This window comes from Paenibacillus doosanensis (assembly GCF_025060755.1).
Taxonomy (GTDB): Bacteria; Bacillota; Bacilli; order Paenibacillales; family NBRC-103111; genus Paenibacillus_S; species Paenibacillus_S doosanensis.
Genome location: NZ_JANYUY010000001.1, coordinates 1 through 115343 on the forward strand (window position 1 = coordinate 1; position 115343 = coordinate 115343).

The window sequence follows — 115343 nt, forward strand, 5'->3', positions numbered from 1 at the left end:
GTGCTGCTACGCAACGGCCAACTCTATACGCCACGGAAGAAGGTGACGCCTGCGAAGGATTAACGCCTCCTTTGCTAAAGTCCCTGGCATAATTCCCAGTTAAAATCTGGATATTATCTCGATTTTTCGCTGGGTTCAGTTTGAGCTGTCCTTTTTTCGGCACTCCCAGCTGTTACAGCCAAGAAAATTTCCAATTCGACCGATTCGGGGACTTGACATCATACCGCTGGACTTTACAAACTAATGATAACGAATTTTGAGGAAAAGGTAAACCTAAGCCTATGGAAGGCCGTTTTGAGGCCGCAAAAAAGAGCTCCCCCAGCGGGAAACTCTCGGTTTCTTGCGCGGCAGTCTTAGATTTTACCGCCGGCTTCTTCAATGACTCTCATCGCCTTGTCATAATACTGCTCGTCAATGACGACGGTGAGCAGCGTGTCCATCCGGTCGGTGCCGCCGAAATCCCCCGAAAACACTTCCTCCATCGGAGCGCTCATTCCGCTGGCGTCGACGCTCGCCGCCGACAAAATGCCTTCGTCGATCCCTTCGCCTTCCTGACCCAATGTCAAAAAGGAGAGTCCCGGAAAGCTTCCGGTCAAAGGATTCATCGATTCGCTTACGCCCGTTCCGTTAATCTGATGGATGCGGTCTACGGATACGTCGATTACTCTGAGCGCCTTCAGCTTCGGTACGATGCGCTCCGCTTGCTCGGATGTATGAAAAAAGGCCAATATGTTTTTTTCAGCCACGACTTGATCCCCTCTCTGCCCTTACGAGGGTCAGCTAAGATTGTTGACGCGCATCCGCTTGCTCGGCGCGTTGTCCCGCTTCCATATCTTCCTCATCGGCAAATTCGGCGTCATATTCTACATCTTCATTTTTGGCGATCGGCAGCTTCTGATTTTGCTTATAATCTTCGTTCGATTGTGGCATAGCGTCTCTCTCCTTGCGTTATGTGATAGAATGCTTCTCCTATTGTCCGCAAAAGCATGAAGAATATGCAGCACCGCGGCCAAGCAAGCGACAGGCTACATATCACCCCCGGCAAGGAAAAGGGATCGTTCATCAAAGCGCAAAAAAGCGCACCGAGAGGTGTAGGCCTCCGGGTGCGCCGATGGAGCGAGCAGCGTTCCGCAGCCGCTCAACCGAATTACCGCCGGCTTGCGACGACGTTAATCGCCAAGAAACGCTTTTTTCATTCGTTCAAAAATCGTTTGCTGCTGCTCATGCGTATGTTCTCCGCTTTGGCGGGCGAATTCGCGCAGCAGCTCCCTCTGTTCCTCATTCATATTGGTCGGCGTTACGACGACCACCTTCACATGCTGATCCCCTTGACCGTAGCCGCGCAGCCGCGGCACTCCTTTGCCTTTCAGGCGGAAGTACGTATCCGTCTGTGTGCCGGCAGGGATTTTCAGCTTGACCTTTTCGGTCAGCGTCGGGATTTCAATCTCATCGCCGAGCGCAGCCTGAGTGAAGGTCAGCGGGATTTCGCAGTAAATGTCGTCGCCTTCGCGTTCGAAGAAATCGTGCGCCTTCACGCGAATAACGACGTACAAGTCGCCCGCAGGACCGCCGCGAGTACCCGATTCCCCTTCCCCGGATACGCGCAGCTGGGCTCCGTCGTCCACACCGGCAGGAATATTCAGGTGGATCGTCCGCTGCTTCTTCACTTTCCCCGCGCCATGACAAGTGGAGCATTTGTCCTTAATAATGACGCCCTGGCCGTTACAAGCCGAGCAGACCCGGCGGTTTACGATGCGTCCGAAAGCCGTATTTTGCACAACTTCCTGCTGGCCACTGCCATGACAAACGGAACAAGTATCCGGCTTCGTTCCCGGTTTGGCTCCGTTTCCGTGGCAGGTGTCGCAAGTTTCGGTACGCGGGATGTGAATATCCGTTTCTTTGCCGAATACCGCTTCCTTGAACTCGATGGTCAAAGTATATTGCAGATCGTTCCCGCGCTGAGGGGCGTTTGGATTGCGCCGCTGCCCGTTTCCGCCGAAGAACATGTCGAACAAGTCGCCGAATCCGCCGAAATCCGCATTGCCGCCGCCAAAGCCGCCCATCCCCTGATTCGGGTCCACATGGCCGAAACGGTCATATTGCGCCTTTTTCTGGTCGTCGCTAAGAACGTCGTACGCTTCTTTGGCTTCCTTGAACTTCTGTTCAGCGTCGGAAGCTTTGTTTACGTCAGGATGGAATTGACGGGCCATTTGACGGTAAGCCTTTTTAATTTCATCCTGCGAAGCGTCTTTGCCTACCCCAAGTACCTCGTAATAATCGCGTTTGCTCATAGTTCCACTCCCATTCTTAAAGCCATGAAAAGTCCCCGGACCAGGAAGCTATTCCAAGTTCGAAGAACCCCCGTGTTACGCGCGCTGCGCCAGTAAAAGGGCCGCATGCGCATAATTGGTGCACAACATAGGGAAAGTCAAAGCCGGCAAGCGGCTTTGACCTTCGATCCCGTATAGATTGCAGCGGATATTAGCCTTGCTTCTTGTCGTCGACAACCTCAAAGTCAGCGTCTACGACGTTGTCTTTTTTCGGTGCGCCTTCTCCGCCCGCTGCGCCGGCCTCTCCCGCTTGCGCTTGTTGGGAAGCTTGCTCATACAGTTTCACGGAAAGCTGCTGCACGACTTCCGTCAGCTCGTCGCTCGCCGCTTTGATTTCGTCCAGGCTGTCGCCTTCCAAAGCTTTTTTCAATTTTTCTTTAGCGGCGTTCGCTTTGTCGATTTCGGCTTGATCCACTTTATCTCCGAGATCTTTAATAGTTTTATCTACAGAGTATACCAGTTGATCCGCATTGTTGCGAGCCTCTACCAAATCTTTACGCTTACGGTCTTCTTCCGCATGGGATTCGGCATCCTTCATCATGCGGTCGATTTCATCTTCGGACAAACCGCTGGAAGAAGTAATCGTAATTTTTTGGCTTTTGCCTGTGCCTTTATCCGTAGCGTTGACATTTACGATCCCGTTCGCGTCGATATCGAAGGTAACTTCGATTTGCGGAATGCCGCGCGGAGCCGGAGGAATGTCGCCCAGAATAAAGCGGCCCAATGTTTTGTTATCGTTAGCCATCGCGCGCTCGCCTTGAAGCACGTGAATTTCTACGCTAGGCTGATTGTCCGCATAAGTCGTAAACACCTGCGATTTGGTCGTAGGAATCGTCGTATTGCGGTCGATCATTTTCGTGAATACGCCGCCGGCCGTTTCGATCCCGAGGGACAAAGGAGTTACGTCGAGCAGTACGACATCTTTCACGTCGCCTGTCAATACGCCCGCTTGCACGGCAGCGCCCAGGGCAACGACTTCATCCGGGTTCACGCCTTTGTGCGGCTCTTTGCCGATCAAACGCTTCACCGCTTCTTGTACGGCCGGAATCCGTGTGGAACCGCCGACAAGCACGACTTTATCGATTTGGCTTGGAGACAAGCCGGCATCGCTCAGCGCCTGACGAGCCGGTCCCATCGTTCTTTCTACGAGGCCAGCGGACAGCTCTTCGAATTTGGCGCGGGTGAGGTTAAGCTCCAAGTGCTGAGGCACCCCGTCCACAACCGTAATAAACGGCAAGGAAATCGTCGTCGTAAGCACGCCGGAAAGCTCTTTTTTCGCTTTTTCCGCGGCGTCTTTCAAACGCTGTACAGCCGCTTTGTCTTTGCTCAAATCGATACCTTGCTCTTTTTTGAACTCGGCTACCAAATAGTCGATGATCACTTGGTCGAAATCGTCGCCGCCCAAACGGTTGTCGCCGCTAGTCGCTTTAACTTCGAAGAAGCCGTCGCCCAGCTCAAGGATAGATACGTCGAAAGTACCGCCTCCCAAGTCGTAAACAAGGATCGTTTGATCTTCGGATTTCTCCATGCCGTAAGCCAAAGCCGCCGCCGTAGGTTCGTTGACGATCCGCAGCACTTCCAGACCGGCGATTTTACCGGCGTCCTTCGTCGCTTGGCGCTGGCTGTCGTTGAAATATGCCGGAACCGTAATAACCGCTTGCGTTACGGTCGTGCCGAGATACGCTTCCGCATCGGCTTTCAGCTTTTGCAAAATCATAGCGGAAATTTCTTGCGGCGTATATTCGGCGCCGTCGATCACTTCTTTATGATTGGTCCCCATATGACGCTTAATCGAAATGACGGTGCGGTCCGGATTCGTGATCGCTTGGCGTTTGGCCGTTTCGCCGATGACGCGCTCTCCGTCCTTTTTGAAGCCTACTACGGAAGGAGTCGTACGGTTGCCTTCCGGGTTAGGAATAACAACGGCTTCGCCGCCTTCCATTACGGCAACACAAGAGTTTGTCGTTCCCAAGTCAATACCGATAACTTTACTCATGTTGATAGAACCTCCTTTAAATGTTCAAGCGATATAATGCCTCGAGTGCCTCTTTAGCTGCCGATCCGCCTCTAGGAGCTGACCTTAACCATAGCCGGGCGAAGCACCTTGTCTTTAAGCATGTAGCCTTTCTGTACTTCCTCGACAACGATTCCTTCCTCATGCTCGTCGGAATCTACCTGCATGATAGCCTGATGGAATTCAGGATTGAACGGCTGACCTACGGATTCCATAGCTTGCAGCCCTTCGCCTGCCAGAACCTGTTCGAATTGACGGAATATCATATCAACGCCCTTAAGCAGCGCATCGTAATCGTTGTTGTCTTTTCCCGCGACCAGAGCGCGCTCGAAGTTATCCACCACAGGCAGAAGCTGCTCAATCAGCTTCAAGGAAGCATACTTCGCAAACTCTTCCTTTTCTTGACGCGTCCGTCTGCGGAAATTATCGAAATCCGCTTGCGTGCGCAGAAAACGCTGATAGTGCTCATCCGCTTGCTGCCGAAGCTTATCCAGCTCGCCGGATTGTTCGGAAACCGCTTCTTGCGCGGCTTCGGCAGCTTCGCTTGCTTCTGTATATGTAGCGTCAACCTGTTGCTCGCTGTCCGCTTGATCATCCAATGGTTTGTTTGTTTCAGTACTCAATCTTATGTCACCTCCTTATTTGGACTCCACCTATCAATAGGTCTATTGTAACCATCCCCTGCCGGGAGTAGCCTTTCAAGATCTGTTCACCGCAGGTTGACTGGATAATAACTAGCGCTTGCGCTTCATTCCTCCGAGCGAGGCTGTTTCATCTTAATTACCGTATGAATCCGCAGCACCGCCGCGGCAACCTCGCCCGCAGCCTGCAAAGCATGAAGCTTCACCTGCGCAGGGTCCACGACGCCGCGCCCGATCATGTCGACAACGGCTCCGGTATCGCAATCGATGCCCAGCGCGTCGGAGCCTGCGTTAATCTGCGCCGCCTTCACTTCCTCCACCTTCTCCAGCGGATTGTAACCGGCGTTGACGACGATCTGCGCGAGCGGCTTGCGCAGCGCCTGGGCTACGGCGGCGACGCCGAAGCCCTCCATCCCCTGGATCGTCTCGCGCAGACGATCCAGATCGTAGGCGGCGGCCATCTCGGCCGCGCCGCCGCCCGGCAAGCATCCGCCGCGCAGCGCAGCCTGCACGGCGGATGCGGCGTCTTTGGCGATTCGCAGCCGCTCGCCGACGACCTCGCTCGTGCTGGCGCCGACGACGATCGTCACCTGCGTCCGCCCTTTGCCTTCGGCCATGCGGACGCATTCGAGGCGATCGTCGTACGAGACGCGCCCGGCGAAGCCGAGATAGCCTGCCAGCTCGGAGGCAGGCTTGCGCAGCCCGCTGCGGCGGATCGGCCGCGCGCCCGTATATTCGCACACGAGCCGGATATCGTGGCGCGGCACCCGCTGCACGACCATGATGCCGTGGTCGGTGCAGAACTGCTCCGCCTCGGCGTTGACGCCCCGGTCGGCGATAATCAGCCCGACCTGCAGCTCGACGAGCTTCTCCAGCGACAGCCGGAATTGCTCCTTAAGCTGCATCTGCTTTTGGAAGCCCGCCTCGGTCATCAGCGCTTCCTCGTCGATCGTCTCCGGCTCGAAGGCATCCTGGAATACCAGCACCGACGCGGCATCCGGAGGGAAATCGAGCTGCGCGTTAATCGGCTTCTTCTGAATCAGCAGCCCCGGCCATACCTCGCTGACAGCCCGGCTGTGGGAAATAACGACATCCGCGTAGCGGAAGCTTTCCTCCTGCAGCTTATGCACGCCAAGCTTTCTCGCTCCCTCCAGGATCAGCTCCGCAAGGTCGCCGTGTTCGCGGCCCGCAATATAGCCGATCCTGTACAGCAGCGGGTCCTTCAAGCCTTCGATGCGCCGGCTCCGGGCGGCAAGCGACTGCAAAGCGGCCGCCACGCCTTCCTGAATCCCCTTCACAACTTTGGCTACCGGCACACCCCGGGTCACCTGCGCGACCCCTTCGGCTACCAGCGCGCCGGCCAAGACGGTAGCGGTCGTCGTCCCGTCTCCGACCTGCTGCTGCTGCGAGCGCGCGACCTGAATCAACAGACGCGCCGCAGGATGGGTAACATCCATCTTCTCGAGAATCGTGACGCCGTCATTCGTAATAATGACCTCGCCCTGTCCGCCGACAAGCATCGTATCGAGCCCCTTGGGCCCGAGCGTACCTTCGACAGCCGAACAAATCGCCCGGATAGCCCCGGCATTATTTAGCAGCGTTGCATACGTATCGTCGCTCTCGTGCGAAACAGGCTTTGTTTGACTCATCTGTACCACCGCTCCAGCATCAGCGTCATATCCTTGGACAAGTAATCGAGCAGATTAATCACTTTACCGTAATCCATCCGCGTCGGGCCGAGAATGCCGATCGTTCCGAGATGCTTGCCGTCAAACGAGTACGACGCCGTAATTAAGCTGCAATCATTTATGGCTTCAACCGAATTTTCACTGCCTATTCGAACCTGGATGCCGGCCGGCGTGCCTGTAATCAGTTTGGCGAGCACCGGCGTCTCGGCCAGCAAATCCAGAATGCTTTTTACTTTTTCCATGTCCTGAAACTCGGGCTGCGTCAGCATATTGGTCGTCCCGCTCAAGAAGATGCGGTCCTCTTCTCCCTGATCCACAACGCCGTTCAGCATCGCCATCAATTCCTGATAGCCCGTCACATAGCTGCGCATTTCTTCTCCGGCTTCGGAGAACAGCTTCGACTTGAAATGAATGAGCGGTACATTGCCGAGCCGCGCATTCAAAATATTAACGAACTTCTCCACCTCGGACATCGAGATGCCTTCGGGAATCGTTACCGTCTTATTCTCGACATGCCCCGTATTCGTGACGATAATGGCGACGGCCGTCCGTTCGTTCAGCGGCACGATCTGCAGATGGCGCAGCGTCGTGCTGAACATCTCCGGTCCCATCACGATGGACGTATAATTGGTCAGGTTGGACAACATCATCGCTACATGTTGAACGACTTGCTCCATCTCCTGCATTTTATCGGCAAAAAAAACTTTCAGCGCCTCCACCTCATGCTGGGCGAGGCTGCCGAGCTTAATCAGATGGTCCACATAATAACGGTACCCTTTATGCGAAGGAATCCGCCCTGCGGACGTATGCGGCTGTTCGAGATAGCCCATCTCTTCCAGGTCCGACATTTCATTACGGATCGTGGCAGGGCTGAATCCCACATTGCCGCGTTTGGAAATACTGCGGGAGCCCACCGGCTCTGCTGAACGAATATAATCATCTACGATGGCACTTAAAATATGACGCTGGCGCTCGGTCAACATATTCAACCCTCCCGAAAATCGTAAATCGTCGAAACCTGCTTTTCCCACCCGTCGTTAGCACTCCGAACTGTCGAGTGCTAATTCATAATACAAAAATAACAGACCCGAAGGTCTGTGTCAAGTCAATCGATCCGCTTCAGAACGGCTATTTCGTCGCAGCAATGCTGCTTTTTGCAGTGAATGCAATCTGTCCATACCTTTTCCGGAAAAATCTCTTTCTGCACGACGGTAAAACCGTTTCTTTCGAAAAATCCGACCTCGTAGGTCAAAGCCATCACTTTGGGAATTTCCTGTCTTCTCGCTTCTTCTATTAGAAAGCTCACGACGGCCTTGCCTATGCCTTGGCCCTTGTAACCGTCCGTTACGCCGAGGGAACGAATCTCCACCAAATCCTGGCCCAAGCGGGTCAAAGAACCGCAGCCGACGAGCCTGTCTTCTATAACAGCCACAACAAAGGTATCGATCTGTTCGGCCAGCGTTTCGCGCGACCTCGGCAGCATGATCCCCTGCTCTGCATAGCCCTGTATTATGTCATAAAGAGTATCGATATCCTGCTTTGTTGCTTTTCTGCATGTGACTGCCATAGAAAACCCACCATTCATGTAATAAATTCGATATGAATAAATATACAACAAGACGTATAAAGTTTTCAATATAAAAAAAACTCCGATTCGAAGTCTTTTTTACAAAGCGTTCCCTTGCGGAAGCGACGGCTTTTCATGCCGTTCAGAGCGGAAAGAAAATATGCCGGACGGCGGTCTCTATGTCAGTTGTACGTTTCTGAATTTCGTTTCTGAATTTCTATACGCTCAAAAACTCTCCGAACACCTCGTTGCCGTAAAGCACTCCTTTATCCGACAGCTTGTAGCCGTCCTCCGTCTCCTCCAGCAATTGAAGTCCGAGCAGCTTCTTCAGCACGTCCCCGAACACCGATTCAAGCTCGCTGCCGAACTGTCTGCGAAAATCCGATCTCGTTACGCCGCGCAGCAGCCGCAGCCCGACCATCATGAAGTCTTCCATCGCATCCTGCCGGCTGATCTCATATTCCTCCAGCAGCGGAAGCCCCCGCCGCGTAGCGTCGATGTAAGGCTGAACGCCTTTGATATTGACGTGTCTGCGTCCGTACGTATAGCCGTGCGCGCCTGCGCCGAGCCCGTAGTAGCTGCGGTTGAGCCAGTACATGCTGTTGTGGCGGCTTTCGTAGCCCGGCTTCGCAAAATTGCTGATTTCATACTGCGTGTACCCCGCCTGCTTCAGACGCTCCATAATGAGCAGAAACATATCCAGCTCCTCGTCTTCTTCGGGCAGCGGAAGCTGATTTTTTTGATACAGCGTATGGAACAGCGTGTTTTCTTCCACTTTCAGGCTGTAGATGGAGTAGTGCGGCAAATCCAGCGCCAGCGCCTTATCCAGCGTGTCGTGCATCGTCTGTACCGTCTGCTTCGGCAATCCGAACATCAGATCGATCGACATGTTGGTAAAGCCCGCCTTGCGCGCATTTTCCAGACTGCGGTATACGTCGTCCGTGTTATGAATCCGGCCGATTCCCTCCAGCAGCGCGTTGTCGAACGACTGGACGCCGAAGCTGATCCGATTCACTCCGCCTTCTTTCATCGCCTGAAGCTTCTCCAAATCGGTCGTACCCGGATTCGCTTCCATGGAAAACTCGATTTGCGGCGACTGCCGCGGGAAGTAGGCGTTGACCCTGCGCAGGAAGCTTGCCATCTGATCCGGCAGCAGGACGGTCGGCGTTCCCCCTCCGACGAAGATCGTCTCGATCTCCTGCGGCGGCACCGCGGCGACGGTCCGCTCCATCTCCCGCTCCAGCGCGTCGAGGTAATCCATGACCGGCTGGCCTTTCAGCACATACGAATTGAAGTCGCAGTAATGGCATTTGTTCGTGCAAAAAGGGATGTGAATATACACCGCTTGCGGCGTTTCTTGACGTTGAATCATGAAGCTCCCTCCTTTCCGTCCCAACGGAAAAGCAGATGCGCCGGTTCGGCGCACCTGCTGGCTTGTCTCGCTCTATTTATTCGTCGATGCGCAGCACGGCCATGAACGCTTCCTGAGGAACCTCCACGCTGCCGACCTGCTTCATCCGCTTCTTGCCTTCCTTCTGCTTCTCCAGCAGCTTGCGTTTACGCGAAATGTCGCCGCCGTAACATTTGGCGAGCACGTTTTTGCGCATCGCCTTGACGGTTTCGCGCGAAATGATCTTCTGCCCGATCGCCGCCTGAATCGGTACCTCGAACATTTGACGAGGAATCAAATCCTTCAGCTTTTCGCAAATGATCCGTCCCCGGTTATAAGCGCGGTCGCGGTGAACGATAAACGACAGCGCATCCACCTGCTCGCCGTTCAGCATGATGTCCATCTTGACCAAATTGGATTTTCTGTATCCCGACAGCTCGTAATCGAAGGAGGCGTAGCCTTTTGTGCTCGATTTCAATTGATCGAAGAAATCATAGACGATCTCGGCCAAAGGTATTTGATACGTCAAGGTTACGCGGGTCGTATCGAGGTATTCCATATTGACGAATTCGCCGCGTTTTCCCTGGCAAAGCTCCATAATCGCTCCGACATAATCGTTAGGCACGATGACCGCCGCTTTAACATAAGGCTCCTCAACGAAATCGATCTTGCCGACTTCAGGGAATAACGAAGGATTCTCGATGTTCATTACATCGCCGTTGGTCAACGTAACCTTGAACACAACGCTCGGGGCCGTCGTAATAAGCGGAATATTGAATTCGCGCTCGATCCGTTCCTGGATGACGTCCATATGCAGCAGTCCGAGGAAGCCGCAGCGGAAGCCGAAGCCTAGGGCCGTGGAGGTTTCAGGCTCAAAGCTTAGCGACGCATCGTTCAGCTGCAGCTTCTCCAGCGCTTCGCGCAGATCGTTGTAGTCGCTCGTCTCGATCGGATATAATCCGCAAAATACCATCGGGTTGATTTTGCGGTAACCCGGCAGCGGCTCCGGAGCGGGATTCTTGGCATCGGTCACCGTATCCCCGACCCGCGTATCTCCGACGTTTTTAATTCCCGCCACAATAAAACCGACATCGCCGATATCCAAGGAATCGACGACCGTCATCCGCGGCTTGAACGCTCCGACCTCGATCACCTCGAACACTTTGTCCGTCGCCATGAATTTGATTTTGGAGCCTGCCCGAATCGCTCCGTCGAGGACGCGGACGTATACGATAACCCCTTTATACGGATCGTAATGGGAATCGAAAATGAGCGCTTTGAGCGGCATATCCGGATTACCGGTCGGCGCAGGCACCTTCTGTACGACCTGCTCCAAAATTTCCTTGATGCCGATGCCGGCTTTGGCCGAAGCCAGCACCGCTTCGCTCGCATCAAGTCCGATCACATCCTCGACTTCCTGCTTAACCCGTTCGGGGTCCGCGCTGGGCAGGTCGATTTTGTTAATAACCGGAAGGATTTCCAGGTTGTTGTCCAATGCCAAGTACACGTTGGCCAGCGTCTGCGCTTCGATGCCCTGCGCCGCGTCTACGACCAGCAAAGCCCCTTCACAGGCGGCCAGGCTTCGCGACACCTCATAAGTGAAGTCGACGTGTCCCGGCGTATCGATCAAGTTCAAAATATATTCTTCTCCGTCATCGGCCCGATAGTTCAGACGCACGGCTTGCAGCTTGATGGTGATGCCCCGTTCCCGTTCCAGATCCATTTGGTCGAGCACCTGCTCCTGCATTTCGCGGGACGAGAGAGCTCCCGTATACTCCAGAATACGGTCGGCCAACGTCGATTTACCGTGGTCGATGTGAGCTATAATCGAGAAGTTTCTTATCTTTTTCTGTCTGGCTTGAATATCCATCTGCTCGGACCCTCACTAACCTACAAATTTACAATACCTCTAATTATAACAGTTGTGAAGGTGCGCAGCAATGGATGACCGTCGTCTTTTCGGACTTACTCCGTTATGGCGTCGAATAAAGCGACAAACCAGCGTATTCCGTGATAAGTGATAATTTGCAGCAGCTCTCCGACTTTATTGCCAAACCGGTTAATGCCGGACGCCTCGGTAATTTCCTTGCGGGGCTCGGCCGCTTCGGACGCCGCCTTATCTTTAGCTTCCTTATCCGCTTGCTTGGCGGCGGTTTGCGTCTTGCCGGCCGCGTCGGCTTCCCGGCCTTCGGGCTGTTTGACCGGCGCCGCCGGCTGCAGCGGACGAACGATAGCGGCATCCTGACCGGTGATCGGACCGTGAACCCGTTCAACGCCTCTGGTCGCCAAATCTACCCCGAAGAAAATGCTGAAGCCGATTCCGAGCACCACAAGCAGCAGCCTCAAATACGTTTTTCCCATCGCACTTACGCCCCCGACTCTTTACTCGCGGATGAACCCGCTAATTCGTCTTTTTGCCGCCGTCCTTCGCATCGCCTTCGGCTGCGCCGCCGTCCACCTTCTGCACGTTGAGCACGACTTCGGTAATGGCGTCGGCCAGCAAATCGGCCGTCCGATAGCATTCCTCGAGCGAATTGTCTACGCCGCCGACCTCGATCAGCACGCTGTTGGCAGAAAAGTTCTGGTTGTATACCCCGTTGCCTTCCGCCGCTTTGGCGAAAATGCCTTTGGACAAGCCCGGATATTTGTTCTCCAGCGCCTGGTGAATTTGCGACGCGAACTGCTCGTTTTCTTTCCAGTCCGGATTTTTGCCGCCGATAATGAAATAAAGCTGTGCGTAGTCTTTGCCGTTGATGGTTACCGTCGTTTTATCCCTGCGCTGGGAATCGCGGTGGATATCGAAATAAAACTTCAGATCCGGATGCGCGGCCGAAGCCTCCTGCAGCGTTTTAAGAGAATATTTATAAGAGTACGGATAATAGAAGTTTTTTTCGGTCGCCGGATAGTTGATATCCGAATGCACGGCTCCGATGCCGTCCTGCTCCAGCTTTTGCGCAAGCCTGAGTCCGACCAGCGTCACATTTTTCTTCGGATCGTACGCTTTGTCCGGGTCCTTGACGCCGGGAAGATCGGGCAAATACGATTCCTGATTGTGAGATTGATAGATGAAGACGACATTTCTTCCTGCCGTCCGCGGCGGCTGCGCCGCTTGGGCGGGAATCGCGGGGCCTTGTACGGCCGCTTCCGCCGGAGCCGTCGGATTCGCCGTAATGGAACCGGAGCCGCCTTCGCCGTTGGTGGGAATGGCGTCTCCCTTCGGCCCGTAATCCTCGGGACCGTCGTCGCGGGTCGCCGTCGTTTTGCGGAGAATGACCGAACGATCTTCGGCCATGCCCGGCATTTCTCTGGCAATGAACGTTTTGGGATCTTTCAAATTAAGATCCGTTACGAGCGAGAACAGGAAGCCGGCCACGTTCGATTGAGAGAAAGTGAACGATTGCTTGTCCGACTTCATTTGCGGCAGCTCCATTCCCAGCATATCTGTAAAGAAATGGCTTGAAACGGATGCGGCCAGCCCTTTCATCGACGAAGTAGGCGTCGTATTGGCCCATTTGGACTGCGCATATCCCAGCATGCCGAGAATAATGAAAAACAGGATGCAGCCGGTTACGAGATAGCTAATGATGCGAAAGTAGATTCCCAGGTCTTGTCCCGCTTTGCGATATTTGCTTAAGTTGACGGTTACTGCAGTCCATTTCATTGAGTGGTTACCTCCTTAGAGCTTTCCGTTAGGAAAGCTTTCTTCGTAAGCGTTACTGAGCTTTCCGTTAGGAAAGCTTTCTTCGTAAGCGTTACTGAGCTTTCCGTTAGGAAAGCTTTCTTCGTAAGCGTTGCTGAGCTTTCCGTTAGGAAAGCGAATTTGGTTAGCGTCGCCGGGCTTTTTGCGAAAAATAGAAAGCTATGATCCTATCTGCGGCCGTTAGCCGATCTCTAGTAACAAATCTATGAGCTTGATCCGGTTGATAGAACCAAAACTTCATAGAGCCGGGAGCAAGCCTTTCGCGAAGCATGCTCCCGGCGAACTGCCCGGAACGCAAAAAAGCGCCCCGGCATCGGTTACGAATAACCTTACCCCGGACGCTTGGATTCCTTGCATAAGCTCATGAAGTCTGGTGAAGAACGCCGGCCGCTCGTGCGGGAACGTCTTCCGATCAGATCGCTGCCTTCCTGCGCTGTTTCCAACTCTGTACCGGCTCAGCGGCCGCTTTTTCAACACTTCTAGTGAGTATAGGCTGACACATTGTCGGCATTGACGGCATCGTGCAGCGCCGCATTCAAGCCGCTGGCGATAATGTTAGCGATATCCTCGATAAACTGGTCGATTTCCTTCGGCGTAACGAGCAGGTCATGTCCCAGCGGATTGAGCACTTCCTTCACGAGCTCCAGCCGTTCGTTCTCCTGCATATTGTCGAGCAATCCGAGAATGGTGCCCGTATTGTCGGTTTGCTTAAGGAAATGATTATGCATCATATCGAACGCGTTGTTCACGATCGTGGAAGCGAAGACGACCGTCGGAACTCCGATAGCGATAACCGGAACCCCCAGCGTATCGACGGTCAGCCCTTTGCGTTTATTGCCGATTCCCGATCCCGGATGAATGCCGGTATCGGCAATTTGAATCGTCGTGTTGACCCGCTCCAGCGAGAGAGAAGCCAAGGCGTCGATGGCGATGACCAGATCGGGATTCGATTTTTCCACAATCCCCTGTACAATTTCTCCCGTCTCAATGCCTGTAATGCCTAGAACCCCGGGAGCCACGGCGCTGACCGGACGGTATCCGGGGCTCACTTGGCCGGGCATCAGCTCAAAATAATGGCGCGTAACCATAATATTCTCGACCACAATCGGACCTAGAGCATCGGGAGTGACGTTCCAGTTGCCCAGCCCGATCACGAGCACCTTCGCCATAGGAGGAACGTTCAGCTTCGCCAAATAGCCTTCGAACTCCTTGGCCAGCACCGTCGCGACCCGATCCTGAAGATCGCTGTCTTTCTGGCGCAGCTCGGGCACCTCTATCGTAATGTAATGGCCGGGGAGCTTGCCGATCGCACGCGCGCCTTCCTCGGATGTTATATCGATCGTGCTGATTCTGATTCCTTCGTGATTTTCTACGGCCCTATGTACGCCGGGCATGATCGTTCCCGATGCGGTAGCCATATCGTGAGCCTCGAGAGCGAGGTCGGTTCGGACGGAATAAGCGCTTAAATCCATGGCTTATGTCTCCTTTCAGCATAAGTATGCTTGTTTATTGTGTGACAAAGCCAAAAACACTATACAAAACAATTGTCAGACACGCCCAATCACTCTATTGCATTTTGATATGGGGCATGTTAGAATATCAAGAGTTGTCAACAAAAAAGCACCGAATGTATTGATGCAAGTTGTATTAGGAGGTGAACGTCAATGCCGAACATTAAATCCGCGATTAAAAGAGTAAAAGTAAGTGAAAAGCGTCGTCTTCGCAACGCATCTCACAAATCCGCTCTTCGCACTGCAGTTAAGAGCTTTGAAACTGCTGCAGCTAGCAACAATGTGGAAACTGCACAAGCAGCCTTGATTGCTGCCAGCAAAAAGCTGGACAAAGCAGCAACTAAAGGTTTGATCCATAAAAATGCCGCTGCCCGCAAAAAATCTCGTCTGGCTAAAAAGCTTAACGCGATTTCTGCACAGGCTTAATGACCGAGAAAAACGGCCGATTCCTCCGGGAATCGGCCGTTTTTCTTTGATTCATTAAGCGATCAGCTTGAGCAAAAACATTTCCAAACCGAGCACCTTGTCAATTTTGCCGCTCTTCATCTGATAATCGAGATCGGACAGCTGATCCAGTATGCTTGCAAGCTTCTTCAGCTCGAAGCGGCTGGATTGGCCGGAAGCTACCTTGACCGCATAAGGATGGAGTCCAAGCTGGGAAGCCATCTGCTGCTGCGAATACCCCTGCTGCTGCAAATCCTTCACTTGGAACATAATGCGGAATTGTCTGGCGATCAGAGACATGATCTTGATCGGCTCTTCCTTTCGGCGCAGCAGCTCCGACAGCATCGTAAACGCCTTCTCCAACTGGAGCTGTACGATATGCTCAATTAAAATAAAAATGTTCTGCTCGATGCTTCTCGTCACGAGCTGGTCCAGCGCGTCGGCCGATAAGACGCCTCCGCGTCCAACGAACAAAGCGCATTTCTCCAGCTCGCTGGACAGCGCCTGCAAATTCGTCCCCGTATACAAAATGAACTGCTCGATAACGCCCGGAGCAAATGTAAATCCCGCCTTCTCCGCCTCCTGCCTGACCCAGCCTGTCAAATCATCAGCCGACAAAGAAGCGCAAGGCACCAGACAATTCGCTTCCTTCAGCGACTTGACCAGCTTCTTTCTCTCATCGAGCTTGTCCGCATTGACAGTGAACACGATAACCGAGAAGTCTGCCGGCGTCCTCATATATTCCGTCAGCCGCTCCGGTTTATGCTCCACCTTCGAGCTATCCTTCGCACCGGTCAGAAACAGCGCGTTGGCGGCGATAACCAGCTTTTTCGGGACCATGAAAGGAAGGGTCTCCGCTTCCTCGATCACCGTATCTAGCGGCGTTTCCGCCAAGTCGTACTTCGTTACGGCGAACGATTTATGCTCAGGATCGACAAGCTGTTCGGTCAATCGGTCGGTCAGCGCATGAATCAGGTAAGATTCGGAGCCGTAACAAACGTAGACGGGGGCGATTTTTCCCTGCTGAATCTGTTTCATTGCCGATTTATAATCCATCTTCGTTCCCCTATCTCTTATGTAGCTTCGTAGTAGCATTGTAACAACAACAAAGGGATTACGTCAAAACCTGCAGGTTTTGCACATAATCCCTTTGCACGAAACCCCATCTATATAAACACTAGGAGGAAAGCTCTAGAAACCTTCCCCGTGGTGGTCATACGACGCGACTCGTTAAACTTATCTTACAATCCTATTGTATTCTCCGGACGCCGGTTTGGTGAAGCCGGCATCCGCAAAAAAGTTATTTTTTCGTTTCCGTCTTGGCTTTGAGATCGACGACAAAGATCGTCGTTCCGGCATCATTGCTCACTTGATAGGTCAAGCTGTTATCCGAAATCCACTCCATCAGGTCCACCTTGTCTTTGTCCGTCCATGTCCGGGACGTAAACACAGCCTTGCCTTGGGCGTCCTTGACAACCACTTGATGCTGCTCGTTGACGGAAGCCGTAAAAGTGTTGGCCGGGGAAGACAATGTATGCTCCTGCGTTATCGCGTTGACGGAAAACAGGCTGTTGATCTTTTTCTCCTCCGGCTCGGGCTTGGCTTTGGATGCGTCGCCGGCCTCCGGCTTCGCAAGCGCCCTGCCGCTATCGGCCGCAATCGACTGCGCGCCTCCCGCGGCGATGCCGGCTGCTGCCGGAGGCCCGGCCTTGACGCTGCCTGCCGCTGCATTCGAATCGGCCGCAGCTTGACCGGCCGCTCCGGCATTGCCGCCTGCCCCGCCGGACTCCGATGGCACAGCCGGCTGCGGGTTGGCCGCCGATGCGACAGGAGCGGTTTGCGCCGATCCCGCAGAGTTTTGCGGCGGTTCAGCCGCCGCGCTATAATCGCTCGCGCCGCCTGCCTCCGCTTCCGGATTGCCGCTTGCGACGTTCTTCTTCGCATCGTCAGACAACGCATCGCCCGACACCGAATCTTGGGCGGCCTTCGTCTCCGATTCGGGAGGGAGCGAAGAATCGAGCGGGGCTGCCTTTTTCAAATCGACAGCCGGCGCACCGGTCGGCTGCGGCGTATTGGCGGGCTTATCCTCCGTTCCGCCGCCGGAGGCCGGGTCCAAAGCTTCATTGCTAGCGGTTGCGGAAACTTCCATCCGATCCGGCTTAGGACTCGCGGAATCGGCGGCTCCCGAAGCGCCTCCCGCCAACGGCTGCGTCGCGCTGCTCTCTGCGGCCGCCGAATCGGGGGCTTCCGCTCTCTTCAGCTGGCTGGCCGTTCCGCCGCTTTGCGGCGCGCTCTGCCGCTGCATCAGCATTTCCCCCGCATCCTTCATGCCCGCATGCTGTTCCTGCTGCTGGAATACGAAAAATCCGAGCACCAAGCCGGCTGCCACGACTCCTCCGACGACAGGCAGTGAAACATAGCCGCGCAGCCGCTTGCGCCAGCCGCTTGTCTCCTTCGCAGCCGGGTTACGGGGAGCCGACGAATCCTCCGTCCGCCGAGCCGAGTCCGCCGCAGGGAACGGCACGGCCGGAACGCCCTCGTCAATGCGCTGCAGCTTCGGCATAATAGCATCGACCAGGCTGTAGGCGGGCTTCACCTTAGGCAGCTGTTCAAGCTCCTCCGACAGCGCCACCAAGCGCTGGAACAATTCCGTGCAGTCCGGGCACTGCTTCAAATGTCCGAGCATTTGTTCATATTCCAATTCATCGAGATCCTGATCGAGGTATCTCTGCATGAGTTCGATCACCTCTTGACACATCATCCCGCACACTACCTTTCTGAACAATTCACAATTGATATTTTACAAGTACGAAGCAGAATCAACTGATCAGGACGAATTCGGAAAACCCGTCTGCGACTTAGCCGCGGACGGCGTCGCTTTTGGTTTTTTTGTAATCCTGCAGTAACGTCTGTAACTGCTGCCTTGCCCTGAATAAGTAAGACTTCACCGTGTTGATGGGCAAATCCAAAGATTCGGCTATTTCGTTGTAAGAAAAATCCTGCAAATATCTGAGTACAACAACCGAACGATGATGTTCCGGCAGCTTATCAATTGCCTCCTTAATATCTTGGGCAATATACGCGGACATAACCTCGTCTTCTACCGTTTTATTCGCAGTAAAGGTCAGTTCGTGTTCATCGATGGAAACGGTGGGCTTGGATCTTCGGAATTTGTCGATGCACAAATTGGTGACGATCCGCTGCACCCACGTTTTGAACTGAGCCTTTTCCTCATAAGAGTTGATTTTAGTATAAATACGTATTAACGCTTCCTGTGCGGCATCCATGGCGTCCTGCTCATTGCCCAGAATGTAATAAGCAGTTCGGTACACATGATTTTCTATTTCACGCAGTAGGGTAATTAGAGCGTCGCGATCGCCCGACTGGGCAGCCTTTATCAGTTCTGGCGCTACCACTGGGATCCCCCTCTCTTGCAACTATATAAACGTAAGGACGTTTCAAAATGTTGCACCTCTCTTAAAACCTGTATTCAAGCCGCGCTTAAAAGGGTGGTGAAAAAGTCCGTTCGGTGTCCATTTGATATTCCCATCGCTGTTGAAATCGGATTTTTGGCTGGTTGCTTCCTTTTTTTCAAGGAAAATATCCGTTTTCAAAGGCGAACGCTATCGCTTTTCCAGATTCAAATGGCCCCACCGCTCGTTTTTCACCGGACTTATAAAGCCGCTGCGGAACCCTATTAGTACAGTACCATATGTTAGTCATTAACACTACGAAAAAAACGGCTGACCTGCCCGCATAACAAAGAAGAAGCCTGCCGATCTTGGGGCTTCTTCCTGCCTGTATGTCAACGTAACCTCTCCGGCCCGTTTTTTATGAAATCAGCTTTAAGCCGACTACCGCAGCGATCACGCAAGCGATGAAAAAAATTCGTTTGCCGTTCTTCGATTCCCCGTACAGATACATTCCCAGCAGCGTGCTTCCCACCGTGCCGATTCCCGTCCAGACCGCATACGCCGTTCCGATCGGGATGGACCCGAGGGAACGCGACAGGAAGAAGAAGCTGAACACAAAGCAAACCAGCAGCTGTGCGACGGTTTTTACATTAGCCGAACGGTTCACCTGCTGCAGGCAGACGAAGCCGACGACTTCGCAAGCGCCTGCGCATAATAAAAAGATCCAGCTCATCGTTTCGCCCCCGCTTTCGCGTTCTCGCCCTTGCTTTTGTCATTATCCGTTACCAGCTTAAGGCCAATGACCCCAAACAGCAGCAGGGCGATCAGAGCAAGCTTATCCAAGCGTACGGGTTCTCCCCACCATATCATTTCGGCTGTGACGGCGCCCGCGGCTCCGATTCCGGTAAACACCGCGTACACCGTACCCGCAGGCAGCGTCTTGCAGGCAAGCAGAATCAAAACGAAGGAAACGGCGATGGCGAAGCCGACCAGCAGCCAATCGACCGCGCTATCGGCATTTTTCATTCCCGAAATCCAGCAAACCTCAAGCAATCCTCCGATCCAAATGTAAATCCATCCTTTGTTCATTTCCGTATCCTCTCCTTTTCCCCCGGCGCGTATCCGAAAAAGCTATAACGAAATGCCCCTCCAGTATACTTTCCACGACAATTCGAACGCATTATCGAACGAATGCGGCGTCTCGTAGACCAACTGCGCCATAAGCCCGTCAAATAACGTAAGGAATGCGGCGATGCCTTCCTCGGGAGTTACCCCGAGCTCGGGAGCCGATGAAAACGCCGCTTGGAGAAGCGATTTCAAATGCAGCAAATGGATGTTATATGTATGGGTAAAATACACTTCCAGATGCTTGGGCGGAATATAGGACATCAGAAACATAAATTTATATTTCTTGTTATGAACATATTTATCACGGTACTCCTGAAGCAGCGAATGCAGCAGCTGCTGCAGCGGGGAATCCTTCAGTCTATCAAAAAACTGCGTCAGAAACTGCACGTCCTCCTGAATAACCTCGTGGTTGATGGTCAGGACCAGCTCATCTTTGTTTTTGAAATGACAGTATATCGACTGCTTCTTGATTCCGACCTCCCCGGCAATTTCCGAAAGGGACGTGCCTTCGAAGCCGTTCTCCGTGAACTTCCGCAGGGCAACCTGCTTAATGCTTTCCGCACTCATTCTCCCCAACCCCCAACCTTACTCACGTAAGGTAGTATAATCCTATCAAATACTTATAGTCAATAGATCAAAACAAATTTCACCTTACCTTCGTCAGTTTACACATGTCCACCCCGGCCGGATTAAGCCCCCTTCTCCTTCGTCCGGAATCGGCTGGCGCAGCAGATGCATACAACGTTTCCACAAATTTTATTGTCAGGTTCACCAATGACCCGTGTCGCATTTTGTTGTAAAATGGTCTGCAAATAGATTCGTCTTACACTATAGGAGGGGACCGACATGCCGCAGGGCCATGTAGACCGCATTTTTTGGATTGATACCTTGAGCCGAATCGCTCAACCGGTACTGCACCATTTGAATAACCGCCAGCTGAAAGAAAAAATGCCCGTTGAAGGGAAGCTCGACGACCGTCCTATGTACACCTATCTTGAGGCGCTGGGACGACTGCTGACCGGGATTGCGCCGTGGCTGGAGCACGGCAGCCGCGAAGGCGAGGAAGGAAGATTGCGCGAGCGCTACGCCGAGCAGGCGCGCGGAGCCATTGACGCCGCTACCGATCCGGCATCGCCCGATTTCATGAATTTCTCCGAAGGCTATCAGCCGATCGTAGACGCCGCCTTTTTGTCCCATGCCATTCTGCGGGCTCCCGGGGAGCTGTGGAACAAGCTGGACGGCCGGGTTAAGGATAATGTCGTTAAAGCTTTGCAGTCCACTCGGACTCGCAAGCCCTACTATAACAACTGGCTGCTGTTCGCGGCCATGATCGAAGCCGCGCTGTTCCGCGCCGGAGCCGAATGGGACCGGATGCGCGTCGATTACGCCTTAAGACAGCATGAGCAGTGGTACAAGGGAGACGGCGTATACGGAGACGGCCCTGATTTTCATGCCGACTACTATAACTCCTTCGTCATCCAGCCGATGCTCGTCGATTTGATTGAAACGTTTAAAAACGAAGATCCGTTCTGGGCTTCCATGCAGGAGAACGTGATTCAACGCGCAAGACGGCATGCCGTGCAGCAGGAACGTCTCATTTCGCCGGAGGGCACCTTCCCCGCTGTAGGACGGTCGCTCGCTTACCGGTTCGGGGCTTTCCAATTGCTCAGCCAGATGGCGCTGCAGCATCAATTGGACGCGACTCTCGTTCCCGCACAGGTGCGCTGCGCTCTAACCGCGGTCATTCGCCGCGTCATCGACGCGCCGGGCACATTCGACGAGAACGGCTGGCTGACCATCGGCTTCTGCGGACATCAGCCGGAGATCGGCGAGACGTACATTTCCACCGGCAGCCTTTATCTGTGCTCCGCCGTATTTCTGCCGCTCGGCTTGCCGGCGGACGACCCGTTCTGGCAAGGGGAAGCGGATTGGACCGGCAAGAAAGCATGGAGCGGTCAAAGCTTCCCTATCGATAAAGCTCTCTATTGATCCGCCTCATTCCGGCGGATTAGTTCCCCGCACACCAAAAGCAGCGCCCGCAAAAAGCGAACGCTGCTTTTTTCATTGTTTAGGAAATGATGCGCAGCAATATCCAGTGGATATCCGGGGACTCCCCCGAAAGTAATGTCTAACCATAGAACGATCCCAGCGGAATGGTTAGACGCCGATCCAGCCTAGGCTGGATGCGGACGGAATAAGCTTCAGAGCATCACGTCACTTTCGGGGGATTTGTTCTGTATATTCGTTTTTCCGCTTTGCCTTGACGGCGGTCTTGCGCTCGGAAACGAGCACCCCCAGCAAAATAAGCACGATGCCGATCCACTGCACAGCGTAAGTCGCTTCATGAAGCAGCAGCGCCGAGCAGACGATGACGACCGGCAGCTCGACGGAACCGAGCACGGCGGCAAGTCCCGTTTCGATCAAAGGGGCCCCTTTCGCATACAGAAACGGCGGCAGCACCATGCCGAAGACGCTGAGCAGCAATCCCCACTGCCATAATCCTTGGCCGAGCGAGCCGTTCCACAAAAATTGCGGAGGCATCAATATAAGCACAATCGCAGCGGCACCCGTAATCATCCACGCGCTGCGGAACAAAGCAGGCAGATGCGTCGCGATTTTCCCGCTGAAATAAATAAACAAAGTATAGCAGCAGGCGGCCAATAGTCCCAGTCCGATTCCGCTTGCTCCGGGACTGTCCATCGTGCCCGACAAGATGCCGGAAGCGAGCACCGTGCCGAGCAGCGTAAACGCCATCGCGATCCATTGGAACAAAGTGGGAACTCTCCGCTCCGTAATCCAATCTAACAGCATCCCCATCCAGGTGAACTGGAACAGCAGCAGCACTGCGAATGACGCATCGAGAACTTGCAGCGATTGGTAATAAAAATAACCGGTCAAGCCGGTAAACGTGCCTCCCGCTATCAGCTTCAGAACGATCCCGCCCGAAATTCCTTTCATTTGCCAAAGCTTCGGCAAACTGAGCAGCCATAAAATGATAAATCCGAACAAAACCTGGCTTCCCGTAATTTCCGCAGCCGAAAACCCTTGCTTGTAGCCGAGCTTAACGAATGTGGACAGCACGCCGTACGAGGCTGCGCCCAACAAGACGAGCCAAATGGCTTTCCAACGATGTTTCGACGCCATTGCCTTCCCTCTTTACCTAAAGTCCCTCACCCGCCCGCGTATGCCTTTAAAGAAGGCTCGCACAAACAAACACTATACGGCAACCCGATCATTTAATCAAGCGGATTTCCGCCGGTTTTCATAATCTGCGACCGAAGCTTCGTGCGCACGCGGATCACTCCGTCCTTGACGCTCATCTGTACCTCTCCGTCGGCATCGGTCCTTAGAACAGGAATCCCTCTCTCCCCCAGCCTGGCAATAACCGTCGGATGAGGATGTCCGTATGTATTGTACTGACCGACGGAAATGACCGCATATTGGGGCCGCCACGCATCTAACCAGGCATCCGTCGTCGAGGTTTTGCTGCCGTGATGGGCCACTTTCAGCACGTCGACGGGACCCGTCCCGGGAAACAGCGGAGGAGTCTTGTCCGGCGCCGTTTCTCCCCTTATCCGATCCTTCTCTATCAGCTCAAGCACCTTCGTTTCCGACGGCTTCTCCATATCCCCCGTCAGCAGCCATCTCGTCCCCTGCATCTCCATCAGGAACACGACCGATTCCGTGTTCTGCTCTTTCTCTACCCGAATCCCGCCGTCCGTATAACTTGCAGGCAGCGGATACATAAAGCGCAGCCGCGTATCCTCATCGACCTGCAGAATATCTCCAGCATAAACCTTTACCAGCGTAACTCCGTTTGCCAGCGCGGTCTGAAACAACGTCTCTACACCGGGATTCGGTTTGATCGTGCCGTTAAAAAGAAGCTGCTTGACGGGGATTTGCTCCAATACGGCCTGCAGGCCGCCGATATGATCCGCATCCTGATGGGTCACGATCAAATAATCGATCGCATGGATTCCCCGCTGCTTAAGCAGCGGCACGAGCAGCTTGCGCCCGACCTCATACGGATCGGAGCGCTGCTTCCACTCATCTCCAGGCTTGCGAAACGACACGGTGCCTCCCCCGTCGACCAGAATGACGCTGCGGCTTCTCGGGGAACGGATAAAAATACTGTCACCTTGGCCTACGTCGATGAAATGAACCTGGCCTTCCTGCACCCAGCGATCCGGTTCGTACGCGTACGCAAGCATCCCGCAAACCATGCATACGGCGAGAGGAAACCGGCAATAGCCTGCTTTGGCAGCGAGATTTGCCGACAGCCGTCCGGCTTTAGCCTGCGTCCCCTTGGCGCTTAGCATCGGGCCGCTCTCTGCCGCGCTCTTCCCTGAATCTCCGTTCCCGCCGCGGAGAAGCAGGCTGTATACAAGCAGACTCCATACCGCGTAGTAGCCGATAATCCATACGATGCCCGGAGTGGGCCAGATCGTCTGGAAGAGCTGCCACCGGCTGAGCGCGGACACAACCCAAAATAACCATTCGTTAACTTGGGCCACGATCCAAGCGAGCGCCTTGCCTGCCGGCATCCAGACAAAGCTAACGAAGAGTGCGATCGTCCCTCCAGGCATCGTAAACATGCTGAAGACGGGCACCAACACGAAGTTCGCCGCCAGAGACAGCAGGGAAAATTGATTGAAGTAATAAATCGAGACGGGGAAGGAAACGATCTGGGCGACAATCGTTATCGAGAACGCGTCTCTCCATGCCCGCGAGCGGATCGGCATCAGCTTGTTCGCGTACGGCACGCCGACGATAAGCCCGATCGTAACCAGAAAAGAGAGCTGGAAGCTGACGTTCATCAAATAATACGGCTCCCACAACAGCATAAGGAGTCCGACGAGCAGGACGGTGTGCAGACCGTCCTTTAACGTTTGACGGTAAGTCGCATATAAGCCGATGACAGCCATCAAGCCCGCCCGGATGATGGACGGCGCCGCTCCGGTCACCGCAACGTAGAGCGGAACCGCAATCATGGCCGTAATCAGGTACGTTTCCCGCGTAAATCCAAGCTTGCGCATCGTCCAGAGCAAGCATGCCAGAAATATGGCTACATGCAAACCCGATATAGCGATAATATGGGTTAAGCCCAGCTGGGAAAATTGCTGAAACTGCTCGGGATCGATATCGTTCGTCAATCCGATCAGCATCGCTTTCATAAATCCCGATTGCGCTGCCGGAAACAATCTCTCCATTCCGTCCCCCAGCATCGAACGAAACCAGTCGATCCAGCGGAGCAACTGCAGCCAGCTCCAATGATCGGGTGATGCCGTCTGAACTTGAGCGGCCCCCTTCACACTTACCTGCCAATGAATATGCTGAAAGCGCAAATATCGCCGGTAGTCGAAGCCGTCAAAATTTCTCGCTTCGCCCGGGGTTTGCAGCGTTCCCTGCAAAATGACGCGATCCGCCCGCTGCCACGTTTTGGCCGCCGCCTGTTCATCCCGGGACAGCAGCTTCACCGATACGGCGAAGCGCTCGCGCCGGCTATCGGCGGATTGAACGGTGAATGCCGCCTTGTCCCCGTCGACCTCAACCTGATCCGCTATGACCCCTTCCAGCGTAAAGGCTTCCGCCTCCTGCGAAATCGCCTGCGGATTCAAGGAGCTGACGTTGCGCCCGTCGTAATCCGCATAATAACCGGCGGCCATAACGACGACGAGCGCTCCGCATACCGCCGTCTTCCCCGGAATCGGCAGCATCCATAGAGCGACGGCCGCAATAGCGGCTATCAAGGTCGTATATAAGGAAAGCCACGATATGCCGGACAACGAATAGGCTATCGTATATCCGAACGTCCAGAGCAGCGTTATCGCCACGACAGGGCGGTTTCTGATCATTTTCTCTCCCCCCAATAAACGACAAAAAAAGAACCTCTTCCGCTTAAAGCGAATAGAGGTTCCTCCTCAAAACTTTCGTTTAATGCTGAACTTCCGTCATCGTCCCGGCCGGGGGCTCGTAAGCTTCCAGCCTGCGGAAGATGATGCCTTTCTGCTCCATCAACGCCTTAACCTTATCTGAATCCTTAGGATAAGGGCGATGGTAGACGATTTCGCTAATGCCGCTGTTAGCCAGCATATTGGCGCAGGTCCAGCAAGGCTGATCCGTCACATAGACGACCGAGCCTTCCCGGTCCTTCGGATCGGTGAACAAGAGCAAGTTTTGCTCGGCATGGATCGTACGTATGCAGCGCTGCTTCTTAACGACCTGCTCCTTGCCGCCGCTCTCCGCCAGCTCGTATTCCTCCACCAGCATGCAGCCGGCTTCAGAGCAATCCGGTACGCCCATGGGCGCGCCGTTATACGCGGCGCCGAGCAGCTTCTTCCCCTGCACCAATACCGCTCCGACATGTCTGCGGCTGCATTGGGATCGAGTCGATGCCATATACGCCATGTCCAAGAAGTAAGTATCCCAATCTTTACGAGTCGTCATGTGATTTGATCTCCGTTAATTAATTCTGGCTGGCTTCAATTGCCTGACCCAGATCGTATAAAATATCTTCGATCGATTCCGTTCCGATCGACAAGCGGATCATCCCCGGCGTTACCCCTGCAGCCAGCTGCTCCTGCTCGGACAGCTGCTGGTGCGTCGTGCTCGCAGGATGAATAATAAGCGATTTCGAGTCACCGACGTTAGCCAGGTGAGAGAACAACTGCACGTTGTCGATCACTTTGCGGCCGGCTTCAAGGCCGCCTTTGATGCCGAAAGTCATGATGGCGCCTTTGCCTTTAGGCAAATATTTCCGGGCGAGCTCGTAAGACGGATGGCTCGGCAGACCGGCGTAGCTGACCCACTCCACCGCATCGTGCCCTTCCAGAAACTCCGCAACCGCTTGCGCGTTCGAGCCGTGGCGTTCCATACGCAAATGCAGCGTCTCCAGCCCTTGAATCAGCTGGAAGGAGTTGAACGGCGAGATGGCCGCTCCCATATCGCGCAGCAGCTGTACTCTCGCTTTAATCACGTAAGCGATCGGCCCTACCGCATCGGTGTAGACGACGCCGTGATAGCTCGGGTCCGGTTCGGTCAAGCCCGGGAACTTGCCGCTTGCCTTCCAGTCAAACCGGCCGCCGTCAACGATAACCCCGCCGATGGACGTGCCGTGGCCTCCGATAAATTTAGTCGCCGAATGAACGACGATGTCCGCGCCATGCTCAATCGGGCGGCACAGGTAAGGGCTCGGGAACGTATTGTCGACGATCAGCGGAACGCCGTTCTCATGGGCAATGGCCGCAACCGCTTCAATATCCAGCACGTCGCCCTTCGGATTGCCGATCGTTTCCGCGAACAGCGCTTTCGTCTTCGGCGTAATGGCTTTGCGGAAATTTTCCGGATTGGACGGATCGACGAAATGGACTTTGATGCCAAGCTTCGCCAGCGTCGTCGAGAACAGATTGTAGGTGCCTCCATAGAGGCTTGCCGCCGAGACGATCTCGTCGCCGGAGCCGGCGATATTCAGAATCGAATATGTAATGGCAGCCTGGCCGGAAGCGGTTGCAAGCGCTGCAGGCGCGCCTTCCAAAGCGGCTACTCTCTTCTCGAATACGTCGGTTGTCGGATTCATAAGACGCGTATAAATATTGCCGAATTCCTTAAGCGCAAACAGGTTGGCGGCATGTTCCGTATCGCGGAATCCGTAGGATGTCGTTTGGTACAACGGTACGGCGCGCGACAGCGTTGCCGGATCAATCTCCTGTCCGGCATGCACTGCCAATGTCTCGAAGCCTAGCTTACGTTCTTTAGCCATTAGATGGTATTCCTCCCCAATTGAAGTTTGAACCTGTACTCTCTACTATTTTCTCATATATTGTAAGAAAACGAAAGTAGGTTTCATAGATTAAAATTCGACGGTAACATACGGGCGCATTTTGGCCAAAAGCTTCTCCCCGATCCCCTTGACCTCAAGCAGCTGGTCGACCGAGCGAAAGCTGCCGATTTTATCGCGGTAAGCGATGATCGCTTTGGCTTTGCTTTCGCCGATACCGGGAAGCGTATCAAGCTGCTGTGCGGTCGCCGTGTTCAAATTAATCTTCGCCCCGTCCGAAGCCTGCTTGGACGCTGCGCCCGCCGCGGCGTCTGCGGAACCTGCGGTCTCCGGAGCTGGCGCAGCCGACTGCTTGCCCGTCCCCGAAGATTCGGAGGGCGCCGCCGTCCGTGCTCCTGAGTCCGCCGAGGCTGCGGGTCGCTTGGCCGCGGGCTCCGCCTGCTTGTCTGCGCCGCCTTGCGGAGCCGCCAGCAAATCCCGCATCTCCTCGTTAGCCAGACGCCAAGACGCAGCTTCGCGAGCCGTCTCTTTCCAAGCCGTATACCCAAACCATCCTGCCAGCGCAAGCGTCAGCGAAACCAGAAAAAGAACCGTTCCCGTCTTCGTCTTATTCGCAGCCGAATTCAATTGTCAATTCCCTCCGTTTCATTAGGCTTAACTATGCCATGCCTTGCCCGATCCGCCGCGGAATCCTATTCTTCATGTCATATTCTCCGGTTAGCTCGAATAGGGATTAAGAAGGCTGCACTTTTTCAGGGGGGATCGTCATGAGAATTGGATTCATAGGCACGGGCAGCATGGGAAGCACACTCATCGAAGCATTCATCCAGTCCGGAGCTCTGAATCCGGATCGGATCATTGCGACGAATCGAACCATAAGCAAAGTGGAGCGCTTGGCGTCGGATTACCCGGGCCTTGAGGCAGCCGGGTCTAATATAGAGGTAGCGCAAAACTGCAGCATTTTATTTCTGTGCGTCAAGCCAACCGATTATAAAAACGTCATCCATGATATCAAACCGGCGATTCGGCAGGAGCAAATCATCGTCTCCATTACGAGTCCCGTTCTCGTTCGCCATTTGGAGGAGCAGCTTCCGGGCAAAATAGCCAAAGTAATTCCGAGCATAACCAACTATGTGTTCAGCGGAGCCACTCTATGCATTTACGGCGACAGGCTGGAATTCGAAGACAAGGAGCTGCTCGAAAATCTGCTGTCCCATATTAGCGCCCCCATCCAGGTTTCAGAGGAACACACGCGGATTTCTTCGGACCTATCGAGCTGCGGACCGGCCTTCCTCGCTTTTTTCGTACAGAAATTTATTCAAGCCGCCGTCGAAGAAACGGGCATCTCCGAAGCCGAGGCGACGCAGCTCGCAAGCGAGATGGTGCTCGGTACAGGCAAGCTGCTGACTACAGGAGGCTTTACTCCCGCTTCGCTGCAAAAAAAAGTATCCGTTCCCGGAGGCATTACCGCCGAAGGACTCCGTATGATGGAAAAAGAGTTGTGCGGAATGTTTAATAACCTTGTCCGCACAACTCATGCCAAATATGAAGAAGATCTGGAAAAGGTGGAAGCCCTGTTTAAAGATATCAAGGACGATTAAACGCGATGCTTTCACGCTTTTCCCTCTATGAACCGCCTGCTTTCAAGCAGTGCGGTTATTTTTTAGTATTGGACGCCAAGCCCGCGTCCCCCAATCCAGTTACCCTACGACGATATTAACCAGCTTACCTTTTACCGCAATCACTTTACGGATGGTCTTGCTGTTCATCGCTTCCTGCACTTTGGAAAGCCCTGTCGCAAGCTCCTGCATCTGCGCCTCGTTCGCATCCTTGGATACCATGACGCGTTCCACGATTTTGCCGTTCACCTGCACTACGATTTCAATCTCGTTATCGACAGTCCACGCCTCGTCGTATTCCGGCCAAACGGCATATGTGATCGATTCGGTATGGCCCAGCTTCTCCCACAGCTCTTCAGCCAAGTGAGGTGCAATCGGGGACAGCATTTGCGTGAAATGCTCCATCGCTTGCTTAGGAAGACGATCGGTTTTGTAAGCTTCATTGACGAAAATCATCAGCTGGCTGATTGCCGTATTGAAGCGAAGCGCATCGAAATCTTCCGTAATCTTCTTGATCGTACGGTGCCATGTGCGTTTGAACGAGTCGCTGCCCAGCGTTTCATCCGCGCTGATTTTGGACGAAAGCTGTCCGTTCTCTCCGATGAACAGACGCCAGATCCGGCTCAGGAAACGGAACGAGCCTTCTACGCCGTTCACATTCCAAGGTTTCGTCGCCTCCAGCGGCCCCATAAACATTTCGTACATGCGCAGCGTGTCGGCGCCGAACTCGTTCACGATCTCATCCGGATTGATGACGTTGCCGCGGGATTTACTCATTTTCTCGTTGTTTTCACCTAGAATCATGCCTTGGTTAACCAGCTTATAGAACGGCTCCTTCGTCGATACGACGCCCAGATCGTACAGCACCTTATGCCAGAAGCGAGCGTACAGCAGATGAAGCACCGCATGCTCGGCGCCGCCGATGTACAGATCGACAGGCAGCCATTTTTGCTGCAGCTCCGGCGAACACAGCTCCTTGTCGTTCTTCGGGTCGATGAAGCGCAAGTAATACCAGCAGCTGCCTGCCCACTGAGGCATCGTGTTCGTTTCGCGGCGTGCCTTCAAGCCCGTTTCCGGATCGACGGTCTCCACCCATTCGGTCACGTTGGCCAGCGGAGACTCGCCCGTTCCGGAAGGAGCGATTTGCTCAACGTCCGGCAGCAGCAGCGGAAGCTGATCCTCAGGCACGGTTTTCATCGTTCCGTCTTCCAGGTGAAGAATCGGGATCGGCTCGCCCCAATAACGCTGACGGCTGAACAGCCAATCGCGCAGACGATAGGTCACTTTGCCCTGTCCTTTGCCGCTTTGTTCCAGCCACTCGATCATAGCCGCAATCGCCTGCTCGTTGTTAAGTCCGTTCAGCTGCTCGGAATTGACATGCTCGCCGTCGCCGGCATAAGCTTCCTTCGTCACGTCGCCGCCTTGGACCACCTCGATGATCGGCAGGCCGAACTGCTTGGCGAATTCCCAGTCGCGCTGGTCATGACCCGGCACCGCCATAATCGCTCCGGTACCGTAACCTGCAAGCACGTAATCGGCGATCCAGATCGGCGTTTTTTTGCCATTCACCGGATTGATCGCATAAGCGCCCGTGAATACTCCGGTCTTCTCTTTGGCCAGGTCGGTACGCTCCAGATCGCTCTTGCGCGCCGCCTTCTCCTGATATTCCTTCACCGCATTCGCTTGCTCCGCGGTCGTAATGCGCTCCACCAGCTCATGCTCGGGAGCCATGACGCAGTATGTCGCCCCGAACAGCGTATCCGGACGCGTCGTGAACACCTTCAAGTCGGCTTCCGCGTGGCCTTCGATGGCGAACGTCACTTCCGCTCCCTTCGATTTGCCGATCCAGTTGCGCTGCATATCTTTAATCGATTCGGACCAGTCAAGCTCCTCCAGATCTTCCAGCAGGCGCTCCGCGTATTCGGTAATCTTCAGCACCCATTGACGCATCGGCTTACGGATAACCGGATGGCCGCCGCGTTCGCTCAGACCGTCGATCACTTCTTCGTTAGCCAGCACCGTTCCGAGCGCAGGACACCAGTTGACGGGCACTTCGTCTACGTAAGCGAGCCCTTTTTTATACAGCTGGATAAAAATCCATTGCGTCCATTTATAGTACTCCGGATCGGTCGTGCTGATCTCGCGGTCCCAGTCGTACGAGAAACCGAGCGATTTGATCTGCCGGCGGAAATTGTTGATGTTCTTGATCGTAATGTCGCGGGGATGCTGTCCCGTATCGAGAGCGTGCTGCTCGGCAGGCAAGCCGAAGGCGTCCCAGCCCATCGGATGAAGCACGTTATAGCCGCGCATCCGCTTGTAGCGGGATACGATGTCCGTAGCGGTGTAGCCTTCCGGGTGGCCTACGTGAAGACCTGCTCCGGACGGATACGGGAACATATCCAGCGCATAAAATTTGGGCTTGCTGTCGTCGTCAAGCACTTTGAACGTTTTGTTCCGTTCCCAATGCCCCTGCCATTTCGGTTCTACAACCAGCGGGTTATACCCCTGCTGTTCCTTTACTTCCTGTGTCATACGATTGTGCCCCTTTCACCCATTCAAACTTCAACTCATTTGCATGTGGTTTCATAAATGCTTGAAAAAATACAAAAGCCTCTCATCGCTAGCGCAACGCTAGGGACGAGAGGCGTGCTTCCCGTGGTACCACCCTAGTTAACAGCGGGCATGCTTTACCCGTGTTCACTCTTCCCCTTAACGCGAGGGCGACGATCAGGCTAAGTTCTGATGCCGGTAAACGAGGCCTTGGACAAGCCGCCGCACCGGTAACGAATTTCACCTTCTGGCTCCAAGGCGAGTTCGCTCCTATCATCTGCCAGCTTCCACCAAACCGCTGGCTCTCTGCAAGACGATGCGCAAGAGCTACTATTCCTTATCACAGCCGCAATATACATATAAGGCGATTATATGCAAAAAACGGCAGCGATGTCAAGTCCATAGGCCGTCTGAATACGCTTTAGGCTCTTCGCCGCCGCCCGCACCTGAACATACGGATTAGCTTTCACATAAAATGGAAAAGCTAGAAATACACAAGCGACGCCGGGCGATTGACGGACTTGCCCTTAAGAAGCGATTCGTCCGCTTCGCTCGCATCCAAGCCGGAGCATTGCTTGCCGCACATTCATCCGATTCGAGGTGTACGTCCCATGACAGGCATCGTTAACGGCATTGCGCTCGCCCTCCCCTTATGGGGAATTATATTCGCGATCGTGAAGCTGATCATAAATATGTAGCTTATGCACGCGTCGCAAATCTTCGTGACGCCCCTGCTACTTCCGCGCCACGAAGAACGCTCTTTGCGTCGTCTCCGTGACCGATTTCCATAAGAAATCCGCATAGCAATCGACTTCCTTGAACCCGGCGGAAAGCAGCTGCCGCTTCAGCCAGTCCAGCGGGTACGCCCTCTGCACGTGAACCTCGTCCACCCGGCGAAAGCGTTCCTCCCCGGCGGCTTGCCGAGCTTGATCCGCTCCTGCCGCCTCCTGCACGAAGATCGTCAGAGCATGCTCGATTTCACAGCGTTCTTCGTCCAGCTCGCTGGTCCAAATATAGGCGATATCGTCTTCATTCAGGAAAAACGGCTGTTCCTCCGCATAAGCCTCCAGCTGGTAAGGCGTATGGACGTCGAACACGAACAAGCCGCCGTCCTTGAGCCCTGCGTATGCGCTGGCGAATGCCTCCGTTATGTCTTGCTCTTCAAGCAAATAATTCAGACAATCGCATAACGAAATGACCGCATCGACCGGCTTCAGCAAGCTCCAGTCCCGCATATCCTGCTGCAGCCAGGTCACTTCGCCCTTGCCGGAAAACGGCCGCTCCCGCTGCGCTTCAGCCGCTTTCTGCTGCGCGACGGCCAGCATGTCTTCGGACAAGTCGATGCCGTATACCGCGTACCCCTGCCGGGCTAGCGGAATCGCGATGCTGCCGGTACCGCAGCCCAGATCGGCGATTTCCTGCGGATGCCCGTACTTGTCCCAGCAGCGGCCCAGGAAATCGAGCCATTGCGGATAAGGCATTTCTTCCATCAATCGGTCATAATGGTACGCAAACAATTCATAGGCCACGGCTATCAACATCCCTTTATGTAAAATGCAAAAACCGGCATTCCCGTCCTTCTCCGCCATTCCTCCTAGGTGGCAAAAAAGTCCCGGGATTGCCGGCAGCAGCAGCGTCTTCCGTTATTCCCCGGTCTGCTGGTCTTGTTCCTGCTTCAAGTGCGTCCAGCTTCCTTGCTGGTACACCAAGCCTTCCTTCATCAGCTTGCCGATCGCCCGTTTGAAAGCCGATTTGCTGATCTTAAACCGTTGAAAAATAAGGTCGGCCGGGGTTTCATCGGAATACGGCATCGACCCGTTAGGGCGTTCCTTCAGAAATTGAAGCAGCCGCTCCGCATCCTCGTCGCGCCCTACTTCCTTAGGCGCCCGCATCGTGCAGTTCACTTTACCGTCGTCGCGAACATAGCTGACTCGCACCTCGACCTGCTCGCCGAGACGAAGCAGCCTCGTCCGTTCCGAGGCGTGAATCATCCCGATCGCCCCGAATCCCAGCACGCCGCCCTCGCACACGACGAAGGTGCCGATCTGAAGCGTCTTGTACACTCTGCCCTTAACCAAAGTGTTCTTCCAGCTCGTCGGAGCGTGAAAACATAGCGGCTGCAAGTCCGGCTCTCCGGCCAGCTTGGCCACCAGCCGCCCCTGCCGGTCATGAGCCAGCAGCACGAACACTTTGTCGCCGACCTGCGGTCTCAGCTCCGGCAGCTCGGGAAGCTCGCGGAACGGCAGCAGCAGATTGCGGCCGAGCCCCATCTCCAGGAAGCAGCCGAAGCGGCGGTGGATGTCGACGACCTCCAGCAGCGCCACTTCGCCGAGGCTGATGAGCGGAGTGCGCATCGTTGCCGCGAGCCGGTCTTCCGTATCGAAGAACAGGAATACGTCGACCTGCTGTCCGACGGCAACTTCCCCTTCGAGTTCACTGTAATGAAGCAGAACGTCCTGAGCCCCATCGGTCAAAAAATAACCGTGGGGCGATACTTCTCTCGCTACTTCAAGCTTAACCCGGGTTCCCGCTTCCAATCTCATACTTGTTCAACCACTTTCGCGTCGGACCACAGCCGTTCGATATTGTAATACTCCCGGTCATCGCGGTGGAATACGTGAGCCACGACATCGCCCATATCGACAAGCACCCAGCGTGCCGTATCCATTCCTTCCATACCGCGCAAGCGCGCGCCCTTCTCCTCGGCCTTTTTGCGAATTTCGGTTGCGATCGCTTGCACCTGCGTCTCCGAGTTGCCGTGACAAATGACGAAATAATCGGCAATCAAAGAGATCCCCTGCAGATTCAAAGTCACCACGTTCATCGCTTTCTTGTCGTCAGCCGCTTCTACTACAAGGGCCATCAGTTGTTCCGGGGTTATGCTCATTCATGTTCCTCCTCTTTCTTTTTCACCGTTTCATCCTTCTATTATACAATATCCGCCTAAGACGATATGGGTTCCGCTTTACCCGACGATTTCTTCGATCAGGCTGTTGCGCGCGATGACCGTCAGCGGATATACCTTTTTCCCTTTGTCCAGCAAAAACCGGATCGTGCCGTCAAAACCGGCAATGAGTGCCTTCTCTACACTATGTTCGGCGATTTCGCGGATATTATTCACGCCCGGAAAATCGCGCCCCGGCTCGATATAATCGGCCAAACAGACGACCTTCTCCAGCAGCGACATGCCCGCCCGGCCCGAGGTATGGTATCGTACGGCGTTCAATATCTCCTCATCGTCGATCCCGTAATCACGCTTGGCTACGAAAGCGCCCGCGGCGGCATGCCACAGTTCCTTGTCGTAGTCCAGCAGATCGGCGGATAATCCGTTGTCGCGGATGACATCCTCCTGATCCTTGACCGGCCAATACTTGCATACATCGTGGAGAATCGCCGCCAAATAAGCCTTCTCCGGATCGCAGCCGTACCTGCGCGCTAGCATGACCGCCGTCTCCATAACGCCGAGCGTATGCTCCCACCGTTTGGAAGGCATCTGGGCTTTGACCGATTCCATCAGCTGTTTACGATCCATAGATACGGTTCACCTCAATATAATCATTTACGCTGTCCGGGACCATATACCGTACAGGCAGCCCCCGGCTCAGACGCTCGCGGATGTTTGTGGAGGACAGCTCCATTAAGGGCATCTGCGCCATGACGAGCGCCTCGCGGACTTCTGCGGGCAGGCTGGAGATCTCCACGTCATAGCCGGGCCGCTGCAATCCGATAAACGAAACGAGCTGCACCAGCTCGCCAATTTTATACCACTTGGGTAAATATTGCACCATATCCGCGCCGATAATGTAATAAAAATGAATGCCGGGATATGTCTGCGTCAGCAGTTTGACCGTATCGATGCTGTAGGAGACTCCGCCTTTTTTCAGTTCCAGGTCGACCGGCTTAAAGCGCGGATTGCCTTCTACCGCCAAAGCGACCATCTCCCACCGCTGCCGCGCCGAAGCGCCGGGAGCCTCGCTCTTATGAGGAGGAACGTTCGTCGGCATAAACCATACTTCGTCCAGCTTCGCCTGCTCGCACGCGCTTTGGGCCGCTATCAAATGACCGGTATGAATCGGGTCGAAGGTTCCTCCCATGATCCCAACCTTCATAGCTACACCTCTTTCGCGACAATTATCGGCCTCTCTCCCGGTCAGACCGGCAGCTCGATCTTCTTGTTGTCACGGGATTCCTTATACAGGACGATGATTTTGCCGATAACCTGCACAAGCTCGGCACCCGCTCCTTCGGCCAATTGCTGCGCCACTTCGCTGCGGTCCTCCATACAGTTGTTCAGCACGGTCACTTTAATCAGCTCGCGCACCTCCAGCGCTTCCTCGATATGGCGGATCAGGTGGTCGTTGACGCCGCCTTTGCCTACCTGGAAGATCGGATTCAAATGATGCGCCATTGAACGCAAATATCGTTTTTGTTTGCCTGTTAGCATGATGATTGCCTCTATTCTACTGTATTATTTCTTTAAACGAACGACTGCTCGACGACCCGGCGCATCGCCGCGATCGGCGCAGGCACGCCGGTCCAATATTCAAATGCGTATGCGCCCTGATAAATAAACATGCCTAAGCCCGGATGAATTCGCGCCCCTCTGGCCTCCGCTTCGCGAAGAAACCTCGTGACAAGCGGGTTGTACACGGTATCGCTGACGACGACCCCGCTGCGGATCAGCGACGCGTCCATCGGCACGCTGTCTACGTTAGGATGCATCCCCGCCGGCGTAATGTTGACAATTAAGCTTACTTCGCCCGCCGCTTCGCCCGCCTGCTCCGAGGAGAGGCCGGTCGTTCCCGTGAACTCCGATAGCGAGGCGGCAAGATCGACCGCCTTCTCCGGATTGCGGTTAGCGATGTATATATGCTTTGCCCCCTCCTTCGCCAGCGCGTAGCCGACGCCGCGAGCCGCGCCTCCGGCCCCGAGAATGAGCACCTTCTTGCCGGAGAGCTCAATGCCGGTCTCTTCCTTCAGCGAACGGACGTAGCCGATGCCGTCGGTGTTGTAGCCCGTCAGCTTGCCGTTATCGTTGACGATCGTATTGACGGCCCCTATAACCCGGGCGCCTTCGTCAATCTCGTCCATGTAGTCCATCACTTCCACCTTGTGCGGAATCGTGACGTTGACGCCGCGGAACTGCAGCGCCCGAATACCTGCCACCGCATCCTTCAGCTGTCCCGGTAAAATATGAAACGCCGCGTAAGCAGCGTTGATTCCCGCTTCCTCAAAAGCACGGTTAAGCATAATCGGCGATTTGGAGTGACGAATCGGATCGCCGAAAACGCCGTACATAATCGTGTGACTGTCCAATTTCCCCATAGTTTCAACCCGCTCCCGCTTCCATATTGGCGTTGGCGCAAGCCGCTCGGCCGCGGACCGTGCGGCTTCCCGGCGCGCATCAAATCATCGATTCCCTGACGGCGACCTTCACTCCGCGCGGCGCGTGAATGACCAGATCCGCTCCGGCATCGCTGTTCGCCTTCACCCAGCCAAGGCCCGAAATCGAAACGTCGTACAGCTTCCCTTTCGGAATCCGTACCGTATGCTTGACCAGCTTCGGCAGCAGCTCAAGCTCTTCCCGCGCCGGAGGAGCCAGCATCTCGCCTTTATGCTCCTCATACAGCTCATCGGCCCTCTCCAGCTTCGTCCGGTGCACGTTAAGCGCATTGGAGACGTAGAAGGTGAACGATTGCCGCGCTCCCTGCACGAAGTCGAACCGGGCCAGACTGCCGAAGAACAGCGTCTGCTGCTCGTTGAGCTGGAATACCAGCGGCTTGAGCGGCCGATCCGGCATCACTTTTTGCAAATCCCGCTTGCTGACAAGCTCCGTCAGCCGATGCTTGTACACAATGCCCGGCGTATCGATAACGAACGTGCCGTCGTCCAGCGGAATTTTGACCAGATCGAGCGTCGTGCCCGGGTACTGGGAGGTTGTCAGCTCGGCATCGAGATCGCTGTAATCGCGGATCAGCCGGTTGATCAATGTCGATTTGCCGACATTCGTCGCCCCGACCACATAAATATCGCGGCCGTCCCGGTGCTTATCCAGCGCTTCGACGACACGCTCGAAGCCCATATTTTGCTTGGCCGAGCAAAGAACGACTTCGACGACCTTCAAACCGAATTCCTTCGCTTGTCTTTGGACCCAATTGACGATTTTATTGTAATTGGTCACTTTCGGCAGCAGGTCGATTTTGTTCACGGCGAGCACGACCGGATTATTGCCGACAAAGCGCGGCAAGCCGCTGATCAGACTGCCCTCGAAATCGAAAATGTCGACGATGTTCACGACGAGCGACCGGGTGGTCCCTACATGGCTCAGCAGCTTCAGGAAATCGTCCTGATCCAGGGTGATGCCGGAAACTTCGTTATAGTTTTTAATGCGGAAGCAGCGCTGGCAAATGACCGGCGTCCGGCTAAGCGCTTGCTTCGGGACGTACCCGAGCGCGCTTTGGTCTTCCGTCTGAAGCTTGACTCCGCAGCCTGCGCAGGCCGCTTGGTCCAAATGGGTTTCTGTCATGGTGTACCTACTTTCTTATCCAAGTTAAAGCGGCTTTTTCCAAATTCCGGTTAACGACCTTCGTGAAAAAGCCTTCGTCTTTGCGCGCAATCGGCAGTACGAGAATCGTATACAGCCCCATCCGGTTGCCGCCGAGCACATCCGTCATCATCTGATCGCCAATGACCACGGTTTGCTCGGGACGCAAATTCATCAAATGCATCGCCTTATGAAAAGCCGCGCGGGTCGGCTTCTTTGCCCGGTAAATAAAAGGAAGCGACAGCGGTTCGGCGAACTGGCTGACGCGAAGCTTGTTATTATTCGATACGATAATAACCTGAAAGCCGATCTGGCTGACGACCTTGAGCCAATCGATGAGCTCCGGCGTCGCAAGCGGCGCCTTGGCGCCCACCAGCGTATTGTCCAGATCCGTAATGATGCCGCGCTTGCCCTGCTTCCACAATTCATTCAGATCGATATCGTAAATCGTATTTACCTGCAGTTGCGGAACTAGCTTTTTTAGCAAAAACATTCACCTCTAGGAACGAGCATATATACGCAAACTATACCATATTTGTCCTTTTTGTTGCAAAAGAATACAGTGACCTACAGCGCGCCGCGCTTCGATTCGTTCTCCTATACCAAAAAAAGCACCCGAGCAAGTCGGATGCAGGCTGTTACGATTCGTCCATTTCCCTTTTCAGCGCCATCAGGTCTTCCAATCGCGAAGGCTCTCTCCGGAAATATTCGACCAGCGTTTCGATGCAGGTGATCGAATCCCAGCTGAGATGATGCTCAATGCCTTCTACATCTTTATAGATCGTATCTTCCGATACGCCGATCAACGTTAAAAACTGTTCCAATAATTGATGCCGATCCACCAGTCTCTTTCCCATTTTTTGCCCTTTGGATGTCAATACGAGACCACGGTATTTTTCATACACCAAATAATTGTCTTTATCCAATTTTTGGATCATTTTCGTCACAGAAGAAGGATGAACTTCCAACCCTTCTGCGATATCGGACACGCGCGCGTACCCTTTCTCGTCGATGAGCTTGTAGATCCTCTCCAGATAATCCTCCATGCTCGGTGTAGCCATACGCTTTCCTCCCGTACATCATCAAACCATGGCGCAAATCCGCTGAATTCTTGCCCGTCCATATATGAAGAGACAAGCGCTTCTCCAAGGTGCATTTTCCACGTGTGAGCAGAAGCATTCTGGATCAAACTATGGTCGTTATAAGCGCCTTTTACTATAACACAGCCGGGTTATCGAAGCAAGTCAAGTCATGAAATTGTACCAAGGCCCGCATGAAGGAGGAATCGGCATGGCGGTCGCAACGGAAAGTCCCGCGACGCGGCAGACGGAAGTGTTCGTACCGGAGCTCGTTTATTTCGAACCCGATGCGCTGAATTACCCGAAAGGGCAAAAAATATGGCAATGGGCCAAAGAGCAAGGCCTTCCGATTCATATGACCACCTCGCATAACCGGATTACCAACCTGCCGGGAGACAGCGATCTGGAAAAATACCGCATCGCCAAAAGAACGCTTGTCGTAGGCATTCGAAAAACGCTGAAGTTCGATACGTCCAAGCCTTCGGCGGAATATGCGATCCCGATCGCCACCGGCTGCATGGCGCACTGCCACTACTGCTACCTGCAGACGACGCTCGGCGCGAAGCCGTATATTCGTGTCTATGTCAACACCGACGATATTCTTCAAGCCGCCAAGCGTTATATTGACGAGAGAGCTCCGGAAATCACCCGATTCGAAGCCGCGTGCACATCCGATCCTGTCGGTTTGGAGCATATTAGCGGCTCGCTCAAAGAGCTGATCGAGTTTATGGGGCGTGAGCCGCTCGGCAGGCTTCGTTTCGTGACGAAATTCCATCACGTGGAGCCGCTGCTCGACGCCAAGCATAATAAGCATACGCGGTTTCGCTTCAGCGTCAATGCGGATTATGTGATCAAGCATTTCGAACCGGCGACCTCCAGCTTCCGCGAACGAATTACCGCCGCGGGCAAAGTGGCCCAAGCTGGCTATCCGCTCGGTTTTATTGTCGCGCCCATTATTTGGCATGAAGGCTGGGAAGAAGGATACCGCGAGCTTCTGGGCAAATTAAAAGAGGCGCTTCCCGAAGAAGCTACCTCTGATTTGACCTTTGAGCTGATCCAGCACCGCTTTACGAAAACGGCCAAAAACGTCATTTTGCAGCGTTATCCGAAAACGAAGCTGGAGCTTGACGAAACGAAACGCAAGTACAAATGGGGACGCTGGGGCCAAGGCAAATATGTATATCCCGACGAGCAGGCTACGGCGCTGCGCGAGTTTATTACGGAGCAAATTTTCGAGAAATTCCCCAGCGCAACGATCGATTATTTTACCTAACCGTTTTAAAACTTCAAGTAGTCGGGGGTAATCTGATTCAGCCATATGGTGATGCGGGTCATTTGATCCGTATATAGCAAAATCGCCATCAAGATCATCAGCCCCCCGCCCGCTTTCATGATGCTGCCCGAATACCGCAATATCCATTTGGTCGTTCCGATGAAAAAGGCGAGTACGAAAAACGGAATCGCGAAGCCGAGCGAATACGCCGTAATCAGCGGCAGCCAGGAATCGGGATTCGTTGCGGCCAACGCCAAAATCGCCGATAAAATCGGCCCGATGCACGGCGACCAGCCCGCCGCGAAGCCCATGCCGATCAGCACCGAGCCGACATAGCCCGCAGGCTTGAACTTCCACTGCAGCTTGCGTTCCTTCATCAGCCATTGCGGCTGAAAAATGCCGACCAGAAACAATCCCATCGCAAAAATTAAAATGGCAGCGATCTGCCGAAGCAAGTCTTTAAAATCGATGAAAAAATTCGATACGAGTCCTGCGCCCCAGCCCAAGCTGTAAAAAATGATCGAAAATCCGACGATAAAACAAAGCGTATGCAGCACCGTCCTGCTGCGCACTCCGGCTTCGCCGCCGGCATTTTTCAATTGGCTGACGGACACGCCCGTTATGTAGGATAAGTAAGACGGATAGAGCGGCAAGCAGCAGGGGGAGATAAACGAAGCTACGCCCGCCCACAGCGCGATCCACATATTGATTTCCATGCCTGAACTCCTTTCTTCCGGAGCCTTATAAACGCAAACCCCGTTTCACGAACATGCTGATGATCAACAGGCCGATCAGGAACAAGACGATCGTCGCCCCCGGAGCCAGACTCCATACGCCCGCGGCGACCAATCCACCGACGACCGCAATCTCCGAAAACAGCACGGCCCAGAACAGCGAGTTGCGGAAGCTGCGAGCTACCAGCAGACTGCAGGCGACCGGGATGGTCAGTAAGGACGAGACCAGCAGCGCGCCGACGATTTTGATCGCGACCGTAATGACGAGCGCCGTCAGGATCGTAATCATCATGTTATAAAATTTGAGCGGAAGACCGCTTACCCCGGCCGCATCCTCGTCGAAAAACATCAGAAACAGCTCCTTGTAGTTGACCAGGATGACGCCGACCACAATGACGGTCACCGCCAGAACGACCCATAAATCTCCCGTATCGAGCGTATAGATGCTTCCGAAAAAGTAGCTCATCACGTTAATGTTAAAGCCTTTGCCGAGCGTAAACAGCAAGGTCGCCAGCGCCACGCCGCCGGACATAATGATCGCTATCGACAGCTCGGCATACGTTTTGTACGCTTTACGCAGCCATTCGATGGCGAAGGAAGCCAATACGGCGAACAGCAGCCCGACGCCGATCGGGTACACATTGAGCAGGAAGCCGAGCGCGATGCCGGCAATCGATACATGCGCGAGCGTATCGCCGATCATCGACAGCCTGCGCAGCACCAGAAACACTCCCATCATAGGAGCCGCCAAACCGATCAACAAGCCTCCCAATAATGCCCGTTGAAAAAAATACTCTGTAAAAATATCCACCTGATTCTCTCCTAGCTTCAGCTTACACCCGTTTGATCAAGACAACACTTCGATTTGCTCCCGCAGCTGCTGAATCGAGTGGGTCAAATTCGTTTCGCTGCAATTTTCCGGCGCATGGGTATGCTTGACGTAAAACGAAAGCGTTCCGCTCTTCTGTACGGGTTCGCTTCCAATATAAGATTGTACCATATCCATGTCGTGGGAAACCATAATAAACGTAATATGGTGATGCTGATGCATATGGCGGATCATCCGGAAGAAACCGGCCTGCGTTTCCGCGTCGATGCCGACCGTAGGCTCGTCCAGTATGAGCAGCTCCGGGTTGTTGATAAGCGCACGCGCCAGAAAAACCCGCTGCTGTTGGCCGCCGGACAATTGGCCGATCCGCCGGTCCGCCAAATCCTCGATGCGCATGACGTAGAGCGCGTCCTCGCATTTCTGCTGGTCGGCTTTGCTCATGCGGCGGAACATCCGCTTCTTGCCGTACAAGCCGGACATGACGACCTCGCGCACCGTGGCCGGGAACAGCGGATTGAACGCATTTTTTTGCGGGACGTAGCCGATCCTCTCCCAGTCGCGGAAGGAGGAGACAGGCTCGCCGAACAGACGGATCTCGCCTTGCGTAGGCTTCAGCAGCCCGACAATCATTTTGAGCAGCGTCGTTTTCCCCGCTCCGTTAGAGCCGATCAAGCCGACGAAATCGCGCTCCAGCACGGAGAAATTAAGTTTTTCTATCACTTTTTTATTTTCGTAGAAAAAAAAGACGTCATCAATCGAGACAATGCTCCGATGACATCCTGCATTCACTTGGTCCATAGCTGCAAGCTCCTTTTATCGCAGGTCTTACTTCTATTGTAATGCTTTTATTAAATTATTCAAATTGCTCTCCATCAGAGAGATATAATCGGCTCCGGCCTTCGCCTGAGCATCGGTCAGCCCTTCGATCGGGCTCAGCACCAGCGTCTCGACCTTGGCGTCCTTCGCCAGCGTCTTCGCCAGCCGGTCGGATACGAGCTCTTCGAAGAAAATGTATTGGATGCCGTTCGTGCGGATAAACTCGTTGATCTCCTTCAAATCCTTGGAAGTCGGCTCGGAATCGGGCGACAAGCCCATGATCGCCTTCTGCGTAAGGCCGTATTGCTTGGCCAAATAGGCGAACGACTGATGCGTGACGACGATGTCCTTCTTCGGCGTTTTGGCCAGCGCTTCTTTATATTTGGCGTCCAGCTGATCGAGCTGCGCCGCGAATTTCTCGTAATTGGCCTCGTAGTCCGATTGCCCCGCAGGGTCCGTTTTCACCAGCTGATCCTTAATATTGAGCGCAATCTTCTTGGCGTTGACCGGACTCAGCCATACATGGGGATCGTACTGCGATTCGTTGTGAGCTTCCTTATTCTTTGCGTCATGATCGTGATCGTGGTCTTCTCCGGATGACGCCAGCAGCTCCACGCCCTTGCTTCCTTCCACGACAGCGACCTTCGAGTCTTTCGGCAGACTGCCCAGCGTATCGTTCACCCAGCCTTCGAATCCGGCGCCCAAATAAACGAACATTTGCGCTTTGGACAAGTTCTGCATGTCCCGGCTCTTCGGTGTCCAGTCATGCGGCTCGACGCCCGTCGGCACCAGATTGATGACGTTGACGCGGTCGCCGCCGATCTTTTGAGTGAAATCGTACAGCGGATAAAAGCTGGCTACGACGTTGACCTTGCCGTTCATGAGTGTTGCCTGCGATTTGCCGCAGCCGGCCAGCATTATCATCGTAAAAAATGCGAGTAAAACGGGTAAAACAACTTTTTTATTACGCCATTGCATAAATATAGTTCCCCCTGCTTGTAAATCGTAAACTTTTTTATTAGACGAATTCGATTATACGTCCGTCCTCCCTGCCGTGTCAACAGTTAATAATGTTTACGATTAACCGCTCGCAAATATGCCGGATTCAAGAAATGGCCTCCGCCATAACGCAAATAAAGCATCCGTCCCTCCGGCCCTAAGACCGGTGAAACGGATGCTTTCATTGTAAAGGTGAAAAAGTTCGCCGCGGACAGCTACTCGACGCGCACCGCCTGCATTTGCGCTTTGATGCACAGCTCGGCGGCCTTGAAGGCATGCTCCTGCGTCATCGCCTTCTCCGTGCGGTTAATGCAATCGAGGATCAGCTGGCCGAAGAACGGATAGCCGACTTGACCTTTCAGGGAGAAATGCTGTTCGCCTTCTTTATTGACCAGATACAGATGGTCGCCCTGCGGATCGCGGGCAATATCGATATATTTGCGCAGCTCGATATAGCCGTCGGTGCCCAGAATCGTCATCCGGCCGTCGCCCCATGTGCCGAGGCCGTCCGGAGTGAGCCAGTCGACGCGGAAATAGTTCGTCGCGCCGTTATCCGCCACAAGGGTAGCGTCGCCGAAATCTTCAAGCTCCGGATAATCCTTGTTATTGTAGTTGGCGATTTTGCTGTGCAGCACCGTCGCGTCCTTCGCCCCGGTGAAGAACAGGAATTGCTCGATCTGATGGCTTCCGATATCGCACAGAATGCCGCCGTATTTGTCGTGCTGGAAAAACCATTCCGGTCTGGACGGCGCGTTCAGCCGATGCGGACCAAAGCCGATCACTTGAACTACGCGGCCGATCGCGCCCTGCTCGATCAGCTGGCCTGCAAACACCGCGCTCTCGACGTGCAGACGCTCGCTGTAATAGACCATATACTTCTTGCCGGTTTCCTTCGCCTTCGCTCTTGCTTGCTCCAGCTGCTCCAGCGTCGTGAACGGAGTTTTGTCGGTGAAGTAGTCTTTGCCGTGATCCATAACGCGAACGCCGAGCGGACCGCGCAAGGACGGCACCGCCGCCGCTGCGACCAGCTTGATCGAAGGATCGTTCAAAATCTCCTCTTCGGAAGCGGCCGCTTTGGCTTGAGGGAACTTCTTGATGAAAGCTTCCACCTTCGCCGGGTCCGGATCGTACACGGCGACAAGATCGGCTCCCGCTTCGACCAAGCCGTTACACATCCCGTAGATGTGACCGTGATCCAAAGCCATCGCGGCAAAGGCGAATTCGCCTTGTCCGACCACCGGATTCGGTTTGCCTTGCGGCGCGTAATTCATTCCGTCTTTGGTTTGCATAGATTAAGCCTCCTGTTAAAAGAGTCATAGATTATTCATAGCATATGTTAACGTGAACAATCCTCATTTTACCACAGATCCGTTAGGAAGTGCATCAGAAATTGTCGCCAAAGTCAATTGATCTCCGTGCGATGCGGCGAGAATCATTCCCTGCGACAGTTCGCCGCGCAGCTTCACCGGCTTCAGGTTCGTCACGCAGATCACTTTGCGGCCTACGAGCTGCTCCGGCTTATAAAATTTGGCGATGCCGGAGACGACCTGGCGCTGCTCGTACCCGAGGTCGAGCTGCAGCTTCAGCAGCTTGTCGGCGCCCTTCACCGGCTCGGCGGCCAGCACCTCGGCGACGCGCAGATCGACCTTGAAGAAATCGTCGATCGAGATTTCCTGAACGCCCTCCGGCGCCTCCGGCTTGGATGCGTCCGCAGCGACCGCCGCTTGGCCGGCAGCTTCCGCCGGCGCGGGAGCCGCTCCTCCGCCCATCGCTTGGGCGATATAAGCCGTCTCCTTCTCCGCTTCCAGCCGCGGGAACATCACTTCGCCTTTTTCGACGCGGGTGCCGCTAGGCAGCGTGCCGAACTTGTGAATCGTATCCCAAGCCGTCGGCGCCCCTTCCTGAATACCGAGCTGCTGCCACATCTTGCGCGGCGTCTGCGTCAGGAACGGCTGCAGCATCACCGAGACGATCCGCAGCGACTCGGCCAGGCAGTAGAGCACCGAGCCAAGCGTGTCGCGCTTGCTCTCGTCCTTGACCAGCGCCCATGGCTGCGTCTCGTCGATATATTTGTTCGTGCGGCTGACCATTTGCCAGATCGCGCCGAGCGCTACGGAAAACTCCATTTTCTCCATAGCTTCTTCCACTTTTTGAACCGCCGCGCTGATCGTATCCAGCAGAGCGCCGTCGAATTCGGTCGCTCCTGCGATATAAGGCGGTACGCTGCCGCCGAAATACTTGTCGATCATAACGACTGTGCGGCTCAGCAGATTGCCGAGGTCGTTGGCCAGGTCGAAGTTGATCCGCTCGACGAAGCTTTCCGGCGTGAACGTCCCGTCGGAGCCGAACGGCACTTCGCGCAGCAAATAGTAGCGAAGGGCGTCCAAGCCATAACGGTCGATAAGCGTTACCGGGTCGACCACGTTGCCTTTGGATTTGGACATTTTGCCGTCCTTCATCAGCAGCCAGCCGTGGCCGAACACCTTCTTCGGCAGCGGAAGATCGAGCGCCATCAGCATAATCGGCCAATAGATCGTATGGAAACGGACGATTTCCTTGCCGACCAGATGGACGTCGGCCGGCCAGAACGTCCGGTATTTGCTGTCGTCGCCGCTGCCGTAGCCGAGCGCCGTAATATAGTTGGACAGCGCGTCGATCCATACGTAAATGACATGCTTCGGATCGTTCGGCACCTTCACGCCCCAATCGAACGTCGTCCGCGATACGGCCAAGTCCTCCAGTCCCGGCTTGATAAAGTTGTTGATCATCTCGTTTTTGCGCGATTCCGGCTGAATGAAATCCGGATTGTCTTCATAATACTTCAGCAAGCGGTCGGCATATTTGCTCATCCGGAAGAAGTAGCTCTCCTCCTTGATCAGCTCGACGGGCCGCCCGCAGTCCGGACACTTGCCGTCGACCAGCTTGTTTTCGAGAAAGAACGATTCGCAAGGGGTACAATACCAGCCTTCGTAAGTGCCCAGATAAATGTCGTCCTGCTCGATCAGACGGGCGAATATTTTCTCGACCGATTGCTTGTGCCTTGGTTCGGTCGTCCGAATGAAATCGTCATAAGAAATGTCCAGCTTGCTCCACAGCTCCTTGATACCGGAGACGATGCCGTCGACGAACTGCTGCGGCGTCACGCCTTTCTCCTGCGCCTTGCGCTCGATCTTCTGGCCGTGCTCGTCGGTGCCCGTCAAATACATGACGTTATAGCCGCGCAGCCGTTTGTAACGGGACATTGCATCGCCGGCCACCGTCGTATAGGCATGGCCGATATGCAGTTTGTCGCTCGGATAATAAATCGGGGTCGTAATGTAAAACGATTGTTGTTCCTTGGTCATGGGAATCGCTCCTTTTTTCTTTGTACAAATAAAAAAAAGCCTCGTCCATCTTGGGACGAGAGCTTGTGCTCACGCGGTACCACCCAACTTCCCCCGGCTTTCGTACCGAATGATACGATAGCTCAAGGCTCAGCAGTCATAACTTGCGACTTTCCGTTAACGCCGGAACAGCGAAGAGGGCTTGCCCGTACGGCACTCGTCCGATTCCGCGCTCGCCTTCCTGTCCTCCCGGACCATCTTCCTATGCTTTCCGTCGACCGGCTCTCAGCTTCCCGGCTCTCTGTACGACCTCAGGCAAAGTACTCATCCGTTCATAGGGCATATTCTTTATGCAGTTAAGCCAAATATAGCGAAAAGTACTAACCTCTGTCAAGTCCGTACCAGGCGGCGCGATGCGGTTATCGCCCGCGATGTCCGGCCCGCCGCCGCACTCCGCTTCTATTCCTCTTGCGCCGCATCGTTCCGCGGCTTCTCCGGTTTGCGTTCCGGCTCGGGAACATAATCGATGCCTCCGGGATGAAACGGATGGCATTTGCATATTCGTTTGACGGCGAGCCAGCTTCCTTTGACCGGCCCGTGCAGCTCCAGCGCATCGAGCGCATATTGCGAGCATGTGGGGTAAAACCGGCAAGTAGGCGGCTTCAGCGGCGAAATAAACTTCCGGTAAAAGCGCACGCCGCCCTGCAGCACTCTTTTCATAGCAATCGCCCTCCGATGGGTAAGCGGTCTTACTTCGTATGATGCCCGATCGGAGGACGGGAGTCAAGCTTACTTCTTCATGGCCGAAACGTCCTTCTCAGCCCCTTCCTGGGCTTCCCGCAGCGCGCTGACCGGATTCGTGCCGCCGGAGACGATCTGTGCAAAGGCCGTGTTCATCCGCTTGGCTATCGCATCGTCATACTTGGTGACGTAAGACGGCCGGGCTCTCTCCTTGGGGAAAAATGCGCCGACGTTTTTCCCTTTGAAGTTTCTCCCGCTTGCAGCATCGGACAGCTGCCCGAACGCTTGAACGACCTCGGGAGTGCGGACGATCGGCAGGGTGCCCGCCTTCGATATTTTCATCTGGTATTCATCGGACGTTAACGCCTCAAGAACCTCGAACGCCTGCTGCTTATGCTTGCTCGTGCTGGAAATGTTCATATACGTGCCGTAATCCTGCGATCCGATGCCCGGCGCTTCCTTGAAGGTCGGCATGCTGACCATATCCCAGCTGTCGAAATCCCAGCGCCCGATCTGATACGCCATCATCGCCACATTTTTCTCCTTCGCGAACATATCCGTCGTCGCTTTCTCATTGCCGGGAATTTGCGCAAAGCGGGTGAAGTTTTCCATGAACAGCCTGAAGCGGTCGTCCGACACCTGAACGCTCTGCGAATCCGGATTGTAATAAGACAGCGACAGCTGGTTCGTATTGTACATGAACGGGTAGCGCGTAGCGAATCCGTAGTAGGACGTTCCTGCATCCGTCCGCGTCAGCTGTTTGGCCAGCTCGTACGTTTCGTCCCAGGTCATGCCGTCCTTCGGATACGGAACGCCGAACTTGTCGAAGATGTCTTTGTTGTAAAACAGCGCCGTCGGAGCGCTCGCAACAGGAAAGCCGTAGACGCCGCCTCCGAATTGCTTCTGGAATTCGATCGCGTTAGGCACGAGCCGGCTCGTATCGTAGCGATTTTGCTTGATCAAATCGCCGATATCGTACAAAAGCCCCGTGTCGGCCAGCACCGGGAAGGAGAAGACGGAGCAGAGAATCAAATCGACGTCCTGCCCGGAAACAAGCAATTCGTTGGGTGTCGTCCCCTTGCCGGTGGCGATGAACTTGATCGTGACATAAGGGAATTTCTCCTTAATTTCTTTGCCGATATCGCTATCCATGAACGCCTCTGCCGTTGCGGTGGAGTTGGATGCGTTATAGACGACCAGCTCAACAGGCTCCTGGCTGTTCTGAACCGATGGCTTATCCGCCGCCGGAGCCGGCTCGGACGCATCCCCAGCCGAGCCGTTGCAAGCGGTTACAGCTAGGCATAAAAAAATAGCTGCAAGCGAAGCGGCTCCTTTTTTTCTATAACCGCTTCCGGACGATCCATCATACTCATTCCTCTTTTCCATAGCTATCCAAGTCCCCCTTTGAATTCGACGGCGAGGAGGCGGCACGGGCTTATCGCCCGGCCGTCCGCATTGTTCTCGTTGTCCGTCTGCATCTGTCGGCGAAGCCGCCTCCGCCCCTGCCGTCTCCTTGCTTCTTTATCTTCGTCGTTCTTGCAAGCTTGTTTCTCGTCCCGCCTTCATTCGGCCCGGCTTGCGTCCGCTCAGATCAGCTCAAACGGATCGTCAAGCTTGGCCAGCCATTGTCCCAGCTCCCGTTCCAACAGCAGCGCCGGCCCTTCCTTCGGAGCCTGGTCGAAGCGCAGCGGGTTCAATTGATACGGATCGCTCTCGTTATCGAAGCAGAGCCTGGTCAGGGCGACGTCGCCGAAGCTGCGCTTGGCCACATAGGTGTACCGGTGCGTGCGAACGCCCCGCCAGCCGTAAGCGTTGATCTCCACCCCTTGTTCCCTCGCCTTCAGGTGCTCGTCGACGCCTCCCGGATAATGGCATATGAAGGCCGACGCAGGCTCGTTGCCTCCTTCTCCGAGGAAAACGGCGGAGCAATCGGTCCCCTGCACCTTCTCCGGTACCGGAACGTTCATCAGCCCGAGCAGCGTAGGCACAAGATCGGGGCTGTTCAGCAAACAATCGCTGCCGCCGGAAGGAATGCGCCCCGGATAACGGATAAAGAACGGAATGCCGATCGATTCCTCGTACCATACGTTCTTATGCTCCAGCCAGCCGTGCGAGCCCATCATTTCCCCGTGGTCGGACGTCAGTACGACAATCGTATCATCCGCGAGCCCTTCTTCTTCAAGCGCAGCGAGCAAACGGCCGAACTGGTCGTCCGTCGCCGTCACCGCGGCGTAATAATTGCGCAGATGCTGCTCCGCTTGGGCCAGCCCGTCGCCCCATACGTTCGGACGGTATTTCACCGGCTTATCGGCATACATCGCTTTATAGCGTTCCGGGACCTGCTCGAACGGCTGATGCGGCGGATTCCACGACACGAACAGGCAGAACGGCTGATCCGGATCGCGCCTGCGGATATAATCGATCGCCACGTTCGTTTCATGCTCGGTCGACCAGACGTTCGGCTCGATCATCTGCGGCGTATCCTGCCAATAATGCGGATGCATATGACGATCGTAGGCGTTGTAGGAATACCAGAAATCGAAGCCGAACCTGCGCGGGCCGGGCGGTATGTAGGCATCCCAATGGCGAGCACCCGAAGCCGGCTCGGGCTCTTGGGACTGCTCCGGCACATCGAGATGCCATTTGCCGATATAGCCGGTTTGGTAGCCCGCTTCCTTCAGCACGCTTCCGATCGTCAGCTCATCGTCGTTCAGCTTGATCGGCAGCCCCAGCTTGCAGTTGCTCGTCACGCCCGTCGATAGCGGATAACGGCCCGTCAGCATAACGGAACGATTGGGCGAACAAAGCGGAAAACAGCTTATCGCATGATTCAGCGTCAAACTTTCCCCGGCGAACCGGTCGATATTCGGCGTGCTTACTTCATCCTCGTTAAACAAGCCGACGGCCTGTCTTCTCCATTGATCGGGGAATACGAACAACAGATTCGGTTGTTTCTTGTTCATTTCTCATCGTCTCCATACTGAGTTGTCTTGTGGTCCCGACCCCTTGCGGCCGGCGCCGCCTCCGCCGGAGACGGAGGTTGCCCGGCTAACCCTGCGCATGCTGCGCAATCAAGCGGTTTAATTGCTCCCGTTTGGCGAGCAGCCATTCGGCGGAACGCGGATACTCGCTGAACGTGATCGGCTGTTCCAGATCTTCCTCCAGCAGCGCGACGACGCGTTCTTTGCCGATATAGCTTTCGAGCAGCTGCAGCGCCCGCAAGTCCTGCAGCGCTTCATAGAACACTTCCATGCGAATCGATTCGATCGGCCCTTCCTCGCCTGGATAGACGAGGAACGCATCCCCGGAAGGGAAAGAATGGTTCGCGTCCGTATTGACGAACGGATTGATCGGCTTCCTTGAATACTGCGAAAACCAGAAATTGTATCCCCAATGCAAAAATCCTTCGGCGTCGAATTTGTACAGCTGCATGCCGATAATCCGGTTTCTCGCCGACGGCATATTAAAAAACCGATTCGACACGAGATTGCGCTGCGATACGCAGTAGTACGTCCAGAGAGGCTTAACGCCGTTTTCTATAAAAGGCTCGATATGGTTGCTGGCCGGAATCGGCCGCTCGACCAGCCCTTTCTCATAAAACGCATAATCCGACAGCGCGTCGATAATCGGAAATCCTTGCAAATGCTTGCGCGTAAACTCGCTGATCTTCCGATACTGCTCCATATCGGCCATCCGCGGTTCGTCCGAGTTATGGAAGAAGCTTCTTTGCTCCAGGCCGTTATCGCGGATAAACCCGACGAGCTCGCGCAAAAACTGCTCCAGAAAACCGCGGTAAGCCTCGCCGTTCGCATCCGTATCCCAGCCGAAAATCCGCTTGTATTCACCGTCAACGTCAGCCATAATCTTGGGCGCATGCTTCGCCCCCCACTGAGTAAACAGATGGGAGAATTCGAAGTAGCGGATTCCCCGCTTGCTGCACAGCTCGACCCAGCGGCGAAGCTTATCGAAGCCGAAGCGGTAGGACGAGCCGGTTTGCTCCACATCGACGAGCTGAACCGTAGGACGCTCTCCTCCGACGGCGGTATCGAGCGGAGGCGTGAACACCGGCGTCAGGATCATATTCACCCCATGGCGCACCGCCGTATCGACATATCGGTCGATCAGCTCCCAATGCCGTTCGGAAAATACTTCCACCCCATACTGCACCGCCAGACAGTCCGTATGGAACCACTCCGTATGAATCAGCTTTTGCTCCGGCAGCTTGGCGCCGATAATCTCCAGCACCATTTTCTCCGACGCCAGACATTCCCCTTGCTCGTTATCGAACTGGACCTCGATTTCATACTGGCCGGCCGCTTGACTTCCGTCCAGCGAAACGGTGACCCACAGAGCCCGCCATTGGCCGGGGAACAACGTCAGTCCCTCCTGCTCGTCGATCGGGTAAAGCGGGTCCGGATACAGCCCCGGCGTCGTGCGCAGCACATGGCGGTCGGCGTCATGCATCCAGGGCAGCTCGGAAGGCGCCAGGCCTACCGTACGGACCGAGATCGCTTCCGCCAGCTCCGACCGTACGCTGACCCGCACCGCTTTCATCAACGACGGCGAACGGTAAGCAATTTGATAGGCATACGTTTCATTGCTGAATGCGCTTGCTTTTTTCAAAAGAGGATCGATCGCCTCTTCGTCGGCAAACACTTTGGACAAAGAGCTAATGACTACGGTTTTCAATAAATTCGACAACCTCTCTTCCCCCTCGCTGTATCCATTGGTCAAGCTGCAGCCGAATAAGCCGAGGCATGCGGCCCTGCGCTTCATCCGCCGATGCCGGGGTTCGCTGCAGCGTTGCAATGTTAGATTAATAAGAACGTATTCATTTGTCCATAAGCGAAATTTCTCCGCATATGCGAGATTTGCCCTATAGCGCCCGGCGCGGGCTAGGCATGTGCCAGGCTCGGGCTAGGCGTGGGAAATTCGCGGCATCGGCATCGGTTCCTTGCCCAGCTCGGCCCAGATGTACCGGAGCATCAGCTCGGCTTTAAGCTCTTTGCACGACGGTTCGTCCCACAGATTATGCCGCTCTTCTGGGTCCGTTTCCAGGTCGAACAGCTCGCCGTAGGTTTGGTTATAGTAAACGGTTATTTTATACCGCTGGTCGACGTACGTTTTCTGATGAATCGTCGTCGGCTCATGATGAAATTCGCAAACGATATGCTCCCTTGCGCTAAGCTGCGGATTCGCCCATACGGCGCTTTGATCGATTCCGGTCATCGCGGGAGGGACAGGCAGTCCCGCCATCGACAAAAACGTCGGAGCCAGATCGACGAGCGATTGCATCGAATCCGACGCGGCGCCGGCAGGCACGCGCCCCGGGTAGCGGACGACGAACGGCACGCGGATCAAATCCTCGTAATGAAAGCCCCCTTTGGCCTGGAGTCCGTGATGCCCGAAAAAGTGGCCGTGGTCGGTCGTAAAAATAACAATCGTATCCTCGCTCAGCCCGAGCTCGTCAAGCTTGTTCAGGATCGAGCCGATGTACCGGTCCATGAAGCTGATCATCCCGTAGTAGACGGCAACCGCCTTTTTGCGCTCCGCCTCCGTCATCCGAACGTGAGAATGATAGCCGTGGATGCCGAAGCCCGTCTCCTTGTAAGCGGAGAAATCCGGCTCCCGCTCCTGGGTCATGCCGAAGTGCGGCGGATTGTGTTCATGTTCTCCCGGCGCGCCCTCGGGTATCGTGAGCAGATCGGGGTCGTACATATCGCACCACGGTTCGGGTGCCAAATAAGGCGGATGCGGGTCCGGGAAGCTGGCCCACAGGAAGAACGCGTCGTCCTGCTCCTTGTACTGCTGCAGCAGCGCGTTCGTCCGCTCGGCAATCCACGTATTGTAGTGATACCGCTCCGGAATCGGCCAATGAAACTGCTCGTTTGCATCCATCGTTCCGATCGGCGGGGTGAAGTAATCTCTCCAGTTCGCGCAGCCGTTCTCCTCCAGCCACAGCGCGTAATGCTGCCCGACCAACCATTCGTTCGCATGGTTGCGCAGCATCTCCGTGTGCTCGAAGCCGTAATACGGGCCTGTGAAATCCCGCCAAAAAGCGAAATCATGCAGCTTCTCGCGCCCCTCCAGCGAGGAATATTCCTCCGTCGAACCGATGGGATGAAAATGCGCCTTCCCGATCAGCGCCGTCCGGTAACCGCCCTCGCCGAGCAAATCTCCGACCGTCACGCGGTCCTCCAGCAGCTTTGTCCCCAATGTCCAAGCGCCGTGCTGGCTCGGGTACATCCCCGTCACGATCGACGCTCTCGTAGGCGTGCAGGTCGGATTGGGACAATAGGCTCTGCCGAAAGTCGTGCCCTCGCTCACAAGCCGGTCCAAATTCGGAGTTTGCAGCTCCGGATTGAACGCTCCTATCGTATTCCAATGCTGCTGATCGCTTGTTATAAGCAAAATGTTAGGCCTGCGCTTGCTCATGCCTTTCTCACCATCCAGACTTGTTATTTTGTATATTCTACTTCTTACTATATAAGTTTAAACTCTTTAAATACAATGGCATGGTGTAACAATTATTTTGCATTTTGTATATTACCTTAATCAAATCCCGACCGCGCTTCCGCGAATGTCAGGCGACAAAAAAACCTTCCGCTGCTCCTTGAGGGAGGGAAGCGGAAAGCTTCAAATTATGGCTTTTATTCCGTTTCATATCACCCGGCGCAATCGTGACGCCGGCCGATCGGTTCGGTTATTTTAAGACCGGGTCAGCTGCTCCACGATCCAATCCAGCTCCGCATCGAGGGAGATCGGATCGTTAAACAGCGAGGAACGCGGGTCGAGCTTAAATACTTTGTTATTTTTGACGGCGGGAAGTCCCTTCCAGACGGCACTTCCGTATACGACCTCCGGATCGGCGTTGTCTCCCGACCAGGCGCTTGTGAAAATATAATCTCCGGCATAGTACGGCAGCATTTCGAGCGACAGGTTGGCGTAGCCTATGCCGCTGTCGATCGCTTCCTTCTGGATCGGCTGGGGCGCCTTCAGCTTAAACTCGCCGTAGATAATTTCGCCGCCTCTGGCATAGTTGTGTCCGAAGGCATAAATGCCTTTGGCATACGGCTGCAGGATCGACACCGTCTTGTCTCCGACGGCCGCCTGCACCTTCGGCTTGGCTTCGGCAATTTTTTTATCCCAGGCGGCAATCCATTCATCCGCTTTGGCCTCGCGGCCGGTCAATTGGCCGAATTCCTTCAATTGGTCCCGGAACGTTTTCTTCCCGTACGGGATCGGAATCGTCGGCGCGATTTTGCCGAGCTGCTCAATATTGTCCGCGGCTGCGTACGTAACAATCAGATCGGGCCTCAGCTCCAATATTTTTTCCAGCGACGTGCCTTCGCCTAGATTTTCGATTCCGTCAAGCTTGCCTTGAAAATAGGCGTTGGTAAAAGCATTATCCGTTACGCCCACCGGTTTGATCCCGAGCACCAGAAAATCGCCGAGGTAGCTGTCCGCCAGCATGACGACCCGCTGCGGGTTCTTGGGAACCGTAATATCCCCGTTATCGGTATGATGCACGGCCGTTTCATTATCCTGCTTCGCTTCTCCTTGAGCCGATCCGGTATCCGGAGCTTTCCCGCAAGCCGTCAGCATGGCGGCAAGCAAAATCGCAAGGACGATCATATTTAGTTTCTTGGCTGCGCTCATTGTCATTGTAAATTCTCTCCTCTTACAGGTATTTCAATAATGATAATCATTATCACCGTAAGATTATAACATTACCGGACATCAATTGCATCTCCAAAAATACTGCCAAAAATAATTACGCCGAGCGAATCGCTCCAAAGCCAAAGACGAAAAAGCGGCGCCCATCGTCCGCCGACGATGAAGACACCGCTTTTCGCTTGCTTGTATGAACGTCTATTTGAAGGCTGGTTTGCCTTTGCCCGCCGTTCCTGCGAGGGCAACCTGCCCTCCTCCTCTAACCGCTTCGCGCGCGCCGTCGAGCCGCGGGTCGACATAGCGGACGAACCACTCGTCGAGCTCGGCCTTCAGTTCCGCCGCCCGTTCCCCGCTCGCTTCTCCGCCATGTTCCAAAAGATTGACGCGTTCATCGGGATCGCTCGCAAGATCGTACAGCTCATGAGGACCGTACGGATACCGGTGCACATATTTCCATTCGCGATTGCGAATCATCCTTACCGGTCCGTATTCGTCGAAGACGAAAATATGCTCCCGTTCCTTCATCGATTCGCCGCGCAGCAGCGGAGCGAAGCTGGCCCCCGGCAGGCCTGCGGCGCCGGGATGCTCGATCCCTACGTATTCGAGCAGAGTCGGCATGAAATCATAGCCGCTCAGCATCGCAGAGCACACCTCTCCTTCGGCCAGCGTGCCCGGATGACTGAAAATGGCGGGAACTTTGACCGAGGTGTCGTACATATTTTGCGGGAACGTTCCGTTGCCTTTGCCCCAGAAGCCGTGATGGCCGCAGTTAAAGCCGTTGTCTCCCATAAAGACGATCAGCGTGTTTTCCCTTAAGTCCTTCTCTTCCAGCTTGTCGATCAGCCTTCCAATCTGCGCGTCCATGGCCGTCACCGCGGCGAAGTACCCCTTCAAATTTTCGCGCCAATCGCTGCCCCACGGGGCGTCGGGAATCGTCCACGGATGAGCCGGCTCCTGCGGACACGACTCGAACGGGCAATCTTCGTACAGCTTGACGTATTCCTCCGGATGATTGCCGATCCATGGACTGTGCGGAGCCGTATAATGAACGCTCAAATAAAACGGCTCTTCCTCCGTCTGCCGATCCAAAAACTGCAGCGCATCGTCCGTAATCACCTCGGTCAAATAGCCGGGCTCGACGACAGGTTCACCGTTACGGATCATCGGCGCATTGTAGTACGGGCTGCCGCCGGATTGGTGAACGAACCAATGGGAGAAGCCTTTCTGCGGATGAATGCTGTCGCCGAGATGCCATTTGCCGCTCAAGCCGCAGCTGTATCCGCCTGCGGCAAGCAGCTCGGTATAGCCTGTCTGCCCGTGCAAATATTCGATAGCTCCCTCGCCCATGCTGCCTTCGCGAATCCAATCGTGCACGCCGTGCTGGGAAGGAATCCGTCCGGTCAGTAAAGTGGCCCGGGCCGGCGAACATACCGGCGACGTGCAGAAGAAGTTATCGAAACGAATCCCGGTTGCGGCGAGCCGGTCCAGGTTCGGCGTGCGAATCTCGCTGTTCCCGGCGCAGCCCATAGCCCATGCGCCCTGGTCGTCGGACAAAATGAATAAGACATTAGTACGATTCATCTTGGAAGTAGTCCTTTCATCGGATAAGATATGGATGATTCTAGCCTCACTATATCGTCATACCGCAGGCGGAACAATGGCTAAATGTGTCCTCGGCTTTGCATTTTGTAAGGTTATGAGTATACTGAAGAAAACATTCGGAAGTGGGACCCATGAAAGAATACACTCAGGAATATGCGGAAAATATGTATTTCACGCCCGACGAGACGGACATGTCGCTCGGCCTTTGGCTCGTTCGGCTGGGGCGCAACAAAACGAAGCCCAGCTATAACGCCGGCCCGAGGGCGACCGATCATTTCAGCCTTCATTTCGTCCAGCAAGGCTCCGTACTGTTTCAATACGAGAACAACATCGTCCAGCTGCATAAAGGAGACGTCTTCTGTCTATTCCCGCAGCGGATATACAGCTACAGGCCGGCCGATCCCGCCGTCCCGCTGGAGATGGCTTGGGTCGCCTTCGACGGAGATCAGGCGGCAGCCCTGCTCTCCATGATCGGGATTCACCCCGGGCAGCCTTACGCCAAGGGCGTAGGAACGACCGAGGTGGCGCTTACCTTGCAGCACTTCTGGTCGGCGGGCGCGCTTCGTCCCGGCCGGACGAGGCTGCGCTTTCTGAGCCTGCTGTACGAGCTTATCGATTTGCTGGACCAACGTCCTGAAGCGGACGGCTCGCCGAAGCACCGGCAAAAAGACTGGGTCAAGAAAAGCCTCGACTATATGAACACTCATTATTCGGAACCTATCGATGTCAACCATATTGCGCAGCATGCCGGCATTCACCGGACGTATTTTTCCAAAGTGTTCACCCAGCATCTGGGCATTTCTCCGCTCAAATATTTAATGAGGCTGCGGATGAACAAAGCGATGCAGCTGCTTAGAGAAACCGGCTTGACGGTTACCGAAATCGCTTTAAGTCTCAGCTATTCGGATACGGCTACGTTTTCGCGCGCGTTCAGCCTTTATTTCGGCGCGTCTCCGTCTTACTGCCGCAAGCATAGCTCGGCTCTCCCGCAACCGGAGCTGGAACAAGATCTCCCCGCAAGGTGAGGCCTTGACTTCGCTTTCCTTGCAAAAAGAAGACCGGGCGCGAAGACGCCAACGTCCTCCGCTCCGGTCTGCGGCCCGCGGCCCTCGGAGGGCCTTTTAAGACGTCCGGCGTACGGCAACTTCGCACAGCCGACCGATTACTTAAACAAAAAGGTTGTTTTTTAAAAATATTGTTGTTTAAGTAATCATAGCTATCCTAACTCATATTAATAATATCCAATCATTAAGAACATATGTTCTTTACAGGCTAGATCTCTTTAAAGTATAATAATTCCAGAATCTAAATTTTATATATGGTGGAGAGATAATCAAATGAGCTTGAAAGCAATTATTAGTTATCAGGACACAACTAAAGAGATAGCAATGATAAAAGAAAATGAAGAGTATAAAATGCTTGACCCTATTAAAGAAGGGAAATGGTCAATTAGGGAAATAATTGGGCACCTATACTATTGGGATAAATTTATTTTAGAACAACATATCCCTTGCATGGCGCAAGGAGCAAATCTAATTGCATTCCCTGATCATGACTTCCACAACAATGAAGGGATTCAGTATATCAGTAACTTCAAGAACATGGTTGCTTTAATTGATGAGTTTGTATATACACGAAACCAACTATGTGAGGCTATCGATAGTATCAAAAGCGACATACGATTCACTATTGGTTCTGGCAAACGACAATTTACTCTTGAAAGTTACATTAGTATATTTTCAAAACATGATATTCATCATTTAGAGCAAATCAGGAATAAACTGTCACATTAATTGTTAGGCCAAGCCCCAATATCGAGTTTAACTTGAAATTAGTTTGCTTTGTTCATCACTTATTCCGCGTTTTGTAGCTTTGCCGCCTCTTTTACGAGGCTGTAATGCCTCCTTTTCTACCCTTGTCACTTTCCAAGACATAAGTTTCATCACTTTCAACAATGCAACACAAAGTGGCATGACCTACTGACCGAAAGGCATTAAGTATCTTATGCCTCCAATAAAATGCTGTAGCAACGTGAATATCGAGTTCAACAGCTATTTTTGGTAGTGGCTTCCCTTTGCTGTCAACCATCATCAAAAAATATTTCATCCATTTCGCAGGACTGTGGGTGCCAGAAAGTGGCGTTCCACTTATATCGTTGAAGTATCGTTGACGCTCGCGGTAAGTACCGTTTCGCTTCACACGCAAACTACCACAATGAATACAAGCTAAACCGTTCCGAAAGCGTGATTATCGAATTCCTTTATATAAGCCACTTGGCTTCATTGGTTCAGTAGACACATCTTTCTTTATCGCTTCAAACAACTGTTTTGATCTTCCATAGACAAGTCTGTAAATTGTGCATAAAGGTCTAACCAGGCTTGTGCCATACGAAACTCTCTCCTATCTGAAAGGTATTATATATAATAACAATTTTCAAATAGGATTCGCAGGATAGCCGCATTTTTTTAGAAAACAGCCAAACAAAAAGGACGGCAGCTCGGACAAATCATCGATTACCGCGTCCGCTGTTCCGGGAGCGTCGTAATAAGGGTCGCGCTTCCACACGCCCTTCATCCCTACGGCCTGCGCCGCTTGAACGTCGTTGACCGGATGATCGCCGACGAATACCGCGTCCTCCGGCGTAACGCCAAGCCGTTCAAGCGCCCGCAAAAAAATCGCCGGGTCCGGCTTGCGCAATCCCTCCCGCTCGGAAATAAGCAGCGTTCGGAAATAATCCTGTATGCCTAAGGCCTTAATATTGTTCATTTGGAACGCCGTGAATCCATTCGTTATCATCCCAAGCGCGATTCCTCTGTCGCTCAGCTCGTCAAGGAGACGGATCATATTCGGAAAAGGGACGCAGCTGTCCGCAAACCCGGCAATATAATCGGCTAACAGCTGATCCGGCGTCAGCCCGTGTATCCCGAACCGTTCGGTCATTTCCGCGTAGACGCGATCCTTCCAGACGTATCCTTTGGCATCCAGCGTAATGAACGCGGAGCAATACTCCTCCGCGTCAATATGGCCGACATGCCGGTGGAGACGCTCGTGCTGCCGGCGAATAAACTTGCGAACCGAGGCATCCCGGTCCAGCAGCGTTCCGTCCAGATCGAACAGCACCGCCCGGATCATAGCGCAGCCTCCGCCTGCAGCCCGCTGCGGACAAGCTGCAGCAGCGCTTCCTTGCGGTCCGGCGGACAAGCGATAATATACGGCTCGGCGTTCATCCCGTCGAAGGGGTTGCCGTCGAAATCCATGACGACCCCTCCCGCTTCTTGGACAAGCAGCAGACCCGAATACAAGTCGTCGCCTTCCGAATTATACAGCACAATGCCGTCGATTTGACCTCGCGCGAGCATGACCCATTGCAGCGTCGGCGCCCACAGACGAAGCAGCCGTTTGCTGTTTTGCTCGATATGCAGGCGCAGCCGGGAAGCCCGGTTATCCTGCTGTACCTGATGGCCTTGAATCCAGCCTATTGTCATTCGCTTGGAGGCAGGCTTCTCTTGTATCCGGAAAACGGTTTCATTGCAGACTGCGCCAGCCGACCTCCTGGCCGTGTAAAGCTTGTCCTGCATCGTATCGTAAATAATCCCGAGCATAGGCATGCCTCGGTAAATCAAAGTAATCGAGACGCCGAAAAGCGGCATGCCGACGGCGAAATTATTGGTGCCGTCGAGCGGATCGACCAGCCACAGCCAGTCCCCCTCGACTCCGGACCAGCCGGATTCCTCGCTGCGTATTTGATGCTCCGGAAACATCCCCCGGATGCTGTGCAATATGACCTGTTCGGCAAGCAAATCCGCTTCCGTAAGCAGATCTCCGCTCTCGTCCTTCTCCTCGACCTTAAAGCCCCGCTGAAACAAATTGCGGGCTACGGCCCCCGCCGCTTTCGCCGCCTGCGCCGCAACCTCTTCCGCTAACGTTAAAATCTGCTCCACCGCTGCTTTCATCCTCCCCATCCGATTTGGCTTGCCAAACTACATGCCGACGAATCCGGCCTCTGCGTTCCCCGCCTTCCACTCCGTCGATTCAATTCGCGCGCCGAGAGCGCGGAAGCTTCCGACCGCATCCTCGTAACCTCTCTCAATATGCTCCACTCCGGTGATTCGCGTCGTCCCCTCCGCGGCGAGTCCCGCCAAAATAAGGCAGGTTCCGGCCCGGACGTCGGTCGCGTGAACCCAGTTGCCGACAAGCGGCACGCCGCCTTTAATATAGGCGCTCTCCTTGCGCACCCATACATCGGCGCCCAGACGCTTAAGCTGATGAATATGATTGAAACGTTTGACAAATACCCGCTCGGTGACGATGCTTTTGCCGGGCGCCCGGGTTAACAGCGCCGTCAGCGGCTGCTGCAAATCGGTCGCAAAAGCCGGATACATCCCCGTTCTTACACGGGTCGCGCGCAGGCGGCCGTCCGAATGCGCCGTGACGCTTTGGTCGCCCGTTTCGATCTCCAGCCCGATTTCTCTTAACTGCGCCAGGCAGGAGCCCATATGCTCCGGTATGACATTAGCCACAGTCACAGACCCGCCGTTGATGCCTGCCGCCATAAGGAACGAACCGGCAATCAGGCGGTCCGGAATGACGGCGTACCGCCCGCCTCCGAGGTAAGGCACGCCTTCAATGCGGATTTGATCGGTTCCCGCGCCGACGATTTTGGCCCCGAGCTGATTGAGGAAATTGGCCGTATCTACGACTTCCGGATCTGTCGCCGCATTGCTCAGGCGCGTTCTGCCTTTGGCTCTCGCCGCCGCCAGCATGACATTGATCGTAGCCCCCATAGTGATCGTGTCGAAATAGACATCGGCTCCGCGCAGCTCTTTCGCTTCGACGACATAATGATCGCTATGAAATGTAAATTCTGCGCCGAGCGCGCGCAATCCTTTAATATGCTGATCGATCGGACGGGATACGAAATCGTCGCCTCCGGGAAATCCGATGGTCACTTTACCGAACTTGGCCAGCAGCGCGCCGACGAAATAATAAGAGGAACGGTAAGCAGACGACTTGCCCGGATCGATGGTCGCGCTGTGAATGAATCGCGGATCGATCAGCATGTCCCCCATAGGCGTACGCTCTATGGTAAGACCGATGTCCAAACCGATTTGGCGAATGATGCGGACATCGTTGCTGCCCGGGATTCCTTCCAGAGTTACCGTAGCGTCGGCCAGACAAGCGGCCGCCAGCAGCGCCTGCGAACTGTTCTTGGAGCCTTGAACGGTTACGCTGCCGTGAAGCGGACCTGATGTTTGCACTTGTATCACTTTCACAATCGTTCCTGCCTTCCGTAAGGACGCTTACTTTAAGAAGCGAACCGTCCGCCCCGTCAAGACGGGATGCGTCAGTCCTTCTCCAGGACATACCCGCTGCCGCGGACGGCGCTGATCGTAAACGTATCTTTCCCGTATTTTTTGCGAATCCGATATATTAAAGCATTCAATTCATCCATACTGACATCCGGCACGCCGCCTAAGCCCAGCGTTCTTTCCGGCCACACCGTTTTCTTGATTTCGTCGAACGGCACCAGCTGATTCGCCTGATCGTACAGCAGCTTGATCAGTCCGTATTCTTTCTCGGACATCACAATGCGCTGCCCTTCGACCGTGCACTCCCGTTTCTCCCAGTTAATAGAGAAGCCGAGCTCTTGAAAGTTGAACTGCTGCGTATAGCTGATCGGCTCGAATTCCAGCGTCTGATCCGCAAACAAATAAGAGAAGTGGATGACCACCATCCCTTTGGCCAGCTTGATGATGTCGAATGCCTGCAGCGTATGCGGCGTATGCGGCTCAATGAGGACGCCGTTCACTTCCGTGCCGTGCCTGCTGCCCATGTCGTACAGCACCGCCTTGTCCCTTTCCCTGCGAATCATCAGATGCTTGCGGGAAATAAACGCGTTGGAAAAAGCCAGATCCGGCGTTTCATCGTTGGACGAGCGCCCGACGACCCAACTGTCGGTATTCAAGTTGATGCAGGTCCCCGCACGATGCGGCTCCCCTCTGATGATATACAGACAGGCGTAAGTGTCCGACTGGCTTGCCTCGGCTGATTGCCGCTGATTGGTTCTGGCGGCCGAAGAGTCCGCTCTATGTACCCGAATATCGTTTACCATCATTTCATAACAACACCTTTATGAGAAAACTTCATGGAAAGGCCGCTAAAAAAGCGTTCTTCATCATCTTACCCTATTTTGTCCGGCAATGGTAATGCACCTTCCTGACAAATCGCTCACTTTTCGCTGACGCGGCCGGCTAATCCCGGCGCATATCGCCTGCGAGCGGAAAAACGCGTAAAGAAGCCTATTCCATTTTATACGAAACGGCGGGCCAAAAGGTTGCTGCCGAACGGAGAAATCCCATATGTTCCCATATGGGTTCGCGATTTGCACGGCTTGCCGCGCCCGAGACCGGCTGGCGGAACAAATCCCCCAAAAGCCATCCATGCCGCTACGCGGCACCACAGACAATGGAAATGGGGTACCAAGAGTAATTTCCAGGGTAGTGACGTGATGCACTGAAGCTTATTCCGTCCGCATCCAGCCTAAGCTGGATCGGCGTCTAACCATTCCTCTGGGATCGTTCTATGGGTAGACATTCCTTTCGGGGGAGCCCACGGATATCCACAGGATATGGCTGTGCTTCATTTCCTAAACAACAAGAAATACGAGCCTTGGAGCAAATGGCTCCAAGGCTCGCATATGTTTCCCGCAGTGTACCCGTCATCCCCTTCGTCTTCACACGCTTTGGATCGTGCCCGTCTCCACCGAACGATGAATCGCATGCACGAGTCTAGTATTCAGCAAACCGGCATCGACTCCGCTGTCCGGCTCGGTATCCAGCCGGATATTATCGATGAACGAATGGAGCATAAAGCTCGGCGCGGAAGTAAACTGCCCGTTGATCGGCGTCCCCAGCGTATGCATATGCCTGTAGTCGGAGGTCGCCTTGCGCACCATCTGATCGGACAGATCGACGTACAGCGCGCCGTGCTCGCCGATAATTTCATACTTGAAATCGTAGATCAGCGGCATCGATTCCGGCAAAATCCAGCTGGTCGTAAACGTGGCATGCGTATCGTCCTCGAACGTGACGACCGACTGGATCGCATCGTAGGTATCGATCCCCATCGAGACAAGCTTCTTCTTCGTTCCGACCGCATAGACCCTGGTAGGCTTAACGCCCTTGAGCCACAGCGCAATATCGGTCGCATGCGGGAACAAAAACCAGCCTGGCGTCGAATTCTTCGACCATTTGAGCATTTGGGTCGGCACATAGATCGTATCGTTCAGACGGGAGTTCACGGTGACGATCTTCCCGATCTGCCCTTGCTCGACCGCTTCCTTCACGGCAGCGAACGGGGCATTCCAGCGGTTCTCGAAAGCGACCAGACATTTGACTTGCGCCGCCTTGACCGCTTCCGCCATCTCCTCCGCTTCCTCGACGATCGTTGAGAACGGCTTCTCGACCATCATATGGATGCCTTTCCTGGCGGCAAGCATCACCGGCTCGCGGTGAAGAAAATCCGGCGTCGCGATGACGATCGCATCCAGCTTCTCGCGTTCGATCATATCCTCTACGCGCAGATAGCCGGGCACGCCGTATTTGCGCTTGTTTCTCTCCAGCGTCTCTTCGAACGCATCGCTGACGGCCGCAAGCTCCGCATAAGGATTTTGGCGAATCGTATCCGCAAACAGACTTCCTCTAATGCCCATTCCGACAATTCCGAACTTAATCATAGATATATACCGCTCCTTATCCAATGTTTTTCGCATAAACGTCATTTCACCGCTCCGGCGGTCATCCCGCTGACCAAATATTTTTGCAGCGCCCAGAACGCGACCACGATCGGAAGCGTTGTCATGACCGAGCCGGCCATCAAGTAGTCCCAGTTGACGACATACTGCCCCTGAAAGCTGGCGATCCCGACCGACAGCGTCCATTTGCCGTAGTCGCTCAAAAACGTTTGGGCAAACAGAAACTCATTCCAGCTGGTCAGAAACGAAAAGATCGCCGTCACGACCAGTCCCGGAAGCGTCAATGGCAGAATGATGCGGATAAACGTTACCAAGCGGCTCGCTCCGTCCACCATGGCCGCCTCGTCGATCGAATAGGAAACGCTGTCGAAATAGCCTTTCAGCATCCAGGTGCAGAACGGTATCGCCACGGTGGAATAGGCGATCACAAGCCCGATGTGAGAATTCAGCAGCTGGTATTCCTTCATGATGATGTATAACGGAATAATGAGCAGCGAGCCCGGCAGCATTTGCGTAATCAGTATCAAATAGCCGATAGCCATGCGCCCGCGATAGCGGAACCGGGACATCGAATATCCGCCGAGGGCGGAAATGATAATTGAGAATAGCGTAGTCAGCAAGGAGACGACGGTCGTATTGTAAAACCATTTGACGAAGTTCAGGTTATCGTCCGCGGACGGGTTCAGCATCGCCTTATAACCGCCTGTATTGATAGCCGAAGGCAAATAATTCAGCGGCATACTGTAGATGTCGCCGGGCGGCTTGAGCGAAGTCGCGATCATCCATAGAAACGGGCCGACGGCAAATAAAGATATCAGTACGGCGCAAACATAGATCCATGCTAGGCGCAGTTTCTTCACGTCGTCTCCCCCGCTTTCGTCGCTTTCAGGTAGATCAAAGTAAAGACGATCGAGACCAGCAGCAAAATCATACCGCCCGCTGCGGCCACGCCGAAATTAAACGTCTTGAATCCGACCTTGTAAATAAAAATCGTCAATATTTCCGTAACCCGGCTAGGGCCGCCGCCCGTCAGCACATACACGATGCCGAAATCTTTGATCGTCCAGACGACCAAGAGTAGGAAGACGACCACGGATACCGGCCGCAATAGCGGCAGCGTCACGCTGCGGAATTGCCGCCAAATACCGGCGCCGTCCATCGTCGCCGCTTCGTACAAATCCTTGGGAATGCTCTGCAAGCCGGCCAGCAGCATGATCGCCGCAAAAGGGAAGCCTTTCCACACATTGACGAACATGGCCGCGCCGAGCGCCGTGCGCGAATCGCCCAAGAAGGCGACCGGACTCGATAATATATTCATTTTCAACAAAATATCGTTGATCACTCCGTATTGATAATCGTACATCAATATGAACACGAGGCAGGTTACGACCTCCGGAACCGCCCACGGAATAATGACCATAGCCCGCACCAGGCCCCTGCCCCTGAACTTCGTATGAAGCAGCAGAGCCGTTCCCAGGCCGAGCAAATACCGGAGCGCCACCGTGACGACAATGTACAAAAACGTAATATAAAGCGATGTAAAAAAATAGTCCGACCGGAACAAGCCGCCATAGTTGTCCAGCCCTACGAAAGGATGTCCGCCCTTCGGCTTCGTGACGAGCCAATATTGAAAGCTCATGAGCATAGCCTTGCCGATCGGATACAGCAGTACCAGGACGATCGCGATCACGAGCGGCGCAATGAACAGGTAGCCGACCCGGTTGTCGCGCCATCTTTTGAATTCCCTCTTCAATAAGGAAGGCTGCTCGTAACGTGGTGCCGCTTCTGCATGTTTCATAAGACCCTCCTTCTCTTCAGCTAATCCCGTTCTCTCCGGCAAGCGGCGGGCGGACGCCATCACAGCAGAATGTGCGGACGCCCCCGGACATGCCGTTTCCGGTTAATTTAACGCTTCCTTCATCTTCTTGGCCGCTTCATCCAGCGACGCCTTCGGATCTTTCTTGCCGACGAATATGTCCTGCGCCGTGTTGACGATAATTTGCGACAGGCTTCCCTGCTCCGGAATCGGAGGGTCCATTACCGCAGGTGCGTAGCGGTCGTTAAGAAATTCCATAAACTGGACGGCCAGCGGATTATCCTTTTTGTAAGCGTCCGTCGCCACATAGTCCTTATTGCTCGGAATCATGCCCGAACCGGCGATCACTTGCTGCGCCTCCGGGCTCGTCATCCACTCCAGAAACTTCCACGCTTCCTCCACATGCTTGCTCTTTTTGGAAATCATCGCGACGGAAGGGTTAGTATGCGGATTCGGCTTGTAGTCCTTGCCCTTGTACTGAACCACCGGCTGCGGCAGCAAGCCCAGATCGTCCATCAGCTTCGCGTCCCGCTCCTTGGTCATCCCGATAAACCAGGGACCGTCCATATTCATCGCCGCCTGGCCGTTCCAGAACATTTCCCGCCCGACCTTCTTGTCGCGAGTGCCCGGCGGCGTAGCCTGCGGATTGTTCATCAAATCCTGCCACCATGCGGCGGCCCACACATTCGCTTCGCTGTTCACATGAATCCGGTCGGCCGTATACGGTCCCGCCTCGCCGTCAGGGAAGAAGATGCCTCCCGAAACCGGCCTTGCGACCAGGCGGTACCACTCGGAAGCGACGAACGGATGAGAGCCTACGACGCTAGCGAAGCCGTATTGATCGAGCTTGCCGTCGCCGTTCGTGTCGACGCCGAGCTTGGTCGCCGCATTTTTGAAATCCTCCAGAGTACGGACGCTGCCCGGATCGATACCCGCCTTTTCGAACAGCGATTTTCGATAAAAAATACCGGTGTTTCCCCAAGCGTAGTTCGATATCGCATAGTAGGAGCCGTCTACCTTGCTGAGCTCCTGGCCGACCAGCTTCTTCTCCAGATCCTTGCCTTTGATGTAGGAATCGAGATTGACGAACGCGCCTCCGTCGACCAGCGAATGATAGGTCGCGATGTTTTCCGGGTACACCTGTACGATATCCCCTTGCGTACCCGCAATGATCTCCGTCGTTAACTTGTCCCAGAAATTTTCGTAATCTGCCCCGTGAACTGTAATCTTCACGTTCGGATTTTTTTCGTTGTACATCGAAATCAGCGTATCGATCGCCTTCTTATGAGGCGCTTCCGCATACAGCGAAGTTTCAAACGTCAGCGTAACGGTTTTCTCGCTCCCCGCGCCGGACGACGGCTTGCCGCCTTCATCCGAGCAGGCGGCAAGCAGCCCGCCTGCCGTCATCATAAGAGCAGCCGCTGCGGCTGCACGCTTGCTCCATACCGGTGCCTTCTTGCGTTTCATCATGGTCATGCATTTCCCCCCGCCTTAGTTGTCATTCATAGTTCGGCCGTTTGTAAAGCGTGTGCGGCGCCCGCTTGCATTCATCGCCGTCGATCGACTTGCCTTAATCTTAAATGCAGCCGCCGCCTAGCTCAATGTACACTTTTCGGCGATAAACTAATTGTCATTCCGCGCCCGGACATCGCCGCCGATGGGCAGGAAGCACTGCAGCGGGCGCAGGCCGTTGCGGCAAACAAAAAACGCCTCCTCGGCCCGTACGCATTTGCCGTACGAATTAAGGAAGCGGCTTCGAACGCAATAAATTTTTTTCGCCGATAAACGTTTTTCAATTTCCTTTGCGGTAATCGCCGGGAGACATGCCGGTCATCTTTTTGAAGGTGCGAATGAACGAAATCGCGCTGGAATACCCGACGTTTTCGGCGATTTCCTGAACGGTCCGATCCGTTTCCGTCAGCAGTCTTTTGGCATGCTGCATGCGCAGATCGATCATAAAGTCGACGAACTTGACGCCGTACGCCTCTTTGAACGCTTTGCTCAAATATTTCCCGTTCATTCCGAATTTCTCGCTCAAAAAATCGAGGGACAGATTCGGGTTCATCACATGCTGCTCCAAGTAAGCCTTCACCTCGTGAATCGCAAACTGCGGATGCTTCGCTTCCCGCAGCTCGTCCATTTGCAGCGCAAACCGCTCCAGCACGGCGGGATAGCCGTCCTCAATCTCCTCCAGCGTTTCGAAGGAATCGAGCAGTCCGAGCAGCTTCGGATAGGCGTCCTTCTTCCACCGCTCCTGGAGATGCGCGCCCATGGCGCTCACGGCGCGGTCCAAATGAAACGTCAGCGACCGCAGCAGCGTGACGACATCCTCCCGGGACAAGACGCTGCGGTACATTTCGCGAAACAGCGTCTGCAGATCGCTTCGCCAGCGGCCTTGCGACATCCGGTAATCGCTGGCGATATCCATAATGAGCTGCAGCTGCTCGTTCGCCTCGCCCTTCGACGGAAGCCGCTCGTGAACAAGCAGGCCGTTGCCGCCGTATATCGTTTTGAACCGCAGCGCCTCCTGCGCCTCCTTGAACGAATCGCGAAGCCCTTCCGGACGGCCGGTCAGCCCCCCGATCCCGATCGTGACGGTCAACTGAAGATTGACTTCCATCCAGCTTCTAATTTTCTCAAACATCTCGATATGCTCGATCGACGTCTTCGTCCCATCATCGATACGCAGCACGCAGGTTAATTGATGCGACGCCGTCCACAGCGTCCAGACCGTCTCCGTTCCGGAAACCGCCGTTTCCTCGACCATCTTGCTGATGACAAACTTGAACAGATTTTGATCGCGGTGGCTGTATTCCTTGCAAAATTCGGTATACTTGTCGATCTCCACGACGAATACCGTCTGCATTCCGAACGTGGCGGGCATCATCAAGCCGTCGGCTTCGCGGCTCCATTCCTCCGCGTCGACCCGTCTGGTCCCTTCCAGCAGCCCGTGAATGAAATAATTTCGGCGCACGCCCAAATCTTGGTAATACTGCCGCTCCCAATGATTGGATTGCTCGATCATATTGTCCAGCGCCGACTCGATAAACTTGAATTCATTGGCGTTCGCCCCGCCGCCGATAAATCGCGCCTTATAGTCCAGATACAGCTGCAGCCGGGAAACGATCAATTCGATCGGCTTGTAATTGCGGCGCGTGACGTAGATCATCCAGGCAATCGCACCGAGCACGACCAGTATGCCCAGCGAAATCCACACGTTGTACAAGCCCAGCACCAGCCCGATCAAGCCTTCCCGGCGTATGCCGCTATCCATCCGCCACCCTGTGTAATCGGATACATAACTTGCGTACACTTTGCCTTCTTCAGGGGAAAACGCGTCGCCTGCGGCCGCTTCCATCAGATCGCTGCCTTGGCGATCGTACAGCCGGACGAAGCTGACTTCCGGATTGTACATTTGGCGGGCGATCGCATGCAGCGCATCCGTCCTTACGTTAAGCACCAGCATCCCTTTCTCTTGGGAAAACACCGGAAAGCCCCGTGTCAAGCTTACGACCTGGACACCTTCTTCATACGCAAACTGCTTAAAAGCCCGGGAATCGGACCAGACGCTGTTGGGCGCCTTGCGCATCCGGGCGATGAACGGCTCGTCCGGATAATCGCGAAGCGCATAGGAACCGATATTGCTGAGCACGGTATCGTCGCGGAAACGAATGACATACATCGAGTCTATCAGCGGGTAGGTCACCTTCAAATCGCGCATCGCGTTCATGACCGCCACATCCAGCTTCAAATCGTCCGCGCCGCCGGAGGAAAAGTAACGCGCTACGTCGGAATTGCGCAGCAGCTCCAGGGTCACCTTCTCGTCGATCGCCTTTAAAGAATAATCGATATAACGGATCGCCTGCTGAGCGACAAAATCATTCGCTTTGATCGTTTCTTTCTTGTTTTGCTCGCTTAACGTTTGAAAAAAGATAAAAAATAAAAAAGCCGTGACGACAAAGAAAACGGGAATATAAGAAAGCAGCAGGCGATAAAACCATTTCTTGCTCATCGGGTCTCACTCATTTCAGAAACTCAGTGTATGAACCAAATTATGCGTACGTCCGCCGGTGAAGTCAATAGCCGCCGTATGCGGAAGGGCTGGCAGATTCGGATTCGCCGCGTTCCGTAAGGCTCCGAAGGCAGCAGGAGGCCCCGCTTGTTCGCCGACAAGCGGGGCCCTGTTCGTAAACAATGCTGCGAGCTTGGCTTCTATCTTCTGCCGGCGGCCACGGCCGCCGATTCCGGTTAAGCGATGGAGGTCGGAGCTCCGAACGGCGACCTGTAGCCATTGATCGCGTTCAAGACGCGCTGCGCCTCCTCGTCGCTCATGGAGCCGTACCGCTCGACCGCATCGACGATTTTCGGGAACAAATGGATGTCCCCCGCGCTGGCGAAGCCGGCGACTCCCTTGAACGACAGAACAAAGTGCACGCAGGCGTCGATAATCTCCTGCCTGTCGAACGGCTCATACCAGGTCGCGTAGGCTCTGTCCTGCTCCTCGCCCCAAGGGCCTTTGGCGATCGCCTTGATAACCCGGAGCGCCGTGTTCTGCCTGTCCGCTTCCTCCAGCAGCGCATCGAAAGCCTCTCTGTATTCGGGAAGCGAATACAAGTGATAGTTAAGCGGCAGCAGCACGGTATCGAACGGGAATCTGCGCAGCGCTTCCAGATGAGTGACCGGAGCCTGATGCCCGTGGCCGGTAATGCCGATGGCCTTGATCACGCCTTCGTCCTTCGCCTCAAGCAGCGCTTCGAGGGCGCCTCCCGGAGCCGTACATTTGTCCAGCTCCTCGATCGTGCCGACGGCGTGCATTTGGAGCAGATCGAGCCGATCCGTCTGCAGCCGCTCCAGCGAGCGGTAAATTTGCTCCTTGGCCTTCTCCTTCGTCCTCTCGCCCGTTTTCGTGGCGAGGAAGATTTCGCCGCGAACCCGCGGCATCCACGGTCCCATGCGAAGCTCGGCATCGCCGTAGCTCGCCGCCGTATCGAAATGGTTCACTCCATGCTTCAGAGCGAAGGAGATCGACGCGTCCGCCTCCTCCTGAGTCACCTGCCCAAGACTGGCGGCGCCGAACATGATGACGGAGCTCATATGCCCCAAACGGCCTACTTGACGTTGCAGCATAACAATTGTCCTCCTTATAGAGTGTGTTGATGCGGGCGAGCCCGCTTAAGACCTTGCGGCTCCCAGGGCGCTCCGCATGCTGAGAATATATTTGGACGTATCGAGAGGATTTACGCCCCTTCTCTGGCGCTCGACGACGGTGCCCGCGGGACATTCTCTATAGCCGCTGAACCGGGTAGCGAAAGTGCCCCGTCCTCCCGTGAGCATGCTGAGCTTCACGGGAAATTCGAGCGAGCTCGAAACCGGTACCGTCCCTTCCACGTTAAAGCGCTCCCCGGTCATTTCCGGATAATCGAACTCCGCCCGCATGAGCGTCAGCTCATGTAAAATTTTGCCGCCGGCTTCTTCCGGAGCCGTAATCCGAAACTGCACATACGGCTCAAGCAGCGTCGTGCCCGTCCGGGCCAAGCCGTCCATAATGCCCATCGGCGTAGCCAGCACGAAGTCAAGCGGATGCGTATGCCATACGTGATGTTCCCCTTCGACGAGCGTCACCTTCAGATCCGTCACCTCCCAGCCGAGCAGCCCCTGCTGCAGCGCTTCCGGCACTCTGCGGGCAACCTCGTTCTGGTACCCGGGGAGAAGCCGCTCCGGCTTGACAACGGAGCTGTAGCTCAGCCCGCTCCCGCGTTCCCCGGGCTCAATGCGGAATTTCAAGATCGCCCAGCAAGGCTTGGGCATCGTATAGGCGACAAAGCCGTAGCCTTCGGCCGACGGCGTCTCCTTATAGATGACCGTAGGCTTGCCGAACGCGGCGCTCAGACCGAAGCGGCTTTGCAGCACATGGGTCAGCACCTCCAGCTGGATCGGCCCGATAATTTTCATGTGCAGCTCTCTCTCCAGCGGATGCCATTGCAAATCGAGCAGCGGGTCTTCTTCGGCCAGCTCCTGCAGCGCGGCGACCAGCTGCGGGTAATCCGCCGCCTGCGCAGGGCTCACCTGCACGGTCAACAGCGGCTCCGTCAGCCGATGCTCGGGCGCTACCGCGTCCGGGCTGCCTATAATATCGCCGATCCGTACGCGGCTGAGACCGCAGACGCCGGCAATATCGCCCGCCTCCAGCACGCCGACGTCCTCCTGGTGGCCGGCGTGGATTTTGCGGATTTGCGTTACTTTCTCGTCCGTGCCGAGCGTAAAGTTGCGGATGACGTCGCGGTTCACGATCCGGCCCCCGTACAGCCGGACCATTGCGATCTTCCCCATCGCTTTGTCCCGCTCGAGCCGGAACACAATGCCCGACAGCGGGTCCTCCGCCCTGCCTGCCGGAGCCGGAAGCAGCTCCACTATCGCATCCATCAGCTCGGGGATGCCGATGCCTTTGCCGGCTGCGCTGTACAGAAGCGGCTGCACCTTGCCCTGCCGGGTAAGCTCCGTCAGGCTATCGATAAGCCTCTCGTCGCTGACAGGCATGCCGCCGACATAATCGTCCAGCAGGGCTTCGTCCTGCTCCGCCAGCCGCTCCAGCAGCGCATCGTAATCCTCCTGGAGATCGTCCGCCGCACGGGCAACGGTTCCGTCCCCCCGGCGGTTCCACAACCGCAAAACCGAACGGAAGTCCTCCTCTGTACCGGAATACCGCTGAACCGGAACGATGCCGCCGGACAAAAAGCGGTTTAATTCCTTCAGCACGCCGGTCGGATTCGCTCCCACCCGGTCCATTTTATTGATGACGATGAGGGTTGGAATTTTTAGTGCCTCAAGCGCCCGCCACAACGTCTCCGTATGCGCCTGCACGCCCTCCACCGCCGAAACGATCAGGATGGCGCCGTCCAATATGCGCAGCGAGCGCTCGACTTCGGACGAGAAATCGACGTGCCCGGGCGTGTCGATCAAATTGACCGTGCATCCCTTCCATTGGAACGCCGTCGATGCGGCGCGGACGGAGATGCCCCGCTCCCGTTCGATGTCCAGCCAGTCGGTCTGCGCCGTACCGGCGTCGACGCGGCCGAGACTGCGGATGCGACCGCTTTCGTACAGTATGTGCTCGGTCGTCGTCGTTTTCCCCGCATCGACATGGGCGACGATGCCGATATTTCTTATTGCCGATTGATTGTGATCCATCATGATGTGCCGCTTCTCCATTCTCGACTCGGATTCGGATTCCGTTTGCCGATTCTCGAAGCGCAGCCTTCACCTCATCTTTCTTCGGTGCGGTCGGTCGCCGGCGGCGGCGTTACGGACAAAGCGGATATTTCGCCGCGCCACTCCGGCGTCATCGCAATATCCAAAGCGGCAAGCGACGGCTCCAGCTGCTCGACATTGCGCGCTCCGATAATCGGCGCCGTAACGGCGGGATGAGACATCACCCACGCTACGGCAAGCGAAGCCGGATGAAGCTCCCGTTCAAGCGCATAGTCGGTAAACTTCTCGGCCGTTTCGTAATACTGCTGCTCCGCGTACCGTTCGATATAATTTTTCTGCTCCATCAGCCGTCCCTGCTGCGGCCTGCGGTCGCGGCCGTACTTGCCGGTCAGCAGCCCTCCGCCGAGCGGGCTGTAGCTGATGACTCCGATTTGCTCGGATTCGGCCATCGGCAAAATCTCGACCTCCGCCTGCCGCTTCGCCAAATTGTACATCGGCTGGATGCACTCGAAACGGGCCAGGCTCTCCTTGGCGGCGATCCCCTGCGCTTTGGCGATTTGCCATGCCGCCCAATTGCTTACGGCCGGATACAATATTTTGCCTTGGCTCTGTAAATCGTCGAGGGCGCGAAGCGTCTCTTCCATCGGCGTCTTCGGATCGAAATGATGAACGAAATACAGATCGAGCCTGTCGGTCCCGAGCCGCTTCAAGCTTTGCTCTACCGCGAGCATAATATGTCTGCGCGACAAGCCGCGGTCGTTGACCCCTTGCCCCGTAGGGAAGCAAACTTTGGACGTCAGGACGATCTCGTCACGGCAGTCCTCGATGCAGCGGCCCAAAATCTCCTCGGAAACCCCTCGGTTATATACGTTCGCCGTATCGAAGAAGTTGATGCCCGCTTCTCTGCAGCGGTTAAACATCGCGCGGGATTCCGCCTCGTCGGCCGGCCCCCCGAACGACATCGTCCCGAAGCATAAGCTCGATACCTGTATCCCCGTTTTTCCCAATGTGCGGTATTCCATCTCCTAAATCTCCTCCCTATCGTTAACGGTCGTCTTTTTTCCGTAATATCGCTAAAGCTCAGCTTCAGCTGTTTAACTGCGGCGAACCCGGCATCAGCTGCATGAACTCGATCCGGTTGCCGTCAGGGTCTTTGGCCCAGCATTGATAGTTGGTATCTTTCCCCATTTTCGGTTCCACGTCCAGCGCAATGCCGTTCTTCTTCAAATGCTCGGCGACGGCGTGAATATCCTCCACCTCAAGACACAGATGATTGAAGCCGATCGGCTTATCCACCGGAGCCGGCTTGTTCAGCCCGCCGTAGAACAGCTCGATAAACTGGCCTTCGCATACTTTCAGATAAACGATCCAAGGCTTGTCCGCCGCGTCGTGCAGCTCGAAAGCCTTTGCAAAACCAAGCACATTGCAGTAAAAATGTAGCGATTGCTCCATATCCTTCACAGTAAGCGCCAAATGACCGATTCGTTTAATCAATTGCCCCAGCCTCCCCGCTAATAATAGAACCTGTTACCATCATATAAAAAATCGCCGCGAAATATAAGGAGTGAATAAGTTTTCATTTAGTTACGTTAAGGTAAGTAGGGTCCGCCGCCCCGGCCGATGCAAAAAAAATCCCAAATCCTGCCGCGAGGCGGGAGATGAGATCTTTTTCCGTGAAGCTTATCCCTCGGAGGATTCGGCATATTTGGCCGAATAAGCGTGATACATCCGCCAGCCCGTGAGCAGAGCCGCCACCAGGCAAATGCAGGAGGAGACGATAAATACGGTGTGCATCCCGCTGAGAAAAATATCCGGACGGCCGGGAATAAGCCCCGTGACCCGATGACCCGCTTTGCTGCTCATAACATGGAACAGCAGCGTCGTCGCGATCGTAATTCCTACGACCATCCCCACATTGCGGACGAGCGAATTGATGCTGCCCGCCGAGCCGAGTCTGGTGCGCGGAACCTGCGACATGATCAGAGCGTTGTTGGGAGATTGAAACAGCCCGCTGCCGATGCCGAGCATCGCGATCCACAAGCCTACGACCGCCAAATGACTGCCGTCATGCAGCGCGGCCAGCCCGAACTGGGCGATCACCATCACGATCAATCCGGCAAAAGTTAGCGGCTCGGACCCTATTTTATCGGAAAGCGCCCCGCTGACCGGAGCGACGATCACCATGCAGATCGGGAACAGCATCAGCAAAAAACCGGCCGCGAACGGAGACAAATTCAGCATGTTCTGCGCATAGAACGGGGCGATAATATTGAAGCAGAAATTCGCCGAAAAGACGAGAAACCCGCATAAAATACTGACCGAAAACAGCACATTTTTAAACAGCGACAGCTCGATAAGCGGCTCCGTCCGGGTACGCTCCGCACGCAGAAACAGCGCGAACGCAATAACCGCAACGAGCAGCGAGAGAACAATCCAACGATTGCCGTATCCGGCCTGCTGACCGAGCAGCAGCCCCGTAAACAGGGTAACGATAAATACGGCGAACAGCAGACTGCCCGGAGCGTCGATCCTCGACTTCACTTTGACCAGATCGGCGGGGAGCACCTTCCATCCGATCAGGATGGCGATAAGGCCGATCGGCACGTTCACCCAAAAAATATATTCCCAGCCCAGCGAGGAAATGATGATGCCGCCGAGACTCGGGCCCGCGATGCTTCCGAGCGAGACGAAGGTGCCGATGAACCCGAGCGCCTTGCCGCGCTCCTTCGCCGGAAATATGTCGGTTATGACCCCTTGGCTCGTTGCCATCATTATGGAAGCTCCCAGCGCTTGAATAACCCGCGATATGATCAAGAACGTAAGCGAGCCGCTAAGTCCGCACAACAGCGAGCCCGCGATGAAAATATAGGCGCCCAGTTTGAACACGCGGATTTTGCCGACCATATCCCCGAGCTTCCCGAAAAACAGGATCACGGTGCAAATCGCCATCAAATATCCTGTCGTCACCCATTCAATTTGGGCGATCGGCAGCCCTAACCGCTCGGACAGAACGGGCAAAGCGATATTGACAATGCTGCCGTCCAGCGTGGACATAAACGTAAATAAATTAAGGACGATCAGAATAATCCAGCGTTTCTGCTGGACGGCGGCATCTTCCTGATACGTTTTAAAAGACGGATTCATAAGTAACCTCCTGAACTTCGGCGTATTTAATTAGTTGCAGGCTCAACCAATTATTCGTAATCACTTTACCTCATATTAGTTGCATGCGCAACAATGTTCAGATAAAATATTTTTATAGCGCTTGCTTTTCTCGAACGTTCTCGGGATGTCATTTAATTTTTCCCAAAAGAGGTATACCTATGAAAAAGGAACCCATCGGCAAGCTTATTTCTTACATTCACCGTTCCAGTCAAAAAATACTCGCCAAACGGCTCGCTCCTCACGGAATCGGAAGCGGCGGGCAGTACAGCTTCCTGAAGGCCGTTCTCCACAGCCCGGGCATCAATCAGGATCAGCTTACCCACAAGCTTAAATTCGATAAAGCTACCACTGCGCGGTCCATCAAGCAGCTGGAGCAATCGGGGTACATCAGCCGGACTCCCGATCCGAACGACCGGCGGTCCCAGCTTGTCTATCCGACGCTAAAGGCTAAGCAATTCGCCCCCGTTTTGCAGTCGATTCTCGATGATTTCAATCAGAGGCTTGTCTTGCACTTAAACAAGGAAGAAGAGGAGCTGCTGCTCGGGCTGCTCCACAAAATCGGCCGCAGCATCGAATCGGACGACGAACCGCAGGGTTAAGGATCGCGTATTTCCCGAAGCTGCAGATCAAGGAAGGACAAAGCGAATTATGGATATTAGACAACTGCGCTATTTTATCGCCATCGCCGAAGAACGCAAAATCTCCGCCGCGGCCCAAAGGCTGCATCTGTCCCAGCCCCCGCTGAGCCAACAGCTCAAAGCGATGGAGGAGGAGCTCGGAACCGTCCTGGTCGAGCGAAGCGGCAAGCTGCTGGAGTTAACCGAATCCGGCAAAGCGTTGTATCGCTACGCTCTGCAAATGACGCAGCTGATGGAGGAAGCCGTTTCCGAAGTGAAGGAGGTCGGCAACGGCGTCAAAGGATGTCTAAACATCGGGGTCAACACCTTGTCCTCCGTAGAACTGCCGGGACTGCTCCATCAGTTTAAGCGGCTCTACCCCCATGTTACTTACAAAATTCAGCAGAACGAATCTTCCCGGCTGTGCGATCTGGTGAAGAACCGCGCGCTGGAGCTGGCGCTTATCCGCTTGCCCCTGCAATTGGACGACTTCTCCGTATTCCACCTGCGCAACGAGCCGTTCTACTTTATCACTTCGCTTCAGGCGTTTTCCTCCCGCAAGGAAGCGGCGCTTTCCGAATTGTCGGGCTATCCGCTAATACTGCCCAGCACCGAAGGCTTAGGGGTGCACTATTCCATTCTGATGGCGTTCTCCGAACAGCACATGAAGCCGAACATCGCCGCCGAATGCTCCGACATCCCGATGCTGCTCCGTCTGGTATCATCCGGCTTCGGCTCGGCCCTCGTGCCCGCAACGGTCATTGCCCAGCTGTCGGACCCCACAATCCGCGCCGTTAAAATAACGGACCCGCCTTTGTCGGCGGCGGCGGGACTCATCTGGCTGAAAGGACACCATCTATCCGCTGCCGCGCAGCACTTTATCGAGCTGCTTATGAACAAATCCGGGGATGCTTAAGCGTTCGGACGAAAAAAATGATGCGCGGCTGGTTCCCGTGGATGACCGGAAGCTTACGGTCTAACCGAAGCAAGAACAAATCCCCCAAAAGCCATCCATGCCGCTACGCGGCACCACAGACAATGGAAATGGGGTACCAAGAGTAATTTCCAGGGTAGTGACGTGAAGCTCTGAAGCTTATTCCGTCCGCATCCAGCCTAAGCTGGATCGGCGTCTAACCATTCCGCTGGGATCGTTCTATGGGTAGACATTACTTTCGGGGGAGCCTCCCGGATATCCACAGGAAATTGCTCCGCATCATTTCCTAAACAACGAAAAAGAGCGACGTCCTAAGCTGCCCGCCGCTCTTCACCGATTCAACGTCTTTTGACGGAGCCGCCGCGCCGAACCGGCTTGCGCCCTCTGCCGGTTCGGAGGCTGGCCGTCGTGGCCTTGGCTCCGCCGAATGCTCCGATCATTTTAAAAATCGGCCCCATCTGCTGAAATAACTTGAACACTTGCTGCGCTTTGGTCATCATCGAGATAATGCCGTCAATGCCGCCGAAGCTGCTTAAGAGGGACGCCCTCTGCTCGGCTGGCGCCGCCGCCGGAGCCGACGAAGCTTCTTCCCTGGCTGGAAAGCCGCCCATGGCATTGTCCTGCCCCAAACCGCCGAAGCCCTGCAAGCCTGAGGAGGTCGAAGGCAATATGTCGCTGTCGGAGAAGGAGTCCTTGACCGACCTCGGACGTCTCGCTTTCGGCTTCGGCACACTCTTCTTGACGGATCTCAGCGTTGCGCTGCGCGTCCTGGACACGTAAACTTTTTTCATACCCATCCCATTCCTTTGCAGTGTGCTCAGTTTCGTTGGCTGTGACCTGGCTGCCGCCAGGTACTGACATCCAACTTGTCTATGCTATACACTATGCGTCCGCTCGGCAAATAGCATGGGTTAATGAACCCGGTAAGGCTCAATTGTGCGTTTGTCCTTCACGAAGCTCCTCCCGATGAAAAAAGGCATACCCGCCGCTTGTTCCCCGTAAAATAAACTTGAGAACAAATCCCTCCAAAGTGACGCAATGCTCTGAAGCGTATACTCCTGCAGCGGCGGATCAAAATAACGAATTGCAAGCGATAATTAACAGAATGACGCCGCTTAAGAGCGTGCCGAATTGCCCCAGCGTGAAAGATCCGATATGGATGCCGGCCGCTTTGCGTCCCAACACGGTGCCCAGCCATACGGTAGCGAAGCTTCCCACGGCAGCGGCCAAGGAGATCGCTATGGGAGACAGGCCGATCAGCCCTGCGCTCAAACCGTTCGTCACCGCATTGGCCGACAACGCGATGCCGAGCACGGCGGCCTCCCCTAGCCCGATTTCCCCGGACTTGTCAGTATCTACCGACTCCGGGTTCCGGAGAATGCCTGCGAGCGAATGTCCGCCGGAGCTTGCGGTCTCTTCTTGTTCGGCGGAGTCGCTGCGCTTGCGCGGAAACGCCAGCACTATGATTCGTATGCCGACAATTACCAGAACGAAAGCGCCTGCGATCGCCGGAAACATTCCCGGCAAAACTTTTGCCAGCCACTGCCCTCCCCAAATGCCCGTCATACTGCAAAGAAAGCAAATGCCCGCCATGAGCAGATTAGATAACAAACCTATGCGAATACTTCGAATTCCGTAAGATATTCCGACTCCCAGATTATCCAGACTTGAGGAAATCGCAAAACCCAATATCATCATCCATACCATTCGTGCTCCACTCCCCGTTTATTTATAGTGCATTGTACGGTTCATGCTCGCAGAGCGTGCTTATCCCTCAACAAAAATGTTGAGAAATCTCAACACGTCCGAAAACGTCGGTCCATGAGGAGGGTATAAACGATGTTAAACGAAGAGATGGGGCAGCAGCTTGGAGAGATGCTCAAAGCTTTACTGAAGGAGAAATCTTTGTCGATGCGCAAGCTAAGCTCTCTTACAGGCATCGACACCGCAACCATTTCGAGAATTATTAACGGAAAGCAGAGGGCCCGTCTGGATCATCTGCAGCAGTTCGCCGCTCATCTCGGCATCTCGGCGCAGCGGCTCTCGCAAGCGGCGGGGCTTTCATTCGATATCGGACAAAGCCAGCCGGAGCGGCCTTCGGAGCTTCATGCTTCCGTAGACAGCATCAGAGAGCTGCTGCTTTCCCATAACCTGGTAGACTCCGATTTTACGACAGAGCGGGTCCGCAAGGAGCTCGGCAAGTACGAGCAATACGCTTTGACGGAGGAAGGACGGCGAATCATCGTCGAAGATTTCCGTTCGAAGGTCGACAGCGTGAACAGCGCCGGACCTTTCATCGAGCAGTTGAGGCAGATGCATGCCCTATTCTGTCAAAGCGATCTGACGTCAGAGAGGCGAGCCGTCGCCGGAAGCGCTCTGCTCTATTTCATTTTATCTGCGGACATTATTCCGGATTATGTGTTTCCGATCGGTTACCTAGACGATGCCATCGCCGTGCAAATGACGCTGGACCGGCTAGCCCGGATGGAAAAGGAGGCACCGCCGGATGCGGAGGATGGTTAGCGTCAGCTCCCGCGCAACAAAATAACCCCACAAAGTGGGGCCATGGCTTCGAAGCTGATTCAGGTACTTTGCGGGGAGCCCCCGGATATCCACAGGATATGGCTGCGCATCATTCCCTAAACAACAAGAAAAGGACGGTCCGCCGGGTCCCGGAGGCCATCCTTCTTCTTGTCTGCTGCTATTGCTTTCCGTACGCGCTTCCCGCTTCAGCTTTGCTGCGGCACCGTGACCCAGCCTTTATAAATCGAATAGTAGAACAGGAAGGTCGCGGCCAAACCGAGCACTAGCATCAAAAATCCAAGCTTAGGCTTTTTCTGAAAAAACAGCACCAGCGCGCCGCTAAAAAAAGACCCCATCACCAAAATAAACAAGATGAACAACACGATCATTGCAGCGAATCTCCTTTGACCTTCGTTTCTCCTGAATCCTAGGAATACGAATCTACTTTACCATCTTTTCGGTATAAAATCCAAAGCTTCGTATCCGTTAGCTCAAGCTTTCGGCCATTTTCAGCAGCCGCTCCTTGTCCAGCTCGCGGCCGGAGATGCTGATATAAACGTTGTCTTCCATCCAGTTTAGCTGCACGTAGCGATCCTGCGAAGTCACCAGCAGCCCTTTACTCCCCCGGACAGGCAGTTCCTCCGTGCTTGCCGGCATAAAAAAACCCGATGACAATACGCTGCGGGGCTCCATCTTCACGAAGCTGACTCGGAGCAAATAGCCCTCCTCGTTCGCATACTCGAAAATAATATGCCCCGACCGCTGCTTCCCGCGTTCTCTGCCCCATACGCTCGCTTCCTGAAACGTATAGCCCGATGGAACAAACTTCGGAACGAGCAGTTTAAAGTCGGCGTAAGCGGCCGCCTCTCCCTCCGCTTCCGTCATTCGCAGAGGCGGCTCTGCCTCGCTTACGACGGATGGGCCGTAAAGCGGAGCCTCGTCGTCTTCCTGCCGGAAAGCTGCAGCCGCAGCCGCTTCGGCCGCCTCGCGGCTCGGTGAGGCGGTTCCGAACATAAAGCCGCCGGCCAGCAAAATAACGGCAAAGCCGCATACCGCCGCGGTAAGGCGCGCCCTCCTGCGCCGTTTCTCTCGCCCTTTCAGCAAGGGAGCGATATCGCCCCATGCTTCCAGCAGCGCCGCGTGCGAATCGCCAGCCTCGCGCTCGGCCGCCGGCGCGCCGGCTCTACGGCGCTTCACGGCTTGCTCCCGCGCCATTTCCTCCAGCCTGCGGGCAATCCGCCCGCCGTCCATTCCCCTGAAGCGGCCGGCGGCCGCTTGCAGAAATACGGCTTTGACCGCCTGCCGCGCCGCGGGACGCGGCAGCTCCCTCATCGGCTCCGCCCGGGAAATGACCTCAACGAACTGCTCGAACAGCGCATATTGCACACGCTCCGGGCAAGCCGCGATATTTTGTTTAAACAGCAGCAGCCATCCGTTCTCCATACAATCCCCTTCGTTCTAAGGTTTGGCCAGCAAGCCGTCCGCAATGCGGCCCAGCTCTTCCGGCTTAAGCGAGCCTCTCACAATCATATTCAGCTCGCCGCGATTCACCTCAATGTCCGCCGTACCGTCGGGAAGCTCCGTCACGAACCGCTGTCCGTCCGGGTCCTCCGCATGAGCGCTGAACGCCCGTTTTCTCAGCAGCACCGTCAGCGCAGGCGTCTCTCCCTTATCGGCATACACCAGCTTCAGCGCGCTGGCCTTCGCCTCCCCGCCGGAGAAATGAAGCGTCGCTGCCTGAAGCGTCAAGTCGCCCGGGATCGCATCGAGAGAAGGAAGCTCGAACTGCGTCTGTTCCTTCGCTGCCTCCAGCGTAACGGTCATCCTCCGGAAAGCCCCTTCCTGCGGCAAATCGCGGTTATCCACGTAAGGCTCTTCCCAATCGTCCGGCGGCGGCGGCGTTTTGGCTCCTTCGGCCGACGGGCGGTCGGTGCTCCCGATCTGCATGCTTACCGTGCCGCCCTTCATCTTATAGGCCATTTCGAACATCGGCCTGAACGCTTCGGTCGTCTGCAGCGAGTGGAACAGGAAAGCGCCGGCCAGCAGCGAAGCCGCCGCGAGGGAGAACCATCTGGCGCCGCGCATCCACCTTGCTCTGCGCCGCTCCCGGACAAGCCGCTTCTCCACCCTTGTCCATGAAGGACCGGCATCGGGAACGACGATGTCATTTTCGCTTTGTCGGACCGCTTCTTCCAATAACCTGTCAAATTCGGCGTCAAAATCCGATTTGTTCAAGGCTCGTTCACCTTCCATTCACGCTGCAGTTTTTTCTTGATGGCTTCCCTGGACCGATGCAATGTTTGCCTGATCTTCTCCTCCGAAACGCCGAGCTGCTCCGCCATTTCCTTGTAGGACAGGCGCTCCAGCCAGCGCATGCGGATCACCTGGCGGTAGATCGGTTTCAACTGGTGAATACACTGAATAATCGCTTCTTCGAGCAGCTTCGCTTCCACTTCGGCTTCTGTGGATGAAGCCCGTTCCGCCATCAGCGGGACCGCGTTTTCTATATAGACGTCATCGGAAAGCAATTCGTCTTGTTTTTTTTTATTTTTTCGCAAATAACTTATCGTAGCATTGCGGGCAACGGTGCGCAGCCATGCGTTCAGCCTCGCCTCGTCGATATCGTGGGGACTTTTGCGGATAATGAGAATGAACGTTTCCTGAATAATATCTTCGGCCGTCTGATGATCCTTCACAATATACATAATCATAGGATAGACCAGGCGGTAAAATTGTTTGTACACCTGTTCCTGCAGCATCGGATCGAGGGACCTGATGTCACCGGTCAGCAGGAGCAATATCGATTTTGACATGGTTCCTCCGAAATAAGCACAAGTGCAGGAAGCGAACGTCCTGCGGAAAATACGCCCTATCGTTTGGACAATATTTCCTTTTTTGATCATACAATGGATGTGCCGCTATGAAAAGCACTTTTTCAGAAAAGGCTGCGCGGCCCTTGAAAAGAAACGGCCGGGCCCGGGAATTCCCCGGACTCGGCCGCCTGGCAACCGTATGGACGAATAAACCGTTTAATCGCGTCCGCCGCGCTCGAACAAAGCCAGATACGCGCCGTAACCTTCCTGCTCCATCTGTTCTTTGGGAATAAACCGCAGCGAGGCCGAATTGATGCAGTATCTTAACCCCCCCGCATCCTTCGGGCCGTCCGGAAACACATGCCCCAAATGCGAATCCGCTTCTCTGCTGCGCACTTCCGTGCGTATCATAAAGTGGCTGTAATCCTCTTTTTCCTTCACATTCCCGGAAACAAGCGGCTTCGTGAAGCTCGGCCAGCCGCAACCCGAGTCGAATTTATCGAGCGAGCTGAACAGCGGTTCTCCCGAAACGATATCCACGTAAATGCCTTCTCCGTGATGATCCCAAAATTCATTTTGAAACGGCGGTTCGGTCGCATTGTTCTGCGTCACCTCGAACTGCATCGGAGTGAGCCGTCCTCTTAAGCGCTCCTTATCCTGCGGCGTATTCCAATGCTGCTCGATAAAAGCGTCTCTCCCCGAGCCTTTGCGGTACATTTTATAACGAAGCGGATTTTTCTGGTAGTAATCCTGATGGTACTCCTCCGCTTCGTAAAATTCCCCGGCAGGCACGATCTCGGTCGCGATCGGACGGGAGAACCGCCCACTCTGCTCAAGCTCCTGCTTGGACGCTTCCGCCTTGCGGCGCTGCTCCTCCGTATGGTAAAAAATCGCGGTCCGGTACGATTCTCCCCTGTCGTGAAACTGGCCGCCTGTATCGGTCGGATCGATCTGCTGCCAGAAGGTGTCCAGCAGCTTTTCATAAGGAAATACGATCGGATCGAACGTAATTTGCACGGCTTCGGCATGTCCGGTCGTCTCCGAGCAAACCTCCTGATACGTCGGATTCGGCTTATGTCCTCCCGTATAGCCGGAAACGACCTTTTTAATGCCCGGAAGCTGGTCGAACGGGGTGACCATGCACCAGAAGCAGCCGCCGGCAAATGTCGCCAGCTCTTCGCGATGGTTGTGATTCGTTTTCTCTTCCACTGATTCTCACTCCTTATCTATATGATACAATCGTTTCCCCTCAAAGCTTGGTTTACTTATCCATCATACTAAAAAAGTGCCCCCAAAGTGAAGTGAAGCGGGAGCACCTTCATAGGAACGACGCGAATGATCCGAAGCCCGCCTGCGGCTTACAGCGGGAACGGCGGCTCGATTTCCGGATCGAGTTCAAGACGGACCAGCATGCCTGCCTGCACGAGCCCGGAGCCGAATCCGTACAGCAGCGCCAGATCGCCTTGTCTGATCTTGCCGGCACGGATGCCCAGATCGAGTGCCAGCGGAATCGTCGCCGCCGATGTGTTGCCGAAGTATTCCAGGCTGTACAATGCCCGCTCCGGCGGCAGTCCGAGCCGCTCGCAGATCGGTTCGATCATGCGCAAATTCGCGCTGTGCGGCACAAACCAATCGACTTGGCCCAGATCAAGCGAAGCATTGCTCAGCACCTCCCGCACGCCTTCCGGCACGGTACGCACCGCCCATTTAAACACTTCCCTGCCGTTTTGCACCAGCAGCTGCTTGTCGATAAGCTCGATGCCGTTCATCCGGTTTGCGATCCGCGTCTGGTACACATGAGCGCCGCCGCTTCCTTCGGTGCTTAGACGGGACGATAAGAAGCTTGAGCGCCGCTCATCATGCTCGATCAGCACCGCCCCCGCCCCGTCGCCGAACAAAACGCAGGTCGTCCGGTCGGTATAGTCGGTAATTTTGGTCAACGTCTCGCCCCCGACGACGAGAATTTTGCGGTGCAGCCCGGATGCGATCAGCCCGTTGGCAAGATGCAGGCCGTACACGAAGCCGGCGCATGCCGCGCTAACGTCCATCGCCCCGGTGGACGGCGAAACGCCGAGCTTGTGCTGCAGCAACGACGCCGTGCTCGGAAACGGAAAATCCGGCGTGCTTGTAGCCGCAATGATCATATCGACATCGTTCACGGACTTGCCGTAACGCCGCATCAGATCGCGTACCGCGGCAGCGCACAGATCGCTCGTATACTCATGCGGAGCGCTGATTCGGCGCTCGCGAATGCCCGTGCGCTGCACAATCCATTCGTCGCTCGTATCGACCATCTGTTCCAGGTCGTAATTCGTCAAACGCTTCTCCGGCACAAACGTGCCGATGGCCGTAATTGTGGCATGACGGATTTCCAAGGCGCATCATCCTTTATCATCAAGTATTAGTACTTGGTACTAAGTTTAACGAACGCGAAGCTCCTTGTCAATCCTAACCAGGCTTTCACCTATGCAGAATATACGGATAATCGGCCCGGCGCATGTACTTGCGTAAACGACAAAATGCCGGGAGCTCTCAAGCTCCCGGCGCAATAGCCGGATCGGCGCCGTGATGCGGCCGCCGCATGAACGTCCGACGGGACGCGCTGCAGTTTGCAGCCCGCCCCGCTTCTCGTTTACACAATCTGATAATTCGGCTTTACGCTGCTGAAGTTCGGATTTTCCCCGCAAACCATCAGCCCCATGCCCCAATCAAAATGGACGTTTCTCACGGGCAAATCGGATGCCTCGCGGTATTGGAACAGCACATTTCGGCGGGGGCGCTCGCTGCGGTTGCAATCGGAGCCGTGGATCGTCAAATAATTGAAGAAGAGCACGTCTCCCGCCTCCGCCGGGCAAGGCGTTCCGCTGGAAATCGGATGCTCCTTATGGTTCAGGTAATACGTTCCGATATGAGGGAGCGGTCCTGCCTTGTGAGAGCCCGGAACGACGCACAGGCATCCGTTTTCCGTATCCGCACGGTCCAAGTGCACGCTGGCCGCCAGCATCGTGTGGTTCGTATGCGGAAAATACGGATAATCCTGGTGCATCGGAAACGCCGCTCCGTTCTCCGGCGGCTTGACGAGCATTTTCGTATGATGCAGCAGCACGTTGGGCCCGATCAGCTGCGACAAAATCGCAGCCATATTCGGGTGAATCGCTGCCCGCGCGAAGGCCGCATCATGATAATGCACGTCGTGGAAGCCCTTGAGTACGAGCTTCTTCAGCTCCTCCGGGGGCAAGTAGTCCCCCTGCCAGGCATGGTTCTTGTCGTACTTCGAATGCGCCGCACGCTCGATGATTTTCCCGGTCGCCCGACGCATCTCCTCCACTTCCTTCTGATCAAATATGCCTTTAACGAGCAAATACCCGTTATCCCGGTAAAACTCCGCTTCATCCGCAGTGATCATGCTTCATCCTCCCCGCTTTTTCGATTGAACTATCCTTTGATTCCCGTCAGCGTAACCCCTTCGATAATGTACCGTTGTCCGATAATATATACGATCAAAACGGGAATAACGGCAATGGACGACCCCGCCATCATCAGGGTCCAGTCGGTAATATACATGCCGCGAAACAGATTGAGCAGCAGAGGCACCGTAAATTTGTCCGGGCTGTTCAGGAAAATAAGCGGGCCGAAGAAGCTGTTCCACATGCCGAGGAACGTGAAGATCGCCAGCGCCGCCAAGGCCGGACGGATGAGCGGAAGAATGATGCGCCAGTAGATCGTCCAGCGGTTCGCGCCGTCGACGATGGACGCTTCCTCCAGCTCGTCGGGAATGCTCTTCATAAACTGGCGCAGCAGGAACACGCCGAAGGCATCAAGCAGCGAAGCCGGCACGATCAAGGCCAGATGCGTGTCCAGCCAGCCGAAGCCTTTCATCATCAAGTATAAAGGAATAATCGTCACCTGATGCGGAACCATCATCGTCGCCAGAAACAGAACGAAGAGCGGCTCCCGCAGCGGGAAACGGATTTTGGCGAAGGCGTACGCCGCCATGGAGCAGGTCAGCAGCTTGACTGCAACCGAAATGAAGGCGATGTAAAAGCTGTTCAAGTAAGCGTGGCCGAACGGCAGCGCTTCCCAAGACCGTTTATAATTGCTCCACTCCCACGGATCGGGAATCCACTTGGGCGGAATGAGAAATACTTGCGAAAACTGCTTCAGCGAGCTGAGAACCATCCATAGAAACGGCCCCGTCATAATGACGGCCCCGACGATCAGCACCGCGTGCAGCAGCACCTTGCCGACCGGGCTTGTGCCGCTGCGGTCGCGCCGCAACGCCGCTGCGGTCGAACGGCCCGTTTCGGCCGTCTTGCTTTGCGCTTGAATCTCCATCAGCGTCTCCTCCTCTCCCGGTTTCGTTTATCCGCCATAATGAACCCACCGCTTCGACATGTACATTTGCAGCAGCGTCAGCGTCAAAATAATGCCGAATAAAATGACGGCGGCCGCAGCGCTTTTACCGAAGGTGAACTCGACGAACGCCAGCTGATAAATGTGGTAGACGATCGTGTAGCTGGCTTTGGCCGGCCCTCCGCCCGTCATGACGAACGATTGATCGAACACCTGGAAGGAGCCGATGATCGACATAATGGTCGCAAAAAACGTCGTCGGAGAGAGCAGCGGAAGCGTAATATGCCAGAATTGGCGGAACCGGCTCGCCCCGTCGATTTGCGCCGCCTCGTAATAGCTGGACGAAATCCCTTGAAGTCCGGCGAGGAACAGCACCATATTGCCGCCGAGTCCCCACCAGACGCTGAGCATGGCGATCGACGGAATGACAAGCTTGCGGTTCGTCAGCCATTCGGGACCGACGATGCCGAACCACTGCTTCAAATATACGTTGATAATGCCGAATTCGGAGTTCAGCAGCCACAGCCAGACAATCGATACCGCGATGGAGCTCGTAACGACCGGCATGTAGTAAAAGAGCCGGTAGACGACCTTGCCCCGCACTTTATTCAGCGCGACCGCGACGAGAATGGCCAGAACAATGCCGGTCGGCACGACCAGCAGCGTATACCATGCCGTGTTGAACAGCGCCAGCTTAAAGTCCGGATTATGAAACTGGGTAACGAAATTATCGAGTCCGATAAACTGCTTTTTGCCGAAGCCGTCCCATTTCATGAGGCTAAGCACGAAGGCGGAGACAAGCGGGATAAAGGCAAATATGAGAAGTCCGGTCAACTGGGGAAGAATGAACGCATAGCCCCAAATCCCTTCCGATACGCGTTTGTTCATAAGTCATCAGCCTTTCGTTGAAGTCTGGAAGGAAGCCGCCCGAAGCCGGGTCCGGCCCCCTCCCTGCGAAGTCGCATGCCGTCTATTTGCCCGCCTTATAATCAGCTATTTTCTGGTTCGCTTTAATCCCGACCGATTTTAACGTCTCGTCAAGCTTGCCGTCCTTGAGCCACAGAGCTTCCATCTCGTCCTTAATGATTTGGGTCAAGCCGGGAATTCCCGCTTCGAACGGCGTGAGCGCATAGCCGATGCTGCGCGCGTCCAGGAAGTACTGGGCGTGCTCCGGCAAATTGCCTTCCATTACGACCTGATCGGCGCCCTCTACGGAAGGAACCGCGTTACCGCCTCCTTGCAGACGGTAAACTTGCCCTTCCTTCGATACGAATTCGCTGATGAACTCATACGCTTCCTTCGGATATTTCGTACTCTTGTTCATAACCATATAGGCAGTGGCGACGGCCGCAGGCTCGATCTTCTTGCCGGTGTTGGTCGGATAAGGCACGATGTCGAATTGCAGGTCCTTGCTTTGCTTGAATATCGGGAGATACCAGCGCCCCGCCGACACGAAGCCAACCTGGTTGGACATAAACATCGCGTCGCCTCCCTGCCCCTTCGGCAGCGTTCCCGCAAACGTAATGTTTTTCGCCTGGATGTTATCGTAGAGGAATTTGTACGCCTCGACCGTCTTCGGGTCCTTATCCGCAATAAATTCCCCTTTATCGTTGTACACGTTGCCTCCGTTGCTGCTTACAAAGCTGTAATACCGGTTCCAATCGTTATCCAGCACGAAGCCGTGCTTGCCGTTCGCGCGCAGCTTCTCGAGCATTGCTTTGAACGAATTCCAATTCCATTGACCTTTTTCATACAGCTCCGCAGGCAGCTCGGTCACTCCCGAATCCTTCAGCAGCTTCGTGTTATACCAAAGAATCATCGGATTACAGTCCACCGGCACTCCGTACACTTTGTCGTCCTTTTTGGCTGCGCCCCACAGACCTTTGAAGAAGTCGGCCTCGCGGATTTTGCTGTCCGAGCTCTTGTCCATATAAGGGGTCAGCTCGGCGATCGTCTGGTTATCGATCAGCTTCACGATCGTCCCGTCCCCGGAATAAAACACGTCCGGCGCCGCCCCGCCGCTAAGCTGGGTCAATATTTTCTGCTCGTAGTCACTTGGAATTGGGATTAATTCAAATTCGACATTCGGGTGCTTGGCGTTGTAATCTTTGGTGAACTCCTGGAATCTCCCCAGCTCGCCCGGATTGCCCCAGGTAGACCATTTCAGCTTGATCTTCTCTCCCGGCTTCGGCGCTGCGGCCTGTCCTCCCGGAGCTGTGCTGTCGCTGCAAGCTTGCAGCAGAGGCAATAAAGCGATTACAGTCGTCATCATAGCAACGGACAAGGTTGTCTTTACTTTCATTTTACTCATCCCCTTCTATCAAAAATATCGGCTACCTTTTTATTATAGGACGCGAAATTTGCGGATGTAACCGCTTTTATTCCGAAATGGTGGAGCCTTTTCCGAATATTTTCATTTCAGGCCCCCCGGTCGCGGAATTCCGCTGGCGACAGCTTCATCATCTTCTTAAACAGCTTGCTGAAATATTTCACATCGTTGAAGCCGGACATTTCCGCCACTTCGTATACTTTGAGCGTCGTCGTCTGGAGCAGCACGGTGGAGCGCTTAAGCCGCAGATGGATTAAATAATCGATAAAATTTTGCCCTGTCACCCGCTTGAACATTTCGCTGAAATAGTTTTTGCTGACCGACACATGGTCGGCTACATCCTGCAGGCTGATGTTTTTAGTGAAATTGCCCTGCATATATTCGATCGCCTTCGCGATAATCCGGCGGTGAAAGCCGAACTCCTCCTCAATCTCGTCCTCCGATTTCCACAAGCTCTCGAACACCGACCATAAGAAGGACTGCACTTCTTCAACGGATTCCATCATCCGGAGCGCTTCCGTCTGTTCCGCCGGAACGTAGCGGTTCCCCTTGCACAGCTGGTATAAAGACAGCAGCTCCTGCGCTTCCCTCAGCACTTCGACCGGCGTCTTGTTGTCGCAGGTCCAGCAGCCCAGCAGGCGCTTCTGGCACTCTGCGGCTTTGTCTTTCCAGTCTTCGGATATCGCTTCCCGCAGCGCGTTCATCCCAGCCTCCGTGTTTCCGCTGCGCGACGGGCGCCTCGGAGAGACCAGCATAGAGCGGATGCCTCCGGGACCGAAGTAAAAGCGCAGAGCGGCCTTGTCCAGCCCTTCCCGGTAAGCCCGCTTCAGCCCGCCGCTTCCGGCGCTGCAGAAGCTGACCCCCATCGTAAACGAGTATCCCTTGTCCGCAAGCATGCGGTGGAGCCGCTCCAGCCGTGCCATCCAGCTCTCCTGATCGCCGCCCTCATCCGGCACGGCGAGCACAAGCTGGTCCGAGCCGACCCGGAATGCGGCTCCCCGCTCCAAATGCTCGTAGCAGGAAGCCTGCACTTCCTCCATGACAATCTCAATAAACAGCCCTCCTTCCTCCGCGCGAAGCTTGGCCGCCCCATCCAGCATGCAGACGACGATTCTGTAGCCTTCGTTCAGCCAGGCGAGCTCCGCCGTGCTTTCCTGCTGCGGCTCCTCGCCCGCCAGCAGCTTCATCAGCTGCTTCTCCAGCTCCTGCCGCTTGCCCGACAGCTCCTGCCGCAGGATCAGCTCGGTCCGCTTGCGCTCCTCGGCAATTTGCTCCTTCAGCTTGCCCAGCACCGCTTGCAAATCCTCCGTTTCCAGCGTCGGCTTGAGCAAATAGTCGGAGGCGCCGAGTCGGATGCCTTCCCGCACATATTCAAAATCGTTATGGCAGCTGAGCAGCACGACCTTCAGCGCCGGATATGCAGCCCGCGCCCTGCGCATCAGCTCCAGACCGTCCATCACCGGCATGGCGATATCCGTAATCAAAATATCCACTTCATGGCTCTCCAGCCACTGCAGCGCGGTTTTCCCGTTCGACGCCTCTCCGACAAGAAGAAACCCGTTCTCTTCCCATTCGAACGTCGACCGGAGCCCGATGCGCGCCATCGCTTCATCATCGACCAACAGCACTTTGTACATGGTCATCCTCCTTTTGAATAGGAAAAATCAGCTGTACCCGCGTTCCCAGCCCTTCCTCGCTTTCCACCTCCACACCGTATCCCGTTCCGAAATACAGCTGCAGCGTTTGATGCACATGCAGCAGGCCGATCCGGGTCATGCCGCTCGCGCGCGTCGTGCCCGTTCCCGACAGCAGATCGGGCAGCTTGGCCTTCGGAATGCCGATGCCGTCGTCCCGAATGACGACAACCGCATCGCCGCCTTCGCGCGAGACGGTAACTTCGATGAATCCTTTCTCATCCTTCGGTGCGATGCCGTGGAAGATCGCGTTCTCCACGATCGGCTGCAGCAGCATGCGCGGAATCGTAATAGCTCTCAGCTCGGGCGGACATTCGATATTCAGTGTAATCCGATTGTGATACCGGTATTGCTGAATGATCAAATATTTGTTCAGCAGCTCGAAATCCTCTCCGAGCCTGACGAAAGAGCCATTCCGCTCCAGACTCGCTTCGAGAAGCGGCACCAGGGTGGAAATCGCGTTGGCGACATCCTCCGTCCGCTGCAGCTTCGCCATCCACCGGATCGAATTGAGCGTGTTGTACAAAAAATGCGGATTGATCTGATAGCGCATCGCCCGAATTTCCGCCTTCTTCTTCTCCCGCTCCTCCTCGGCGATCCGGTGAATCAGCACGCCGATCTGGCGGATCATCTTATTGAAGCTGCGGCTTAGCTGCCCGATCTCGTTGCGGCCGCCAAGATCGGAGCGCACGCTTAAATCCCCGGCTTCTCCCCGCTTCATCAGCTTGCTTAAATAGACGAGGGGGCGGCCGATTTTATAAGCGACGTAATAGCCCATAATCATCGCTACGACAATCGATGCCAGAGCGCTCCAGATCGTCAGATCGCGGATTTCGATAGAGCCTGCGATCAGCTCCTGGATCGGCACGATGCCCGCCACACGCCAGCCGTTGCCGAGCGAAGCCGGGATGACGAGCATATCTTTGCCGTTCAGCCGCATCGTCTGCGTCGTCGCCGGCATCGCCAAATCGGAGCTTTGTCCGAAATAAGCCGAATCCGGATGATAAGCGAAACGGTTGCCCTGATCCACCACATAGGTGTAGCCCGTCCGTCCGAACTGTATGTCTGCAAGCGCTTCCGTCAAAATATTGCCTCTAACCTCGATGAACATGACTCCGATAATTTTGCCCGTGTCGACTTCCTTGATCGTCCGTCCGAGGCCGAACACCGGAATGCCCATATCGATGCCTTTTAAATATGAAATATTCGTCAGTCCGAACCAGACCGCATTGCCGTCGGCCTCAAGCACTTTACGGTACCAATCCGTTTGCCACGGGTCGACGACGCCTTGGAAGGTGGAGCTGACCACCGAATTATTTTTGTTGATATCGAGAAGATAGATGTCCATAATTTCCGGAGAATTGGTAATCAAGGAGATGATAAAATCTTTGGCGTCATTGTTCTGCTTGAAGCTGTCGTAAGGGGTCGCCGCATTTTTGCCTTGAAGGGCATCCTGGATCGCTTTGCTGCCGAGCAGCCGCATCGATACGTTGTCCAGTCCTTTAAAAATAAAATTCAATTTGTCGCTGACCTGCTTGATCGTTAGCGACGCCACGTTGCTAACCTGCTCCTCGATCATGTTGGCCGATTTTTCATACGACAAATAGCCTCCGATCAGCACCGGCACAATAATACTGACGAAGAACAGCAGAAACAATTGAACGGCAATGGAATGCAGCTTGTTGTAAAACCGGCTTCCGTGCCTCAGGTAAGCAGTGAATCGGCTTCCTTTCATCGCAACCCCCCGTTTCCTTAATTGTTGCCTTTTGCGTTACGGCCTGGGACAAGCTCGCTGCAGCTAGCCTGCGGCTTGGCGGCGCTTCCGAGAGAAGCAGGACGTGCCCGGACCGGAACTAAACGGCCTAAACAGTCTTATTCGTGAGTGCGGAAAAGAATTCCTGCTCTCCTGCGCATCATTCGCCTCATTTTGACCACGGCCGCCGGACGCACGGTTTCATCTTGCCACCCGAACGCGGTTTCTGCTATCTTGAATTTAACCACGCTTTTAAAAGGGTGGTGAAAAAGTCCGCTGCGGCGTCCATTTGATCCTCCGATCGCTGTTGAAATCCGGATTATTTAGATTGTTTTTCCAGATTCAAATGGCCCCTCCGCTCTTTTTTCACCACGCCTCTAAGAATTCGGAAGGAGAGCGACCCGATGAATATGCCAAGCAAGCCCGCGCCAGGCTGCAGCGCCCCGCATATCGTAATTGCCGGCGATTTCACCGTGAAGGCGGGCTGGACGCTCGGGCCGAGGGCGCTGACCGATTACGAGCTCGTCTATTTTCCCGTAGGCTCGGCTGCGGAATACCGGCTGGACGACCGGACGTTTCGGTTGGAGGAGCCCTGCTTCATCTTGACCCGTCCCGCCCAGACGCATACTTACAGATTCGACCCGGTCCAGCCGACCCGGCATCTGTTCGTCCATTTCATGATGGATACGCTGACCGGTTCTCACGACCTGTCTCCGCTCGTTTCGCCGGACGGCCCTTCATATTTGCCGGCCGGCAAAGCCAGTCTGCTGCCCTCCCTGCTGACCCATATTTTACATCTGGCCGCAGCCAGACCGCCAAGCTGGGAGAGCCGATGCAATCTGCTGCTGTACTCCCTGCTCGCGGAGCTGGAGGAGCTTGCGGGATCGGCAGCCGCCGAAGCGGAGGAAGCGAATCCGCTTCCCCCGCAAATCGTCAAAGCGCTGCAAACGATCGATCAGCATCTTCATCTCCCCCTATCCGTCGCCGCCATAGCCGACAGCGTAGGATGGACGCATGAGCATTTCACCCGCATTTTCGTCAGGCATACCGGCATGACGCCGCAGAAGGCGATCTCCGAGCGCCGCATCGACAGAGCCTGCCAGCTGCTGGTTCAAAGCCACGATACCGTGAAGCAAATCGCTTTTACGGTCGGTTTTACGGACGAGCATTATTTTTCCCGCTGCTTTACCCGGAGCAAGGGCATGACCGCATCCGAATACCGGGAGCGATTCTCCGATCCGCGCGCACAGCATCTTGCCCCTGCGGAAGCGTACCGCACGCCTTATCCGGCGAATAAACTGCTTCATAGCGCACAGATCAAATAAATCCACCTTAATCCGGTTTGTCTGAATGGAAGCTTCTTCCCGCGATTGCCATAATGAAAGCAAGCGCTTCATCAATTAGACGTGTGGTGAAGAAGTGGCCCGAGAGTCGATAGAGAGTTGGAACAGCATAAGCGGTCGCCTTTGTAGACGAATTTTCCCCGCTTTAGCGATTCAAAATGAAAAAAATCCGGCTACAAGAGCGAGTGGAAACTTCTATCGACCGCAGGCCGCTTGTTTTTCACCACCCTTTTAGATCAGGGAGGGAATCCAATATGTTAAGCTATGCCGGAATTAAAAACCCTTACGCCATCGGCCAATACGGGGTGGAAAAAAACGCCAAGGCGCTTCAGCGGTACCGCTTCATCCATGAGTCGCTGCTGCGCATCGCCGCCGGCCATCTGCCGGCCCGCGAGAACTGGGATTTGAAGGTCGCGCTCGGGAAGCATCTGTATGAGGACGCGGAGGCCGCCGACCGGCTGCGCGTGCGGATTACGGAGCTGAGAACGTCGTCTGCGGTGCTGAATCACGAGCCCGACGCCGCATTGTCGCTGCTAATGGAAGAGCTCATTCAAGCGCGCAATGATCTGGAGCTCGCCATTGGCATCTATGAAGTCGTCAAACCGGCGCTGCTGCAGGTATACCGCAATCATCTCGCCACGACGCAGCAAATCGTCGACCAGCCGACGATCCGTCTCCTCCGCACGGTCGTTCTCGATTTGGAGGAGCAATTGGCTTGGGGCCAAGAGATGATCGGCCACCTCCAATCGTCGGGAATCTACGACGATCAAGGCGGCGAATTCAAAGCCCGGCTGACCGGATTCCTGCAAGCCGCCGGCGGCATTGACGGCTCCCAGCCCAAGACGGCGGCGCTGCCGCACCGCTGGCGTTCGCAGCAGCCGTACACGCTGCCGCTGCGGTCCGTCCGCGACCCGAGGAATATGGGCCCCGCGACTTGGGCGCGGACGAGCGTCGCCGTCGCCCCGGACGATCCCGTCCGTCAGAAGCTGTTCGACAAAATGCGCGTAAGGCAGGAAGAGATGACGGCCGCCGAGCTGATCGCCGCCGTGCTGTTTTCGCAGAAAAATATGCCCTGGGAGTTTTATCGCGACCTGGCGCGCCATTTATGGGACGAAGTGCGTCATGCGCTGTTCGGCCAGGCCGCGCTCGAGAGCGAAGGCGTGGACTGGATGAGCCGGCCGCAGTACACGTCCGATTACGACGTCAATGCCCCGAAAATTCCCGGCGCTCAATACGCCTGGCTGTCCATCGGCATCGAAGAAGGCGCCATGAAGCGCCCGGGCAAAGCGGGCGAATACGAATTTTGCCGCGACGAGGCGAAGCATCCGCTGATGGCGCAATTCCAGGATTACGACTGGGCCGACGAGGTTGTGCACGCCAATCTGGGGCGGAAATGGACGACCGATTTGATCGGCGAGGACATCGGCTTCGTCCGTGAAATAGCGAAGCAGGAGCTGGACCATTTCTGGAAGGAAGTGCGCGAGGCGGAGCGGCAGTGGAAGGAGCGGGAGGAGTCGATTTCGTAAATGTACTGAAGCAAGCAAGGACCTCAACCCCGTTTGGCAGCGTGCCGGCGGAGTCGGGGTCCTTACGTTTTTGGGGAGCCGCCCCCGCGACCGGTCGGCATCGTGGGCTGCGCTCTCGCTTTTACGGACGATCCCGGTTAAATGGACGTGCCGCCGTTCGTCCTGCCGCTCGCTGCATCCCCGGCAAGCTTTCTCTTGACGAGCAGCAGATGCTCGCAGACAAGCGCCAGCTCGCCGCGCTGGTTGAACACCTCCACCAGCTCGCATACGATCCCGTAATCGGGACGCTTGGGGTAGTCTCTTTTTTCCTTGATCGAGGCTTTGGCGTATATCGTATCGCCGATAAATACCGGTTTGACAAAACGCAGCCGGTCATAGCCGTAGGAGAACGCCTCGGGATTGATCTCCCCGGCCGTCATGCCGACGCCCATGCTGAAGATAAGCGTGCCGTGGGCGATCCGCTGCCGGAACTCCTGGGTCAGGCACCACTGCGCATCCATATGATGGGGATAAAAATCTCCCGTCTGCCCGGCATGCAGCACAATGTCGGCCTCCGTTACCGTGCGGCCGGTCGTCTGCCGGACGGCTCCGGTCTCGTAATCTTCGAAAAACATCGATCGGCTGCCCATCGCGCTACGCCTCCTTCTTCTCGATCAAATGCTGCCACGCATCGGGGCTGCGGTAGCGCACCGTCTGCAGATGCTCGCAGTACAATACGAGCTCGCCCTCGTTCTTATACACCTCGTAGCTGACTTTCACGAGCCCCATCTCCTTGTACTTGGGACGCTTCTCCATATGCGTTCTGACCGTGTAGATCGTGTCGCCGATAAATACCGGCTTAATAAACCGCAGCTTATCGTATCCGTAGCTGAACGTGTGAATATTGTTATGGGCCATCAACCCGAGTCCCATGCTGAATACAAGAGCTCCGGCCACGAGCCGTCTCCCGAACGCGCCTTCCTCCCGTGCGAACATGTCGTCGGCAACATAAGGATGCAAATCCATCACAAGCGCGTTAAACTGCATGCTTTCGCCCTCGGATATGGTGCGCCGGATCGAACGGATCTTCTGCCCTACCTCAAATTCCTCGTACATCCACGATTCCGTATGAAACACGGGCAGTTCCTGATGCGGTCTGACGCTTCGTTCGTTTTCATTCATGCTCGGTCGCCTCCAGCCATTCGTTGATCGATTCATTATGCTCTCCGATGCGCGGTGAGCCTTGCGACGAGGTATATACCGCCCCGTCGATCCGAATCGGGCAGCGTGTCGTGCGCATAGCGGCGCCGCTGCCCCTGTATACCGTCTGCGTCATACCCAGACGCAGAAACGCCTCTTCCCGGCGCAGCTGCTCCCAGGTCAACACGCTTGAGCAGGGATACCCTGCGGCTTCCAGCCGTTCAAGCCACATCGAGGTCGTACCCGCCGCCAGCCTGCCGGCGATCAGCCGGTTTATCTCCTCCCGGCGCTCGTACCGGGAGGCTTCGTCGGCGCAGCCGGCGAGGCTCTCGCAGCAATCAAGCGCCTTGCCCAATGCCTCCACAGAGCCTGCGCCTAACGCTATGTATCCGTCAGCGGTCGGATACATCCCGTACGGTGCGGGCATCCAGGCATGGGCGCCGCCCGTCTGCGGACGCTGCGGCAGCCGCTCTCCGCCGTTCCAATAGACGACAAGCTCTGCCGCCTGCAGATCGAGGATCGACTCCAGCAGGCTCACTTCCACGCGGCAGCCTGCTCCCGTCATGCTCCGCCGGAACAATCCGGCGAGCACTCCCTGCACCAGATAAGTCCCCGCAGCCATGTCGACGGCGGCGAGCCCCAGCGGCTGCGGCGGCCGGTCGGCCTCTCCGTTCAGCCACGCCAAACCGGAGAGCGACTGGACAAGCAGATCCTGTCCGGGCTTATCCTTCCACGGCCCCTCTGCGCCGTACCCCGTGATCTCCGCATAGATCAGCGCCGGATTCCGCTCGCGGACCGCATCGTAATGCAACCCCAGCCGTTCCATGACGCCGGGCCGGAAATTCTGGATCAGCACGTCCGAGCGCTCGATCAGCCGCCGCACTCGATCCCGGTCCTCCTCCCGCTTAAGATCGGCGGCGTAGCCTTCCTTATTGCGGTTGATGGAATGGAACAGCGTGCTGTCGCCGTCCAGCTCCAGATCGGAAATATATAATGTCCTGCATATGTCTCCCGTGCCGGGCTTCTCGATCTTGATCACCCGCGCCCCGAGATCGGCGAGCCGCAGCGCGGCCGACGGTCCCGACAAAAACTGGCTGAAATCGAGAACGAGTATCCCTTCCAGCGGCTTGGCGTTAGCGCCTCTGTTCATCTGACGGCCGCTCCTTCCCCATTAAGACGGCGTGAATCCGAATTCTGCGGCAATCTTACGGCTGTCCTCTCCGACGCGCGGCGCCCCCTTGGGCGACTTCAGCCTTATGCCGTTCATCCGGATCGGGCAGCAGGTCGTCTTGAACGCCGTCCCGCCGGAAGCCCGCGTTACCTGAAGCATATCCAGCGCCTTGAAGGCTTCATGCTCCGTTAGCTGCTCCCATGTCAGCACATCCGAGCACCAATAATCCGCAGACTCGAGCAGCGCCAGCCATTCCCGCGTCGGCCGGCTGCGCAGATGAGCCGCCAATATCGTCTTGATCTCGTCCCGGCGCGCGAACCATTCCTTGGGGTCGGCGAACGCCGACAGCTCCCGGCAGCCGAGCAGCTCCCCCAGCTTCAACACGGACCCCATCGCAAGCGCGATATAGCCGTCCTGCGTCTCATAAATACCGTAAGGCGCCCCCAAGTACGCGTGTGCGCCGTTAATCGAGCTGCGCTGCGGCGGCCGGCCTCCGTCGTTAAGATACGTCGTGAACACCTCGAATTGGAAATCGAGCAGCGATTCCAGCAGGCTTACCTCGACCAGGCCGCCTTCCCCGCTGCGGCCCCGCCGCACCAGGCAGGCGAGAATCCCCTGCACCAGATGCGCTCCGGCCAGCATATCGGCTACCGCCAAACCGAACGGCAGCGGAGGCTGATCGCTGTCTCCGTTCAGCCACACGAGGCCCGACAGCGACTGCACGAGCAAGTCCTGACCCGGCTTATCCCGCCACGGCCCCTCCTTGCCGTATCCCGTGACGCTGGCATAGACGATGCGCGGGTTGATCGACTTGACGCTCTCATAGTCAAGCCCCAGCTTCTCCATCGTGCCCGGCCGGAAATTTTCGATCAGGACGTCGGCTTGCCCGATAAGCCGCTTGATGCCTTGCAGCTGTCCGGGATGCTTCAGATCGGCCGAATAGCTTTCCTTATTCCGGTTGATCGTTTGGAACAGCGCGCTCTCCCCGTTATAATCCAGGTTGCCGATATACAGCTGACGGCATAAATCGCCGGTGTCCGGCCTTTCGATCTTGATGACCCTTGCTCCGAGATCCGCCAGCCGCAAGCCCGCAGACGGACCGGATAAAAATTGGCAAAACTCCAGCACGACCGTTCCTTCCAGCGGTCTCATAGCGCTCCCTCCCTCCGCGAATCGCGGTATAGGTCGTTCAGCTTCTCCAGCACGCCCCCGGCATCCCCGCCCTGCATCGCATAGCGGCGGACGAAATCTCCCGCGCGGTCCTGGAAATGCAGATACCCGCTGTAACGGGGACGGAGAAAGGAGCGGTCCAAAGCAGTCAGCGTCCGCTCGAAATATCCGCCGCAGCTTCGGTTGACCGCTGCGTCGGTCCAGGCCGCGCGATGTCCAGGCTGACCGCCGCTTTGGGCATAAAGCGTCCGCTGGGTCGCCGGATCAGCCGTATACATCGCATACTGAAGCGCCTCATCCAGATGCCGGCAGCGGACGGATACGGCAAGCCCGGTGCCTCCCAGCGTCGTGCGCAGCTTGCGTTCGCCGAGCCGCACCGTATCGGCGAACGTGATGACGTTAGCGGCATAGCCGGGACGCGAGTAGTTCGAATATCCGTAGGCAAACGGACAATAGGCAATGTCGCCGCGAACGGCCATCGCTTCATACAGCTGGATCGGATTCCACCCGAACATCTCCTGCGGACAATATCCGGCCAGCTCCTTCAGCCGTTCGAGCGCCTGTATCCCGATCTCGCATGACACGACTTCATCGTCCCGCAGGAACGGGTCTTCTCCGAGACTGGAGCACAGCATATAGAAATTCATCAATGTATCGATAGGAATACCTGGAAATGCTACAAGCCCGCGCTCGGCCAGAGCGAGCAGCTCCTCCCATGTCGTCGGCGGCTCGGCTGCTTCTCTAGCCATAATATCCTCGCGATACGATGCCACCGGGGTCGCCGCATCTATCGCCAGAGCGCTTTGATAACCGCCGAAGTTATAGCTCTCATGGGACCTGCCGACCGAATGGCGGCCCTGATCTTCGAGAAACGAGGCAGGCAAATGCCGCTCCAGCGGCACCAGAATACGCCGATCGGCAGCGAAGCCGGCCCACGGATGGTCGATCACCAGCAGGTCGTACCGTTCCGCCAATTGCTCAATGGGCGCATCCGCGAACTGCTGCAGGGAACGCTTCTCCCATACGATCTCCACCCCCGGATTCCGCTCGGCGAACCGCTGCGCGGTAGCCGCCAGCGGAACGAAGCCGCGGCTGTGATGCCAAGTAATGCCCTTTAACACAATGCTCATCCTGCCGTCCCTCCTAACCGTAATTAAATCCGATCGGATAATATGGTTTGCGCTCACTTGCTGTTCATCCGGTAATCCTGCGGCGTGCTGCCGAAATGCTTTTTGAATATTTTGATAAAATAATTCGGATTCTGATAGCCGACCTCAACGGCGATTTCATAAATTTTACTCGTCGTAGCTTTGAGCAAATGAGCGGCCCGCTCCATCTTCAGGCGATAGATGTAGTCGCTCAAGTTTTCCCCCGTTTCCAGCTTATAGATGCGGGACAAATAGGCCGGATGCATCTGCAAATAATCGGATATCGACTGCAGCGATACGTTATCGGCCAGCTGGGCCTGAACGAACTTTTGCGTCTGGCGGACGGCCGATTCGCGGGCGTTTTTCGTTTCGCTGCTCGTATACCGCTCGATGTGCTTTAGCACGGCCTGAATCCAGGCGCGCAGCGATTGGACCGTCCTGCACGGAGCCAGCTCCCTGCCCCTTGCATACTCGCTGCCGATCAGCTCGGCGAGACGTTTGCCGCTCTTGTGGGCAATGAAGGAGAACGCCGCGAACACCGAGAAGAACACTTCGGTGATATGCTCCGCCGATTCCGACCAAGACTGCTCCAGCTCCTCCAGAATGGACTCCAGCTTCCGCTCCACCGCATTCCAGTTTCCCGCCTCCATTAAATGCACCAGCATCGGCGGTTCGTAGAGCCGGTATAAGCTGTGCATCTCCGCGGTTTCCGTCTCCCCGATCGTATATACCGGAAGGTCCTTCTCGCTGCCGAACCGTTTGCGGAAAATCGCCAGCGAGTTATGGTATACTTTCGCGAGCTCCTCGGGAAACCGGCCCCAGGCGCTGACAAGCACGGAAACGCTCCGTTTTAAATAAAGCTCGATGTTCAGCTGCAGCTGGTTGGCGAGACGCTCCATATGGTATTTACGCTCCCCGCCGCCCTCCGTATCCTCATCAGCGCATAGCCCTTCCTTCGGCGCAGCCAGCACGACCAAATATTCGTGAACGTCCTGGCTGATCCATACGTGAAAATATTCCTCGAACGTCTCCTCGGCCAGATTGCCGATAGCAAACTTCATCAAAGACATCTCGAACGGATCGTAGTCGGCGAATTGCTCTTTATACCGGATGAGCAGCAGGCAAAAATCGTCCTGCGGCCGTACCGGAATCCCCAGCTGCGTGAGCTTTTCGGCCGACTGTCCTCGGGTCGTCCGTTTACCCTGCAGCATATCGTTCAGCAGCTCGCTCTTCAGCTTCGGCAAATGATCGTGCAAGGCCTTCATCGCCCGCTGATACGTCTCGTTCGCTTCCCTCTCGTCATGAATCAGCCGGACAACCTTGGCGACTCTTTCGATCAGCTCCTCGTCCCGAATCGGCTTGAGCAAATAGTCGCAAATCTGGTTTTGGATCGCCTTCTGCGCATACTCGAATTCGGCATAGCCCGTCAGCAGGATGCACTTCGTATTTTTCCAATTCCATGTAATTTTCCGGATCAGCTCCAGTCCGTCTACCCCCGGCATACATATATCGGTTATGACCAAATCGATCGCATTCGTCTTGAGAATATCGAGCGCCTCCGCAGCGGAGAACGCCTTGTACACTTCTCCGATCCCGATCTCCTGCCACGGAATCGTCACGGCCAAAGTTTCCACCACATTCATCTCATCGTCCACAAGCAGCAATTTGAGCATCGTTCTCCTCCTGAATCCGCGTTATCGTTAGGAACACATCGCTTTCAGGACCGCGGCGGTCAAGCGCTCTCCGCCTCCCGCTCAGCCCATTTCAGCACGATTCTGAGCCCTCCCGAAGGAGACGCGGACAGCAGCAGCCCGGAGCTTTCCTTGAACTGATACAGCAGCCTCTGATGCACGTTCCATAAGCCGCAGCTCATCTCTTTATCCATCGGAAGCGATATTTTATGCTGCAGCTCCGCCAGCTTCTCGGGGGACATGCCGATCCCGTTGTCGTCGATCACGATTTTGTTTTCTCCCCACTGCCGTTGACCGGTAATCGTCACAATGCCGTACCGCTCGCTTTTGCCGATTCCGTGAATGATCGCATTTTCCACGATAGGCTGGATCAGCAGCCTCGGTATTTCGAGCTGAGCCATCGAGTCGGGTATGTCGATTTCATAATGAAACCTGTCCATGCGCAGATTCTGAATGTTCAAATAGTTCTGAACCAGCTTCATCTCTTCGTGCAGCGTCGTCATCGTATTCTCCAGCTTCGTGATATGGCGGAAATAATCGCCCAGATTGACAACCATTTCCGTGGCCGCATGCTTGTCTCCGACCGCAATCGTATTTTTAATAAAAAACAGGCAGTTGTACAAAAAATGCGGGTTGATTTGCGACTGCAGCTGCTTCAGCTTCGCCTCCCGAAACCGGATATGCTCCATGTAAACCTTTTCAAGAAGCTCTTGAATTTGGGCCGCCATCTCGTTAAACCGGGCGAATACATACTCAAATTCGTTATTCGGGCGATGATTCAGACGGAGGGCGTACTTGCCGGCCTGAATCCCTTGAACTCCGCGCAGCAGCAATTGGATCGGAATTTGTACCTGTTTGTACAGCATCAGCGCCACGACGACGCTCATCGCCAGCAGCAGCGCGATCGAGCCGTAGAACAAATTCCGGCTTTTGACGATAGGCGATAAAATTTGCTGCAGAGGCAAGTAATCGACGACATACCAGCCCAGGCTCTTCGATTGGACGTAGCCGACCAAATACTTCTCGTGCCTCAGCTCAACGATCCGGTGCCCCATGGGACTTAACTGCTGTCCGTTCAAGTAAGACGTCAATTCGCCGATCAACGCCTCATTCGCTGCGCTGCTGACGATCGGTCCGGTGCCCGGAGAATATAAAAAAGGGTCCCCCTTGCCGTCCTGCTTATAGTCAGCCAACATATTCATGACATTTCGCCGGGAAAATCGCACCTCGGTCACGGCCTCGGCATCCTCCGGATTTTTATAAGAAATGAGCGGACTAAGAATGAACTTGGCGAAATACGAATCGCCGGCGGGCAGCGCATGGTATTCCCAATCGGGCTTGATGCTGCTGCGGAAAAAATCCGGATCGTACACGCCGTTATAATCGCTGGATATGGCTTGCTTTAAACCGGGCAAATAAATCGTCAGCCGATTGGACCAGCTGCTTGTCGCGCTGAGCAAAATCAACTTGCCGACAATCGCTTCCTGAAGCTGCAGCTGCTCGTATTCTTTCGTCGTCTTGAGCAGCTCCTGTATGCTGCGGTCTTTGCTGACAATGATAGGAATGATCGACAGTTGATCGATCACGCTGTCCATTTGGGACGTAAAAAACGATATGCGGTTTAAATTGGAATTCTGGATTTCTTCCTCCACGACTTCTATCGATACCCGATTCGAGAAGCCGTAGAGCAGCACGATCGGTATAAGCAGCAGTACAATGAACAATACCATTTTTCTGAAAATGTTCATTTTCAATCGCATCCCGTTCCCCCCCATGATCTGTATACTGAGAGTGTAACCGAAAACAACGGCTGCGGGTATAACGATTTGCTCGGTCTGCCGCTTACCCTTTTACCGCGCCCGCCGACAATCCGCTGACGATATATTTTTGCGAGAACAGGGCCATAATCATCACCGGCAAAGTAATGACGCAGGCTGCGGCCATCAGCGCGCCCCAGTTAATATTGGAGGCGGATATGAAGTTAAAGACGGCGATCGGCAGCGTCTTGGTTCGTTCGCCGGCAAGAATCAGCGAGAACATAAAGTTGTTCCAGGAGAAAATGAACGACAGGAGCGCCGCCGTAACGATGCCCGGAACGGAAACGGGCAGGACGATCGACATAAACGCTCTGAATTTGGAGCTTCCGTCTATCCACGACGACTCCTCGACTTCCACCGGAAACGCTTCGAAGAACGGAATCATCACCCACATGATGAACGGCAGTCCGATCACCATATGGCTTACAATCAAGACAGTGAACGTATCGACCATATGCAGCTTCGTAAACAAAATGTACCAAGGGACAAGAAACGTGATGCCCGGAATCATCTTGGCGACCAGAATGACGGTGCCGAGCGTATGCATCCGAAATTTGGCTATCGAATAAGCCGCAGGCAAGCCGAGGATAAGAGCGAACGCCGTGGAGCCCAGCGCCACCAGAAAGCTGTTCAGCAAATAGCGGAGGTAGTCGTTGTCCCGAAACACCTCGATATAGTTTTTGAACGTCGGCTTGAAGAGAAAAATGTGATCGGTAGACAGCACCTGAACCTGCGTTTTGAACGAAGCCATGAGCATCCAAATAAACGGAAACGTAAACACGAGAAATACCGCCAGCGTTAAGACGAGCTGGTAAATGGCCGGCCAAAGCCTGGTTTTCATCCCGCTTCACCTACTCTCTTGCGGATCGAGATCAGAAGCAGCACGATGAACATAATGATGGCGAAGAACAGGATGAGCAGCGACGAGGCGGCGCCGAGCTTGAAATATTGAAACGCCTGGGTGTAGACCATGACATTCAGCGTTTCCGAAGCGAAATTCGGGCCGCCCTGGGTCGTCGAATAAATCGTATCGAACGTTTTGAGCAAGTCGATCATGCGCAGCACGACCGCTACCATAATCGTCGGGCGCAGCATCGGCAGCGTAATATGGATGAATTTCTGGAAGGACGTCGCTCCGTCCACATCCGCTGATTCGTACGGCTCGGACGGAAGCGTCGTCAAGCCGGCGATGACGATGAGGGCGATCATCGGCGTCCACTCCCATACATCGATAACAATGAGCGAAGGGATCACCTGATCTACCGCCCCCAGCCAAGCGAGCGGCTTCATGCCGAGCGTCCTAAGCAGCTGATTGGCCAGCCCGATGGAGGGCTCGTAAATAAGCAGCCAAATCAGGCCGATTGCAACGGGAGTGGCCACCATCGGCAGCATCAGAAACGTCTTGACCCATTTGGCCCCGATAAAATCGCGGGAAAATAACACGGCGATCAGTACGCCCAGCACCGTCTCCAGCACAATCGCCGGAACCGTGAAATAAAAGGTGCGCCATACGGAGCCCCAGAACCGCTCGTCGGCCAGCAGGGCGGCATAATTGTCCAGCCCTACCCATCGGGGCGGCGTAATCGCCGACATGCTCCATTCATAGAAGCTGATATGTACCGTATAGGCGAGCGGAAAAGCAATGATGAGCACGATGAACAGTGCGGCCGGCATTATGAATATCCATTTCATGTTACGGTCTAACCAGCCGTATCCCATAAGCAACCGCTCCTTTCTCCGGCCGATCCGGCTAACCGGCGAAGGCGGCAAGAGGCCGCCTCCTGAGGTTAACCGCAGCGCGCGGTTTCTTTAACAGTATAGAAGGCATACATTTCCGGGGCCCAACAAAATCTTTGAATGAACTTCGGAGCAAGGCTCCGCGGTGCGAGATTATCTCATTTGGTCTTGTCCTTGTCGATAATCGCCTGAAACTCCGCATTGGCCTGATCGGCCGCCGCTTTAATATCTTCGCCCAGCGCGGCTTTCACCACGACGCTGCCGACCGCGTCGCGCGCCTCGCCCACGCTGATCACCTCCGGCACGTTATGCCCGACGCCGATTTTCATCGTCTCCTGAATCGCTTCGGCAAGATCGGCCGGATACGTCTCAATGCCCTCCTTCGTCGTCCATAGAGAGCTTCTCGCGCCGGGCGCTCCCGCGCGCTGAGTCTTCAGCACGTTTTCCTTGTTCGTCGCCCATTGGATGAACTCCCACGCCGCGTCTTTATTGGCCGATTTCGAGTTGATTGCAAGCGACCAGGCCGTGATGTTGTATGGCTTGGCCCCGGCGTCGCCGGCCGGAAATTTGGCGAAACCGATCTTATCTTTTACCAGCGATTTCTCCGGATCGGTCGTGTTTTTGTACACGGAAGCGGTTTCAGCATAAAACGCGGCTTTGCCTTGAGCGAAGATAGCGGATGCTTGCGGCCAAGACATATTCAGCACCCCCTGCGGCCCGTAATCCTTAATCAAAGTCGCATAGGTTTGAAAACCCTTGATGGCCTCCGGCGTGTTGATCGCCGCCTTATCTCCCTTCATAAAGTCGCCCCCCTGCGAAAACACGAACGAGGAGACGGCCGTGACGAGTGCGTTTCTTTGACCGCGGCCGACAAAGCCGTAGAAATCATGGGCCGGATCATGCAGCTTTTTGGCGGCCGCCGTCAGTTCGTCCAGCGTCGCCGGTACGGAAATTCCATTTTTCTCCAGTATATCTTTGCGGTAGTACAGCACGAATTGGTCCGTAAAGACGGGAATCGATTCGATCTTGTTTTCGATCGTGGCCGCTTCGATGGATGATTTGGCGAAATCGGCGAAGTCATAAGCCGCATCCTTATTGACATAATCGTTTAACGGCGAAGTCCACCCGTTCTTGTGGTACAAAATTTTATCCATATAAGGGCGGTACATAAACACATCGGGGCTTGCCGCATTCGTCGTAAATTGAACGGCCAGCTTTTGCTGCAGCTGATCTTCGCCGATCACTTGAAAATCCACTTTCATGCCTGTAGACGCTTCCAATTGCTGAATCGAGCCTTTGATCGTATCGCTCCAAGGATGATTCAGCGCAAATACCGTCACCTTCTTGCCCGCAAACGGCTTGTCTGCGGCCGACGCGACGCCCGGTTTATCCGGCGCGGCCTCCTGGCTCGGACTGCAGGCCGACGCGACGCCGACAAGCAGCGTCAGCAGCAATGCGGCGGCTGTGGTTCTCGAATGCTTGAACATATGTAGCCCTCCTCGTATCTCATATAATAATGAAAGAGCGGTTTGCCTTTTAACATGGCGATTATTTCACCCGGTACTTGTCAAAATACTCGGGAATCACCTCGGTCGATGCGCCGGGCATTTGCGGGAGCACATAGTATCCGTCCTTGACGGTAGCGGGTTCGACGAAAATATCCCGAATCCAGGGGATGTACTCCAGCATGACCGCGTTGGACGTAGCGGCCACCAGATGCTGATGAATCTGCCCCATATCGCCGACGTGAGGCACGATCGGCAAATCGTATGCGGCGGCCAAACCGGCGACCTGAAGCCATTCGGTAATACCGCCGACGCGCGTCGTATCGACCTGCACGTATTCTACGGCCCCTTGATGAATATAGTCGCGGAAAGCATATTTGCTGTACACATGCTCCCCGAGCGCGATCGGCACGTTGAGCTCGTCGGCAAGCTTTTTATGGTTCATCACGTCATCCGGGTTCAGCGGCTCCTCCAGCCAGAACAGATCGAACTCCTCCAGCTTCTTGCCCCAGGTCATCGCCGTCGTAATATTCCACATCTGATTGACGTCGACCATCAAGATCACATCGTCGCCTATCGCTTGGCGAACGGCGCGAACCCGGTCATAGTCTTCGCGCGGGTCCGGCTTGCCGACCTTCATCTTGACTCCTGTAAAGCCCTGCTCGACAAAGGCGGTGATGTCCTGAAGCAGCCGCTCCTTCGGCCAGTTTAACCAGCCTCCGTTCGTATTGTAAGCTTTGACCGGTTTGCTCTTATGACCGCCCAGATACTGCCACAGCGGCCTGCTCGCCGCCTTGGACATCAGATCCCACAGCGCGATATCCACCGCGGCCAACGCCATATGGGTAATGCCCGCCCTTCCGATCCAATGCATCTTGCCGTAACGCAGCTCGTCCCATATTTCCCTCACCATATACGGATCTTTGCCGAGCAGAACGGGCGTATAGTACCGGTCGATCGTATCCGTAATCAGTTCGTCCCCGTAGGCGCAGGTCCCCGTGTATCCATACCCGGTTATTCCTTCGTCCGTATAAATTCGGACTCCCGGCAGTCCCCAATGGGTAGGCGCGTTGATCGCGTCCGTAATCGGCGGGCTGAGCGGAACGTGAAGAATAAAGCTTTCCACCTTCGTTATTTTCATTGCGGCATTCCCCCCTTGTCTGGTCGATCTACAGCTCAATTGTACCTTGCTTTAATCGGCAAGGGACAGGGCAATAATTTAAGCATTATATACGATTTTTTTACCACATCGGCATGTTCAAGTTCTTTACGGGCTAAATCGCGTAGGAACCGCATGCCTTGCCTCCGTTCATATTTGTTCATATTTTTTTAATACAATGATCTTTTTTTCCACACAGAACGGTCATGTTTATGCTGTACATTGTTCTTGTGCAGGAGCAGCAGGCTGTGGCGGCGGCAGAATCCCCTACCGGCCGCAGCAGGCCAACCGTTTGTCATCATATTTTTAATTCCTGCGCAAAAAGTAAATGTTTGGAAGGAGATGTTACTTTTGAGAACACTTTTATCGAATCGCCTGACCGTGAGAAAAACTTTGACCCTAGCTTTAAGCATGGTGTTCATTTTCGCAATGATTACAGGATGCTCCGGCGGCGGAGGCGAAAGCGGCAGCGGAGGCGTCAAGGAGGATACGGGCAGCATGCCGACGACAAGCTCTCCGTCCGGCGGTCTGGATTCATCCGGCTCGTCCGGTACGTCTGGATCATCCGGTACATCTGGTTCGTCCGGTTCTACCGGCGCAAGCGGTGGTTCTTCGAGCTCCAGCACGGGCGGCGCAAGCAGCTCGGGAAGCTCCAGTCTGGGCGGTGCGGGAAGCAGCGGAAGTGCGGGTAGCACAGGTAGTACGGGAAGTACGGGCAGCACAGAAAGTGCAGGAAGCGCGGGCAGCTCAGCCGGCTCGGGCTCGGGAGCAACCGGCGGCAAATCTGCCGATTCCAGCCCCGGAGGCGATTCCAAAAGCGGCGACGATCTGAAGACGCCGGATGAATCCACTAACAATCCGAAGCCTTAAACGGCTTTTCATATAGATCTTATCGCGCCTTTCTTCCTCCGGGGAGAAAGGTTTTTTTCGTATGGAACCCCCGCAAAACCGGTTGCATCCAACGAAAACTATAAGTAAACCAAAAAACGAAGAGGAGAAGCTATGAACCCTTGGAAGGTATTGGTTGTTGACGACGATCCGAACGTACGCGAAATCATTCGCCTTTATTTTGAAAAACAGCATATCGATATGATGGAAGCGCAGGACAGCTTAACCGCGCTGGACATGCTCGATAAAGAAGCTCCCGATATCATTATTCTCGACGTGATGATGCCGGTGATGGACGGCTATGAGACATGCCGGGAAATCCGCAAACGGTTCGATATCCCGATCATTATGCTGACCGCCAAGGGCGAAGAAATCGACCGGGTGCTCGGCCTTGAGCTCGGCGCCGACGATTACGTCACGAAGCCGTTCAGTCCCCGGGAGCTTATCGCCAGAATCAAGGCGATTTTCCGCCGAATGCAGCCGCGCAAGCTGCAGGATGAAGCGGAGCCGGCGCAAAGCCTGGAATTTGACGGGCTGTCCATTTATGTAGACCGGCGCGAGGTCGTTGCCGGCGACGGCGAGAAGCTGAGCCTGCGGCCCAAGGAATTCGATTTGCTCGCCCATATGGCCAAATCGCCGGGCAACGTCTTTACGCGTGAGCAGCTGCTGGAGCAAGTATGGGGATACGATTTTGCCGGAGATAACCGGACCGTGGACGTTCATGTGAAGAAGCTGCGGGAGAAGCTCGGCCCGCACAAAAACGACTGCATCGTGACGGTCTGGGGCATCGGCTATAAATTTGCGGTGGAACCATGATTTTCGGGATTAACAAAAGCATTTTCCGGCGCATTCTATTCAGCAATATGTTCACGGTGCTGCTCGGACTGTGCGTCGTCGGGCTGATGATTTCCTTTTTGACCAAGGATTATATTATCGATTCCAAGAAGGACGAGCTGCTGCGCAAAGCCAAGCGCGTCAACGTTGCGGTGCAAAACGTCCGTCTCCCGGACGATGGGCTGAAGGACCTGCTGCTTTTCTTCGACCAGTCCTACGACACGCGCATCTGGTTGTTTGACCTGCAGGGTAAAATCGTCGCCACCTCGGCCAAAGACGAGGTGTACATCGGCAAATCCGTAGACGCCTCGATCGTCGCCAAAGTAAGCAAAGGCGAGAATACCGTCATGAATATGGAATTCGAGGGACTGAAGGAACAGATGCTCTCCGTCGTCGTCCCCTGGGGCAAAGACAATCAGCTGTACGGCGGCATCGTTCTGCACGCCCCGGTCACCGGTATGAACGAGACGATCACGAATTTGCGCGAAACGATACTGTGGGGCACCCTGTTCGGCCTCCTGCTCTCTGCGGTCATCGCCTCCTATTTATCGTGGACGATTTCGCAGCCGCTGCAAAAAATCGACCGCGCCGCCGCCAAAATCGGCATGGGCGATTACAGCGAACGCATCCGCATCCAGTCCAAAGACGAAATAGGCGAGCTCGCCTCCACGATCAACCATATGGTGGAAAAATTGGAGATCGTTGATCAGGAGAAAAAGAAGCTGGAGCACATCCGCCAAGATTTTCTCGCCAACGTCTCGCATGAGCTGCGAACACCGTTAACGGCGATGCAGGGCTTCCTGGAGGCACTGCAGGACGGCTTGATCGACGAAGCGGCCAAGCCGCGTTATTACGGCATTATTTATAACGAGACGCTGCATATGAATCGGCTGGTCGACGATATTATGGACTTGATTAAGCTGGAAAATAATGAAATTATGCTCTCCCGCTCCCCGGTCGATATGGAGACGCTGCTGTCGCAAATCGCCTTCAAATTCGAGCCCGAGGCCGCCGACAAACAAACCGACATCGAGCTTGCGATTGCCGGGCCTCTGCCGAAAGCCTACGCCGACGCCAACCGGATGGAGCAAATATGCAACAATCTGATCAAAAACGCTATCAAATTTACCGAGAACGGACGAATTACGATTGGCGCCGCCTATGAGCAGCCGTATATTCATATGACCTTATCCGATACGGGCATTGGCATCTCCACGGACGATCAGGAAATGATCTGGGAACGGTTTTTCAAAGTCGACCGAGGCCGCTCCAAGAAAAATCAAGGAACCGGCCTCGGCCTCGCCATCGTGAGGGAATTGGTCGCTCTGCACGAAGGAAAGATCGAGGTTCGCAGCGAGATCGACAAAGGCACGACGTTCGACGTCTGGATTCCGACGGTGGAGACGGTGCAGAAATGAGCCGCTTATCCTGTTTCTATAGCTGAAGAAGCCTGAGCCGCAACGGCCAGGCTTTTTGCTGCTGCCGTCGTCCCGGCGGACAGGTGGCGTCGTTACTTTTTCAAGATGCCCAAATATTCCTTCCACGGCCCGACGTCCGCCCTGTATCTCTCCGCCATGACTCGAACGATTTGCGCCATATGGGTTAAATCATGGACGACCCAGGTGGACACAAGCTCCCGCAATTTCACGCTGCCGAAAGCCGGATGCGAGCCCGTCAGCTCCAAATGCCGCTCCGGATCGACAAGAGCTTTCAGCTTGGCTATGTTATGCGACCGGATCGTTTTAAATTCGCGCAGCGTCTGCTCCCATGACGCGGATTTCGGTTCATGCAAATGCGAATACCGGTCAAACGGAGGGAACGGTTTGCCGTCGCCTTCTTGAAGAATAAACTCCAGCCGCGGCATCCAGTTATGCTTCTCCCCTTCGATGAGATGTTCGATCACTTCCGTAGCGTTCCACGTGCCTTCGCCTTCATTGCTTTGCAGCCACCCGGGGGATAAGCCGGATAAAAAATATTCCAACGTTTGCGGCGTCCGTTCCAAAACCTCGATCGCTTCTTCCATCGTAAAATTCATAAGCTCGCTCCTCTCTCCGAATTTCATGAAGCAATAGCAATATTATCATATCAGTTGAACGGCTCGGAGAAAACTGCTGCTCGCTCATCCGATTGGTCTTGGCTTCAACTTGATTTATAATGGAGGAAAAGGAGATGATGATCCATTGAAAAAGCAGCTGATTCAACGTCTGACCGCCTATGCGCAAGTCGATACGCAATCTGATGCCGGCAGCAAGACTTGCCCTACGACGCCGGGTCAATTAACGCTCGCCCGCATGTTGGTCGACGAATTAACAAGCATCGGGATGTCCGAAGTGACGATGGATGCCAACGGATATGTGATGGCTACGCTCCCTGCGAACACCGCCAAGGAGGTGCCGACCATCGGCTTTATGGCGCATATGGATACGGCCACCGATTTTACGGGAACCGGCGTCAAGCCTCAAGTCGTCGAGCATTACGACGGGAAGGATATCGTCTTGAACGAAGAACAGCGCATCGTGCTGTCCCCCGCAGATTTTCCCGCGCTGGCGGGCTATGCCGGGCATACTCTCGTGACGACCGACGGAACGACGCTGCTCGGCGCGGACGACAAGGCGGGCATTGCCGAGATTATGACGGCGATGGACTTCCTTCTGCAGCATCCGGAGATCAAGCACGGCCGGGTCCGCGTCGCCTTTACCCCGGACGAGGAGATCGGCAGAGGTCCGCACCGGTTCGATGTGGCGGCGTTCGGCGCTTCCTGCGCCTACACGGTGGACGGAGGACCGTTAGGCGAGCTGCAATACGAAAGCTTCAACGCGGCGCAGGCGATCGTCACCTGCAAGGGCAAAATCGTACACCCCGGCACGGCCAAAGGAAAGATGGTCAATTCCGCCAAGATCGCCATGGAGTTCAACGGCAAACTGCCGGTTCAGGAAGCGCCGGAGCATACCGAAGGGTACGAGGGCTTTTTCCATCTCATCTCGGTGCACGGGGATGTGGAAGAAACGAAGCTGCATTATATTATTAGGGATTTTGACAAAACCGCCTTTAACAATAGAAAGCAGCTGATGACGCAGATTGCCAAGGAGCTGGAAGCGCGGTACGGACAAGGGCGCATTTCGGTAGAAATCACGGATCAGTACTATAACATGCGGGAGAAAATCGAGCCGGTCCGCGGCATCGTCGACATCGCCCGCGAAGCGATGGAAAGTCTGGGGATCGAGCCCGTCATCGAGCCGATTCGCGGCGGAACGGACGGCTCGCAGCTGTCGTATATGGGGCTGCCTACGCCGAACCTTTTTACAGGCGGGGAAAACTATCACGGGCGGTATGAGTTCGTATCCGTCGACAATATGGAAAAAGCGACGAACGTGATCGTTGAGATTATACGGCGTTTCGAGCAGCGCGCTTAAGACCGGTTTCGATTAACCTCGACGCCGAGGCGCATACATAACGGATACGGCGGCGAAGCAAGCGCAAATTTACCGTAGAAGCGCATGTCCACGCCCTGCGTCCCCGGAATTTCGCTGCTGTGTGACGGACGACGAATCCGTTCACGCGATCCGGGGATAACAGGGCTCGCCGTCCCGCGGCCAGCGCAGCAGGCGTATGTCGCCGCGCTTTACCGCCGAATGATACGGACGATAAATCAAACTACGCTAGCAGCAAGGAGCGGATATCCGGTTCGATGTCCGCAGGCTCGATCGTACATTCGTACCTGCTCTTCACCCGGCCCCTCCGATCGATCAAAAACTTGGAGAAATTCCATTTGACCCCGTCGCCCTCATAGATGCCGGGGTATTTTTCCATAAGAAACTCCCGCATCCAGC

The 115343-nt window shown here is 55.1% G+C and carries 105 protein-coding genes, 1 pseudogene and 1 other annotated feature (1 of these 107 running past the window's edge); of the genes and pseudogenes, 16 read left to right on the plus strand and 90 right to left on the minus strand.

The window, feature by feature from the left end; genetic code table 11:
- Positions 1 to 353 precede the first annotated feature (353 nt).
- The 13 genes from N0M98_RS00005 to gpr all read right to left on the minus strand — a co-directional run bounded on the left by N0M98_RS00005 (position 354) and on the right by gpr (position 14802).
- Positions 354 to 746: a hypothetical protein gene (locus N0M98_RS00005; RefSeq protein WP_259616569.1), complete on the minus strand. Its 393-nt coding sequence runs from the start codon at positions 744 to 746 to the stop codon at positions 354 to 356.
- Between the two features lie 34 nt (positions 747 to 780).
- A complete protein-coding gene (locus tag N0M98_RS00010; RefSeq protein ID WP_259616570.1) occupies positions 781 to 930 on the minus strand; it encodes a YfhD family protein in 150 nt (49 codons plus the stop codon).
- A 239-nt stretch (positions 931 to 1169) separates the two neighbouring features.
- Entirely contained in the window at positions 1170 to 2291 is a 1122-nt protein-coding gene (dnaJ, locus tag N0M98_RS00015; protein ID WP_249862467.1) for a molecular chaperone DnaJ, read from the minus strand.
- 190 nt (positions 2292 to 2481) lie between these two features.
- Positions 2482 to 4326 (minus strand): molecular chaperone DnaK, encoded by a 1845-nt coding sequence (gene dnaK, locus N0M98_RS00020; RefSeq protein ID WP_249862466.1) that lies wholly within the window; start codon positions 4324 to 4326, stop codon positions 2482 to 2484.
- A gap of 71 nt (positions 4327 to 4397) precedes the next feature.
- A complete protein-coding gene (grpE, locus tag N0M98_RS00025; RefSeq protein WP_259616571.1) occupies positions 4398 to 4967 on the minus strand; it encodes a nucleotide exchange factor GrpE in 570 nt (189 codons plus the stop codon).
- 125 nt (positions 4968 to 5092) lie between these two features.
- The gene (locus tag N0M98_RS00030) at positions 5093 to 6634 is read right to left on the minus strand and encodes a TCP-1/cpn60 chaperonin family protein (RefSeq protein WP_249862464.1); all 1542 of its coding nucleotides are present in this window, start codon (positions 6632 to 6634) and stop codon (positions 5093 to 5095) included.
- On the minus strand, positions 6631 to 7656 hold the full coding sequence (gene hrcA / locus N0M98_RS00035; protein ID WP_249866498.1) for a heat-inducible transcriptional repressor HrcA: 1026 nt from the start codon (positions 7654 to 7656) through the stop codon (positions 6631 to 6633). Before hrcA ends, N0M98_RS00030 begins: the two co-directional genes overlap by 4 nt.
- A 122-nt stretch (positions 7657 to 7778) precedes the next feature.
- Positions 7779 to 8240 carry an N-acetyltransferase gene (locus N0M98_RS00040; protein ID WP_249862463.1) on the minus strand — a complete coding sequence of 154 codons (462 nt, stop codon included), beginning with the start codon at positions 8238 to 8240 and terminating at the stop codon, positions 7779 to 7781.
- Positions 8241 to 8457: 217 nt separating this feature from the next.
- A complete protein-coding gene (gene hemW / locus N0M98_RS00045; protein WP_249862462.1) occupies positions 8458 to 9612 on the minus strand; it encodes a radical SAM family heme chaperone HemW in 1155 nt (384 codons plus the stop codon).
- A 76-nt stretch (positions 9613 to 9688) separates the two neighbouring features.
- On the minus strand, positions 9689 to 11500 hold the full coding sequence (gene lepA / locus N0M98_RS00050; protein ID WP_249862461.1) for a translation elongation factor 4: 1812 nt from the start codon (positions 11498 to 11500) through the stop codon (positions 9689 to 9691).
- Between the two features lie 95 nt (positions 11501 to 11595).
- Positions 11596 to 11991, minus strand: a complete 396-nt coding sequence (locus N0M98_RS00055; RefSeq protein WP_259616572.1) for a hypothetical protein — start codon at positions 11989 to 11991, stop codon at positions 11596 to 11598.
- A 40-nt stretch (positions 11992 to 12031) separates the two neighbouring features.
- Positions 12032 to 13291, minus strand: coding sequence for a stage II sporulation protein P (locus N0M98_RS00060; protein WP_259616573.1), 1260 nt, complete (start codon positions 13289 to 13291; stop codon positions 12032 to 12034).
- Positions 13292 to 13809: 518 nt separating this feature from the next.
- Positions 13810 to 14802, minus strand: coding sequence for a GPR endopeptidase (gene gpr / locus N0M98_RS00065; RefSeq protein ID WP_249862457.1), 993 nt, complete (start codon positions 14800 to 14802; stop codon positions 13810 to 13812).
- A 192-nt stretch (positions 14803 to 14994) separates the two neighbouring features.
- Between gpr and rpsT the strand changes: the two genes are divergently transcribed.
- Positions 14995 to 15267: a 30S ribosomal protein S20 gene (rpsT, locus tag N0M98_RS00070; protein ID WP_249862456.1), complete on the plus strand. Its 273-nt coding sequence runs from the start codon at positions 14995 to 14997 to the stop codon at positions 15265 to 15267.
- A 54-nt stretch (positions 15268 to 15321) separates the two neighbouring features.
- On the opposite strand, the gene holA is transcribed toward rpsT, so the two are convergent.
- The 6 genes from holA to N0M98_RS00100 form a co-directional block, all read right to left on the minus strand.
- Entirely contained in the window at positions 15322 to 16341 is a 1020-nt protein-coding gene (gene holA, locus N0M98_RS00075) for a DNA polymerase III subunit delta (RefSeq protein WP_249862455.1), read from the minus strand.
- Positions 16342 to 16585: 244 nt separating this feature from the next.
- A complete protein-coding gene (locus tag N0M98_RS00080; RefSeq protein WP_310942835.1) occupies positions 16586 to 18046 on the minus strand; it encodes a zf-HC2 domain-containing protein in 1461 nt (486 codons plus the stop codon).
- Positions 18047 to 18143: 97 nt separating this feature from the next.
- Complete coding sequence (locus N0M98_RS00085) at positions 18144 to 18701, minus strand: RNA polymerase sigma factor (protein ID WP_249862453.1); 558 nt, start codon at positions 18699 to 18701, stop codon at positions 18144 to 18146.
- 415 nt (positions 18702 to 19116) lie between these two features.
- Positions 19117 to 19431, minus strand: a complete 315-nt coding sequence (locus N0M98_RS00090) for a DMT family transporter (RefSeq protein ID WP_249862452.1) — start codon at positions 19429 to 19431, stop codon at positions 19117 to 19119.
- On the minus strand, positions 19428 to 19787 hold the full coding sequence (locus N0M98_RS00095; RefSeq protein WP_249862451.1) for a DMT family transporter: 360 nt from the start codon (positions 19785 to 19787) through the stop codon (positions 19428 to 19430). Before N0M98_RS00095 ends, N0M98_RS00090 begins: the two co-directional genes overlap by 4 nt.
- A 42-nt stretch (positions 19788 to 19829) precedes the next feature.
- A complete protein-coding gene (locus N0M98_RS00100) occupies positions 19830 to 20393 on the minus strand; it encodes a TetR/AcrR family transcriptional regulator (RefSeq protein ID WP_259616574.1) in 564 nt (187 codons plus the stop codon).
- A gap of 279 nt (positions 20394 to 20672) precedes the next feature.
- Here N0M98_RS00100 and N0M98_RS00105 point away from each other — a divergent pair, with 279 nt between their 5' ends.
- Positions 20673 to 21815, plus strand: coding sequence for a DUF2264 domain-containing protein (locus tag N0M98_RS00105; RefSeq protein WP_259616575.1), 1143 nt, complete (start codon positions 20673 to 20675; stop codon positions 21813 to 21815).
- Positions 21816 to 22040: 225 nt separating this feature from the next.
- Here the strand turns inward: N0M98_RS00105 and N0M98_RS00110 are convergent, their stop codons facing one another.
- The 5 genes from N0M98_RS00110 to N0M98_RS00130 form a co-directional block, all read right to left on the minus strand.
- Positions 22041 to 22970 carry an EamA family transporter gene (locus N0M98_RS00110; RefSeq protein ID WP_259616576.1) on the minus strand — a complete coding sequence of 310 codons (930 nt, stop codon included), beginning with the start codon at positions 22968 to 22970 and terminating at the stop codon, positions 22041 to 22043.
- Positions 22971 to 23062: 92 nt separating this feature from the next.
- Positions 23063 to 25681: a DNA internalization-related competence protein ComEC/Rec2 gene (locus N0M98_RS00115; RefSeq protein ID WP_259616577.1), complete on the minus strand. Its 2619-nt coding sequence runs from the start codon at positions 25679 to 25681 to the stop codon at positions 23063 to 23065.
- A 79-nt stretch (positions 25682 to 25760) separates the two neighbouring features.
- Complete coding sequence (locus N0M98_RS00120; RefSeq protein WP_249862446.1) at positions 25761 to 26273, minus strand: deoxycytidylate deaminase; 513 nt, start codon at positions 26271 to 26273, stop codon at positions 25761 to 25763.
- A gap of 19 nt (positions 26274 to 26292) precedes the next feature.
- Positions 26293 to 27585 carry a homocysteine synthase gene (locus N0M98_RS00125; protein ID WP_259616578.1) on the minus strand — a complete coding sequence of 431 codons (1293 nt, stop codon included), beginning with the start codon at positions 27583 to 27585 and terminating at the stop codon, positions 26293 to 26295.
- Between the two features lie 90 nt (positions 27586 to 27675).
- The gene (locus N0M98_RS00130) at positions 27676 to 28230 is read right to left on the minus strand and encodes a ComEA family DNA-binding protein (protein WP_259616579.1); all 555 of its coding nucleotides are present in this window, start codon (positions 28228 to 28230) and stop codon (positions 27676 to 27678) included.
- 140 nt (positions 28231 to 28370) lie between these two features.
- Between N0M98_RS00130 and comER the strand changes: the two genes are divergently transcribed.
- A complete protein-coding gene (gene comER / locus N0M98_RS00135; RefSeq protein ID WP_249862443.1) occupies positions 28371 to 29204 on the plus strand; it encodes a late competence protein ComER in 834 nt (277 codons plus the stop codon).
- Positions 29205 to 29303: 99 nt separating this feature from the next.
- Here comER and leuS read toward each other — a convergent pair whose 3' ends face one another.
- The gene (leuS, locus tag N0M98_RS00140; protein WP_259616580.1) at positions 29304 to 31754 is read right to left on the minus strand and encodes a leucine--tRNA ligase; all 2451 of its coding nucleotides are present in this window, start codon (positions 31752 to 31754) and stop codon (positions 29304 to 29306) included.
- A 98-nt stretch (positions 31755 to 31852) separates the two neighbouring features.
- Positions 31853 to 32125 (minus strand) — a binding site (T-box leader).
- A 168-nt stretch (positions 32126 to 32293) separates the two neighbouring features.
- Between leuS and N0M98_RS00145 the strand changes: the two genes are divergently transcribed.
- Positions 32294 to 32470 carry a hypothetical protein gene (locus tag N0M98_RS00145; protein ID WP_259616581.1) on the plus strand — a complete coding sequence of 59 codons (177 nt, stop codon included), beginning with the start codon at positions 32294 to 32296 and terminating at the stop codon, positions 32468 to 32470.
- A 36-nt stretch (positions 32471 to 32506) separates the two neighbouring features.
- On the opposite strand, the gene N0M98_RS00150 is transcribed toward N0M98_RS00145, so the two are convergent.
- From N0M98_RS00150 to mntR, 10 genes are all read right to left on the minus strand, one after another.
- On the minus strand, positions 32507 to 33313 hold the full coding sequence (locus tag N0M98_RS00150; RefSeq protein ID WP_259616863.1) for a class I SAM-dependent DNA methyltransferase: 807 nt from the start codon (positions 33311 to 33313) through the stop codon (positions 32507 to 32509).
- Positions 33314 to 33415: 102 nt separating this feature from the next.
- Entirely contained in the window at positions 33416 to 34315 is a 900-nt protein-coding gene (locus tag N0M98_RS00155) for a CvfB family protein (protein ID WP_259616582.1), read from the minus strand.
- Entirely contained in the window at positions 34312 to 34659 is a 348-nt protein-coding gene (gene rsfS, locus N0M98_RS00160) for a ribosome silencing factor (RefSeq protein ID WP_259616583.1), read from the minus strand. The genes N0M98_RS00155 and rsfS overlap by 4 nt, the downstream gene beginning before the upstream one ends.
- A 78-nt stretch (positions 34660 to 34737) precedes the next feature.
- Positions 34738 to 35304, minus strand: a complete 567-nt coding sequence (gene yqeK / locus N0M98_RS00165) for a bis(5'-nucleosyl)-tetraphosphatase (symmetrical) YqeK (RefSeq protein ID WP_259616584.1) — start codon at positions 35302 to 35304, stop codon at positions 34738 to 34740.
- Entirely contained in the window at positions 35294 to 35881 is a 588-nt protein-coding gene (locus N0M98_RS00170) for a nicotinate-nucleotide adenylyltransferase (protein ID WP_259616585.1), read from the minus strand. Before N0M98_RS00170 ends, yqeK begins: the two co-directional genes overlap by 11 nt.
- Before the next feature lie 41 nt (positions 35882 to 35922).
- The gene (gene yhbY / locus N0M98_RS00175) at positions 35923 to 36216 is read right to left on the minus strand and encodes a ribosome assembly RNA-binding protein YhbY (protein WP_249862436.1); all 294 of its coding nucleotides are present in this window, start codon (positions 36214 to 36216) and stop codon (positions 35923 to 35925) included.
- Between the two features lie 32 nt (positions 36217 to 36248).
- Positions 36249 to 37097 (minus strand): shikimate dehydrogenase, encoded by an 849-nt coding sequence (locus tag N0M98_RS00180; RefSeq protein WP_259616586.1) that lies wholly within the window; start codon positions 37095 to 37097, stop codon positions 36249 to 36251.
- 79 nt (positions 37098 to 37176) lie between these two features.
- Complete coding sequence (yqeH, locus tag N0M98_RS00185) at positions 37177 to 38298, minus strand: ribosome biogenesis GTPase YqeH (protein WP_259616587.1); 1122 nt, start codon at positions 38296 to 38298, stop codon at positions 37177 to 37179.
- Between the two features lie 7 nt (positions 38299 to 38305).
- Positions 38306 to 38803: a YqeG family HAD IIIA-type phosphatase gene (locus N0M98_RS00190; protein WP_249862433.1), complete on the minus strand. Its 498-nt coding sequence runs from the start codon at positions 38801 to 38803 to the stop codon at positions 38306 to 38308.
- Positions 38804 to 38954: 151 nt separating this feature from the next.
- Positions 38955 to 39377, minus strand: coding sequence for a transcriptional regulator MntR (mntR, locus tag N0M98_RS00195; protein WP_249862432.1), 423 nt, complete (start codon positions 39375 to 39377; stop codon positions 38955 to 38957).
- 229 nt (positions 39378 to 39606) lie between these two features.
- On the opposite strand from mntR, the gene splB reads away from it, so the two are divergent.
- Positions 39607 to 40668 (plus strand): spore photoproduct lyase, encoded by a 1062-nt coding sequence (gene splB, locus N0M98_RS00200; RefSeq protein ID WP_259616588.1) that lies wholly within the window; start codon positions 39607 to 39609, stop codon positions 40666 to 40668.
- Positions 40669 to 40673: 5 nt separating this feature from the next.
- Here the strand turns inward: splB and N0M98_RS00205 are convergent, their stop codons facing one another.
- The 13 genes from N0M98_RS00205 to N0M98_RS00265 all read right to left on the minus strand — a co-directional run bounded on the left by N0M98_RS00205 (position 40674) and on the right by N0M98_RS00265 (position 57365).
- Positions 40674 to 41384, minus strand: a complete 711-nt coding sequence (locus N0M98_RS00205; protein WP_259616589.1) for a cytochrome c biogenesis CcdA family protein — start codon at positions 41382 to 41384, stop codon at positions 40674 to 40676.
- 25 nt (positions 41385 to 41409) lie between these two features.
- The gene (locus tag N0M98_RS00210) at positions 41410 to 42213 is read right to left on the minus strand and encodes a metal ABC transporter permease (protein ID WP_249862429.1); all 804 of its coding nucleotides are present in this window, start codon (positions 42211 to 42213) and stop codon (positions 41410 to 41412) included.
- A 36-nt stretch (positions 42214 to 42249) separates the two neighbouring features.
- Entirely contained in the window at positions 42250 to 43029 is a 780-nt protein-coding gene (locus tag N0M98_RS00215) for a metal ABC transporter ATP-binding protein (RefSeq protein WP_249862428.1), read from the minus strand.
- Between the two features lie 33 nt (positions 43030 to 43062).
- A complete protein-coding gene (locus N0M98_RS00220; protein ID WP_259616590.1) occupies positions 43063 to 44025 on the minus strand; it encodes a metal ABC transporter substrate-binding protein in 963 nt (320 codons plus the stop codon).
- A 236-nt stretch (positions 44026 to 44261) separates the two neighbouring features.
- On the minus strand, positions 44262 to 45335 hold the full coding sequence (locus tag N0M98_RS00225) for a Gfo/Idh/MocA family protein (protein WP_249862426.1): 1074 nt from the start codon (positions 45333 to 45335) through the stop codon (positions 44262 to 44264).
- A 63-nt stretch (positions 45336 to 45398) separates the two neighbouring features.
- Positions 45399 to 47390, minus strand: a complete 1992-nt coding sequence (gene metG, locus N0M98_RS00230; protein WP_259616591.1) for a methionine--tRNA ligase — start codon at positions 47388 to 47390, stop codon at positions 45399 to 45401.
- A gap of 438 nt (positions 47391 to 47828) precedes the next feature.
- A complete protein-coding gene (yidD, locus tag N0M98_RS00235; RefSeq protein ID WP_249862424.1) occupies positions 47829 to 48089 on the minus strand; it encodes a membrane protein insertion efficiency factor YidD in 261 nt (86 codons plus the stop codon).
- A gap of 69 nt (positions 48090 to 48158) precedes the next feature.
- Positions 48159 to 49496 (minus strand): ABC transporter substrate-binding protein, encoded by a 1338-nt coding sequence (locus N0M98_RS00240; protein WP_259616592.1) that lies wholly within the window; start codon positions 49494 to 49496, stop codon positions 48159 to 48161.
- A gap of 200 nt (positions 49497 to 49696) precedes the next feature.
- Entirely contained in the window at positions 49697 to 51073 is a 1377-nt protein-coding gene (locus tag N0M98_RS00245) for a sulfatase family protein (RefSeq protein WP_259616593.1), read from the minus strand.
- An 85-nt stretch (positions 51074 to 51158) separates the two neighbouring features.
- Positions 51159 to 52811 carry a DUF4091 domain-containing protein gene (locus tag N0M98_RS00250; RefSeq protein ID WP_259616594.1) on the minus strand — a complete coding sequence of 551 codons (1653 nt, stop codon included), beginning with the start codon at positions 52809 to 52811 and terminating at the stop codon, positions 51159 to 51161.
- Between the two features lie 216 nt (positions 52812 to 53027).
- Positions 53028 to 54545, minus strand: coding sequence for a sulfatase family protein (locus tag N0M98_RS00255; RefSeq protein WP_259616595.1), 1518 nt, complete (start codon positions 54543 to 54545; stop codon positions 53028 to 53030).
- 273 nt (positions 54546 to 54818) lie between these two features.
- Complete coding sequence (locus N0M98_RS00260; RefSeq protein WP_259616596.1) at positions 54819 to 55775, minus strand: iron-hydroxamate ABC transporter substrate-binding protein; 957 nt, start codon at positions 55773 to 55775, stop codon at positions 54819 to 54821.
- Positions 55776 to 55982: 207 nt separating this feature from the next.
- Positions 55983 to 57365, minus strand: coding sequence for a sulfatase family protein (locus N0M98_RS00265; protein WP_249862418.1), 1383 nt, complete (start codon positions 57363 to 57365; stop codon positions 55983 to 55985).
- Positions 57366 to 57517: 152 nt separating this feature from the next.
- Here N0M98_RS00265 and N0M98_RS00270 point away from each other — a divergent pair, with 152 nt between their 5' ends.
- Both N0M98_RS00270 and N0M98_RS00275 read left to right on the plus strand, forming a co-directional pair.
- Positions 57518 to 58411, plus strand: coding sequence for a helix-turn-helix transcriptional regulator (locus tag N0M98_RS00270; protein WP_259616597.1), 894 nt, complete (start codon positions 57518 to 57520; stop codon positions 58409 to 58411).
- Between the two features lie 312 nt (positions 58412 to 58723).
- Entirely contained in the window at positions 58724 to 59179 is a 456-nt protein-coding gene (locus tag N0M98_RS00275; RefSeq protein WP_259616598.1) for a DinB family protein, read from the plus strand.
- Between the two features lie 48 nt (positions 59180 to 59227).
- Here the strand turns inward: N0M98_RS00275 and N0M98_RS00280 are convergent.
- From N0M98_RS00280 to N0M98_RS00350, 15 genes and pseudogenes are all read right to left on the minus strand, one after another.
- A pseudogene (locus N0M98_RS00280) lies at positions 59228 to 59773 on the minus strand (transposase); the annotation flags it as partial.
- A gap of 46 nt (positions 59774 to 59819) precedes the next feature.
- Positions 59820 to 60518 carry an HAD family hydrolase gene (locus N0M98_RS00285; protein WP_259616599.1) on the minus strand — a complete coding sequence of 233 codons (699 nt, stop codon included), beginning with the start codon at positions 60516 to 60518 and terminating at the stop codon, positions 59820 to 59822.
- Positions 60515 to 61339: an inositol monophosphatase family protein gene (locus N0M98_RS00290; protein WP_249862415.1), complete on the minus strand. Its 825-nt coding sequence runs from the start codon at positions 61337 to 61339 to the stop codon at positions 60515 to 60517. Before N0M98_RS00290 ends, N0M98_RS00285 begins: the two co-directional genes overlap by 4 nt.
- A 27-nt stretch (positions 61340 to 61366) precedes the next feature.
- The gene (gene murA / locus N0M98_RS00295) at positions 61367 to 62659 is read right to left on the minus strand and encodes a UDP-N-acetylglucosamine 1-carboxyvinyltransferase (protein ID WP_259616600.1); all 1293 of its coding nucleotides are present in this window, start codon (positions 62657 to 62659) and stop codon (positions 61367 to 61369) included.
- Positions 62660 to 62730: 71 nt separating this feature from the next.
- Complete coding sequence (locus N0M98_RS00300; protein ID WP_249862413.1) at positions 62731 to 63501, minus strand: FHA domain-containing protein; 771 nt, start codon at positions 63499 to 63501, stop codon at positions 62731 to 62733.
- Between the two features lie 618 nt (positions 63502 to 64119).
- Positions 64120 to 65121 (minus strand): Gfo/Idh/MocA family protein, encoded by a 1002-nt coding sequence (locus N0M98_RS00305; protein ID WP_259616601.1) that lies wholly within the window; start codon positions 65119 to 65121, stop codon positions 64120 to 64122.
- 41 nt (positions 65122 to 65162) lie between these two features.
- Entirely contained in the window at positions 65163 to 65999 is an 837-nt protein-coding gene (locus tag N0M98_RS00310; protein WP_259616602.1) for a carbohydrate ABC transporter permease, read from the minus strand.
- Entirely contained in the window at positions 65996 to 66937 is a 942-nt protein-coding gene (locus tag N0M98_RS00315) for a carbohydrate ABC transporter permease (RefSeq protein ID WP_259616603.1), read from the minus strand. Before N0M98_RS00315 ends, N0M98_RS00310 begins: the two co-directional genes overlap by 4 nt.
- A 102-nt stretch (positions 66938 to 67039) precedes the next feature.
- A complete protein-coding gene (locus tag N0M98_RS00320) occupies positions 67040 to 68431 on the minus strand; it encodes an ABC transporter substrate-binding protein (RefSeq protein WP_259616604.1) in 1392 nt (463 codons plus the stop codon).
- A 316-nt stretch (positions 68432 to 68747) separates the two neighbouring features.
- The gene (locus N0M98_RS00325; protein ID WP_259616605.1) at positions 68748 to 70967 is read right to left on the minus strand and encodes a helix-turn-helix domain-containing protein; all 2220 of its coding nucleotides are present in this window, start codon (positions 70965 to 70967) and stop codon (positions 68748 to 68750) included.
- A gap of 236 nt (positions 70968 to 71203) precedes the next feature.
- The gene (locus tag N0M98_RS00330; RefSeq protein WP_259616606.1) at positions 71204 to 72082 is read right to left on the minus strand and encodes an aldo/keto reductase; all 879 of its coding nucleotides are present in this window, start codon (positions 72080 to 72082) and stop codon (positions 71204 to 71206) included.
- A gap of 45 nt (positions 72083 to 72127) precedes the next feature.
- Positions 72128 to 74146: a GTP-binding protein gene (locus N0M98_RS00335; protein WP_310942852.1), complete on the minus strand. Its 2019-nt coding sequence runs from the start codon at positions 74144 to 74146 to the stop codon at positions 72128 to 72130.
- 71 nt (positions 74147 to 74217) lie between these two features.
- Entirely contained in the window at positions 74218 to 75186 is a 969-nt protein-coding gene (locus N0M98_RS00340) for an aldo/keto reductase (RefSeq protein ID WP_249862406.1), read from the minus strand.
- A gap of 64 nt (positions 75187 to 75250) precedes the next feature.
- A complete protein-coding gene (locus N0M98_RS00345; protein WP_249862405.1) occupies positions 75251 to 75658 on the minus strand; it encodes a VOC family protein in 408 nt (135 codons plus the stop codon).
- 186 nt (positions 75659 to 75844) lie between these two features.
- On the minus strand, positions 75845 to 77308 hold the full coding sequence (locus N0M98_RS00350) for an MFS transporter (RefSeq protein ID WP_259616607.1): 1464 nt from the start codon (positions 77306 to 77308) through the stop codon (positions 75845 to 75847).
- A gap of 179 nt (positions 77309 to 77487) precedes the next feature.
- Here N0M98_RS00350 and N0M98_RS00355 point away from each other — a divergent pair, with 179 nt between their 5' ends.
- A complete protein-coding gene (locus tag N0M98_RS00355; protein WP_259616608.1) occupies positions 77488 to 77928 on the plus strand; it encodes a MarR family winged helix-turn-helix transcriptional regulator in 441 nt (146 codons plus the stop codon).
- Between the two features lie 49 nt (positions 77929 to 77977).
- Positions 77978 to 78862, plus strand: a complete 885-nt coding sequence (locus tag N0M98_RS00360; RefSeq protein WP_259616609.1) for a LysR family transcriptional regulator — start codon at positions 77978 to 77980, stop codon at positions 78860 to 78862.
- A gap of 356 nt (positions 78863 to 79218) precedes the next feature.
- Here the strand turns inward: N0M98_RS00360 and N0M98_RS00365 are convergent, their stop codons facing one another.
- Complete coding sequence (locus N0M98_RS00365; RefSeq protein WP_259616610.1) at positions 79219 to 79671, minus strand: hypothetical protein; 453 nt, start codon at positions 79669 to 79671, stop codon at positions 79219 to 79221.
- A 280-nt stretch (positions 79672 to 79951) separates the two neighbouring features.
- Positions 79952 to 80587: a sporulation membrane protein YtaF gene (gene ytaF / locus N0M98_RS00370; RefSeq protein ID WP_259616611.1), complete on the minus strand. Its 636-nt coding sequence runs from the start codon at positions 80585 to 80587 to the stop codon at positions 79952 to 79954.
- Positions 80588 to 80719: 132 nt separating this feature from the next.
- Between ytaF and N0M98_RS00375 the strand changes: the two genes are divergently transcribed.
- Positions 80720 to 81403, plus strand: a complete 684-nt coding sequence (locus N0M98_RS00375) for a DUF1232 domain-containing protein (RefSeq protein ID WP_249862399.1) — start codon at positions 80720 to 80722, stop codon at positions 81401 to 81403.
- Positions 81404 to 81609: 206 nt separating this feature from the next.
- On the opposite strand, the gene N0M98_RS00380 is transcribed toward N0M98_RS00375, so the two are convergent.
- The 12 genes from N0M98_RS00380 to N0M98_RS00435 all read right to left on the minus strand — a co-directional run bounded on the left by N0M98_RS00380 (position 81610) and on the right by N0M98_RS00435 (position 94327).
- Entirely contained in the window at positions 81610 to 81792 is a 183-nt protein-coding gene (locus tag N0M98_RS00380) for a hypothetical protein (protein WP_249862398.1), read from the minus strand.
- Positions 81793 to 81889: 97 nt separating this feature from the next.
- A complete protein-coding gene (locus N0M98_RS00385) occupies positions 81890 to 82846 on the minus strand; it encodes a DUF4367 domain-containing protein (RefSeq protein ID WP_259616612.1) in 957 nt (318 codons plus the stop codon).
- A gap of 15 nt (positions 82847 to 82861) precedes the next feature.
- Positions 82862 to 83638 (minus strand): hypothetical protein, encoded by a 777-nt coding sequence (locus tag N0M98_RS00390; protein ID WP_259616613.1) that lies wholly within the window; start codon positions 83636 to 83638, stop codon positions 82862 to 82864.
- A complete protein-coding gene (locus N0M98_RS00395) occupies positions 83635 to 84216 on the minus strand; it encodes an RNA polymerase sigma factor (RefSeq protein WP_249862395.1) in 582 nt (193 codons plus the stop codon). The genes N0M98_RS00390 and N0M98_RS00395 overlap by 4 nt, the downstream gene beginning before the upstream one ends.
- 216 nt (positions 84217 to 84432) lie before the next feature.
- Entirely contained in the window at positions 84433 to 85425 is a 993-nt protein-coding gene (gene msrA, locus N0M98_RS00400) for a peptide-methionine (S)-S-oxide reductase MsrA (RefSeq protein WP_259616614.1), read from the minus strand.
- Positions 85426 to 85574: 149 nt separating this feature from the next.
- Positions 85575 to 86591: a ketoacyl-ACP synthase III gene (locus N0M98_RS00405; protein WP_375295430.1), complete on the minus strand. Its 1017-nt coding sequence runs from the start codon at positions 86589 to 86591 to the stop codon at positions 85575 to 85577.
- Positions 86592 to 86848: 257 nt separating this feature from the next.
- A complete protein-coding gene (locus N0M98_RS00410) occupies positions 86849 to 87622 on the minus strand; it encodes a phytanoyl-CoA dioxygenase family protein (RefSeq protein WP_259616615.1) in 774 nt (257 codons plus the stop codon).
- 29 nt (positions 87623 to 87651) lie between these two features.
- Positions 87652 to 88551 (minus strand): carbohydrate ABC transporter permease, encoded by a 900-nt coding sequence (locus N0M98_RS00415; protein ID WP_259616616.1) that lies wholly within the window; start codon positions 88549 to 88551, stop codon positions 87652 to 87654.
- Between the two features lie 27 nt (positions 88552 to 88578).
- Entirely contained in the window at positions 88579 to 89457 is an 879-nt protein-coding gene (locus N0M98_RS00420) for a carbohydrate ABC transporter permease (RefSeq protein ID WP_249862392.1), read from the minus strand.
- An 82-nt stretch (positions 89458 to 89539) separates the two neighbouring features.
- A complete protein-coding gene (locus tag N0M98_RS00425; RefSeq protein WP_375295431.1) occupies positions 89540 to 90880 on the minus strand; it encodes an ABC transporter substrate-binding protein in 1341 nt (446 codons plus the stop codon).
- Between the two features lie 107 nt (positions 90881 to 90987).
- Positions 90988 to 92535, minus strand: a complete 1548-nt coding sequence (locus N0M98_RS00430) for a response regulator (protein ID WP_259616618.1) — start codon at positions 92533 to 92535, stop codon at positions 90988 to 90990.
- Positions 92510 to 94327, minus strand: a complete 1818-nt coding sequence (locus tag N0M98_RS00435; RefSeq protein WP_259616619.1) for a sensor histidine kinase — start codon at positions 94325 to 94327, stop codon at positions 92510 to 92512. The genes N0M98_RS00430 and N0M98_RS00435 overlap by 26 nt, the downstream gene beginning before the upstream one ends.
- Positions 94328 to 94749: 422 nt before the next feature.
- Between N0M98_RS00435 and N0M98_RS00440 the strand changes: the two genes are divergently transcribed.
- Together N0M98_RS00440 and N0M98_RS00445 are read left to right on the plus strand one after the other, a co-directional pair.
- A complete protein-coding gene (locus N0M98_RS00440) occupies positions 94750 to 95670 on the plus strand; it encodes an AraC family transcriptional regulator (protein WP_249862388.1) in 921 nt (306 codons plus the stop codon).
- Positions 95671 to 95942: 272 nt separating this feature from the next.
- Positions 95943 to 97214: a hypothetical protein gene (locus N0M98_RS00445; protein WP_259616620.1), complete on the plus strand. Its 1272-nt coding sequence runs from the start codon at positions 95943 to 95945 to the stop codon at positions 97212 to 97214.
- Positions 97215 to 97351: 137 nt separating this feature from the next.
- Here the strand turns inward: N0M98_RS00445 and N0M98_RS00450 are convergent, their stop codons facing one another.
- The 11 genes from N0M98_RS00450 to N0M98_RS00500 form a co-directional block, all read right to left on the minus strand.
- Positions 97352 to 97843 (minus strand): MaoC/PaaZ C-terminal domain-containing protein, encoded by a 492-nt coding sequence (locus N0M98_RS00450; protein WP_249862386.1) that lies wholly within the window; start codon positions 97841 to 97843, stop codon positions 97352 to 97354.
- 4 nt (positions 97844 to 97847) lie between these two features.
- Positions 97848 to 98375 (minus strand): MaoC family dehydratase, encoded by a 528-nt coding sequence (locus N0M98_RS00455; RefSeq protein WP_249862385.1) that lies wholly within the window; start codon positions 98373 to 98375, stop codon positions 97848 to 97850.
- Positions 98368 to 99543: a CaiB/BaiF CoA transferase family protein gene (locus N0M98_RS00460; protein ID WP_259616621.1), complete on the minus strand. Its 1176-nt coding sequence runs from the start codon at positions 99541 to 99543 to the stop codon at positions 98368 to 98370. The genes N0M98_RS00455 and N0M98_RS00460 overlap by 8 nt, the downstream gene beginning before the upstream one ends.
- 21 nt (positions 99544 to 99564) lie before the next feature.
- Positions 99565 to 100716, minus strand: coding sequence for a CaiB/BaiF CoA transferase family protein (locus tag N0M98_RS00465; protein ID WP_259616622.1), 1152 nt, complete (start codon positions 100714 to 100716; stop codon positions 99565 to 99567).
- Positions 100713 to 101864: an ABC transporter substrate-binding protein gene (locus tag N0M98_RS00470; RefSeq protein ID WP_259616623.1), complete on the minus strand. Its 1152-nt coding sequence runs from the start codon at positions 101862 to 101864 to the stop codon at positions 100713 to 100715. Before N0M98_RS00470 ends, N0M98_RS00465 begins: the two co-directional genes overlap by 4 nt.
- 53 nt (positions 101865 to 101917) lie before the next feature.
- Positions 101918 to 103555, minus strand: a complete 1638-nt coding sequence (locus N0M98_RS00475) for a response regulator (protein ID WP_259616624.1) — start codon at positions 103553 to 103555, stop codon at positions 101918 to 101920.
- 59 nt (positions 103556 to 103614) lie between these two features.
- Positions 103615 to 105321, minus strand: coding sequence for a sensor histidine kinase (locus tag N0M98_RS00480; RefSeq protein WP_259616625.1), 1707 nt, complete (start codon positions 105319 to 105321; stop codon positions 103615 to 103617).
- A gap of 94 nt (positions 105322 to 105415) precedes the next feature.
- Positions 105416 to 106231: a carbohydrate ABC transporter permease gene (locus tag N0M98_RS00485; protein WP_259616626.1), complete on the minus strand. Its 816-nt coding sequence runs from the start codon at positions 106229 to 106231 to the stop codon at positions 105416 to 105418.
- The gene (locus tag N0M98_RS00490; RefSeq protein WP_259616627.1) at positions 106228 to 107109 is read right to left on the minus strand and encodes a carbohydrate ABC transporter permease; all 882 of its coding nucleotides are present in this window, start codon (positions 107107 to 107109) and stop codon (positions 106228 to 106230) included. Before N0M98_RS00490 ends, N0M98_RS00485 begins: the two co-directional genes overlap by 4 nt.
- Before the next feature lie 176 nt (positions 107110 to 107285).
- Positions 107286 to 108614, minus strand: a complete 1329-nt coding sequence (locus tag N0M98_RS00495; RefSeq protein WP_259616628.1) for an ABC transporter substrate-binding protein — start codon at positions 108612 to 108614, stop codon at positions 107286 to 107288.
- 61 nt (positions 108615 to 108675) lie between these two features.
- Entirely contained in the window at positions 108676 to 109773 is a 1098-nt protein-coding gene (locus N0M98_RS00500; RefSeq protein WP_249862375.1) for a mandelate racemase/muconate lactonizing enzyme family protein, read from the minus strand.
- 369 nt (positions 109774 to 110142) lie between these two features.
- Between N0M98_RS00500 and N0M98_RS00505 the strand changes: the two genes are divergently transcribed.
- The 3 genes from N0M98_RS00505 (at position 110143) to N0M98_RS00515 (ending at position 112931) form a co-directional block, all read left to right on the plus strand.
- Positions 110143 to 110661, plus strand: a complete 519-nt coding sequence (locus tag N0M98_RS00505; RefSeq protein ID WP_259616629.1) for a hypothetical protein — start codon at positions 110143 to 110145, stop codon at positions 110659 to 110661.
- Between the two features lie 132 nt (positions 110662 to 110793).
- On the plus strand, positions 110794 to 111495 hold the full coding sequence (locus N0M98_RS00510) for a response regulator transcription factor (protein ID WP_249862373.1): 702 nt from the start codon (positions 110794 to 110796) through the stop codon (positions 111493 to 111495).
- Complete coding sequence (locus N0M98_RS00515) at positions 111492 to 112931, plus strand: sensor histidine kinase (RefSeq protein ID WP_310942862.1); 1440 nt, start codon at positions 111492 to 111494, stop codon at positions 112929 to 112931. Before N0M98_RS00510 ends, N0M98_RS00515 begins: the two co-directional genes overlap by 4 nt.
- A 92-nt stretch (positions 112932 to 113023) precedes the next feature.
- On the opposite strand, the gene N0M98_RS00520 is transcribed toward N0M98_RS00515, so the two are convergent.
- The gene (locus N0M98_RS00520) at positions 113024 to 113548 is read right to left on the minus strand and encodes a DinB family protein (protein ID WP_259616630.1); all 525 of its coding nucleotides are present in this window, start codon (positions 113546 to 113548) and stop codon (positions 113024 to 113026) included.
- Positions 113549 to 113693: 145 nt separating this feature from the next.
- Between N0M98_RS00520 and pepT the strand changes: the two genes are divergently transcribed.
- Positions 113694 to 114926 (plus strand): peptidase T, encoded by a 1233-nt coding sequence (gene pepT / locus N0M98_RS00525; RefSeq protein WP_259616631.1) that lies wholly within the window; start codon positions 113694 to 113696, stop codon positions 114924 to 114926.
- Positions 114927 to 115167: 241 nt separating this feature from the next.
- Here the strand turns inward: pepT and N0M98_RS00530 are convergent, their stop codons facing one another.
- Positions 115168 to 115343: the end of a glutathione peroxidase gene (locus tag N0M98_RS00530; RefSeq protein WP_259616632.1), read on the minus strand. 376 nt of this gene lie beyond the right edge of the window; 176 of the gene's 552 nt are visible here — the last part of the coding sequence; its start codon lies beyond the right edge, outside the window; its stop codon occupies positions 115168 to 115170.

Coding starts and splice junctions, on each gene's coding strand:
- hemW (WP_249862462.1), bottom strand. CDS start 9,612: ATGATTCAACGTCAAGAAACGCCGCAAGCGGTGTATATTCACATCCCT.
- N0M98_RS00155 (WP_259616582.1), bottom strand. CDS start 34,315: ATGAGATTGGAAGCGGGAACCCGGGTTAAGCTTGAAGTAGCGAGAGAA.
- N0M98_RS00220 (WP_259616590.1), bottom strand. CDS start 44,025: ATGCAATGGCGTAATAAAAAAGTTGTTTTACCCGTTTTACTCGCATTT.
- N0M98_RS00445 (WP_259616620.1), top strand. CDS start 95,943: ATGTTAAGCTATGCCGGAATTAAAAACCCTTACGCCATCGGCCAATAC.
- N0M98_RS00285 (WP_259616599.1), bottom strand. CDS start 60,518: ATGATCCGGGCGGTGCTGTTCGATCTGGACGGAACGCTGCTGGACCGG.
- N0M98_RS00385 (WP_259616612.1), bottom strand. CDS start 82,846: ATGGAGAACGGATGGCTGCTGCTGTTTAAACAAAATATCGCGGCTTGC.
- N0M98_RS00500 (WP_249862375.1), bottom strand. CDS start 109,773: ATGAAAATAACGAAGGTGGAAAGCTTTATTCTTCACGTTCCGCTCAGC.
- N0M98_RS00450 (WP_249862386.1), bottom strand. CDS start 97,843: ATGGGCAGCCGATCGATGTTTTTCGAAGATTACGAGACCGGAGCCGTC.
- N0M98_RS00455 (WP_249862385.1), bottom strand. CDS start 98,375: ATGAATGAAAACGAACGAAGCGTCAGACCGCATCAGGAACTGCCCGTG.
- N0M98_RS00430 (WP_259616618.1), bottom strand. CDS start 92,535: ATGTACAAAGTGCTGTTGGTCGATGATGAAGCGATGGCGCGCATCGGG.
- dnaJ (WP_249862467.1), bottom strand. CDS start 2,291: ATGAGCAAACGCGATTATTACGAGGTACTTGGGGTAGGCAAAGACGCT.
- yqeK (WP_259616584.1), bottom strand. CDS start 35,304: ATGGATCGTAAACAGCTGATGGAATCGGTCAAAGCCCAGATGCCTTCC.
- N0M98_RS00300 (WP_249862413.1), bottom strand. CDS start 63,501: ATGATGGTAAACGATATTCGGGTACATAGAGCGGACTCTTCGGCCGCC.
- N0M98_RS00265 (WP_249862418.1), bottom strand. CDS start 57,365: ATGAATCGTACTAATGTCTTATTCATTTTGTCCGACGACCAGGGCGCA.
- splB (WP_259616588.1), top strand. CDS start 39,607: ATGGCGGTCGCAACGGAAAGTCCCGCGACGCGGCAGACGGAAGTGTTC.
- rpsT (WP_249862456.1), top strand. CDS start 14,995: ATGCCGAACATTAAATCCGCGATTAAAAGAGTAAAAGTAAGTGAAAAG.
- N0M98_RS00415 (WP_259616616.1), bottom strand. CDS start 88,551: ATGGAGATTCAAGCGCAAAGCAAGACGGCCGAAACGGGCCGTTCGACC.
- N0M98_RS00090 (WP_249862452.1), bottom strand. CDS start 19,431: ATGAGCTGGATCTTTTTATTATGCGCAGGCGCTTGCGAAGTCGTCGGC.
- N0M98_RS00465 (WP_259616622.1), bottom strand. CDS start 100,716: ATGAGACCGCTGGAAGGAACGGTCGTGCTGGAGTTTTGCCAATTTTTA.
- N0M98_RS00215 (WP_249862428.1), bottom strand. CDS start 43,029: ATGGACCAAGTGAATGCAGGATGTCATCGGAGCATTGTCTCGATTGAT.
- N0M98_RS00260 (WP_259616596.1), bottom strand. CDS start 55,775: ATGACAATGAGCGCAGCCAAGAAACTAAATATGATCGTCCTTGCGATT.
- yhbY (WP_249862436.1), bottom strand. CDS start 36,216: ATGCTAACAGGCAAACAAAAACGATATTTGCGTTCAATGGCGCATCAT.
- N0M98_RS00485 (WP_259616626.1), bottom strand. CDS start 106,231: ATGAAAACCAGGCTTTGGCCGGCCATTTACCAGCTCGTCTTAACGCTG.
- N0M98_RS00095 (WP_249862451.1), bottom strand. CDS start 19,787: ATGAACAAAGGATGGATTTACATTTGGATCGGAGGATTGCTTGAGGTT.
- N0M98_RS00515 (WP_310942862.1), top strand. CDS start 111,492: ATGATTTTCGGGATTAACAAAAGCATTTTCCGGCGCATTCTATTCAGC.
- N0M98_RS00255 (WP_259616595.1), bottom strand. CDS start 54,545: ATGAGCAAGCGCAGGCCTAACATTTTGCTTATAACAAGCGATCAGCAG.
- yidD (WP_249862424.1), bottom strand. CDS start 48,089: ATGAAAAGAGTGCTGCAGGGCGGCGTGCGCTTTTACCGGAAGTTTATT.
- N0M98_RS00240 (WP_259616592.1), bottom strand. CDS start 49,496: ATGGAAAAGAGGAATGAGTATGATGGATCGTCCGGAAGCGGTTATAGA.
- N0M98_RS00080 (WP_310942835.1), bottom strand. CDS start 18,046: ATGATGTGTCAAGAGGTGATCGAACTCATGCAGAGATACCTCGATCAG.
- comER (WP_249862443.1), top strand. CDS start 28,371: ATGAGAATTGGATTCATAGGCACGGGCAGCATGGGAAGCACACTCATC.
- N0M98_RS00225 (WP_249862426.1), bottom strand. CDS start 45,335: ATGCAAACCAAAGACGGAATGAATTACGCGCCGCAAGGCAAACCGAAT.
- N0M98_RS00475 (WP_259616624.1), bottom strand. CDS start 103,555: ATGCTCAAATTGCTGCTTGTGGACGATGAGATGAATGTGGTGGAAACT.
- N0M98_RS00365 (WP_259616610.1), bottom strand. CDS start 79,671: ATGAAAAAAGTTTACGTGTCCAGGACGCGCAGCGCAACGCTGAGATCC.
- N0M98_RS00395 (WP_249862395.1), bottom strand. CDS start 84,216: ATGTCAAAATCGATATTGCTCCTGCTGACCGGTGACATCAGGTCCCTC.
- N0M98_RS00335 (WP_310942852.1), bottom strand. CDS start 74,146: ATGATGGATCACAATCAATCGGCAATAAGAAATATCGGCATCGTCGCC.
- N0M98_RS00440 (WP_249862388.1), top strand. CDS start 94,750: ATGAATATGCCAAGCAAGCCCGCGCCAGGCTGCAGCGCCCCGCATATC.
- N0M98_RS00355 (WP_259616608.1), top strand. CDS start 77,488: ATGAAAAAGGAACCCATCGGCAAGCTTATTTCTTACATTCACCGTTCC.
- N0M98_RS00055 (WP_259616572.1), bottom strand. CDS start 11,991: ATGGGAAAAACGTATTTGAGGCTGCTGCTTGTGGTGCTCGGAATCGGC.
- N0M98_RS00170 (WP_259616585.1), bottom strand. CDS start 35,881: ATGAAGGTTGGGATCATGGGAGGAACCTTCGACCCGATTCATACCGGT.
- N0M98_RS00040 (WP_249862463.1), bottom strand. CDS start 8,240: ATGGCAGTCACATGCAGAAAAGCAACAAAGCAGGATATCGATACTCTT.
- holA (WP_249862455.1), bottom strand. CDS start 16,341: ATGGATTATAAATCGGCAATGAAACAGATTCAGCAGGGAAAAATCGCC.
- N0M98_RS00100 (WP_259616574.1), bottom strand. CDS start 20,393: ATGAGTGCGGAAAGCATTAAGCAGGTTGCCCTGCGGAAGTTCACGGAG.
- yqeH (WP_259616587.1), bottom strand. CDS start 38,298: ATGACAGAAACCCATTTGGACCAAGCGGCCTGCGCAGGCTGCGGAGTC.
- N0M98_RS00325 (WP_259616605.1), bottom strand. CDS start 70,967: ATGAGCAAGAAATGGTTTTATCGCCTGCTGCTTTCTTATATTCCCGTT.
- leuS (WP_259616580.1), bottom strand. CDS start 31,754: ATGACACAGGAAGTAAAGGAACAGCAGGGGTATAACCCGCTGGTTGTA.
- N0M98_RS00375 (WP_249862399.1), top strand. CDS start 80,720: ATGTTAAACGAAGAGATGGGGCAGCAGCTTGGAGAGATGCTCAAAGCT.
- N0M98_RS00495 (WP_259616628.1), bottom strand. CDS start 108,614: ATGTTCAAGCATTCGAGAACCACAGCCGCCGCATTGCTGCTGACGCTG.
- N0M98_RS00150 (WP_259616863.1), bottom strand. CDS start 33,313: ATGTTGATAGCCGTGGCCTATGAATTGTTTGCGTACCATTATGACCGA.
- N0M98_RS00320 (WP_259616604.1), bottom strand. CDS start 68,431: ATGACCATGATGAAACGCAAGAAGGCACCGGTATGGAGCAAGCGTGCA.
- N0M98_RS00115 (WP_259616577.1), bottom strand. CDS start 25,681: ATGATCAGAAACCGCCCTGTCGTGGCGATAACGCTGCTCTGGACGTTC.
- N0M98_RS00120 (WP_249862446.1), bottom strand. CDS start 26,273: ATGACGACTCGTAAAGATTGGGATACTTACTTCTTGGACATGGCGTAT.
- N0M98_RS00275 (WP_259616598.1), top strand. CDS start 58,724: ATGAGCTTGAAAGCAATTATTAGTTATCAGGACACAACTAAAGAGATA.
- N0M98_RS00380 (WP_249862398.1), bottom strand. CDS start 81,792: ATGATCGTGTTGTTCATCTTGTTTATTTTGGTGATGGGGTCTTTTTTT.
- N0M98_RS00350 (WP_259616607.1), bottom strand. CDS start 77,308: ATGAATCCGTCTTTTAAAACGTATCAGGAAGATGCCGCCGTCCAGCAG.
- N0M98_RS00420 (WP_249862392.1), bottom strand. CDS start 89,457: ATGAACAAACGCGTATCGGAAGGGATTTGGGGCTATGCGTTCATTCTT.
- N0M98_RS00125 (WP_259616578.1), bottom strand. CDS start 27,585: ATGGCTAAAGAACGTAAGCTAGGCTTCGAGACATTGGCAGTGCATGCC.
- N0M98_RS00110 (WP_259616576.1), bottom strand. CDS start 22,970: ATGGCGTCGAAACATCGTTGGAAAGCCATTTGGCTCGTCTTGTTGGGC.
- N0M98_RS00305 (WP_259616601.1), bottom strand. CDS start 65,121: ATGATTAAGTTCGGAATTGTCGGAATGGGCATTAGAGGAAGTCTGTTT.
- N0M98_RS00270 (WP_259616597.1), top strand. CDS start 57,518: ATGAAAGAATACACTCAGGAATATGCGGAAAATATGTATTTCACGCCC.
- N0M98_RS00470 (WP_259616623.1), bottom strand. CDS start 101,864: ATGAGCATTGTGTTAAAGGGCATTACTTGGCATCACAGCCGCGGCTTC.
- gpr (WP_249862457.1), bottom strand. CDS start 14,802: ATGGATTTAAGCGCTTATTCCGTCCGAACCGACCTCGCTCTCGAGGCT.
- N0M98_RS00330 (WP_259616606.1), bottom strand. CDS start 72,082: ATGCTGCAACGTCAAGTAGGCCGTTTGGGGCATATGAGCTCCGTCATC.
- N0M98_RS00460 (WP_259616621.1), bottom strand. CDS start 99,543: ATGAACAGAGGCGCTAACGCCAAGCCGCTGGAAGGGATACTCGTTCTC.
- N0M98_RS00410 (WP_259616615.1), bottom strand. CDS start 87,622: ATGATCACTGCGGATGAAGCGGAGTTTTACCGGGATAACGGGTATTTG.
- N0M98_RS00360 (WP_259616609.1), top strand. CDS start 77,978: ATGGATATTAGACAACTGCGCTATTTTATCGCCATCGCCGAAGAACGC.
- N0M98_RS00010 (WP_259616570.1), bottom strand. CDS start 930: ATGCCACAATCGAACGAAGATTATAAGCAAAATCAGAAGCTGCCGATC.
- rsfS (WP_259616583.1), bottom strand. CDS start 34,659: ATGAGCATAACCCCGGAACAACTGATGGCCCTTGTAGTAGAAGCGGCT.
- N0M98_RS00520 (WP_259616630.1), bottom strand. CDS start 113,548: ATGAATTTTACGATGGAAGAAGCGATCGAGGTTTTGGAACGGACGCCG.
- N0M98_RS00425 (WP_375295431.1), bottom strand. CDS start 90,880: ATGAGTAAAATGAAAGTAAAGACAACCTTGTCCGTTGCTATGATGACG.
- N0M98_RS00490 (WP_259616627.1), bottom strand. CDS start 107,109: ATGGGATACGGCTGGTTAGACCGTAACATGAAATGGATATTCATAATG.
- N0M98_RS00315 (WP_259616603.1), bottom strand. CDS start 66,937: ATGAAACATGCAGAAGCGGCACCACGTTACGAGCAGCCTTCCTTATTG.
- N0M98_RS00180 (WP_259616586.1), bottom strand. CDS start 37,097: ATGGGGAAATTGGACAGTCACACGATTATGTACGGCGTTTTCGGCGAT.
- ytaF (WP_259616611.1), bottom strand. CDS start 80,587: ATGGTATGGATGATGATATTGGGTTTTGCGATTTCCTCAAGTCTGGAT.
- N0M98_RS00105 (WP_259616575.1), top strand. CDS start 20,673: ATGCCGCAGGGCCATGTAGACCGCATTTTTTGGATTGATACCTTGAGC.
- N0M98_RS00510 (WP_249862373.1), top strand. CDS start 110,794: ATGAACCCTTGGAAGGTATTGGTTGTTGACGACGATCCGAACGTACGC.
- N0M98_RS00205 (WP_259616589.1), bottom strand. CDS start 41,384: ATGGAAATCAATATGTGGATCGCGCTGTGGGCGGGCGTAGCTTCGTTT.
- N0M98_RS00480 (WP_259616625.1), bottom strand. CDS start 105,321: ATGAACATTTTCAGAAAAATGGTATTGTTCATTGTACTGCTGCTTATA.
- N0M98_RS00340 (WP_249862406.1), bottom strand. CDS start 75,186: ATGGAATACCGCACATTGGGAAAAACGGGGATACAGGTATCGAGCTTA.
- N0M98_RS00030 (WP_249862464.1), bottom strand. CDS start 6,634: ATGAGTCAAACAAAGCCTGTTTCGCACGAGAGCGACGATACGTATGCA.
- N0M98_RS00060 (WP_259616573.1), bottom strand. CDS start 13,291: ATGAAATGGACTGCAGTAACCGTCAACTTAAGCAAATATCGCAAAGCG.
- metG (WP_259616591.1), bottom strand. CDS start 47,390: ATGACCAAGGAACAACAATCGTTTTACATTACGACCCCGATTTATTAT.
- N0M98_RS00290 (WP_249862415.1), bottom strand. CDS start 61,339: ATGAAAGCAGCGGTGGAGCAGATTTTAACGTTAGCGGAAGAGGTTGCG.
- dnaK (WP_249862466.1), bottom strand. CDS start 4,326: ATGAGTAAAGTTATCGGTATTGACTTGGGAACGACAAACTCTTGTGTT.
- N0M98_RS00435 (WP_259616619.1), bottom strand. CDS start 94,327: ATGAAAGGAAGCCGATTCACTGCTTACCTGAGGCACGGAAGCCGGTTT.
- hrcA (WP_249866498.1), bottom strand. CDS start 7,656: ATGTTGACCGAGCGCCAGCGTCATATTTTAAGTGCCATCGTAGATGAT.
- mntR (WP_249862432.1), bottom strand. CDS start 39,377: ATGGCTACACCGAGCATGGAGGATTATCTGGAGAGGATCTACAAGCTC.
- N0M98_RS00245 (WP_259616593.1), bottom strand. CDS start 51,073: ATGAACAAGAAACAACCGAATCTGTTGTTCGTATTCCCCGATCAATGG.
- lepA (WP_249862461.1), bottom strand. CDS start 11,500: ATGGATATTCAAGCCAGACAGAAAAAGATAAGAAACTTCTCGATTATA.